General features: G+C 59.6%; 95 protein-coding genes and 1 riboswitch (2 of these 96 only partly in view). Of the genes, 35 read left to right on the top strand and 60 right to left on the bottom strand.

What is annotated here, in order from left to right:
- The 5 genes from IEY47_RS05060 to IEY47_RS05040 form a co-directional block, all read right to left on the bottom strand.
- A protein-coding gene (locus tag IEY47_RS05060) for an MdtB/MuxB family multidrug efflux RND transporter permease subunit (RefSeq protein ID WP_188982067.1) crosses the window boundary here: on the bottom strand, positions 1 to 2,368 show its 5' portion. Its footprint begins 725 nt before the window's first position; the window shows 2,368 of its 3,093 coding nt (coding positions 1-2,368); its start codon is at positions 2,366 to 2,368; its stop codon lies beyond the left edge, outside the window.
- Positions 2,365 to 3,567, bottom strand: coding sequence for an MdtA/MuxA family multidrug efflux RND transporter periplasmic adaptor subunit (locus tag IEY47_RS05055; protein ID WP_188982066.1), 1,203 nt, complete (start codon positions 3,565 to 3,567; stop codon positions 2,365 to 2,367). The genes IEY47_RS05060 and IEY47_RS05055 overlap by 4 nt, the downstream gene beginning before the upstream one ends.
- Before the next feature lie 147 nt (positions 3,568 to 3,714).
- Positions 3,715 to 4,215, bottom strand: coding sequence for a thiol peroxidase (tpx, locus tag IEY47_RS05050; RefSeq protein WP_188982065.1), 501 nt, complete (start codon positions 4,213 to 4,215; stop codon positions 3,715 to 3,717).
- A gap of 252 nt (positions 4,216 to 4,467) precedes the next feature.
- A complete protein-coding gene (locus tag IEY47_RS05045) occupies positions 4,468 to 8,142 on the bottom strand; it encodes a translocation/assembly module TamB domain-containing protein (protein WP_188982064.1) in 3,675 nt (1,224 codons plus the stop codon).
- Positions 8,142 to 9,869, bottom strand: coding sequence for an autotransporter assembly complex protein TamA (locus tag IEY47_RS05040; protein ID WP_188982063.1), 1,728 nt, complete (start codon positions 9,867 to 9,869; stop codon positions 8,142 to 8,144). Before IEY47_RS05040 ends, IEY47_RS05045 begins: the two co-directional genes overlap by 1 nt.
- 276 nt (positions 9,870 to 10,145) lie before the next feature.
- Here IEY47_RS05040 and xthA point away from each other — a divergent pair, with 276 nt between their 5' ends.
- The 11 genes from xthA (at position 10,146) to xylB (ending at position 24,021) form a co-directional block, all read left to right on the top strand.
- Positions 10,146 to 10,955 carry an exodeoxyribonuclease III gene (gene xthA / locus IEY47_RS05035; protein WP_188982062.1) on the top strand — a complete coding sequence of 270 codons (810 nt, stop codon included), beginning with the start codon at positions 10,146 to 10,148 and terminating at the stop codon, positions 10,953 to 10,955.
- A 112-nt stretch (positions 10,956 to 11,067) separates the two neighbouring features.
- A complete protein-coding gene (locus IEY47_RS05030) occupies positions 11,068 to 12,447 on the top strand; it encodes a substrate-binding domain-containing protein (RefSeq protein ID WP_188982061.1) in 1,380 nt (459 codons plus the stop codon).
- 208 nt (positions 12,448 to 12,655) lie between these two features.
- Positions 12,656 to 13,612: a carbohydrate kinase family protein gene (locus IEY47_RS05025; RefSeq protein ID WP_188982060.1), complete on the top strand. Its 957-nt coding sequence runs from the start codon at positions 12,656 to 12,658 to the stop codon at positions 13,610 to 13,612.
- The gene (locus IEY47_RS05020; RefSeq protein WP_188982059.1) at positions 13,609 to 14,505 is read left to right on the top strand and encodes an AraC family transcriptional regulator; all 897 of its coding nucleotides are present in this window, start codon (positions 13,609 to 13,611) and stop codon (positions 14,503 to 14,505) included. The genes IEY47_RS05025 and IEY47_RS05020 overlap by 4 nt, the downstream gene beginning before the upstream one ends.
- Positions 14,506 to 14,928: 423 nt before the next feature.
- Positions 14,929 to 16,236, top strand: coding sequence for an ABC transporter substrate-binding protein (locus IEY47_RS05015; protein ID WP_188982058.1), 1,308 nt, complete (start codon positions 14,929 to 14,931; stop codon positions 16,234 to 16,236).
- A gap of 347 nt (positions 16,237 to 16,583) precedes the next feature.
- Positions 16,584 to 17,513: a carbohydrate ABC transporter permease gene (locus tag IEY47_RS05010; protein WP_188982057.1), complete on the top strand. Its 930-nt coding sequence runs from the start codon at positions 16,584 to 16,586 to the stop codon at positions 17,511 to 17,513.
- Between the two features lie 13 nt (positions 17,514 to 17,526).
- The gene (locus tag IEY47_RS05005) at positions 17,527 to 18,360 is read left to right on the top strand and encodes a carbohydrate ABC transporter permease (protein ID WP_188982056.1); all 834 of its coding nucleotides are present in this window, start codon (positions 17,527 to 17,529) and stop codon (positions 18,358 to 18,360) included.
- Between the two features lie 27 nt (positions 18,361 to 18,387).
- Positions 18,388 to 19,491: an ABC transporter ATP-binding protein gene (locus IEY47_RS05000; RefSeq protein WP_188982055.1), complete on the top strand. Its 1,104-nt coding sequence runs from the start codon at positions 18,388 to 18,390 to the stop codon at positions 19,489 to 19,491.
- A gap of 153 nt (positions 19,492 to 19,644) precedes the next feature.
- Complete coding sequence (locus tag IEY47_RS04995) at positions 19,645 to 21,120, top strand: mannitol dehydrogenase family protein (RefSeq protein ID WP_188982054.1); 1,476 nt, start codon at positions 19,645 to 19,647, stop codon at positions 21,118 to 21,120.
- Between the two features lie 88 nt (positions 21,121 to 21,208).
- Positions 21,209 to 22,168, top strand: coding sequence for a transaldolase (gene tal / locus IEY47_RS04990; RefSeq protein WP_188982053.1), 960 nt, complete (start codon positions 21,209 to 21,211; stop codon positions 22,166 to 22,168).
- A 347-nt stretch (positions 22,169 to 22,515) separates the two neighbouring features.
- Positions 22,516 to 24,021 (top strand): xylulokinase, encoded by a 1,506-nt coding sequence (gene xylB / locus IEY47_RS04985; protein WP_188982052.1) that lies wholly within the window; start codon positions 22,516 to 22,518, stop codon positions 24,019 to 24,021.
- A gap of 250 nt (positions 24,022 to 24,271) precedes the next feature.
- Here the strand turns inward: xylB and IEY47_RS04980 are convergent, their stop codons facing one another.
- Positions 24,272 to 24,691 carry a DUF192 domain-containing protein gene (locus IEY47_RS04980; RefSeq protein WP_229779219.1) on the bottom strand — a complete coding sequence of 140 codons (420 nt, stop codon included), beginning with the start codon at positions 24,689 to 24,691 and terminating at the stop codon, positions 24,272 to 24,274.
- Positions 24,692 to 24,802: 111 nt separating this feature from the next.
- Between IEY47_RS04980 and IEY47_RS04975 the strand changes: the two genes are divergently transcribed.
- Together IEY47_RS04975 and IEY47_RS04970 are read left to right on the top strand one after the other, a co-directional pair.
- Positions 24,803 to 25,573 carry a 3-hydroxybutyrate dehydrogenase gene (locus IEY47_RS04975; protein WP_188982051.1) on the top strand — a complete coding sequence of 257 codons (771 nt, stop codon included), beginning with the start codon at positions 24,803 to 24,805 and terminating at the stop codon, positions 25,571 to 25,573.
- Positions 25,574 to 25,594: 21 nt separating this feature from the next.
- Positions 25,595 to 25,987: a lysozyme inhibitor LprI family protein gene (locus IEY47_RS04970; protein ID WP_188982050.1), complete on the top strand. Its 393-nt coding sequence runs from the start codon at positions 25,595 to 25,597 to the stop codon at positions 25,985 to 25,987.
- A gap of 126 nt (positions 25,988 to 26,113) precedes the next feature.
- Here the strand turns inward: IEY47_RS04970 and ligD are convergent, their stop codons facing one another.
- From ligD to IEY47_RS04935, 7 genes are all read right to left on the bottom strand, one after another.
- Positions 26,114 to 28,717 (bottom strand): DNA ligase D, encoded by a 2,604-nt coding sequence (ligD, locus tag IEY47_RS04965; protein ID WP_188982049.1) that lies wholly within the window; start codon positions 28,715 to 28,717, stop codon positions 26,114 to 26,116.
- A gap of 78 nt (positions 28,718 to 28,795) precedes the next feature.
- Entirely contained in the window at positions 28,796 to 31,642 is a 2,847-nt protein-coding gene (locus IEY47_RS04960) for a LysM peptidoglycan-binding domain-containing protein (protein ID WP_188982048.1), read from the bottom strand.
- A gap of 173 nt (positions 31,643 to 31,815) precedes the next feature.
- Positions 31,816 to 32,862, bottom strand: coding sequence for an EscU/YscU/HrcU family type III secretion system export apparatus switch protein (locus IEY47_RS04955; RefSeq protein WP_188982047.1), 1,047 nt, complete (start codon positions 32,860 to 32,862; stop codon positions 31,816 to 31,818).
- Positions 32,863 to 33,109: 247 nt separating this feature from the next.
- The gene (locus tag IEY47_RS04950; protein WP_188982046.1) at positions 33,110 to 36,388 is read right to left on the bottom strand and encodes a type III effector HrpK domain-containing protein; all 3,279 of its coding nucleotides are present in this window, start codon (positions 36,386 to 36,388) and stop codon (positions 33,110 to 33,112) included.
- Between the two features lie 175 nt (positions 36,389 to 36,563).
- Positions 36,564 to 39,752 (bottom strand): MFS transporter, encoded by a 3,189-nt coding sequence (locus IEY47_RS04945; protein ID WP_188982045.1) that lies wholly within the window; start codon positions 39,750 to 39,752, stop codon positions 36,564 to 36,566.
- Positions 39,753 to 39,861: 109 nt separating this feature from the next.
- The gene (locus IEY47_RS04940; RefSeq protein ID WP_188982044.1) at positions 39,862 to 43,176 is read right to left on the bottom strand and encodes a type III effector HrpK domain-containing protein; all 3,315 of its coding nucleotides are present in this window, start codon (positions 43,174 to 43,176) and stop codon (positions 39,862 to 39,864) included.
- A gap of 434 nt (positions 43,177 to 43,610) precedes the next feature.
- Complete coding sequence (locus IEY47_RS04935) at positions 43,611 to 45,713, bottom strand: EAL domain-containing protein (protein ID WP_188982043.1); 2,103 nt, start codon at positions 45,711 to 45,713, stop codon at positions 43,611 to 43,613.
- A 395-nt stretch (positions 45,714 to 46,108) separates the two neighbouring features.
- Here IEY47_RS04935 and IEY47_RS20860 point away from each other — a divergent pair, with 395 nt between their 5' ends.
- Entirely contained in the window at positions 46,109 to 48,166 is a 2,058-nt protein-coding gene (locus IEY47_RS20860) for a methyl-accepting chemotaxis protein (protein ID WP_188982042.1), read from the top strand.
- Between the two features lie 20 nt (positions 48,167 to 48,186).
- Here the strand turns inward: IEY47_RS20860 and IEY47_RS04925 are convergent, their stop codons facing one another.
- The 13 genes from IEY47_RS04925 to IEY47_RS04865 form a co-directional block, all read right to left on the bottom strand.
- Positions 48,187 to 48,969: a transglycosylase SLT domain-containing protein gene (locus IEY47_RS04925; protein ID WP_188982041.1), complete on the bottom strand. Its 783-nt coding sequence runs from the start codon at positions 48,967 to 48,969 to the stop codon at positions 48,187 to 48,189.
- A 158-nt stretch (positions 48,970 to 49,127) separates the two neighbouring features.
- Positions 49,128 to 49,943 (bottom strand): type III secretion system export apparatus subunit SctT, encoded by an 816-nt coding sequence (gene sctT / locus IEY47_RS04920; protein WP_188982040.1) that lies wholly within the window; start codon positions 49,941 to 49,943, stop codon positions 49,128 to 49,130.
- Between the two features lie 6 nt (positions 49,944 to 49,949).
- Positions 49,950 to 50,219 (bottom strand): type III secretion system export apparatus subunit SctS, encoded by a 270-nt coding sequence (gene sctS, locus IEY47_RS04915; RefSeq protein WP_188982039.1) that lies wholly within the window; start codon positions 50,217 to 50,219, stop codon positions 49,950 to 49,952.
- A gap of 1 nt (position 50,220) precedes the next feature.
- Entirely contained in the window at positions 50,221 to 50,877 is a 657-nt protein-coding gene (gene sctR, locus IEY47_RS04910; protein ID WP_188982038.1) for a type III secretion system export apparatus subunit SctR, read from the bottom strand.
- Entirely contained in the window at positions 50,870 to 51,913 is a 1,044-nt protein-coding gene (gene sctQ, locus IEY47_RS04905; protein WP_188982037.1) for a type III secretion system cytoplasmic ring protein SctQ, read from the bottom strand. Before sctQ ends, sctR begins: the two co-directional genes overlap by 8 nt.
- Positions 51,914 to 51,915: 2 nt before the next feature.
- Complete coding sequence (locus IEY47_RS04900) at positions 51,916 to 52,395, bottom strand: hypothetical protein (protein ID WP_188982036.1); 480 nt, start codon at positions 52,393 to 52,395, stop codon at positions 51,916 to 51,918.
- Positions 52,392 to 53,741 carry a FliI/YscN family ATPase gene (locus tag IEY47_RS04895; protein WP_308426277.1) on the bottom strand — a complete coding sequence of 450 codons (1,350 nt, stop codon included), beginning with the start codon at positions 53,739 to 53,741 and terminating at the stop codon, positions 52,392 to 52,394. The genes IEY47_RS04900 and IEY47_RS04895 overlap by 4 nt, the downstream gene beginning before the upstream one ends.
- A complete protein-coding gene (locus tag IEY47_RS04890) occupies positions 53,738 to 54,334 on the bottom strand; it encodes a FliH/SctL family protein (RefSeq protein ID WP_188982035.1) in 597 nt (198 codons plus the stop codon). The genes IEY47_RS04895 and IEY47_RS04890 overlap by 4 nt, the downstream gene beginning before the upstream one ends.
- Positions 54,331 to 54,969: a hypothetical protein gene (locus tag IEY47_RS04885; RefSeq protein WP_188982034.1), complete on the bottom strand. Its 639-nt coding sequence runs from the start codon at positions 54,967 to 54,969 to the stop codon at positions 54,331 to 54,333. The genes IEY47_RS04890 and IEY47_RS04885 overlap by 4 nt, the downstream gene beginning before the upstream one ends.
- The gene (sctJ, locus tag IEY47_RS04880) at positions 54,969 to 55,757 is read right to left on the bottom strand and encodes a type III secretion system inner membrane ring lipoprotein SctJ (protein WP_188982033.1); all 789 of its coding nucleotides are present in this window, start codon (positions 55,755 to 55,757) and stop codon (positions 54,969 to 54,971) included. Before sctJ ends, IEY47_RS04885 begins: the two co-directional genes overlap by 1 nt.
- Before the next feature lie 3 nt (positions 55,758 to 55,760).
- A complete protein-coding gene (locus IEY47_RS04875; RefSeq protein ID WP_229779217.1) occupies positions 55,761 to 56,162 on the bottom strand; it encodes a hypothetical protein in 402 nt (133 codons plus the stop codon).
- Between the two features lie 29 nt (positions 56,163 to 56,191).
- Positions 56,192 to 56,410: a hypothetical protein gene (locus tag IEY47_RS04870; RefSeq protein ID WP_188982032.1), complete on the bottom strand. Its 219-nt coding sequence runs from the start codon at positions 56,408 to 56,410 to the stop codon at positions 56,192 to 56,194.
- 51 nt (positions 56,411 to 56,461) lie between these two features.
- Complete coding sequence (locus tag IEY47_RS04865) at positions 56,462 to 57,067, bottom strand: type III secretion protein (RefSeq protein ID WP_188982031.1); 606 nt, start codon at positions 57,065 to 57,067, stop codon at positions 56,462 to 56,464.
- A gap of 254 nt (positions 57,068 to 57,321) precedes the next feature.
- Here IEY47_RS04865 and IEY47_RS04860 point away from each other — a divergent pair, with 254 nt between their 5' ends.
- Positions 57,322 to 58,119, top strand: coding sequence for a tetratricopeptide repeat protein (locus IEY47_RS04860; RefSeq protein WP_188982030.1), 798 nt, complete (start codon positions 57,322 to 57,324; stop codon positions 58,117 to 58,119).
- Positions 58,120 to 58,436: 317 nt separating this feature from the next.
- On the opposite strand, the gene IEY47_RS04855 is transcribed toward IEY47_RS04860, so the two are convergent.
- The 9 genes from IEY47_RS04855 to IEY47_RS04815 form a co-directional block, all read right to left on the bottom strand.
- On the bottom strand, positions 58,437 to 58,820 hold the full coding sequence (locus tag IEY47_RS04855; protein WP_188982029.1) for a hypothetical protein: 384 nt from the start codon (positions 58,818 to 58,820) through the stop codon (positions 58,437 to 58,439).
- Positions 58,810 to 60,081, bottom strand: coding sequence for a type II and III secretion system protein family protein (locus IEY47_RS04850; protein ID WP_188982316.1), 1,272 nt, complete (start codon positions 60,079 to 60,081; stop codon positions 58,810 to 58,812). The genes IEY47_RS04855 and IEY47_RS04850 overlap by 11 nt, the downstream gene beginning before the upstream one ends.
- A gap of 65 nt (positions 60,082 to 60,146) precedes the next feature.
- On the bottom strand, positions 60,147 to 62,279 hold the full coding sequence (gene sctV, locus IEY47_RS04845; RefSeq protein ID WP_229779214.1) for a type III secretion system export apparatus subunit SctV: 2,133 nt from the start codon (positions 62,277 to 62,279) through the stop codon (positions 60,147 to 60,149).
- Positions 62,276 to 62,608: a type III secretion protein gene (locus IEY47_RS04840; protein ID WP_188982028.1), complete on the bottom strand. Its 333-nt coding sequence runs from the start codon at positions 62,606 to 62,608 to the stop codon at positions 62,276 to 62,278. The genes sctV and IEY47_RS04840 overlap by 4 nt, the downstream gene beginning before the upstream one ends.
- On the bottom strand, positions 62,605 to 62,988 hold the full coding sequence (locus IEY47_RS04835) for a hypothetical protein (protein WP_188982027.1): 384 nt from the start codon (positions 62,986 to 62,988) through the stop codon (positions 62,605 to 62,607). Before IEY47_RS04835 ends, IEY47_RS04840 begins: the two co-directional genes overlap by 4 nt.
- A gap of 28 nt (positions 62,989 to 63,016) precedes the next feature.
- Positions 63,017 to 63,934: a SctD/MshK family protein gene (locus tag IEY47_RS04830; protein ID WP_188982026.1), complete on the bottom strand. Its 918-nt coding sequence runs from the start codon at positions 63,932 to 63,934 to the stop codon at positions 63,017 to 63,019.
- Positions 63,935 to 64,061: 127 nt separating this feature from the next.
- Positions 64,062 to 64,220, bottom strand: coding sequence for a hypothetical protein (locus tag IEY47_RS04825; RefSeq protein ID WP_188982025.1), 159 nt, complete (start codon positions 64,218 to 64,220; stop codon positions 64,062 to 64,064).
- Between the two features lie 192 nt (positions 64,221 to 64,412).
- Positions 64,413 to 65,327 (bottom strand): bestrophin family protein, encoded by a 915-nt coding sequence (locus IEY47_RS04820; protein WP_188982024.1) that lies wholly within the window; start codon positions 65,325 to 65,327, stop codon positions 64,413 to 64,415.
- 329 nt (positions 65,328 to 65,656) lie between these two features.
- Positions 65,657 to 66,814: a PilT/PilU family type 4a pilus ATPase gene (locus IEY47_RS04815; protein ID WP_188982023.1), complete on the bottom strand. Its 1,158-nt coding sequence runs from the start codon at positions 66,812 to 66,814 to the stop codon at positions 65,657 to 65,659.
- Between the two features lie 343 nt (positions 66,815 to 67,157).
- On the opposite strand from IEY47_RS04815, the gene IEY47_RS04810 reads away from it, so the two are divergent.
- Positions 67,158 to 68,015 carry a LysR family transcriptional regulator gene (locus tag IEY47_RS04810; protein ID WP_188982022.1) on the top strand — a complete coding sequence of 286 codons (858 nt, stop codon included), beginning with the start codon at positions 67,158 to 67,160 and terminating at the stop codon, positions 68,013 to 68,015.
- 4 nt (positions 68,016 to 68,019) lie between these two features.
- Here IEY47_RS04810 and IEY47_RS04805 read toward each other — a convergent pair whose 3' ends face one another.
- The 5 genes from IEY47_RS04805 to IEY47_RS04785 all read right to left on the bottom strand — a co-directional run bounded on the left by IEY47_RS04805 (position 68,020) and on the right by IEY47_RS04785 (position 73,558).
- Positions 68,020 to 68,967: an AbrB family transcriptional regulator gene (locus IEY47_RS04805; protein WP_229779265.1), complete on the bottom strand. Its 948-nt coding sequence runs from the start codon at positions 68,965 to 68,967 to the stop codon at positions 68,020 to 68,022.
- Between the two features lie 237 nt (positions 68,968 to 69,204).
- Positions 69,205 to 70,290 (bottom strand): TauD/TfdA family dioxygenase, encoded by a 1,086-nt coding sequence (locus IEY47_RS04800; RefSeq protein ID WP_188982020.1) that lies wholly within the window; start codon positions 70,288 to 70,290, stop codon positions 69,205 to 69,207.
- Positions 70,291 to 70,474: 184 nt separating this feature from the next.
- Positions 70,475 to 71,995 carry a tripartite tricarboxylate transporter permease gene (locus IEY47_RS04795; RefSeq protein ID WP_188982019.1) on the bottom strand — a complete coding sequence of 507 codons (1,521 nt, stop codon included), beginning with the start codon at positions 71,993 to 71,995 and terminating at the stop codon, positions 70,475 to 70,477.
- Positions 71,996 to 72,027: 32 nt separating this feature from the next.
- Positions 72,028 to 72,501: a tripartite tricarboxylate transporter TctB family protein gene (locus IEY47_RS04790; protein WP_188982018.1), complete on the bottom strand. Its 474-nt coding sequence runs from the start codon at positions 72,499 to 72,501 to the stop codon at positions 72,028 to 72,030.
- Positions 72,502 to 72,586: 85 nt separating this feature from the next.
- Complete coding sequence (locus IEY47_RS04785) at positions 72,587 to 73,558, bottom strand: Bug family tripartite tricarboxylate transporter substrate binding protein (RefSeq protein ID WP_188982017.1); 972 nt, start codon at positions 73,556 to 73,558, stop codon at positions 72,587 to 72,589.
- 522 nt (positions 73,559 to 74,080) lie between these two features.
- Between IEY47_RS04785 and IEY47_RS04780 the strand changes: the two genes are divergently transcribed.
- The 4 genes from IEY47_RS04780 (at position 74,081) to IEY47_RS04765 (ending at position 78,486) form a co-directional block, all read left to right on the top strand.
- Positions 74,081 to 74,941, top strand: coding sequence for an isocitrate lyase/PEP mutase family protein (locus tag IEY47_RS04780; protein ID WP_188982016.1), 861 nt, complete (start codon positions 74,081 to 74,083; stop codon positions 74,939 to 74,941).
- A 119-nt stretch (positions 74,942 to 75,060) separates the two neighbouring features.
- The gene (locus IEY47_RS04775) at positions 75,061 to 75,339 is read left to right on the top strand and encodes a peptidylprolyl isomerase (RefSeq protein WP_188982314.1); all 279 of its coding nucleotides are present in this window, start codon (positions 75,061 to 75,063) and stop codon (positions 75,337 to 75,339) included.
- A gap of 69 nt (positions 75,340 to 75,408) precedes the next feature.
- Entirely contained in the window at positions 75,409 to 76,626 is a 1,218-nt protein-coding gene (locus tag IEY47_RS04770) for a sugar MFS transporter (RefSeq protein ID WP_188982015.1), read from the top strand.
- A 264-nt stretch (positions 76,627 to 76,890) separates the two neighbouring features.
- Positions 76,891 to 78,486, top strand: a complete 1,596-nt coding sequence (locus IEY47_RS04765; RefSeq protein WP_188982014.1) for a methyl-accepting chemotaxis protein — start codon at positions 76,891 to 76,893, stop codon at positions 78,484 to 78,486.
- A gap of 131 nt (positions 78,487 to 78,617) precedes the next feature.
- On the opposite strand, the gene IEY47_RS04760 is transcribed toward IEY47_RS04765, so the two are convergent.
- Positions 78,618 to 80,315 (bottom strand): AMP-binding protein, encoded by a 1,698-nt coding sequence (locus IEY47_RS04760; protein ID WP_188982013.1) that lies wholly within the window; start codon positions 80,313 to 80,315, stop codon positions 78,618 to 78,620.
- Positions 80,316 to 80,429: 114 nt separating this feature from the next.
- Between IEY47_RS04760 and IEY47_RS04755 the strand changes: the two genes are divergently transcribed.
- From IEY47_RS04755 to IEY47_RS04700, 12 genes are all read left to right on the top strand, one after another.
- Positions 80,430 to 80,807 (top strand): MerR family transcriptional regulator, encoded by a 378-nt coding sequence (locus tag IEY47_RS04755; protein WP_188982012.1) that lies wholly within the window; start codon positions 80,430 to 80,432, stop codon positions 80,805 to 80,807.
- A 65-nt stretch (positions 80,808 to 80,872) separates the two neighbouring features.
- Positions 80,873 to 82,060: an isovaleryl-CoA dehydrogenase gene (locus IEY47_RS04750; protein ID WP_188982011.1), complete on the top strand. Its 1,188-nt coding sequence runs from the start codon at positions 80,873 to 80,875 to the stop codon at positions 82,058 to 82,060.
- Positions 82,061 to 82,165: 105 nt separating this feature from the next.
- On the top strand, positions 82,166 to 83,557 hold the full coding sequence (locus tag IEY47_RS04745; protein ID WP_188982010.1) for a GntP family permease: 1,392 nt from the start codon (positions 82,166 to 82,168) through the stop codon (positions 83,555 to 83,557).
- 28 nt (positions 83,558 to 83,585) lie between these two features.
- A complete protein-coding gene (locus tag IEY47_RS04740) occupies positions 83,586 to 85,208 on the top strand; it encodes an AMP-binding protein (RefSeq protein ID WP_188982009.1) in 1,623 nt (540 codons plus the stop codon).
- Positions 85,205 to 85,660 (top strand): MaoC family dehydratase, encoded by a 456-nt coding sequence (locus IEY47_RS04735; RefSeq protein WP_188982008.1) that lies wholly within the window; start codon positions 85,205 to 85,207, stop codon positions 85,658 to 85,660. The genes IEY47_RS04740 and IEY47_RS04735 overlap by 4 nt, the downstream gene beginning before the upstream one ends.
- Entirely contained in the window at positions 85,657 to 87,264 is a 1,608-nt protein-coding gene (locus IEY47_RS04730) for a carboxyl transferase domain-containing protein (protein ID WP_188982007.1), read from the top strand. The genes IEY47_RS04735 and IEY47_RS04730 overlap by 4 nt, the downstream gene beginning before the upstream one ends.
- Positions 87,265 to 87,405: 141 nt before the next feature.
- Positions 87,406 to 88,200, top strand: a complete 795-nt coding sequence (locus IEY47_RS04725; RefSeq protein WP_188982006.1) for a gamma-carboxygeranoyl-CoA hydratase — start codon at positions 87,406 to 87,408, stop codon at positions 88,198 to 88,200.
- A gap of 2 nt (positions 88,201 to 88,202) precedes the next feature.
- On the top strand, positions 88,203 to 90,125 hold the full coding sequence (locus IEY47_RS04720) for an acetyl/propionyl/methylcrotonyl-CoA carboxylase subunit alpha (protein WP_188982005.1): 1,923 nt from the start codon (positions 88,203 to 88,205) through the stop codon (positions 90,123 to 90,125).
- 243 nt (positions 90,126 to 90,368) lie between these two features.
- Positions 90,369 to 91,274 carry a hydroxymethylglutaryl-CoA lyase gene (locus tag IEY47_RS04715; RefSeq protein ID WP_188982004.1) on the top strand — a complete coding sequence of 302 codons (906 nt, stop codon included), beginning with the start codon at positions 90,369 to 90,371 and terminating at the stop codon, positions 91,272 to 91,274.
- 436 nt (positions 91,275 to 91,710) lie between these two features.
- On the top strand, positions 91,711 to 93,045 hold the full coding sequence (locus tag IEY47_RS04710) for a Gfo/Idh/MocA family protein (RefSeq protein ID WP_188982003.1): 1,335 nt from the start codon (positions 91,711 to 91,713) through the stop codon (positions 93,043 to 93,045).
- Positions 93,046 to 93,210: 165 nt separating this feature from the next.
- The gene (locus tag IEY47_RS04705; protein ID WP_188982002.1) at positions 93,211 to 93,984 is read left to right on the top strand and encodes a substrate-binding domain-containing protein; all 774 of its coding nucleotides are present in this window, start codon (positions 93,211 to 93,213) and stop codon (positions 93,982 to 93,984) included.
- A gap of 159 nt (positions 93,985 to 94,143) precedes the next feature.
- Positions 94,144 to 94,695, top strand: coding sequence for a thioredoxin family protein (locus tag IEY47_RS04700; RefSeq protein WP_188982001.1), 552 nt, complete (start codon positions 94,144 to 94,146; stop codon positions 94,693 to 94,695).
- 121 nt (positions 94,696 to 94,816) lie between these two features.
- On the opposite strand, the gene IEY47_RS04695 is transcribed toward IEY47_RS04700, so the two are convergent.
- The 16 genes from IEY47_RS04695 to zapE all read right to left on the bottom strand — a co-directional run bounded on the left by IEY47_RS04695 (position 94,817) and on the right by zapE (position 109,840).
- Positions 94,817 to 95,701, bottom strand: coding sequence for an arginase family protein (locus tag IEY47_RS04695; RefSeq protein WP_188982000.1), 885 nt, complete (start codon positions 95,699 to 95,701; stop codon positions 94,817 to 94,819).
- A gap of 76 nt (positions 95,702 to 95,777) precedes the next feature.
- Positions 95,778 to 96,470, bottom strand: a complete 693-nt coding sequence (locus IEY47_RS04690; protein WP_188981999.1) for an ABC transporter permease — start codon at positions 96,468 to 96,470, stop codon at positions 95,778 to 95,780.
- Entirely contained in the window at positions 96,467 to 97,156 is a 690-nt protein-coding gene (locus IEY47_RS04685) for an ABC transporter permease (RefSeq protein ID WP_188981998.1), read from the bottom strand. The genes IEY47_RS04690 and IEY47_RS04685 overlap by 4 nt, the downstream gene beginning before the upstream one ends.
- Before the next feature lie 6 nt (positions 97,157 to 97,162).
- On the bottom strand, positions 97,163 to 97,924 hold the full coding sequence (locus IEY47_RS04680; protein ID WP_188981997.1) for a transporter substrate-binding domain-containing protein: 762 nt from the start codon (positions 97,922 to 97,924) through the stop codon (positions 97,163 to 97,165).
- An 88-nt stretch (positions 97,925 to 98,012) separates the two neighbouring features.
- Positions 98,013 to 98,492 carry an Lrp/AsnC family transcriptional regulator gene (locus tag IEY47_RS04675; RefSeq protein WP_188982313.1) on the bottom strand — a complete coding sequence of 160 codons (480 nt, stop codon included), beginning with the start codon at positions 98,490 to 98,492 and terminating at the stop codon, positions 98,013 to 98,015.
- Positions 98,493 to 98,508: 16 nt separating this feature from the next.
- Positions 98,509 to 99,273, bottom strand: a complete 765-nt coding sequence (locus IEY47_RS04670) for an ABC transporter ATP-binding protein (RefSeq protein ID WP_188981996.1) — start codon at positions 99,271 to 99,273, stop codon at positions 98,509 to 98,511.
- Between the two features lie 51 nt (positions 99,274 to 99,324).
- Positions 99,325 to 99,927, bottom strand: a complete 603-nt coding sequence (locus IEY47_RS04665) for a helix-turn-helix domain-containing protein (RefSeq protein ID WP_229779211.1) — start codon at positions 99,925 to 99,927, stop codon at positions 99,325 to 99,327.
- A 214-nt stretch (positions 99,928 to 100,141) separates the two neighbouring features.
- Complete coding sequence (astE, locus tag IEY47_RS04660) at positions 100,142 to 101,098, bottom strand: succinylglutamate desuccinylase (RefSeq protein ID WP_188981995.1); 957 nt, start codon at positions 101,096 to 101,098, stop codon at positions 100,142 to 100,144.
- Positions 101,095 to 102,558: a succinylglutamate-semialdehyde dehydrogenase gene (gene astD, locus IEY47_RS04655; RefSeq protein ID WP_188981994.1), complete on the bottom strand. Its 1,464-nt coding sequence runs from the start codon at positions 102,556 to 102,558 to the stop codon at positions 101,095 to 101,097. Before astD ends, astE begins: the two co-directional genes overlap by 4 nt.
- Entirely contained in the window at positions 102,555 to 103,583 is a 1,029-nt protein-coding gene (gene astA, locus IEY47_RS04650; protein ID WP_188981993.1) for an arginine N-succinyltransferase, read from the bottom strand. Before astA (IEY47_RS04650) ends, astD begins: the two co-directional genes overlap by 4 nt.
- On the bottom strand, positions 103,580 to 104,617 hold the full coding sequence (astA, locus tag IEY47_RS04645) for an arginine N-succinyltransferase (protein WP_188981992.1): 1,038 nt from the start codon (positions 104,615 to 104,617) through the stop codon (positions 103,580 to 103,582). Before astA (IEY47_RS04645) ends, astA (IEY47_RS04650) begins: the two co-directional genes overlap by 4 nt.
- On the bottom strand, positions 104,614 to 105,834 hold the full coding sequence (gene astC / locus IEY47_RS04640) for an acetylornithine/succinylornithine family transaminase (RefSeq protein WP_188981991.1): 1,221 nt from the start codon (positions 105,832 to 105,834) through the stop codon (positions 104,614 to 104,616). The genes astA (IEY47_RS04645) and astC overlap by 4 nt, the downstream gene beginning before the upstream one ends.
- Positions 105,831 to 106,757, bottom strand: a complete 927-nt coding sequence (ctlX, locus tag IEY47_RS04635) for a citrulline utilization hydrolase CtlX (protein WP_188981990.1) — start codon at positions 106,755 to 106,757, stop codon at positions 105,831 to 105,833. Before ctlX ends, astC begins: the two co-directional genes overlap by 4 nt.
- Before the next feature lie 236 nt (positions 106,758 to 106,993).
- Entirely contained in the window at positions 106,994 to 107,524 is a 531-nt protein-coding gene (locus IEY47_RS04630; protein WP_188982311.1) for a nucleotidyltransferase family protein, read from the bottom strand.
- A 55-nt stretch (positions 107,525 to 107,579) separates the two neighbouring features.
- Positions 107,580 to 108,629: a serine hydrolase domain-containing protein gene (locus IEY47_RS04625; protein ID WP_188981989.1), complete on the bottom strand. Its 1,050-nt coding sequence runs from the start codon at positions 108,627 to 108,629 to the stop codon at positions 107,580 to 107,582.
- An 86-nt stretch (positions 108,630 to 108,715) separates the two neighbouring features.
- Positions 108,716 to 109,840, bottom strand: coding sequence for a cell division protein ZapE (gene zapE, locus IEY47_RS04620; RefSeq protein WP_188981988.1), 1,125 nt, complete (start codon positions 109,838 to 109,840; stop codon positions 108,716 to 108,718).
- Positions 109,841 to 110,005: 165 nt separating this feature from the next.
- Here zapE and IEY47_RS04615 point away from each other — a divergent pair, with 165 nt between their 5' ends.
- From IEY47_RS04615 to IEY47_RS04605, 3 genes are all read left to right on the top strand, one after another.
- Positions 110,006 to 110,608, top strand: coding sequence for an outer membrane beta-barrel protein (locus IEY47_RS04615; protein ID WP_188981987.1), 603 nt, complete (start codon positions 110,006 to 110,008; stop codon positions 110,606 to 110,608).
- A gap of 156 nt (positions 110,609 to 110,764) precedes the next feature.
- On the top strand, positions 110,765 to 111,442 hold the full coding sequence (locus IEY47_RS04610; RefSeq protein ID WP_188981986.1) for a response regulator: 678 nt from the start codon (positions 110,765 to 110,767) through the stop codon (positions 111,440 to 111,442).
- On the top strand, positions 111,442 to 112,806 hold the full coding sequence (locus tag IEY47_RS04605) for an ATP-binding protein (RefSeq protein WP_229779209.1): 1,365 nt from the start codon (positions 111,442 to 111,444) through the stop codon (positions 112,804 to 112,806). Before IEY47_RS04610 ends, IEY47_RS04605 begins: the two co-directional genes overlap by 1 nt.
- A 106-nt stretch (positions 112,807 to 112,912) precedes the next feature.
- Here IEY47_RS04605 and mntP read toward each other — a convergent pair whose 3' ends face one another.
- The 3 genes from mntP to curA all read right to left on the bottom strand — a co-directional run.
- Positions 112,913 to 113,488, bottom strand: coding sequence for a manganese efflux pump MntP (gene mntP / locus IEY47_RS04600; RefSeq protein WP_188981984.1), 576 nt, complete (start codon positions 113,486 to 113,488; stop codon positions 112,913 to 112,915).
- A 4-nt stretch (positions 113,489 to 113,492) separates the two neighbouring features.
- A riboswitch (yybP-ykoY riboswitch) is annotated at positions 113,493 to 113,664 on the bottom strand.
- A gap of 85 nt (positions 113,665 to 113,749) precedes the next feature.
- Positions 113,750 to 114,541: an exodeoxyribonuclease III gene (xth, locus tag IEY47_RS04595; protein ID WP_188981983.1), complete on the bottom strand. Its 792-nt coding sequence runs from the start codon at positions 114,539 to 114,541 to the stop codon at positions 113,750 to 113,752.
- A 4-nt stretch (positions 114,542 to 114,545) separates the two neighbouring features.
- Positions 114,546 to 115,343 carry the 3' portion of an NADPH-dependent curcumin/dihydrocurcumin reductase gene (gene curA / locus IEY47_RS04590; RefSeq protein ID WP_188981982.1) on the bottom strand. 222 nt of this gene lie beyond the right edge of the window, so only the last 798 of its 1,020 coding nucleotides appear in the window; its start codon lies off the right edge, out of view — the gene reads right to left on this strand; its stop codon occupies positions 114,546 to 114,548.

Below are 115,343 nucleotides of genomic sequence, written 5' to 3'. Positions count from 1 at the left end.
TGACTCGCGCAAGGGACGCCAATGGCACTTGCTTGTCATCGGTGGCCGCGACATGGATTCGACGCAACGATTCCGGGCCGACGCTGCCGGCCGTCTGGGCTTCCAGCACGACCCGATACTGGCTCGCCTGCGTGAAGATCGTGGAGATTTGCCGCTGACCAAAGGCATCGTAGAGCGCATCGTCGATCGCCGAAATGCTCACCCCCAGGCGCGAGGCAAGATCGCGATCGATATCCAGATAGACCTGCAACCCCTCGGTTTGCAGGTCGCTGTTCACGTCCGTGAGCTCAGGGCGCGAACGCAAGGCATCCACCAGCTTCGGTGTCCACTCCTCCAGCAGCGCGGAGTCAGGTGAACCCAGAGTGAACTGGAATTGGGTTCGGCTTACCCGGTCTTCGATCGTCAGGTCCTGAACCGGCTGCATGTAGAGCCGTATGCCAGGAATACGATCGAGCTGAGGACGCAGACGCTCGATCACGTCACTGGCAGTGACGTCACGGTCGCCATGGGCTTTTAGATTGATGAGTACCCGACCGCTGTTCAGCGTTAGGTTGTCGCCGTCGACGCCAATGTAGGACGACACGCTGGCTACCGCGGGGTCCTTGCGAATGACGTCGGTCAACTGCTGCTGCCGTTCGCTCATCGCGGTGAAGGAAATGGTTTGTGGCCCTTCAGAAACGCCTTGGATGACGCCAGTATCCTGCACCGGGAAAAAGCCCTTGGGTACCGCGAGATAAAGCAGCACCGTCACCGCCATGGTCGCGATCGCAACGAGCAGCGTCAGGGGCTGGTGGCGTAGCACCCAGCGCAGTCCCACCGCATAACGGTCGATCATCCAGTCGATGACGCGGCCCGCGCCGCGATAGAAACGGCCCTGGTCCTCTTCCCGCTCGTGCTTGAGCAAACGCGCGCACATCATTGGCGTCAACGTCAGGGAGATCACCAACGAGATAAGGATCGCGACGGCAAGCGTGATGGCGAATTCGCGGAACAGGCGCCCGACCACGTCTGCCATGAACAGCAGCGGAATCAATACCGCAATCAGTGAGAACGTCAGGGACACCAAGGTAAAGCCGATCTGCCGCGCGCCTTTGAGCGCAGCGTTCATCGGCGTTTCCCCTTCTTCGATATGCCGCGCGATGTTTTCCAGCATCACGATGGCATCGTCGATCACGAAACCGGTCGCGATCGTGAGCGCCATCAGCGTCAGGTTGTTGATCGAAAAACCCGCAAGATGCATCACGCCAAATGTGCCGATCAACGACAACGGCACCGCAACCGAAGGGATGATCGTCGCTGAAAACTTACGCAGGAACAGAAACGTCACCAGCACGACGAGCCCAATCGCCAATACCAGCTCGTGCTCGGTATCGGTCACTGCCGCCCGTATCGTTTGCGTACGATCGGTCAGCGGGATGACCTCCACGTTGTTCGGCAGCGTCGAGGTAATGTGCGGCAGCAGGGCCTGGACCCGATCCGCGACATCGATGACATTTGCGCCCGGTTGCCGCTGGATATTCAGCAGCACCGCTTCGTTCTCGTTGGCCCACGCCGCCAGTCGCTCGTTCTCCGCGCCATCGACGATGGTCGCCACATCCTTGAGGCGCAACGTCGCGCCGTTTTCATAGTTGAGGATCAGGTTGCGGTATTCGTCCGGCGATTTGAGCTGGTCGTTCGCATCCAGCTGCGTCACGCGTGTGGGACCGTCGAAGCTGCCCTTGGGCTGGTTTACGTTCGATGCGTTGATCAACGAACGCACGTCCGAGAGGTTCAGCCCGTAGGAAGCAAGCACTTCTGGATTGACGCGGATTCTGACGGCGGGCCGTTGCCCGCCGGCGAGCGTGACTAAGCCCACACCGCTAATCTGCGATATCCGCTGCGCCATGCGGGTGTCCACAAGGTCGTTGACCTCGTGCATCGCCATGGTCTTGGACGTAATCGCCAGGGTGAGTACCGGTGTATCCGCCGGGTTGACCTTGTTGTACACCGGCGGCGACGGCAGATCATCCGGCAGCAGGTTGCTGGCGGCGTTGATGGCAGCCTGCACTTCCTGCTCGGCCACGTCCATGTTCACGTCGAGACCAAAACGTAGCGTAACGACAGACGCACCACCGGAGCTGCTAGACGCCATTTGCTCAAGTCCCGGCATCTGCCCGAACTGTCGCTCCAATGGCGCGGTGACGGCACTGGTCATGACCTCAGGGCTGGCGCCCGGATAAAGCGTCATGACCCGAATCGTCGGGTAATCCACCTGCGGCAATGCCGAAACGGGAAGCATCCGGTAGGCGATCAAGCCACTGAGAAAGATCGCCACCATCAGCAAGGTGGTGGCGACAGGCCTCAGGATGAACGGGCGGGAGATACTCATGCTTGACGGTTTTGCAACGGTGCCGGCACAGTCTTACCGGGTTCTGCGTCCTCGATGACCTCTACCTGGCTGCCTTCGCGCAGTTGCTCGGTACCCTGTACGGCGACGCGCTCTCCGGTCTTCACGCCGCTTTCGACAACGATGTTCGGGCCGTCGGTTGGCCCCACGTCCACTTTCCGGACTTCCACCTTGTCACCCTCGCCGATGACATAGACGAAGGTACCGATGGAGCCGTACTGGATGGCATCAGAGGGCAGTAGCGTAGCATTGGCGATCGTTTGCACCTGGAGGCGGACGTTCACGAACTGGTTGGGAAAGAGCGACTCATCTTCGTTATCGAAGCGCGCTTTCAGGCGAACGGTACCCGTTGTAAGGTCGATCTGGTTGTCGATGCTCTGCAAGACGCCCTGTGCCAGGCGATTGCGTTCACCCCGGTCCCACGCTTCGACAACAAGAGCCGACTGCTCTCGACGCGCTTTGAGTACTTTGGGCAGGTCGCTTTCTGGCAGCGTGAATGCGATCGAGATGGGTTGGGTTTCAGTGATGACTGCCAGCGGCGTGGTATCGCCGGCGGCGACGAGGTTGCCAACGTCCACCTGACGCAAGCCAACACGTCCTGCTATCGGTGCGCTAACACGCGTGAATTGCAAATCAAGCTTCGCCTGCGCGACCGCCGCCTGGTTGGCGCGAATCGTCCCCTGGTATTGCGCAACCAGCGCCTCTTGAGTATCCAGCGTCTGCCGCGCGATCGAATCCTGCGCGAACAACCCTTTGTAGCGGTCGTAATCGATCTGCGCGTTCTTCAGTTGCGCTCGATTCTCCTGCAGCGTGCCTTCGGCTTGCTGCAAGGCGACTTCATAGGGGCGCGGATCGATCACCGCTAACACATCTCCCGCCTTGACCCGCTGGCCTTCTTCGAATCGGATTTCGGTCAAAAGCCCATCGACCCGTGCGCGTACATTCGCGGTATTGAACGCGGTCACGGTACCCAGGGCCGTAAGGTTCACTGGGAAGTTCGCCTCGCGGGCCACAGCCGCCCGGACAGGAACCGGTTCCTGTCCGCCAGGCGCCGGCTGCTCTGGATTGTTTGCTGCAGGCCATAACCACCAGGCAATCAATGCTGCGACAGCCACTAAAACAATAAAAAGAATACGGAATCGCGAAGAGCGAGAAGAACTCGGGGGGGTTGCAGCAGACATGAAAGGCATTCGCATTTGATGGACGGTGCACGATAAGCACAGCAAGGCGGCAAGCAAAGCCCCTTTACTGCCTTTTTACGTTCCAAATGTTCCCACAGCGTAAACAGCGGCCGGAATGGCTCCAGCCGCTTCAAGCACTTCGCAGCCTTACGTCAGAGCGGCGATCACAGCTTGATAGTTCGGCTCGTTGGCGATCTCTTCCACTAATTCGCTATGGATCACTTTATCCTGCTCGTCCAGCACCACCACCGCGCGGGCGGCCAGCCCCGCCATGCCGCCACTGGCGATTGCCACGCCGTAATTCTTCAGAAATTCGGGATGGCGGAAGGTGGACAGGTTCTGCACGTTTTCCAGGCCTTCTGCGCCGCAGAAACGCGCCTGCGCAAAGGGCAGATCAGCAGACACGCACAGCACCACCGTATTCGTCAGCTTGCTCGCTTGAGCATTGAACGTCCGTACGGATGTCGCACAGGTTGGCGTGTCTACACTCGGGAAAATATTGAGCACCTTGCGCTTGCCGGAAAACGCAGACAGGCCTACGTCGTTCAAACCGCTATCCACCAGTGTGAAGGCCGGAGCTTGCTGCCCGACGCCTGGCAGCTCGCCAGCGACTTCCATTGGGGTACCGCGACGCGTTACCTGGACCATTCGTTTACTCCTTGTGTGGGGATGGTTGGATGCAAACCGGTAGGGCTTGTCAGCGTAGACAGCGCACTCGGGCTGCGAGGGGGCGTAGCGTATGCCAAGGAATGACCGTTGGCGAATGAAGTCGTTCATGTCCGTTCGACGCAGGTGCGGTGCGCTGGACGTCAGCCGAGAATTCTCGGCTAACGAGCACGTCAATTACCAGTGAATCGCCCATCTCCGCGCTGGTAACACAATGTTCTCGATCCGCTGCCCTCAGAAGTCCCGCTTGTAGAAGATATCCAGCGAACTTGCTAAGCCGCTGGCCGCCTCTACGTACACGCGCTTGGTCAGTGCGTAGCGTAACGCGATGGTGTTCGCGGGCTCGAAGACACCGACCCCATAACGCAAGGTCAGACGCTCAGTCAGCTCACCGCTGGCAACCACGCTGGTGGTATTGCCGGTGCCCTCGGTGTCGAGCTGGAAGTTCTCGATGCCGAGACTTTGCGCGACGCCTCCGGTGAACGACGAACTCCCCGCAAGCCCCAACCCTAGGGCTGCCTGGGCCAAGAGATTGTTGTCCTCCTGGCCCGTGCTAAGTGGCCGGCCAAGGATCAAATAGGACAAGGCTTGCTCCTGGCCCATGGCCGGTTCCGAGAACACTTCGGTTTGCGGGGCCGCGGCAAAGCCCGTGAGACGAATGCCAGCGGTAACGTCATCGACGACGCGGATCGCTTCCACGTCCAGGAAAGGTTGATCGATAGGACCGGTAAACAACAGGCGTGCGCGCCGTACGGTCAAACGCTGACCGTACGAACGGAAACGGCCGTTATTGAGATTGAGTTCACCGCGGGCGTCGAGGTTATCGCCGACATGCATCTGCCCGGCGATGTCCGCATTGAGGCCAAAGGCACTAAAGGTCAGACGGTCCTGACCGACGTTGACGTCGATATCCATGGCCATCTGTAATGCAGTTTTAGCGTCTTCTCGCTCCTGCCCAACGATCACCGTGTCGGACGATACCTGGACGGTCGAGGGCGGCAACTCGCGAATCTGGATGGCGCCACGCGGCACATTCACTGTGCCGCTCAAAGCGAGGCGATCGCCTGCGAGTCCGATCTGCAAGTCTGGCTCGACTTCGAGTTCAGCGTACGGCTGGACATTGACCGGCAGCTTGGTTCCACGAACACGCACGTCCACGTTGGTACCATCGTTCCAATCCAGCGTGCCAGCGATTTGCCCACGTCCCGCTTCGCCACTGCGCCAATTGCCATCAAGCTTCAGGCTTTGCCCCGCAACATCCACGGTCATTTCGAGCGCTTCCACCTGCGTTGGTAGCTCGCTACCGGCCACCCGCCCATTGCTCAAACACAACTGCCCATTCACCAGTGGCGATTGCAGTGTGCCCGCGAGCGTTCCGCTCCCGTTCAGCTGGCCTTCCAGTTGCTCGACCATGGGCGCAAAGGGCCGGCCGACCGATAAATCCAACCCGCGCAGGGCGAATTGGCCCTCGATCGGTTTATCGGCAGGTCGCGGATCAATTTGCGCGGTGACGTCCAATTGGCCCAGCGGGCCGCCGTCGAAGTTCAGGTCGGTATCGACGCGTTGCGGCGAAAGCTGGCTGGTAATCGCCAAGCGGCTGTAGGGGAAGTCGTGCCACGTATCGCCATCGCGCACCCGTAATTTTCCGCTGCCCGCATCCACGCTGAGCGTCCCTTTTGGACCGGCCTCGGGCAGGTCGAGATTGACGTCGGCATTGAGCTGGCCCTCCCAGGCGAAATCGTCTGGCAACCACTTCGCCAGGATTTCCAGCGGGAATTGCCGCAAGCGCATGCGCAGTGAAGTGTCGGGTGTCAGGCGTTGATCGTCCGCGCACAGCGTTGCATCCGCGTATGCCCAGCAATGCTTGCCGAGCGTGAACTGGCCGGACGCCAAGCGTTCCAGCGAAGCGGGCTGCTGCAGGCGCCAGTCCATGTCGTTGCTGCTGATGTCGCCGCGACTGAGCTGGCCGCGCCAGTTGCCCTCTTTCAACGTACCGTTCAACGCGAGCCCGGTCTGAAGCAGTGGCCCGTCCAGCGACAACTCTGCACGCTGACTTTGTGCATTGCCCTGCCCTGTCACGCTTAGATTACCGAGATCGGTTTCCCCCAGGGCGATGCGATTGGCATCGAGGGAGATGGTTGCCTGCTGATTGCCGTCGAGCCTGGCGGTGAGGGCGATGCCGCTGACGCGGTTGTCGCCCAATCCCACGCGGGTGCCGTCCAGAGAAAGGGTGCCCTGCGGTTTTTCCAGCGTGCCCGAAGCAGTCACGTTGCCTTTAACTTGCCCCGTCAGACCTGGCCACAACTGACCGAGATTGTTCAGGGCCAGCTGCAGCTGCCCCTTGAGTTGCCCTTCGAGGGAACCTTGCCCCTCTACCCGGTTGTCTCCCACGAGCAACGCAAGGTTCGCGATCGACCAGCGCTCCCCCTGGCCGGTTGCAGCCAGCGAGAGTCGCGCCTGTTGCGTCCGTAACTGGCCGCGAATATCGATGTCCGCGTCCGCCGCAATCACACCGTTATTTATTGACCCTTTGCTGCGGATCGGGCCGGCCAATTGACCGGGCAGCTCAGCAAGCCAATAGGACGGGTCGAATTTGCTCAGGGCAAGGTCGGTGTCCCAAGAAATACCCTCGGCGAAACCGACGGCAAGCCTGCCGTCCAGCGTTCCCTGTCCAGCTTTCAGGTTTAACGCGGGTAAACTCACCTGTTGCAGATCACCCTGGATCGGGCTCGCCAGGGAGAACGCGCCTGCAGGTCCATCCAAGTCCGAGCTGAATTGCCCCTGATAGGCGCCGTCGCGATAGGCAATCTCGCCCTGGAAGCGTCGCAGGCTGACAGGAGGCTCTTCAATTTCCGGGTAGAGGCTGCGCCAGGGAAAGTCCTGCCAGTCGATACGGGCGTCGGCGGCGATCGCGTTTTGCCAATCCGCCGTACCGTTCAGGCGCAGATAACGCTGACCGTCTGCCAGCAATTCCAAAGCCTCGACCCGAGCGCCCTTCGCGTCCACTCGGCCATCCAGCGCAAGCTTTACGGGGCCACCTTGGCCCGGAAGCAGCGAAGTGCCCAGGATCCGATAACCCTCGGCAAGTGTGCCGTCTGCCGTCAATTCCAGATCGTTCAGCGTTAACGTGTCTGGGAGCGACGGCGCAGCTTTGAATCCGGAAGCGGTCAAACGTAGCCGCGCGGGTAGCCGCTCATCCAGTGCGTTTACCCACGCCTTCAAGTTGCCGTCCAGGTAGCCCTGGCTCTTGGCATCCAGACGCAGCTCGTCTTTCACGTTGCCCGTCAGGTCGAGATCGATCGACCACGGCTGATCGTCAACGCCGGCAAGGTCGACCTTGCCGATGAGTGCAAGTGGCCACTGCCCAGCAGGCGTGAGCGTGGCCTGAAGCGTTGCGTCGAGATCTTCACGCTTGGCCGTCAGTTGCTCGATACGCAGCCCCTGCTCGTTCCAATGGGCACGAAGCGTTGCACTTACCAGCTGCTCACCGCCATTGAAGAACACCTGGCCGATGTCCAGTTCTCCGATCTCCAGACCTATCGGCAGCCCGATGTCCGGCAGCTCCAGTGGACCACTCGGCTCGGCAGGCTCATCGGTGGGCGGAAAGTCGAGGTGAATCGTCGTCGCGGCGATACGCTCGATGCAAAGGGTCAAGCGGAACAGGCACGTGGGGGACCAACTAAAGGCGGGTTGCTCGAGCTCTACCTTCTGCACCCCTTGCTGCCATATCAGTCGATCGGCGTGCCAGCTTCCGCCGAGTCGCCCCTGAAATCCATCGAGGCTCAGGCCTGGCACCTGCCCCAACGCCCAGCGACTGCCGGACTGTGTACCCAATAGCACCGCCAGCATCAGAACCAGCAGCGTGACAAGTGCCAGGAGCGCTACTCCGCTCCACTTCAATACCCGCATCACAGCTCCGGTCCCATGGAAAAGTGCAGCCGTACGCCACCGTCGTCATCCAGCGCATGCGCAAGATCAAGGCGAATCGGGCCGACCGGCGATACCCAACGGACGCCCAACCCAACGCCGGTCTTCAAGCTGGGCAGGTCGAGGGAGTTGAAGCTGTTGCCTTGGTCTACGAACGTTGCGATCCGCCACTTCTCGGCGATGGAATATTGGTACTCCAGGCTCCCCGCCACCATGTAGCGTCCACCAATCCGGTCACCGTCAGAATTTTCCGGAGAGAGCGTCTGGTAGTCGTAGCCCCTCACGCTTTGGTCGCCGCCCGCGAAGAACCGCAGCGACGGCGGAACCGAACGATACTCGCCGCTGAAGTTGCCACCGAATTGCCCTCGCGCAAGAAAGCGGTGCCGCCCCCACAACGTCGTCAGGCCTTTGATAGTGGCCTCGCCGTGAATCAAATCAGTGTCCGAAAGCAGCCCTTCTTTTGCAGCCGAGACCGCAAATTGCAGCCGATACCCATTGCGCGGGTCGAGCTTGTTGTCGCTTTTCAGATAGCTATAGGACGCGCCCGGCATGAGCAAGGTGCTCAAGCCCGAGTCATCGCCTAGCCGATACTCTTCACGCTGCCATTTCAGCGACAGCACGCGCGTCCAGCCACTCGGCAACTCGCTGTGCCACTCAGGGCCAAACGTGAGGAGTTTGCTCAGGCTGTCCGTATTGGCGAGCTCTTCATATTGATAGCCGCCGGCCCAGCGCAGTTTGTCCGTGATCGGTGGGTCCAGAGGAATGTCGTACCAGAGCCCAACGTTTTGCCGGGGCGCGGACAATTCCATCTCGGCACCATAACTGTGCCCTTTGGAATTGGCCCAGTGCCGTGTCCAGCCGGCACGGCCTCGCGGCCCTACGTCCGTGGAGTAGCCCAGGCCCAGATCAAAGCTGCGAGGTTTGCGCATGGCCAAACGGATATCGACGGGCAAGCGCTGGTTTTGCGCGCTCGTCGGTGTCACATCGACACGGATGGATTCGAAGTAACCGCTGGATTGAAGGTCACGGTACAGCTCGGCAATGATTTCGGAGTCGTACGGCGTACCGGGTTCGAAGGGCACCATTCGGTGCAGCAGCTCGTCGTCGAAGATCGAGTCACCGCTGAAGCTGACGTCGCCCAACAGGTAGCGTGGGCCGCTGTCATAGACGATCTCGATATCCGCGACCCCACCGGCCGGATCCACGACCAAACGCTGCTGAGTGAAGCGCCCACTGAAGTAACCGTAGCGCGAAGCCTGCGCCTCGATGGCGCGCTTGGCCCCTTCGTATTCGCCGTGGTTCAACGGTTGTCCGGGGCGCAACGTGCGGCTACGTGGCGTTTGAAACGATTTGAACGAAGCTGCCGGGCCTTCGACGCGGATGGTTACGTTGCGAAGTTTCACCGGCTCGCCCGGTTCGACATTCAACACCAGCCGCGCATTGTCACCGCCCGTGACCCGGCTGCTGATACGGGCATGGTAGAAACCGAGTGCTTGCGACGCCTGCTCCGCCTGACGCTCGACCGTCGAGGTATAGCGCTCCAACGCAGCCAGATTGCGGTCGCCGAGGCTCCCGATATAGCCCTCGATATTGCTACGTAAGGCATTATTGGCGGGACTCACGCGGACCTCGAGCACGGCATCGGCCATGGCTGTCGAGCAACACACGATCAGGCAGAAAGGTACGAGACGGCAATTCACGAGCTTCATGCGGCCGGATGCTACCACGAGGTTGTTGATCTAGAGACTATCGCGCCAGGTAAAGCGGCGCCCGATTAGCCGACTGCTATTCACGAATAGAGCCACAACTGAATGGAACACGATGGGCGTCCTGCGCTTTAGCGTAGCGTCGTTTCTCCGTTGGGTCACTGGACGATACCTCGGACTCGGCTACCGGGTTCGTGGTGCCAGGGCGTGAACCCAACACCTGGCCGCGAGCGCGATCGATGCGCTAGCATCCCCTGCTTTTACCGGGTGGAACTCCTCATGAAGATCGTCTCCTTCAACATCAACGGACTGCGCGCCCGCCCCCACCAACTGAAGGCGCTGATCGACAAGCATGCACCTGACGTTATCGGCCTACAGGAAACCAAGGTCTCCGACGACCAGTTTCCTCAGGCTGAGATCGAAGCGCTTGGCTATCACGTGCATTACCACGGACAGAAAGGCCATTACGGCGTCGCCCTGCTCTCGCGGGCGCAACCGCTCGAGGTGTTCAAGGGTTTTCCGGCCGATGGCGAGGAGTCACAGAAACGCTGGATCGGCGGCACGTTCGAAACCGCACAAGGTCCGCTGCACATCTTCAATGGCTATTTTCCTCAGGGCGAGAGCCGCGATCACCCTATCAAGTTTCCTGCCAAGACACGCTTCTATGCTGACCTGCAGGACATGCTGGAATCACGTTTTTCACCCGAGCAAGGCGTCGTCGTTATGGGCGACTTCAACATCTCGCCGCAGGATTGCGACATCGGCATTGGTGAGGAAAACCGCAAGCGCTGGCTGCGCACGGGCAAGTGCAGCTTTCTCCCCGAAGAGCGTGAATGGCTCGAAAAGGTCAAGGCCTGGGGCCTGACGGACAGTTTCCGGCACTTGCATCCGGAGGTGAACGACCGCTTCAGCTGGTTCGACTACCGTAGCCGAGGGTTCGAGGACGAGCCAAAGCGGGGTCTGCGAATCGACCTGATCATGGGTTCCCGCGGGCTATGCGAGCACTTTGCCGATGCAGGGATCGACTACGAACTACGCGGCATGGAAAAGCCTTCCGATCACGCGCCGATCTGGCTCACGTTAGGCTGATAGTGACCGCTCAGGCCCGGGTTTTAACGCCTGGGCCGGCTGTCATCTTTCCTTCACGTACCCGTCATACCCTTCGGGCCATTGTCCGCTTCGCCCGAAGGATTTGTGCGTCATGTCTCAGCCCACGGCTACTTATGCATCTGAAATCTGGTGCAAAACCCTGTGTTACGTCCTAGTCGGTTTCTTTTTCTACGCCATACCCTGGTCTGTCTTCGCGGCGCTGCCGGTACCCGCAGACGGCCAGGCTGCATTGCGTATTCAAGGCTCCAACACAATCGGCGCTGAGCTCGCTCCTGCCTTGGTAAAGGGCCTGTTGGAACAAGAAGGCTATCGTGCCGTCAAGGTCAGCCCCGGCGACCAGGCGAACGAGCAGGTCATCACGGCCCAGGCTCCGACCGGTAAGCCGGTGACCGTTACACTGGCGGCCCACGGCTCCAGCACAGGCTTCAAAGCGCTCGCCGTTGGGCAAGCAGATGTTGCGGCGTCATCTCGGCCCATTAAAGGCGAAGAGGCACAGACGCTCAGTGCGCTGGGCGACCTTCGCTCGAAACAGGGTGAACAGATCATCGCGCTCGACGGCTTGGCGATCGTGGTTAATCCGAAAAACCCCATCAAGGCACTCAACGTTGCGCAACTTGCCGGAATTTTTTCCGGCGAGATCAGTGATTGGAGTCAAGTGGGCGGTGACCCCGGCGCGATCACGCTGTATGCACGCGATGACAACTCGGGCACCTACGACACCTTCAAGGAACTGGTGCTGAGTAGCAACAACAAGCGTCTCGGCGCCGCAGCCAAGCGTTACGAGTCCAGCGAAGAACTGTCTGATTCGGTCGCCGCCGACCGCAACGGAATCGGCTTCATTGGTTTGCCCTACGTTCGTCAGGCGCGCGCGCTTGGAATTTCAGACGGTGCCGCAGCGATCATGCCGCCGACGATCGATACAATCGCAACGGAAGACTATCCGCTGTCGCGACGGCTTTTCCTGTACGCCTCGCCAACGACACCGAATATGTGGACCCATGCACTGGCTGAGTTCGCACAAAGTCCTGCCGGCCAGGCAATTGTTGCAAAAAACGGTTTTGTCGGCCAACAGCCGAAGGCTCTTAAAGTGTCCGGCACTTCGGGGATGCCTGCCGAATACCGCGAGTTGGCCAGTCGCGGCGAGCGTCTCAGTGTCAATTTCCGCTTCGCCGAGGGTAGCGCAACGCTGGACAACAAGGCGCAACGTGACATCGAGCGCGTCGTGCGCTACATGGAAAGCGAAGGCACCGGCAAAGAGGTCGCGTTGATCGGTTTCAGCGACGACAAAGCCGACGACTCCCGTGCCCGGTTACTGTCGCGCTTGCGAGCGATGGCGGTACGTCGTGAGCTGTTCAAAGCAGGCGTTTTGCCACAGGAAATCAACGGGTTGGGTAACGCCCTGCCGGTCGCAGCGAATGACGACGATGCCGGTCGCATTCGAAATCGCCGCGTCGAGGTCTGGGTGTATTGAACTCAGTGGGCGCCGGTTCGAAACCCGGCGCCTATATTCCTTCGCCTCAATTTAACTGTTCCCATGTGCGCTATCCGCTGCGTACATGCTTTTCGCTCATAAAAGTATCAACCGAATAACGTTGCGGTACTGTCCCACGGTGACATCCTCGACGTATTCTTGCGCCAACCGAGGTCCTGAATAATAAGATCGCCTCTGGAGCGCACTTATGTACCTTGTTTGCGGAGAAGCTCTTTTCGACGTCTTTGACGTCTCGTCCGCCGATAGCCCGGCCAATACCTTGCGGCTCGACGCCATTGCTGGCGGCTCCCCCTTTAACGTCGCCATCGGCTTGCGTCGGCTTGGTGTCGCATCCTGCCTTCTAGGGGGTATCTCCCGAGACTCGCTCGGTAAACGGTTGCGACATTTGCTGGAAAGCGAAGGCGTCGGCACGCCGTTTCTTCGCGACTACGATGCGCCCACCACCCTGGCGATGGTCACCCTGGACGAAACGGGCCAGCCACAATACGACTTTCGCGGCGAAGGCTGCGCCGATCGACTGTTGGACGCCGCCGAGCTTCCCCTACTGGGCGACGATGTCGCCGGCATTCATTTCGGCTCGTACTCGTTGGTGGTGGAACCGATCGGTAGCGCCCTGCTCGAACTCGCGACGCGCGAACAGGGCCGGCGCCTCATCACGCTCGACCCTAATATCCGCCTGAACGTCGAACCTGATCTGCAGCGATGGCGCGACCGAATTGAGGCGTTCGCGGCGCTGGCCAACGTCATCAAGGTGAGCGACGAAGATCTCGAGCGCCTGTATCCCGAAACGCCATTGGCCGACACCGCGCAACGTTGGCTGCAAGGCGGCTGCGTCCTGGCGATCGTGACCCGGGGCGCGCAAGGCTCCCTGGTATTCACGAACGACGCGCAATGGACGGTGGATGCGCACCCGGTAACGGTGCAGGACACCGTAGGCGCAGGCGATACGTTCCAGGCCGCGCTGATTGCCTATCTGACGGAAATCGGCAAAGCATCGCCTGCCGCATTGGCATCGCTTTCCCGCCCCGACATCGATCGGATGCTGATGTTCGCCAGTGCAGCATCGGCCATTACCTGCTCGCGCAAAGGCCCTGATTTGCCTCATCGGAGCGATGTGGACGCGTTGCTGGCGGGCAGGCCATGAAGGTGGCTGCAGACCCTTCATATGAACTGATGGACGACCACGGTGGCCGTTCGTTGATCTATCGCGAACACGGTTTCCCCTCACCCCTCGTACGCTGGCACAACCATAAGGAATACGAGCTGCATTTGATCGTGGCGAGCGCTGGGAAAGTCTTCATCGGCGACTACATCGGTAATTTTCGGCCTGAAACGCTATTCCTCACGGGACCGCACCTTCCTCACAATTGGATCAGCCAGATTGCGCCAGGAGAGGTCATCGAAAAGCGCGACATGCTGGTCAACTTCACCGAAGAGACGTTCGAAGAAGCCGGCCATAGCTTCACCGAACTCAAGAACCTGCAGCCCATGTTCCAACGCGCGGCTTACGGCATCGAATACCGCTGCCGTAGAACGGTACGGGAAGCGGCGCAACTCATGCAGCGCATTTCGGAAACCCGTGATCTTTCGCGTCTCGGATATTTATTGATCCTGCTGGAAATGCTCGCGAACAGCGACGACCAGCACCAGCTCTCTGGCAGCACGGCAGCCCAGCTGATGGGCGACGAAGGCCATGCGGACCGCACCAACCAGGCCGTGAACTACATTTTCAGTCATTACATGCGGGAGCTTTCGCTGGAGGAAGTGGCCTCACACATGAATATGAAGCCCACCTACTTCTCGCGGTTTTTCAAACAGGCGACCGGGCGCTGTTTCGTGGAGTTCGTCAACAGCCTGCGGATCAGCAAGTCGTGCGAACTGCTCGTTGGCAGCCATTTACCGGTGACGGAGGTCTGCTTCGAGTCGGGGTTCAATAATCTTTCGAACTTCAATCGGCGCTTTCAGCAATTGAAAGGTATGACACCCAGCCGCTATCGCCGCCTCGCCGGGCAGCGGTTGATCGAAAATGGGGCGTAAAAGCCAAGACTGTCTTCGCGATAACGAATGTAGGTAAGGGTTCACGTATGCGCCGCGCTTGATTGCGTGGCTCGCTCCTACAGGGGATAGCTGCCTTTCTGTAGGAGCGAGCTTGCTCGCGAACGCGATGGCAGATTCAAAACAGGTCCCAACGCAAACCGCCTTTTCTAGAACCAATCAACTTCGCGCTCTATCGACCAATCTACCAATACCGCTCAGTGGCGCGCTGACTGTCGGCTGCTATCGTCAACACGAGATCACTGCAAAAAAGTATCGCTTTCTGTGCGCCGCAGGCTTTGTGAGTAAACGCGCTCGGCGCTGTAATGATCGGGACACATCATCCGGCCAAGCCGTACCCAGGCTGGATGAACAACAACAATAAACGCTGCTGTCGCCGTCCTGGCCCAGGAGCGGGGGTATGACATGAAACCTACGAAGCTGCTTTTCGCATCGGCGCTACTTGCACTGTCCACGTCCGCCCTCGCCGCGGAAACCGTCACCATCGCCACCGTCAATAACGCAGACATGATCCGCATGCAGCGGTTGTCGGCGGAATTCCAGAAAACCCATCCGGATATCAAGCTGAACTGGGTCGTGCTCGAGGAGAACGTACTGCGTCAGCGGTTGACCACCGACATCGCCACCGGTAGCGGTCAGTTCGACGTCCTGACCATCGGCATGTACGAAGCCTCGCTCTGGGGCGATCGTGGTTGGCTGGAGCCGATGAAAGACCTGCCCGCCGATTACGATCTGGATGATGTATTCCCCTCTGTGCGCGAAGGCCTCTCCGCGAAAGGCCAGCTTTACGCCCTGCCTTTCTATGCCGAGAGCTCGATCACCTACTACCGCACCGACCTCTTCAAGCAAGCCGGGTTGACCATGCCCGAGCACCCCACCTGGGACCAGATTGGCGAATTCGCGGCCAAGCTGACGGACAAGAGCAAAGAGCAGTACGGCATTTGCCTGCGCGGCAAGGCCGGCTGGGGCGAGAACATGGCGCTGGTCACGACCCTCGCCAACGGCTACGGGGCGCGCTGGTTCGACGAGCAATGGCAGCCCGAGTTCGACGGTCCGGAATGGAAGCAAGCCCTGAGTTTTTATGTCGACACGATGACGAAATACGGCCCTCCAGGTGCGTCGAGCAATGGTTTCAACGAAAACCTGGCCCTGTTCAACAGCGGCAAATGCGCAATCTGGGTCGACGCTAGCGTTGCAGGCTCCTTCGTGACCGACGAGTCACAGAGCAAAGTTGCGGACGACGTCGGTTTCACCTTCGCACCGAAGCAAGCCACCGACAAAGGAACGGCGTGGCTGTACTCATGGGCGTTGGCGATTCCTACCAGCGCGAAATCGAAGGAAGCGGCAAAAACCTTCAGCGCCTGGGCGACATCAAAGGAGTACGCCGCGCTCGTCGCTGAGAAAGAAGGCGTGTCCAACGTACCCCCGGGCACTCGTCAATCCACCTATACCGATGCGTACTTGAAGGCTGCACCATTCGCGAAGGTCACGTTGGAATCGCTGAAAGTGGCCGACCCGGCAAATCCGACCGAGAAGCCGGTGCCTTACGTCGGTATCCAGCTGGTGACCATTCCCGAGTTCCAGGCCATCGGCACCCAGGTCGGCAAGTTGTTTTCGGCGGCGGTCACCGGGCAGATGCCAGTCGATCAGGCCCTGACGTCCGCGCAAGCCATCACTACGCGTGAAATGAAGCGCGCGGGTTATCCGAAGTAAGTCTCCTTAGAGACTGTTCAAGGTCTTGTGAACTAGAGCATTCCGATAACGAGCGCCTACTGTGAGAGCGGGCCATGCCCGCGAGGCGGTGTAGGGTCCGCTGTGACTTTGCCCGATTAAATCCCATCGCGAGCATGGCTCGCTCCCACGATGCGTTTGGTTGAGAGAAAGACCATGAACAGCCTTTAGAGGCTAGACAAGCGGACAACGTGCAAGCCACGTCCGCTTCTGGAGCGGGGCAAGCGACATTTTCTTGGTCGTGAATGCTGAAATATGAGCCGAACCGACTCCCGCATTCGCGAGCAAGCTCGCTCCTACACGAATGAAAGATTTCAGAAGGAGTCACCATGACTACCTCGACGATCAAGACCGCGACCACGCCGGCGCCGGCTCAGCCGCGCCAGCGCAAACGCCGCATCGGGCCGGGCTGGTTCCTGGTGAGCCCATCGGTCGCCCTGCTCCTGATCTGGATGATCGTGCCGCTGGGCATGACCCTCTACTTCTCGACCATTCGCTACAACCTCCTGTATCCGGGCGAAAACGAGTTCGTTGGTCTGGAGAACTTCACGTTCTTCCTGACCGACCCCGGATTCTTCCCAGGAGCGATCAATACGCTGTTACTGGTGGGCAGCGTGCTTTTCATCAGCGTCGTGCTCGGCGTGTTGATCTCCGCCCTGCTCGAAGCGGCGGATTTCGGTGGGCGCGGCGTCGTCCGCGTGCTGCTGATTTCGCCGTTCTTCATCATGCCTACGGTCAGCGCGCTGGTCTGGAAGAACCTCATCTTCCACCCTGTCTCCGGCATTCTCGCGGCGGTGTGGCGCTTCTTCGGCGCGCAGCCAGTGGACTGGCTGGCCCAGCATCCGTTGCTCTCGATCATCATCATCGTGTCCTGGCAATGGCTGCCGTTCGCGATCCTGATCCTGATGACCGCCATGCAATCGCTGGATCAAGAGCAAAAGGAAGCGGCGCGACTCGATGGCGCCGGCCCGATCGCCATCTTTTGGCACCTGACCCTGCCGCACCTTGCCCGGCCCATCGCCGTGGTAATCATGATCGAAACGATCTTCCTGCTTTCGCTGTTCGCGGAAATTTTCACGACGACCAGCGGCGGCCCGGGGTATGCGTCCACCAACCTTGCCTACCTCATCTACAACCAGGCCTTGCTCCAGTTCGATGTCGGCATGGCATCGGCGGGCGGTCTGATCGCCGTCGTCATCGCCAACATCGCCGCGATCTTCCTCATCAGGATGATCGGCAAAAATCTTACCGATCAGTGACGAGGGTGACGCCATGCTGACCTTGAAACAAACCCGACGCGTCCATTCCGCGCTCATTGGATTGATCGCCTGGGCCATCGCCTTGCTGCTGTTCTTCCCGATCTTCTGGATGGTGCTGACCAGCTTCAAAACCGAGATCGATGCGTTTGCCTCACCGCCGCAGTTCATCTTCCATCCGACGCTGGACAACTACCTGCACATCCAAGAGCGCAGCGGTTACCTGCGGTTCGCCTGGAACTCCATCACCATCGCCCTCGGGTCGACCGTGCTTGGCCTGCTGTTCGCCATCCCCGCGGCGTACTCGATGGCCTTCCATCCCACGCACCGGACCAAGGGCACTTTGTTGTGGATGCTCTCCACCAAGATGCTGCCGCCGGTGGGCGTGCTGGTACCCATCTACCTGCTCGCCAAGCAATTTGGCCTGCTGGACAGCCGCATCGCGCTGATCGTGATCTACACGCTGATCAACCTGCCAATCATGGTCTGGATGATCTACACCTACTTCAAGGACATCCCCCGTGACATCCTCGAAGCGGCGCGCATGGATGGTGCCTCGACATTGCAGGAAATCGTTCGCGTGCTGCTACCCATCAGCAAAGGCGGCATCGCCTCAACCGTGCTGCTGTCGCTGATCCTGTGCTGGAACGAGGCCTTCTGGTCGCTGAACCTCACCTCTTCGCAAGCCGCACCGCTGACGGCTTTGATCGCGTCGTACTCGAGCCCGGAAGGTTTGTTCTGGGCCAAGCTTTCCGCCGTATCCACCCTCGCCTGTGCCCCCATCGTGATCTTTGGCTGGATCAGCCAGAAACAGCTGGTCCGCGGCCTGTCGTTCGGCGCGGTGAAATGATGATTTCCGACCTCGGAGGAGCCGCTAATGGCTGACCTGAAAATACGCGATCTGAAAAAAGGCTTCGAAGGCCACGCCGTGATCAAGGGCATCGACCTGGACGTCAACGACCGCGAGTTCGTGGTGTTCGTCGGCCCCTCGGGCTGCGGCAAATCCACATTGCTGCGTCTGATCGCCGGGCTGGAGGAAGTGACCTCCGGGACGATCAGCCTCGACGAGCGCGACATCACGGACGAATCGCCTGCCCGGCGTGATCTGGCAATGGTGTTCCAGACCTACGCCCTCTACCCCCACATGACCGTGCGCAAGAACATGTCCTTTGCGCTCGATCTGGCGAAGGTGGGCAAACAGGAGGTGGAGTCGAAGGTGAACGAAGCTGCGCGCATTCTCGAGCTGGGCCCGTTGCTGGAGCGCAAACCCAAGCAGCTGTCCGGCGGACAGCGCCAGCGGGTCGCGATCGGACGCGCCATCGTGCGCAATCCCAAGATCTTCCTGTTCGACGAACCGCTTTCGAACCTGGATGCCGCATTGCGTGTGCAAATGCGCCTGGAGCTTGCGCGCCTGCACAAGGAGCTCAAGGCCACGATGATCTACGTGACCCACGATCAGGTCGAAGCGATGACGCTTGCCGACAAAGTGGTCGTGCTCAGCGCCGGGCGTATCGAACAAGTGGGCTCGCCGTTGGAGCTGTATCACCACCCTGCGAACCTGTTCGTCGCAGGTTTCATCGGCACGCCCAAGATGGGTTTCCTCAAAGGCACCATTTCGCGCGCAGATGCCAGCGGCTGTGAGGTCGAGCTCGAGGCCGGCTGCCGCATCATCCTGCCACGTGCGGCGGAAGCCTCTGCGGTGGGTACGCCCGTGACACTGGGCATCCGCCCCGAGCATATCGGCGTTACCGACGCAGGTGCCGGGTCGTTCGATGTCACCGCGGATGTTAGCGAGCGGTTGGGCAGCGACACGTTCTGCCACGTACGCACCACATCCGGCGAGCCGTTGACCATCCGTATCCCTGGAGATTTCAGAGACGTCTACGGCGAGTGCCTGGGCCTGACGCTGGATGCCGACCGTTGCCATCTGTTCGATGCCGAAGGACAGGCGATCAGACCGTTGATGCGGCAAGCGGCGTAGGAACGACCCGCTCCTACGAAAGAGCGATCGCCAGCAAGCTGGCTCCTACAGGTCATCGATGGCTGCCGACGAACGTTGTAGGAGCCAGCCGGGCTGCGATCAGCTTGCTGGCGATACGCTCTAACAACCGACACCTATTCTGCCGAGGCACCCATGAAACTGAATCAGCAAAACCTGCCAACGCTCGCTACACATATTGCGAAACCGGCCTACGACCTGAACGCGCGCAAACAAGGCATCGCGCACATCGGCGTGGGCGGCTTCCACCGCGCTCACGAAGCGATCTACACCGAGACGCTGATGAACGCCGGCGAAGACCTCGACTGGGGCATCTGTGGCGTGGGTTTACGTCCGGAAGACGCAGGCATGCGCGATGCGCTTGCGGGTCAGGACTACCTCTACACCATGATGGAACTGAGTGACGATCCGGACACCGAGGTGCGCGTGATCGGGGTTATCGGCGACATGCTGCTGTCGCAGGATTCTCCCGCAGAGCTCATCGACAAACTCGCCGACCCCACCATCCGCATCGTCTCGCTTACCATCACCGAAGGTGGCTACTGCATGGACGACAGCACCGGCGAGTTCAACGCCGCGTTGCCCGGCATCCAGCACGACCTGTCCCAACCCGACACGCCGCAGACCGTCTTCGGCTTTCTGCTTGCAGCACTGACCCGGCGGCGGGCGAATGACATCGCGCCGTTTACCGTCATGTCCTGCGACAACCTTCCCCACAATGGCGCTGTCGCCCGCAAGGCCTTGCTCGCGTTCGCCGACCTCGCCGATCCGTCCATGAGCACATGGATCGCCGAAAACGTCGCATTCCCCAATGCGATGGTGGACCGCATCACACCAATGACGAGCGCCGAACATAAAGCGCAGCTCGCCCGCGACCACGGCGTCGACGATGCGTGGCCGGTGGTCTGCGAGCCTTTCCTGCAATGGGTACTGGAGGACAAGTTCGTGAATGGGCGGCCTGCCTGGGAAAAGGTCGGCGTCCAATTCACTGACGACGTGACGCCGTATGAGGAGATGAAGATCAAACTGCTCAATGGCAGCCATCTCGCGCTCACCTATATCGGCACGCTCAAGGGCTACCGCTTCGTTCATGAGGCCATGAACGACCCGCTGATCGCGCGCTATATCCGTCGCTACATGGACATCGATGTGACACCGCAACTGGCGTCCGTACCGGGCATCGACCTCGAAGCTTACAAGGACACGCTCATCGAGCGCTTTTCCAACCAGGCCATCGCGGACCAGCTCGAGCGTGTCTGCTCGGATGGGTCGTCGAAGTTTCCAAAGTTCACGGTACCGACGATCAACCGGTTGATCCAGGACGGCAAAACGCTGGACCGCGCATCATTGGTGGTCGCGGCATGGGCGCATTACCTCAAGGGCAAGGACGAACACGGCAGCGCGTATCGCATGCTCGATCCGCGCCTCGCGTTTTGCCAATCCTTGGTGGCTGATGATGCAGGGGTAACGGCCCGGCTGTTGGGGGCGGACGATATTTTTGGGCGCAGAATTCCCTCGAGCGACGCATTTGTCGCATCGTTCGAACGCAACCTGAACAGCCTGCGTACTCACGGTGTCTCAGCAACGCTCGAACGCCTGCTGGCTGAGTGACAGACACGCCGGGCGTGGCACAATCGCATACCGCTACGCATATCCGGCGGGTCCAATTCTGGTTCGCCCTACACGAAGGAGATTTCACATGCCCACGCTGCTCGAACAGCTCAAGCGTCATACCCTGGTCGTTGCCGATACCGGGGAGCTGGAGGCGATCGAGCGCTTCCATCCGGAAGACGCCACCACCAACCCATCCCTCGTGCTCAAGGCTATCCAAGCCGGACATTATCCCGCGCAGGTCGAGCAGGTCCTCGATTGGGCCAAGCAGAACAGTGCCTCGTCGGAAGAGGCCGTGAGCAAAGCCTGCGATCGCCTTGCAGTACTGATGGGGGCGGAAATCCTGAAATCCGTACCGGGCAAGGTCTCGACTGAAGTGCCTGCTGCGCTTTCCTTCGACCGCGATGCGACGCTAGCCAAGGCAGAAGAGCTGATCGAGCACTACAAGGCGCTGGGCGTCGATACGGGCCGCGTGTTGATCAAGATCGCGGCGACCTGGGAAGGCATCCAGGCCGCGCGCGTACTGGAAAGCCGCGGAATCAACTGTAACCTGACCCTGATCTTCAACATGGCCCAGGCGCGTGCTTGCGCCGAAGCGGGCGCGTTCCTCATCTCACCGTTCGTAGGCCGCATCCTCGATTGGTACGTGAAGCAGGACAGCTCGCGTAAATACACCGGTGAAGAAGAACCCGGCGTGCAGTCGGTCAGTGCGATCCATGCGTTCTTCAAGCGCCATGAATACCCGACCGTCGTCATGGGTGCGAGCTTCCGCAACATCGACGAGATCATCGCCCTGGCAGGTTGTGATCGTCTGACCATCAGCCCCGCACTCCTGCAGGAGTTGCAGGGCCGCGAAGGCGAGCTGACCGTACGCCTTAAGGATAACGGCGAACGCGCGCCGCGCCCGGCCGCGTTGACCGAAGCCGAGTTCCGTTGGCAGATGAACGAAGACCCCATGGCGACCGAAAAGCTTGCCGAGGGCATTCGCACGTTCAATGCCGATCAGATGAAATTGGAAAAGCTGATCGCCGAGCGGCTGGGCGTTTAAGTTCATATGGGCATGGGAGTACGCCAATGTCGAACGCATGGCGCGCTCCCACAGCGAATCGCTTTTTCATCCGTGGGAGCGGGCCATGCCCGCGATAGTGCACGGAGCACGCGACTAGAACCGTAGGGTGGAAAACGGCGAAGCCTTTTCCACCAGAGCAATCCGCCGATACCGCCACCTCTACGGACGACCGGAAGGCGATCCGCGGGGCGGCCATCCGCTTTACCCGCCAAGGCGACTGAAGGTCGCCCCTACAATGCCTGCCGAAACACCGCATTTACGACAATTCCCGAATTGGCTTCCACCGTAACTGCTCTCATCCGCGATCGACCAGATAGGTGAACGATATGAACAACAGCCTCTACCTCGGCATCGACTGCGGCACTCAAGGCACCAAGGCCGTCATTCTCGATATCGCATCCGGCGAGGTGTTGGGCATTGGTTCGGCGTCACACGTGCTGCTCAGCGAGGCCAATGGTCGGCGCGAGCAAGACCCCGCGCAATGGACTGCCGCCTTCGAGCAAGCCACTCGGGAAGCGCTGGCTGCATCCGGGGTCGATGGGCAACGGATTCTCGGTATCGGCGTTTCTGGTCAACAGCACGGCCTCGTCGCACTGGACGAAGGCGGCCACCCGCTGCGCCCGGCCAAACTTTGGTGCGATACGGAATCGTCCGCCGAGAACGACGCTTTGCTCGAATATCTGGGCGGTCCGGCCGGCTCGCTAGCGCGTTTGGGGATCGTGATCGCTCCGGGTTACACCGTGTCCAAATTGCTGTGGACGAAAACGTATTTTCCCGAGCTGTTCGAACGCATCGCACACATCCTGCTCCCTCACGATTACCTCAACTTCTGGCTCACCGGCCAATGCCGTACCGAATACGGCGATGCGTCGGGGACCGGATACTTCAATGTGCGCGAGCGACGGTGGGACGCCGCCATCCTGCGCCACATCGACCCATCAGGAAGACTCGAAGCGGCGCTGCCGGAACTCATCGAGGCCCATCAATCCGTGGGCAGGGTTCTTCCCGCGATCGCCGCGCGCCTGGGCGTCAATCCCGCAGCCATCGTGTCGAGTGGCGGCGGCGACAACATGATGGGCGCGATCGGTACTGGCAACATTCAACCGGGCGTAATCACCATGAGTCTCGGCACGTCCGGAACGCTTTACGCCTATTCGGAACGCTCCGTCATCAGTGATCACACGTCAGTCGCGGCGTTTTGCTCGTCCAGCGGCGGCTGGCTGCCGCTGATCTGCACGATGAACCTGACCAACGCGAACGCAGCGATGCGCGACCTGCTGGAAGTCGATCTGCCGTCCTTCAACCATTTGTTGTCGGAAGCGCCCATCGGCGCGGAAGGCGTCGTCATGCTGCCGTTCCTAAATGGCGAGCGTGTGCCCGCACTGCCGCATTCCACCGCCAGCCTGCATGGCCTTACCGCCGAAAACATGACCCGTGCGAACCTCTGCCGCGCGGTGGTCGAAGGTGGCACCTTCGGTTTGCGCCATGGGCTGGATCTGCTGCGAGACAGCGGACTGCAAAGCCAGGCGATTCGGGTGATCGGTGGTGGCTCGAACAACGCTCAATGGCGACAGATCGTAGCGGACATCATGGATACGCCCGTCATCAGGACGACGCACAGCGAGGCGGCGGCACTGGGCGCTGCAATTCAGGCCGCATGGTGCGACGCCTACGCGCGCGGCGAGCCAATCGAGTTGGTGGCGCTTTGCGAACGTTGCGTTCAGCTCGACCCCCAAAGTCAGGTGGACCCAATCCCCCACAACGTCGCCCAGTACAACACTGTGTACGACCAGTACCGGCAGTACGTGGAAGTCTTGTACGGCGAGGTATGACAGGTGCAGGAGCCAACCGTGGGTCCTGCCCGGACGGCTGCGACACCTGTTTTTTGTAGGAGCCAGCTTGCTGGCGATCGCTTTTGTGTAATGGTTTCAACGCAGTGGTGCAGGCTGAACTTGGGGCGAGCGGTGCTCGCCTTCGCGACTAAAGCGGATGGCCGCCCCACGGATCGCCGCCCGGCCGCCCCTACAGGGATGTGTGGCTGAGCCGGGCTGCAATCGGCTCGTTGCACGAATATCCAAAGCGTCAACGCAGCCCCTCCACCCGCGCGCCCTTCTCGATTCCGTGTTTCTCGAACCATCCCTGATTCACCTCGATCGCATAGCGCGCGGGTGCGCTACTGCAACGGGTCTCCGTGCTTTCCGGCTCGAGATCGATGAGGTCGACGATGCGCCCTTCCTCGTCCAGGAACGCGGCGGTCAGTGGAATGTAAGTGTTCTTCATCCACATGCAGTGCACGCCTGCGTCAGCAAAGCGAAACAACATCCCCCGGTCCTCGGGCAGTTCCTTCCGATACATCAGCCCAAGTTGACGGGCCGCAGCATCGACGGCGACTTCGACATTCAGTCGCTCATTGCCTATCGTCATTTCCGTAAGCGGTGGCTCTGCATGAGCCATCGCGGCAAACGCACAGCCAGCAAGCACCAGGCACAGGCAATTTCGCATCGTTTCAACACTCGGCGGATTTGCACCGAGCCTATCACTGAAGTGGAACGCCCGGCGCGGTACCTACTCATAAGGCGGTAGCCGGTTCCATAACAAAAAAGGACAACCACGATGACACTTCACGGAAAAACAGCGCTCGTTACGGGTTCGACCAGCGGTATCGGGTTGGGCATTGCAGAGCGGTTGGCCGCCTCGGGCGCACAGGTGCTACTCAACGGTTTTGGCGACATCGAGGCCGCGCGTGAGCGCGTGTCCAAACACGGTGTGAAGGTGCTGCACCACGGCGCCGACCTTTCCAAGCCGGATGAAATTGCTGACATGCAGTCCTACGCCGAGCGTGAGCTGGGCGGCGTCGACATTCTCGTGAACAACGCGGGCATCCAGCACGTGGCGCCCGTGATCGAATTTCCCGTGGAGCGCTGGGACGCCGTCATCGCCCTCAACCTCACCGCGGTTTTTCATACCTCGCGGCTCGCTTTGCCTGGCATGCTAGAGCGCAATTGGGGGCGCATCATCAATATTGCCTCCGCGCATGGCCTCGTCGCTTCTGCAGGAAAGTCCGCGTATGTGGCTGCCAAACATGGCGTCGTCGGTCTCACCAAAGCGACTGCGCTCGAAACCGCCACAACGGGCGTGACGTGCAACGCCATTTGCCCGGGCTGGGTGTTGACCCCTCTCGTGCAAAAGCAAATCGACAAATTGGCCGAACCACACGGCGACCTGGAACGCGCCAAGCGTGAGTTGCTCGCTGAAAAGCATCCCTCGGTGGAATTCGTCACCCCGGAACAGCTAGGTGAGCTTGCCCTCTTTCTCTGCAGCGACGCCGCCGTACAAGTGCGCGGCGCTGCCTGGAGCATCGATGGTGGCTGGACCGCGCGTTAGTTTCCCTTTTACGGAGTACCCATGATCAAACCCACTTTCATCGCTGTCTTGGTCTTTGGCTTGAGTGGCGCCGCCTTGGCGAACGAGGATCCATGCCCAAATGCTCGCACCCAGAGTGAACTCAACGCTTGCACCGCGCAGGCGTACCAGACCGCGGACAAGGCATTGAACGATGTCTATCGCAGTTACCGGGCCAATCTTGGCAAGGAAAGCCAAGCCGGATTGCGTAAAGCACAACGGGCCTGGATCGCGTTTCGTGATGCAGAGTGCGAATTCCAGGCGTCCGCCGTTGAAGGCGGTTCCGCACAACCGATGGTTCGAAACGGCTGCCTGGCCGCGCTGACGCGCGAACGTACCGAAGTCTTGAAAGCAAAAACAGAATGCCCCGAAGGCGATCTGGCCTGCCCACGTTGACGCTCTGTACCCCGGGGCGACCCTGGGGTCGCCTTCGCGACTAAAGTCGCGAAGGCGGCGAAAGCCGCCCCAGGTTCTCCCATAACAAACGAATACCCTGCCACTCGCACGGCAAACCACAACCACTTACCTCATACCCAACTGCTTACGCATCTTCACCGTGATGGTCTGCTTGACCGACCCCATTTCTGCCCAGGGATCGTCATCGCCTAACGCAGCCAGGCGCTCGGCGACATTTCGGACCGTCCACTGATTGGCGCCTTTAAGGTCCTCTAGCTCGTCACGATAGATCGGTACCGACACCGGCAGCCCTTCACGCGCGCGCACCGAATACGCCGCCACCGACGTGGCGCCGCGCCCGTTGCGCAGGTAATCGATGAAAATCTTGCCCACCCGGTTCTTCGGACCACTCACAGCCGAAAAACGCGCAGGCATCACATCCGCCATGTGCTGAGCAATTGCCTTGGTGAAATCCTTGACCGCATCCCATTCCTGCCGCCGCGAAAGAGGCACGACGATGTGCATGCCCTTCCCGCCACTGGTTTTTATGTACGCCCGTAGCCCAAGCTCATCCAGCAGCGTCAGTGTCAGCTGCGTGGCTTCAATCATGTGCTTCCAAGGCAGTGCAGGATCCGGGTCGAGATCCAGGACGAAGCGATCAGGTTTATCGAGTTTCGGCACCGTCGCGTTCCAACCATGGACCTCCACCACGCCCATTTGCGCGGCGCCGACCAAGGCTTTGGCGTTATCAACGAGAAACAACGGCTTCGGCTCGCTTACGTCCTTGACCTGCCCAACGTGCGGCATGGCACGTCGGTCTGCGTGTTTTTGGAAGAACAACTCACCTTCGATCCCATCGGGCGCCCGCACCAACGCAACCGGCCGTTTGCTCATCTCGGGAGACATCCACGGCGCCATCTCTGCGTAATAGCGAGCAATGTCCAGCTTCGTGCCGCCGGAAGTCTTGTCGATGACACGATCGGGATGGCTGATCCGAATGCCTTCGACGTCGGTTGCCCGCGGCCCTTTTTGGGCGTTACTTTTCGATGCCGCCGATTTACCCCGTGCATCCTCAGCCGCAACTGAATCCGCACGCTTGGGCGCCTCCTTCCCAATGCGCTTCGCCGGCTTATCGTCGCGAAGTCCGTGAAAAACCGAATGCCGCACGATGCCTTCGCGCGTCATCTGGGCGAACGCAACTTCACAGAGCAGTTCAGGCTTGAGCCAATGAACGCCGCGCGCCTCGGCGCCCTTGGGCGGGTTCGATAATGGTGCGCGAGCGGTTTCCAATGGTTTGAGTTGCTGCAGGAGTGTCTTCAGTGTGTCCTCATTGAACCCCGTGCCGACCTTGCCCGCATAGAGTAATTCGCCGCTGTCGTCGTCATGCAACGCCAGCAGTAACGCGCCAAATCCGCTGCGTGCCCCCTTCGGTTCGGTATAGCCGACCACCACGAATTCCTGCCGGTTTTGGCACTTGATCTTGATCCAACTGCTGCTGCGCCGAGAGGTGTAGGCGCTTCCCGCTCGCTTGCCGATCAAACCCTCAAGCTTCATCTGGCACGCGCTCGTCAGCATGCTCTGGGCGTCTTCTGCAAAGTCATCCGAATACCGGAGCAGCGCGCTATCGTTAGCATTCAAGACTTCCGCAAGCGCAGTGCGCCGCTGCTCGAGCGATACCCGGCGCAGATCCATGCCATTCAGGTAAGGGGCGTCGAAGAGGTAGTAAAGAATGCGCTCGCTTCGGTTCGCCTCGAAGGCGTTCTGCAACGCCTGAAAATCAGGCAGCCCCTCCTCATCGGCAACCACCACTTCGCCGTCCAGCCATCCTTCCGTCAGTCCCAATGCGGCGATCGCTTCGGCCTGGCGCGGCATCTTGTCCGTCCAGTCATGACCGTTGCGGGTGAACAACCGGACCTCACCATTTCGAATCCTGGCCAAAATCCGGTAGCCATCGAATTTGATCTCATAGCGCCAATCACCCTCAGGCGCTGATTCCACCAGCGTCGCCAATTGCGGGGCGAAGGTCTCGGGTAACTTGGCTTTTTTTGCGCCCTCCAATGCCGTGGGCTCGCCCCGTTTACTGCGGCGGCGAGCCGGCGCCTTCACCGGCGTTGACGTATCGACGTCCGCTTTACGCGATTTACCCCGCGCGCGCGGCGTCAAGGTACGTTCGCTCAAGACACTGTCGGGCTTGTCTTCGAGGACGTCGTAGTCTGCTTCGGGTCGGGCTGCGGCATCCTTGGATTTGATCAGGAACCACTGTTCCTTCTTGCCCGCCATCTTCGTGCGCACAAGATTCCAGGCGCCGCTCAGCTTCTCACCATCAAGGGCAAATTTGAGCTTGCCCTTCTCATAGCCTTCGTTCGGATCGCCCTGGGGCGTCCAGATGCCGCGGTCCCATACGATGACATCACCGGCGCCGTAATGCCCCTCAGGGATATGCCCTTCGAAGGTTGCGTAGTCGATCGGATGATCTTCCACATGCACGGCAAGCCGGCGGACCTTGGGGTCCAGGCACGGCCCCTTGGGAATGGCCCAGCTTTTCAGCGCGCCGTTGAGTTCGAGCCGAAAGTCGTAATGCAGGTGCGACGCGTCGTGCTTCTGGATGCAGAACTGCAGGGTTTCACCCACATCGGCCGCGTTGCGCCGGCGACTCTTACGGGCGCCTGATGGCTCCGGCGTGGCCGTAAAATTGCGTTTGCGGGTGTACTCGTCCAGTGCCTTGGCCATGAAAAACGCCTCGATTCGATCGTCTCTCGTTAGAAACGGCTCGCCTCGAGGCGTTCGCCTACGTCCGTCGGTACGGCATCACGCCAACGGCTGGATACCAAGCACCTCGAGCGTCATGTCGAGCTGGGCGAAGGAGCGTGGGTGGCCCTTTCCATCCTCGATGACCGGCTTGGTGCTGTAGAGCAGATCGTCCAGGTTTTCCCGGAAGATCCGGTCGCTCTCTTCATCCTCCGCCGGAAAGCTTTCTACATCGTTGTTTTTTTCGTCGAGGACGTGGTGAAGGTTGTCGCGCAGTGCGGCAAGACTTTCAGGCGCCATCGTATTCAGCCAATTGGCGAATTGCGCCTGATCGGTGGGGTCAGCCAGATTGAGGTCTTGCGCCTCGGCATAGCGCGCCAGTAACGGCAGGACGTTGTAACCGTCACCACTCTGGTCCGACAGCGCCTTGGCGACGTCCGTATCGAAACCGGCATTCTCGAAGAATTTCGCCGTGGCATCGTTATCGAAATGATTCGATTTTTTTACCCGGTCGTATTGAATGATGCCTGCTGTCGCGATCAGTGAAATACCCAGGCCTACCGGTCCTGCCCAGGTTCCGGTCCCTACCGCGGCCATGAACCCGCCGCCGGCCGAAGCGGTATAGAGCGCGGCCGCGCCGTAATCCTTGTTCTCCGGGGTGAGATAGGTAGAAGCGGTATACAGGTCGAACAGCGACGTGACCGCTCCAAGCGCTTTGACGGCGGGTTTACGGCTGCTGCCGATCTTGTCGTAGAGCTCTGAGTTCTTGATGGCATCGGTGTATACACCACCGATTTCCACGCCTTTCTGAACGAGGCCCGCCGTCTCCAGAAAAGCCTTGCCATAGTAGACCGGGTCGCCCTGCGCCACGGTAAGCGAATTGACCAGGCCCGCAGTTGCACTGAGTGCACCGATGTAACGCAGTGCATGGCCTCCCGCTGAACCCGCTTCAAAACCGCGGATGCCGGACAATTTCTTGTCCATCTCGGCCAGTTTGCCCTTCAAATCCTTCGGCGAGATCGTGCCAGACTCCGGTATCGTTGCCTTGACCGCTTTCAACGCCTCGTCCAGCGTCCCTTCCTTGACCCCAATCAAGCTTCGGAATGGCGAATTCTTGAGTTTGTCGAGCTTATCGAACAGGGCCTGCCGACTCGCAGGGTCGTTGACATCGAGACCTGTCATCGTGGGCGCAATTTCATGCTGAATGAACAGCGTGGTTAGCTCTTCCGCGAGCTTCCGGCCACGGTCGGTTATTTTCCCGTACTGACCGATCAGCCTCATGGATACTGGGTCGTTCAGCAGCTCTGGCTTCTCTTCGATCGCCATGCGCATCGCGGTCGTCGCGTTCGGGTTGTCGAGATGTTCGATAAAGCGCGCCGCGATCTCTTCGTCGGCGGTATTGTCCAGCTGCTTTACCCGATCCGACAGTGAACCGCCGTCCTCTTCGAACAGTTTCGGATAGTAGCTTTCAAGGAGCGCCAACTCTTCCAGATAACGTTCACCATCTTGGGCGATTGCCTGACGCTGTTCTTCTAGGTCATTCGCCCAGGCAGAATTGTCGGCTGTGTACTCGTCGATCGCTTTGTCGAGTTGGTCCTCGGTCATGACACTACCGCCATTCTGCGCGCGCCAGGAGAGCTCAAGCAGGGTTGTCTCATAGGTCTCGATTCGGTTACCGACCTCCTGGTCGTATTGCTCGAGGCGCGGCATGAGATCCTGCTTGAGAACGATGTTGTCACCGCTGCTGGAGCCACTGTTGGAAGCCAGCGACATGAAGTACGCCAGTAACCCGCCGTGACCCAGTTCGGGTGGAATGACGTTCATGTGGTAGATGCCTACCTCCGCCAGCCCTTCTATCGACGACTTGTCACGCTCGGGGTCCAGACGCTCGATGGCATCGAACATCAGGCGGGTGCCTTCGGTCCCGATCATCATCGGCTCGTCGGTTTGTGACGCATGGTATTGCGCTTGCTGCAATGCCGGCACGAATGATTCGAACAGTGCCGTACGGATCTCCGGCGCAAGCGTCATCGACATGTCGTTGATGCGCTGAGCCATCTGCAGCTCTTCGGCGCTTTGCCCGACGGCACCATCCAGCGGCTCGGACAACGCCGATATCGCATGCGCCGCTGCAGCGTCGATCACCTCTTGCGTCCCAGGCGCCTGCAAGAGCGCCCTTTTCACCTCAGGCGTCGCAGTGCCATATGCCTCATCCAGCGCCGCCAGCGCTTCATCGGGCTCGGCATGGTTACCGACATCCACCAGAATTTGCCGTGCTGCTTGCTCGACCTCTGGGCCTGCGTGCGAGGACTCTTCCAGCGTGATACCGCACCGCTCTGCTGCGGCCTCGACCGCCATCTGCGCCGGCCCCGCATCCGTCCAGTCTTCATCGAAAAGCTGCTGGGCGGCCGTGTCACGCTGCTCCGGCGGTAACGCGTCGAGGAATTCGCCCACGTCTGCGGTCAAACCTTCTATCTCGACGTCGTGGTCGATCTCGCCGGCATCGGAATATTCGACGGCGTTCCCACGTTGGTACAGATCATCGCGAAACAATGCGACGCCATCTGGGTGCGTCGCCAGTTCGCCTGGCGACGGCGGCGGCAGGAAGAGCACCTCCCCTACTTCGATATGGTCAGGATCTTCCAGCTGCGGATTGAAGTACTCGACGTCCTCGACATCGACGTCGTGCGCCTCAGCGATTCCCTCGAGATGATCCCCCTTCTCCACGACGACCATGCGCTCCTGCGGCTGGGACGTCTTCAAGCGCTCGTCATCGGTTGCGGTCGCCCGCTCCAAAAGTGCTTGCCGAACGGCGACGCGAAAGCGGTCGCGCTCCTGTTGTGGTTGCGGCGGAACGACGCCGCCCGCGACACGACGCGCACCTGAATCATCGATAAGCATAGCCATGGGAACACTCCTTCTAGCAAAGAGGCCTCGAGGCTTTCGCCGCCTAGCGTCTGCCGACCTAGGACAACGGGCCGCCTGTACCGCGGGCCGATGGGTTGTAGTGCCTGTTCAAGTCCGGCTGTGCGTTGCGCTCACTCAATGCTCCAGCGCTGAGACCTGAGCGGACGCGTGAATCAAATCAGTCGTGCGGCCACCAGAATGTCGGCGACACGCTGAAAATAACGGTCTGGCAGCGGGCTTCCGGCGACCGCGCGCTGGGCGATCCCCTCGGCCAATTCGGCGTCCTGCGCTTGCGGCAAACCCAGCGCATGGGCCCGCTCGAGCAGGCCAGCCGACTGATCGGGCGCGGCCCGGCAAACCACGACGGGTACTGGTGTCTTGCCGCGCTCGTAACGCAAGCCGACGGCCCAGCCCCCTGGGCGGCCGATAACCAACGATGCCTGTTCGATGCCCACCTTGGACGTGGAATGCTGCATTTCCTGACGAAGTTTGCGGCGTTCTCGTTTGATCTGCGGATCGCCGTCCGAGTCCTTGTGCTCGCGCTTCTGCTCGCTTTTCGTCATGCGCATTTCGCGTTCGAAAAGCCAGCGCTGCATGAGCACGTCAATGGCGCCAACGATCAGAAACGCCAACACGGCGGTGACGATCAGCGGTGTCAGCAAGCCGGTGAAGGAGGAATAAATGCAGGTTGGGCCGCAGCGCGACGACTCCATCAAGGTTTGCAAACCGCTGCGATAGACGATGACGAACGCCACGGCGAGGGCCATGACCTTGAACAGCGTCTTGAGGAATTCGATAAAGCTGCGCATCGAAAACATGCGCTTGAAACCCGAAACCGGATCGATGCGTTTTGGATCAGGCTTGATCGGTTCTACGGTAAAGACCATTCCGCGCATGGTGGCGATATTGGTCAAAAGGACCGTTATGACCGTCGCGGCCAGGATAGGCACCGATGACGCCAACAGGATGCCAATGGCCTCGCCTTGCAGGCGTGGCCATACGCTGTCGAAGGGTTCGATGTAGATCTGGCCAACGAGGAGCACGAAGCTGCGTACACGTGCCTCGATATCCGATAGCAGCCACGTGACGCATAGCGTACAGATCAGAATGACCATCCCAGTGACCATGTCCTGGCTTTTGGCAAGCTGACCTTTTTGCCGTGCCTCGCGCAGCTTCTTCTCGGAAGCCGGCTGGGATTTCTCTTCGCTCTTGTCGCTCATGGATGACGATGGTTGCTGGATGGAAAAAGCATTCGGTCAATGCCGGCCTTAGCTTCTGTAGGAGCCAGCCGGGCTGCGATCAGCTTGCTGGCAATTCGCGTTGTAAAAGCATCGCCAGCAAGCTGGCTCCTACAGAAGCGCTTTCGCTCGGTGTGTTGGCGTTGAAGGTATCGCCCACATCTCCGAACGTAGGGTGGAATCCCGAGGGGCTTCCACCGCTGACACCCCCAAAACTGTCACGCCAGCACTACGCCATTTGCGTTTCAAGGTTATTGCCGTCGCCTTTGTAGTCCTCGTGCTTGACGTCATCCCACCCGGCTTCAGGCAGATGCCCCTCGTCGCTATAGAACGCATATTCCTCCTCGCGATACTCGAAGATGCTCTTGTCGTCCGGAGCGTCGCGCTGGGCGTAGTTGTACATATAGCTGTCGAGAAATTCGTAGCGTTCCAGACCGTCCTCTTTCAGCAGCCCCTGGGCATCCAGGTCCGTGAACAGTTGATTGAGGTCGTCGCGGTGCGCGTCCATGCGGTTGTTGTGCTTGATGTCCTCAACGATGAGGAACGGCGTCAAAGCCACAGTGAGCGCTGCGCCCGCCCATAGCAGCGGTCCGGCAAGGGCACGGGCGGCATTGACGCCCATCAGCGCCGCCATTTGCGCGCCGCCCCCGGCAAGGTTAAAGGCGCCCGCGGCTACTGTAATCGCGCCCTGGGCAATACCGACTTTGTCGCCCGTATCGGATGCCGATTTGATCTTCAACCCGCCAAGGACCACGTCTGCTGCACCCGTGAAGGTGTTCGCGCCAGCATCCATCACTCGTAGGAACGCTGAGATACCGCGCGTTGTAGGTGTACTGCCGTTGAGGCCCGGGTTCTTGGCGAACCCGTCGCGGAAACCTTCGTTGATCTTGTTCAGTTGGTCGTCGGACATGTTGAGCTTTTCAGTCAGCTTTTCCTTGCTGTCGATAGGCGCAGCATCTACAGCCGCGTTGAAGTCCTCGAACAGCTTCTTGACCTCTCCGTCGACGAGACTGATGTTTCGACCCTTTCCTTCAGGTGCGTCTTTGCCAAAAATCTGCGGTAGCGATTTGTCCAAGCCCAGCATCTGATTGACTTGGGTGCCCTTCAGGCTGTCGTAAATGTTGCTGCCAAGATTGACGAAGTGCTGCCCCGCACCCAATACGCTGACGAAGTCCTTGGCGATCGCCAGGCGCTCTTCTGGCGTATCCGCCAGCGTGCCGCCCTTGCCTGCAAGCTGATAGATACCCGAGGCCAGCGAGATCATTCCGCCGGCCGAGCCCAGCGCACCGTTAGCGTTCAACTCGGTGATGGTCTTGAGCATACTGCCCTGGGCGCCCTCACCCAGCGTCTTGTAGACGTCCTTGCTCATGACCTTGTTGATGTCATCCGACGTCACCGTGCCGTTCTTCGCGAAGGTCGCGCCCAGCTCCTTCAACGCATCGCCGAAGGCCTTGGCCGTTTGCTTATTGCCCAGAAACTCCTGCACGAAGCGTTCTGTCTCGACGGTGCGACGGGGCAGATCGACGCCGCCTTTCTTCAGCGCGGTCAGCAGCGTCTTGATCGTGTCCTGAGTCGCCAGCGCCGTGTTGTCATCACTGATAAGCGACGGATCAGACATCAACTTGTCCAGGTCCATGGTGGTCGCGTCGATCATCATGTGCTGCGAGAACTGAGCCGCCTTGTCGGGATCGAAAGCGGCCAGCGACGCATAGGTCTTGTTGATGTCGGCTTCGGCCAGTTCACCCTTGCCGTTTTCCTTTAGATCGGCGATGTAGCGCGAGTACTCCTCGGAGAAGGCGGTGTCCTCGAGTTTCTGCCGTACACCGTCCTTGTCCGGGAGCGCATCGGTGGCTTTTTTCTGAGACGCGAGGAAATCCTTCTGCACGCTTTCTGAGCCGAACAGTTCAGCGACCTGCTCGTTGACCTTTTCCCGATCGATGATGGAGTCGAAGTCGCTGCCATTGGTCTTGCCGGTGCTCTGCCCCATGGACATGTCCAGCGTGACCATGTCGAGCCCGTTCTCGCTGGCCGCCTGCGCGCGCAGGGCGTTGTACATCTTGGCGCGGTCGTCGTCCTTGGCGATGGTGCCGTTGTCGATGCCGGTCTTCCAGTCCTTCATCAAGGTCTGCCACGTCATCTCGCTGACGGTGAGTTTCTTGTTCTTGTCATTGGCGTCCGTGGTGGTCGTTTCGAGGTTGCCGATGTCCAGCTCACTCGCGGGTGGCAGGCCAGCCGTCTCCCGCTCGAAGTCGATCCGGCTGTCATCGGTAGGTTCCGGCGCCTTGAGGCTAGAGAAGCCGTACTTGCCGAAATCCTGCAAGCGGCCCGCTTCGGTGCCGTTCTTCGCCTCGCCGCCCTTCGTGAAGCCATTGATGCTGCCATTGCCGACGTCGCCGCCCGAGAGCACCTTGCCGTCTGCATCATGTGTTTCGATATGTTCAAGCACCTGCGAGGCGCGGAACGCCGCGTCGGCATCATTCTCGAAGTCGCCGACACGCTCTTTGAGCATGTCCTTGATACCGCTTTGGTTGCCGAGGTTCTTCAACAGCGGATCGCCATCGATGATTTCTTGTGCGGTACGTTTATCGTTCTCCGGGCGCTCCCAGACGATACCCAATGCTGCGGCCTGCTCGCGGGCTTCCTTGTCGTCTGGTGCTTTCGACGTGTGCTGCAATTCGCCTTCGAGGTGGGAAAATCCGTACTTGCCAAAATCCTGCAGGCGGCCTGCTTCCGTACCATTCTTGGCGTCACCGCCCTTGGTGAAGCCGTCGATGCTGTCGTTGCGTACGTCGTCGCCGACCAGACGGTTACCTTCACCGTCGAAGCTCACCACATGCTCCAGCACCTGCTCCGCCCGGAACGCTGCATCGGCATCGTTCTCGAAGTCACCGACGCGCTCCTTGAGCATGTCCTTCACGCCGCTCTGATTGCCGAGATTTTTCAGCAGCGGGCTGTCTTCGATGATGTCCTTGGCCGAACGCTTGTCGTCTTCCGGGCGCTCCCACTGGATGCCGAGTTTTTCGGCATCTTCGCGAGCGGCTTTGTCATCGCCGGCGGTATCGATGTGGTTGAGCTCGCCCTTGAGGCTCGTGAACCCGTTCTCGCTGAACTCCACCAAGCGCTCGGCTTCGCTGCCGCCCTTCGCGTTGCCCTTTTTGTTGAACCCGTCCACCTTGCCGTTTTCAGTATCGCCGCCCACCAGGCGATCACCGTTGCCGTCGAACTTCTCGATGTGCTCCAGCACCTGTGTCGCGCGATACGCCGCATCGGGGTCATTCTCGAAATCCCCTACTCGCTCCTTCAACTTGTCCTTCACGCCCTGCTGATTGCCCAGGTTCTTCAGCAACTCGCTGTCGTCGATGATTTCCTTGGCGGTACGCGTGTCGTCTTCGGGCTTTTCCCAGCGGATGCCTGCTTCCTTTGCCCCTGCGGCGGCCTCGTCCCAAGCTTTGGCGGAGTCTGATTCCTTGGTATCCACAGGCGAGTTGGTTGCAGCTTTGACAGACATGTTTCTTCCTCTTTTTCTAGGGGATGCCGCACCGCGCAGTGACTGCCTACACCGCCGGCTTGGATCGCTCGGCGGGTGCTACTGGCAAAAAGGGCAAATGAGATTCGAGATTTTCAGGCTTGGCCCCTATCGACGAACGAGGGGCCAACGGCTTGACCGTTTACGCGTCTGGCGGCTACGCCATCTGGGTATCGAGGTTGTTCCCGTCACCGTCGTAGTCTTCGTGTTTCACGTCGTCCCACCCCGCTTCCGGTAGATGACCCTCGTCGCTGTAGAACGCGTATTCCTCCTCGCGATATTCGAAGATGCTCTGGTCGTCCGGTGCGTCGCGTTGGGCGTAGTTGTACATGTAGTCATCGAGGAACTCGTACCGGGTCAAGCCATCCTCGGAGAGCAGCCCATCCGACTCGAATTGCTTGATGAGGTCCGCCTGCGAGCTGCGGTGATCGTCGAGCTGGTTGTTGTATTTGATGTCCTGAATGATCGCGAACGGCAATGTCGCAAGGGTCAGCGCTGCCGAAGCCCAGAACATTGGGCCGACCGCGGCGCGGGCGAAGGCCAGGCCCTTGAGTGCACCGAGTGAGGCTGCGCCGCCGCCAATACCGAATGAGCCTGCGGCAACGGTGACCGCGCCCTGGGCAATCGTGGCGCCGTCGTTGCTTTGCATGCCGCCTTTGATCATTAGTGCGCCGAGTGCGACGTCGGCGGCGCCAACGAAGGTATTCGCGCCTGCGTCCAGGACGCGCAGGAATGCGGAGATGCCGCGGGTACCCATGTTGGCACCCTTGATCAGCGGGTTTTTCGCGTATTCACCGTGCATGCCCTTGAGCACGTCTTCCTTGCCGGCGTCATCGAGGTCGAGCAGCGTATTGAGCTTTTTCTGGCTATCGACCGAGGCGTCGTTCATCAAGCTGGAGACATTCTCGGAAAACTTCTCGAAGCTCGGCTCGGCCAGGGCTGGCGACTTGCCCTTGCCTTTGTCCTTGCCAAAGATTTCCGGCAGTGACTTGTCCAACGCCATGACACGATTGAGGTCGGTGCCGTTGATGGCATCGATGACGTTCGTGCCCAAATTGACAAAGTGCTGGCTAGCACCGAAGAACCCGACCATTTCCTTAGCAATGGCGAGACGTTCCTCTGGCGTGCCGCCGAGCTTGCCGCCGGCCATTTGGTAGATACCCGACGCTAACGAGATCATGCCGCCAGCCGAACCCAGCGTACCGTTCTTGTTCAGTTCGGCGATGGTGGTGAGCATCCCACCATTGGTTTTTTCATTGAGCGCTTGGTAGACATCGCTCTTCATCAGGCCGTCGATGTCGGCCTGGGTGATCTCGCCATTTTTCGTATAGCGATCGCCCAGTTGCTGCAGTGCCTTGCCGAAATCCTTGGCAGTCTGTTTATCGTTGAGAATCTCCTCAACGAACTTGTCCATGCTTTCAGCCGTACGCCGAGGCAGGTCGACACCCGCCTTTTTCAACGCAGTGAGCCAGGTCTTCACGGTGTCCTGAGTGGCCAGCGTGAGGTTTTCGTCAGTGATCTTGCTTGGGTCCTGCAGCAGACGATCCAGATCGATCATCATGGTATCCATCTGCATCTGCTGGGCGAACTGCGCGGCTTTTTCGGGATCGACCGTAGCCAGCGCGGCATAGGTCTCACGCATATCGGCTTCGGCCAGGTCGCCCTTCTTGTCAAACTGAAGATCGGCGATGTACTTCACGTACTCTTCGCTGAACGCCATGTCTTCGAGTTTCTTGACGACCTCGTCCTTGTTCGGCAACGCGTCGACCGCGCTTTTCTGTGCGTCGACGAAATCCTTCTGGACCGCCTCACTGGAGAACAATTCGTTCAGCTTTTGATCGACGGCCCGGCCATCGATAACGGTCGCAAAGTCGTCACCTGTCGCCTGCGCGGTACTTTGGCCAAGGCTGATATCGAGCGTAACCATCGTCGCGCCGTTTTCCAGCATGCCTTGCGCCTGCAATGCGCGAAATAGCTTGGCGCGAACGTCATCGTCCTTGATCGAGCCGTCTTCCATGCCCTTTTTCCAACCATCGACGGTCTTCTGCCAGGTCAGCTCGGTGACGGTCAGGTTACGTTTGTCATCGTTGGGGTCTTTCTCGCTCGTCTCCATAGAGCCGATGTCGACATCGCCCGTTTTAGGCAAGTCGTGCTCGCCACGCGCTTCGTCGATCTTGTCCGTGGAGTTGCGCCGACCACTGTCTTCGGCGACCAAGCGATCGTAAAGCTCTGGGCTGAGTTCTTCCGATACCACGACCTTGCGGCTGCCGCCTTCGCCGTCGAAGATCTCTGCGCGGACGAAGCCTTCGCCAATCTCACCTTCGGGGCCAATGGTGGCACCAGAGATCTCGTCGGACGTCAGGTAGTCGTCAGGATGTAGCGTGGCGTAGCCTTCTTTCTCCTGCTCGTTGGCCTTGGCCATGACATCGGTGTGCGTCGAAAGCTGCTCGTACATCTTCGGCGACAACTGCTCGGATACGGCGGTCTTCTTACCGTCGAACGTTTCCACGGTGATGATGCCGTCGGCCCGTTTGATGTTCTTGATGTCTTGATACTTCGGCGCATCGCCGTCTTTCTGAGCAAGCTCGAAGCCATCGCCTTGCGCCTTATCCATGCGCTCGCGAGAGGCGGGATCGGTGACGATCTTCTGCATTCCGCTCAGGTAATCGAACAGGCCAGGATTATCATCCTTGTGCACGACGACTTTCTCATCGCCGTTGTCGTAACGAATGGTGCCCGGCCCGACCTCATCGACCGGTCCAACCTGAATCCCGCTGTAGGGTGGCCACTCTTCGTTATCGGTAGCCCGCCGGTAACCATCGTCTTCACTGGCCTTGATACCGTCGAGGGATTCCTTGTAGCCCGACACTTTCTCGAAGAACTCAGGGTTGGTGCCTTTGGCCACGACGCTCCAGTCACCGTCCTTGTTCCGGTAACGAACCACGTCCTGAGTCACTTCCTCGACCTTCTGGACATCCCGCAGGCTTTCCGGAGCCTTGTCGTCCTTACCGACGGCGTTGTCCCCATTGTCGGTCGCCCCATTGACCGCCTTGAGCGATTCGAAGTCACGCTTGACCTGTTCGAACAACGCCGGCGACGTGGACTGAAGGACGATGACCTTCTTACCGTCCACCGTTTCGAAGCGAATGGTGCCCGCGGCTACTTCGTCGGGGCGGCCTATCGCCTTGTACTCGCTGAAGGCGGGCGCTTTGTCATCGGCGTTGGCGTACGCGTATTCCTGATCAGGATTTTCCTTGGCCGACTTACGGCTAACCGGCAGAAACTGCTCAAAGCTTTCGGTTGGTAAGGTACTTTCCGCGCGGGATGGGCTTTGGACTGTGCTCATGAGGTGCTCCGATATTTAGCCAATGCGAAGCCAGACAGCAGTGGCGACGTAGGCGCACTTAGGGCTCGAGGGGTTGAGTCATGCGAAAGAACGCCTGTAGCTGTGAACGTCATGCGGTGAACTCGCGGTGCAGTTCGTCATTCAGGCGATTGCTGGAGGAACCGTTCTTCGCGGGCGTGTCATCGAAGTACGTCCACTCTTCGGCTTGATAGTCGAATACGCTCTGGTCGTCCGGCGCATCTCGGCCGCCGTACTCATTGAAGGAGTAACGCGCGTATTCCACCTTGTCGCCCCAGTCCTCTTTCAGCAGGCCTACGTCGGCAAGGTCGTGGTACCACTGCCCCTCCTTGTCGGTGGCCTTCTGTTTTTTCTCGTGATCGATGAAGTAGCCGATAATCCCGACCACACCGAGGATCGCGACGCCTGCGAGGAACAAGGGGCCGGTGAACGCCGCCGCAGCGCCGACACTGCCGAACAGGCTGGCGAAACCGATACCACCCGCGATACCGGACAAGGTGCCGCCCACGACCTGAAGGCTGCCGGCGGCCTTTTCGAGGTCGCTGTCGTTGGCGATACCGGACTTGATGGTGAAGGCGCCGAGGACGATGTCGGCAACACCGCTGAACACGTCGGCCGAAGCGCCCAGGGTCTTGACCACGGTGCCGGCGATACGGGAGACGGTCGACGCCGGGACCTTTGGCGCGTCCGCCGTAAGACCCGCTGCTGCTTCGCGCTCGAACATGTCAGCGATGCCGTCGTACATGCTGTTGTCGACGCCCGACGGAAGGTCCACAGGCGGCTGACGGCCGAAGGCATCGTCGATAGCCGTGCTCATGGAGTTACTGAACTCATCGATCTTGAGATCGTCGAGTTCGATCTGCGGCGCCACCGATGGCGGGCGTTTCTCTTCGATTGCTTTGCCCCAGAGGCCTTCCTTGCCCCAGATCGCGGGCACGGACTTGCTGAGCCCCATCCAGTCCGCAACGCCACTTCCCAGAATTTTGTCGCCGGTCTTGATGAAATGCTGCGAGGCACCTAGGAAGCTCAGGAAGTCCCGCGCCACGGACAGCCGCCCAAGATCATCCTTGGCCAATTGCCCGTTCTTGGCGAACAGCTGATAGAACGCGCTGACCACCGATACGGTGCCCCCCAGGGACCCGAGAATCCCGTTCTGATTGAGCGTATCCAGCGCATTGGCCATCTTGCCGGCCTCTTCATGCCCGAGCTCGGTGTACGTACGCACCATCACTTTTTCGATATCGGCTTTGGTGATGGTGTCGCCATTCTGTATGCGCGTGTTCAGTTCACCGATCACCCGGGTCACTTCACCCAGTTTCTTCTTGTCACCCATGAATTCATTGATGAACTTTTCGATCGTCTCTTGCGCGCGCCTCGGAACGTCGAAGGTCTCGTTCTTGATGATGGCCTTGAGCAGGCCAAACAGATCCTTGGTCGCCAGCTCCGTCATTTCAGGGTCGACTTTCGCAGGGTCGGCCACCAGCTCATTGAGCTCCATCGCGATGCCGTCCTGCATCAATCGTTGCGAGGCCTGCTTGCCCTTTTCTTCGTTCAGAAGGCTCAGGCTCTGCAACATCGCGCCCACGTCTTTTTGCGCAAGGTCGGACTTGCCCTGATTACTGAGGTCCTGCAGGTAATCCAGGTATTCCGTACTGTTGAGGGTTTCCTCGACGGTCTTTTCGAGCGCGTCCCGGTTCGGCAGGCTCTCGATGTTTTCTTTGAGCTTGGCCGAATAGTCGTTGGCGATCTTCTCCGTCTGGAATAGCTCAGCCAGCATCTTGTCGACCGCTTCGCCGTCGATGATGTCCTCGTGGTCCTTGCCGGTGAGCATCGTCTGCTTGTCGTCCGATTCTCGCCACGTACCACCAAATGCGCCCTGGCCCTCCTGATAACCCGTGATACCGCGACCGCTGCCTAGGGCAATCTTGGCCTCCAAAGCCATCACAAGCTTGGCTTCGTCACTGTCCTTGGCCAATTCGCCGCTTTCGACACGCGCCTTGTAGTCATCGATAAGGTTGCGGGTGGTCGCTTCGGAAACCGTCAGATGCTGGGAATTGGAATCCTTCGGATCGGCAAGTTGGTCGGTCTCGATGCTGAGGACGTCGAGCTCGTCCAAACGGGTCATGCCGCGGGACTCGCGCTCGAAATTGAGTTTGCTCTCGTCGGTCTGCTCCGGGCCTTTCAGGCTGGAGAAGCCGTATTTGCCGAAGTCCTGCAGGCGGCCTGCTTCGGTTCCGTGCTTGGCTTCGCCTCCCTTGGTCATACCGTCGATGCTGCCATTGCCGACATCGCCGCTGGAAACCGTCTTGCCATCGGCGTCATGCGTTTCGATGTGTTCGAGCACCTGGGTCGCACGAAAGGCGGCGTCGGCATCATTCTCGAAGTCACCGACCCGATCCTTGAGCATGTCCTTGATACCGCTTTGATTGCCAAGGTTCTTCAGCAGCGGATCACCGTCGATGATTTCCTGCGCGGTACGTTTGTCGTTCTCCGGACGCTCCCAAACGATGCCCAGCGCTTCGGCTTGCGCACGGGCCTCCTTGTCATCAGCTGCGTTCGCGCTGTGCTCGAGCTCGCCTTTGAGATGGGTGAAGCCGTACTTGCCGAAGTCCTGTAGCCGACCCGCTTCGGTGCCATTCTTGGCGTCACCACCCTTGGTAAAGCCGTCGATACTGTCGTTACGTACATCGTCACCGAGCAGGCGGTTACCGTCGCCGTCGAACTTCACCACATGCTCGAGTACTTGCTCGGCGCGATACGCCGCATCCGCATCGTTCTCGAAGTCACCGACACGCTCTTTGAGCATGTCCTTCACACCACTTTGATTGCCAAGGTTCTTCAGCAGCGGGCTGTCGTTGATAATGTCTTCCGCCGAACGAGCGTCGCCTTCCGGTCGTACCCACTCGATCCCAAGCGCTTCAGCCTGCGCCTGCGCTTCCTTGTTATCCGGTGCTTCGTTGATGTGGTTGAGCTCACCCTGGAGATTGGTAAAACCGTATTTGCCGAAATCCTGCAAGCGTCCAGCCTCGCTACCGTTCTTCGCATGGCCCTTGCTGGTGAAGCCGTCTACCTTGCCGTTCTCAGTGTCGCCCCCGACCAGGCGATCGCCTTTTTCGTCAAACTTCTCTATGTGCTCCAATACCTGGGCTGCGCGGTAGGCGGCATCGGCATCGTTTTCGAAATTACCGACGCGCTCTTTCAGCTTGTCCTTCACGCCACTCTGGTTGCCCAAGTTCTTCAGCAGCTCGCTGTCGTCGATGATCTCCTGCGCCGAGCGCTTGTCATCTTCCGGCTTTTCCCAGCGGATGCCCGCTTCCCTGGCGCCAGCGGCAGCCTCGTCCCAGGCTTTGGTGGAATCCGACTCTTTCGAATCGACGGGCGTGTTGGCTGCTGCTTTGACTGCCATTTCTTTTTCCTTATGTAGAGCGCGTGGCCCTGCGACTTAGCGCGCGGGCATCGAAAACACGGATGTTCGCGAGAGATGAACCGAAGCGGTTCGGCGTGGCGTAACGGCGCACGGGCCACCTACCGGCAGGATGTGCCAGAGGCCGGGCATGCGGTCGAGACGGCTATGCGGGGAATGAAAGGACGACGGTGATAGCCGGCCAACAGCGAAAAGCATCGGCGTGGGCAGATGCTGGGAGGAAGCGGCACGCGCGCGGTTGGAAAAACAGCAGGCGTCGAGAGATCGTGTCGTGGACAACGAGGGTACGTTGCGCATGACGGCTCCTTGGTATCGGGTCCGTAATAGCTAGACGACAGCGACCTCCGAGGAGACCGAAACAAGCTTCATGGGCTGAAACTATGAACGCAGCGGATGACGTGGATATTGCAGGGTTGTTAAAACGCGCACATCTGCAGGCCAGGACCGTGGTCCCCCGTCTGTGCCCAATTCAGGAATCTGTCGAGCCCAAGGGGCTTGCTGATCAGATACCCCTGCAAATGATCGCATCCACGCTCGCTGAGAAAACGCCGTTGCACCACGCTTTCTACCCCTTCAGCCGTGACGGTGATGCCGAGCGAATGGGCCAGGGTAATGACGGCCGATGCAATGGCGTCGTCGTCGGCATCCAGCGTCAGGTCACGTACGAAGGTGCGATCGATCTTGAGCGTATCCACCGCAAAACGCTTGAGATACGCCAACGAGGAATATCCGGTGCCGAAGTCATCGATGGCCACCCGAATGCCCATCGCGGCGAGCTCCAGTAATGCATTCGCGCTACCGCGGTCGTCGAGCAGCACGCTTTCGGTTATTTCGACTTCCAGCAGATCGGGCTCAAGACCGCTTCGCGCGAGAATCTCTTTAACGGTCGCGACAAACTCGGGGTGGCGCAATTGGCACACCGACAGGTTCACCGCTACCCGTACCCCGGCCAAACCGGTTTGCTGCCACGCCGAGGCGGCAGCGCACGCTTGTTCCATGACCCAGCGACCCACGGCAATGATCAGCTGAGAATCTTCCAGTAGCGGTATGAACTCCGCCGGTGAGACGGACCCCAACTCGGAATTCCACCGCAGCAGTGCTTCGGCGCTCATCAACTGGCCGGACGCGGTATGCAGCTGAGGCTGGAAAACGACTTCGAACTCGTCCCTTTCCAGGGCACTACGCAGACCGTGTTCGAGCTGGAAACGGCGATGAGCCTCTTTATTGAGCTCAGCGGTGTAGAAGAAGTAACCATTACGCCCCTGCTCTTTAGCGCGGTACATCGCGGCATCCGCACATTTGAGTAGTGTCTCGACGTCCTTGGCATCGTTGGGATACAGGGTAATGCCCACACTGGTGGAGACGGTTACCGCGCGCCCGGTTAGCTGGAAAGGCACAGCGAAACCTTCGGCGATTTTCTCGGCCACCACGGCGGCCTTCTGCGGGTCGTCCAACCCTTCCAGGATAACGGTGAATTCGTCGCCCCCGAGTCGAGCAACGGTGTCCGCCCGCCGTACGAGCGTCGAAAGGCGCCCCGCGACTTGTTTGAGCAGCTCATCGCCCGCGGCATGCCCAAGGGCATCGTTGATCCACTTGAAGCGATCCAGGTCGAGAAAGAACAATCCAACCGAGGTGCCATTGCGGTCGGCTTGGTGAATCGCATGCTCTAGCCGATCCTGAAACAGGTAACGGTTAGGCAGTTGAGTGAGGTGGTCGTAGCTGGCGAGGTGGGCCAACCGAGCTTCGGTCAGGCTCCGCTGCGTGATGTCCTGCATGGTCCCAACAGCCTGGGCTTGGCCGTTGTCCGGATCGCGGTAGTGCTCGCCCTGGAGCTCGATGATGCGCGGCTCGCCATCTGCACTTTGCAGATGCAATTCAATCGTCGTCGGTTCCTGGCTTTGGCCGACTTGGAAAAATTCGTGGAGTTGCGCGGCGGACTTGGCATCGAGCGTCGATAGCACAGTGGCCAGTGGCGCTTCCCGGAGGTCCGCTCGGAGCCCAAGCATCTGGTTGAGGTGCGGTGACCACGACAGCACGTCATCGCTTGCTTGCCACTCCCAACTACCAAGCCCGACGATCTGTTGTGCACGGATCATCACCCGTCGATTTCGGCCAAGGTCGCGCGCCATTGCCTTGAGCAGATCCAGCACCATGCCCAGCCCAAGATAGCGCCCCTGCGCATCCACCAGGATGAAGTCTTCGGTCGTAGGGTGCTGAAGTTGCGTCGTCACCGCCTCGGCAGCGTCCTCAAGACGCGTATCCACGCGAATCAAGAGCGGTGTTGGATTCATGATGTCGGTCACCGGACGACGCTCCCAGAGGTCGCGTCCGTACCGCTTCATGAAGATGTCCTGCAGTCGATAGCGGCTTACGATGCCGATGGGCTTACCGGCATCGTCCACCACCGGCATGCACAAAAGGCGTTTGCTCTGGTCCGTCATGAGCTTATCGGCAACCGCGCTGATGCTCAGCGATGGGTGCAATGGATCGACAGGTTTGAGCAACGGCGCTAAGTCCATCTTGGGCAACCACTAAGGCGTTTATTACAGTTCCATTAAAGCGACTTCATATTGCCACCATATGACAGCTCGCACTCTCATTGCCCGGACCGGCGATGTCCCGACGAATGGGGACATTCGGTGTTATCTCGCCTTACTTAAATCAAGCCGAAATCGACGCGTACGCTCTGTTCCGGGGCGCTCATCGAACCAAAACGGTGCATTCCCCGTCGGCAGCAATCACAACCGTTGCACGTCGATAACATGCTTACGCTAGATAGTGGCGTATTACTGGCATCCGGTCCCTACAGTTCTTCGGAAATGCGCCGATAGCCCATTAATACGGCGCCCCACAAGAAAACGGCGCGGCATTTGCTCTATCACTTCTGCTTGCCAATTTGAGAGGCCGATGTCCGATGAACCTATTGCTTAAACCGGGCGCGCGCCTGCTGGAGCGTTTTCGTTTTTCTCGCAAATTTCTATTGATCGCACTGATTTTCATCCTCCCGCTCGGCTATGCGATCTGGACGATCAGCGCAGGCCATGCGCGGACGCTGGAGAACATTGCGCAGAAACAATCAGGGGTACGCCAGCTTCGTACGCTCGATCACGTCGACGTTGCCATCATGACGTCACGAAATCTGGCCGCTCGTTGGAAAGCTCTGGATACCACCACGCGTGTGAACGAGGATGCGCGCGGGGCACTGGCACGATTGGTCGAGCAAGAGCAGGCCCTGAATGAAGCGCTGAGCGACGCCACACACGTATTGACCGCCGAAAACGCCAGCGCAGAGACACTCGCGGCGCTGGAAGACCTCAAGCGCATCGCGGAAAAGCTTCAAAGCAATGCGCTGAAGGAACTCAACTGGTGGCCTGACGGCTATCAGCGCTTCACGGACGCCCTGCAACAGGCCTCGACGCTGCGAGACCGTATTGCCAGCGATACCGGGCTTATCCTCGACCCACGACTCGATACCTACCTGCTGGTCCAATTCGGTACCCAGAGCTCCCCTCAACTTGGCCGTCAATTGGGCGTTCTGGCCAGTGTCGGCCAGGGCGTCGTCGCGTCCGGTAGTTTCAGCCTGCAAACACGCCTTCAGTTGCGGGAAATTCGGGCTGGTATCGATAACTCGCGCGCACTCTTCGTCAAAGGTGCGGAAACGTTGTCGGACATTCCGGAAGCGTCCCTTGAGCCCTGGAAAGGGACCTATCGCGACACGCTAGCAGCCCTCGACGCATGGACGTCGCAACTTGATTCGAAACTGTTCGGCGAAGGCGGCATTGCCTTGGACCTGCCGACGTTCGAACAGGGTATGGACGGCGCGCTCGGCAAGGTATTCACACTGGAAAGCGCGACGCTGGACGCCTTGGAAAACCGCTTGGGCGAGTATTACGGGCAATCGCTGCGAACGCTGATACTGACGCTGATCGCCTTTTCCGCACTCGCAGGGTTGGCGATGTATGCACTGCTCTGCCTGCAAGCCTCGATACGGGCAGGTGCGGGACAGATCACGGCGATGGCCCAAGCGCTGCGTGAGGGGGATCTACGTGGGCGTATACGGGTCGATGGGCAGGACGAGCTCGCAGCAATCGGCACGGCGCTGAATGAGGCTGTCATCCAGTTGAGAGGGTCTCTTAGCACAGTGAACAACGAAGCCGCCGCGTTGGACGATACCGTTGCTTCGCTTTCGCAACAGGCCCAGTCCAGTCTCACTTCCGTAGAGCAGCAACAGCAGCAAGTCAGCCAGATCGCGACTGCCGCGACGCAGATGGCCGCGACCGCGCAAAGCGTCGCCGAGAACTGCGAACTGGCGGCGCAGGATGTGGGCCAGACCCGCCGTATCGCCGAGTCCAGCAACCAACGTAGCCGCGAAACGACTGAGAGCATGCGCGGTTTGATCGAGCGTTTGGCCGCAACGGCAGATGCCATGGAGCAGCTCAACGTGCAGGCCCAGCAAATCGGTCGTGTCGTGGATGTCATCGGTGGCATCGCGGAACAAACCAACCTGCTGGCATTGAACGCAGCGATCGAAGCGGCCCGTGCGGGTGAACATGGACGCGGGTTCGCCGTGGTGGCGGATGAGGTCCGCAACCTTTCCAAGCGCACCCAGGAATCGACGCGCGAGATTGGTACGACCGTGGCCTCCTTGCGCGCCGTCGTGGACGATGCCGTGAGGCTGATGCAAGCCGCCTATGCGCAAGCAGAAACCGATGCCGGCGCAGTCGGTGAAATGGGCCACGAACTCGACGAGATTTCCCGTTCGGTGCAACGCGTCAACGACATGATTGCGCAGATCGCCACCGCGGTCGAAGAGCAGGCTGCGACTGCTGACGATGTCAGCGGCAACATCCAGCATGTGGATCAGGCCGCTGCGCGTCTATTGGATGGCGCGCAGGCTGTGCACGGGGCTGCCGATCGATTAAGCGATGGCAGCCGCAGCCTGACCCGCAGTACCGCGACGTTCAAAGTCTGAACAGCGCCGCAGGTCTCAACTTAGTAATACTGGTTGCCACCAGGGAAGCCGTCCGGCAACGCCTGCCCCTGGTCCAGCAGGCCTTGGTAGAAGTTGACCTTCTCCACATAGTTCTGCGTGCCAAAGCCGGTCGTGGAGATGGTGTGGTCCGATGGGTCCACCGATAGCGGGCCAGAGTTATACGCACGCAATGCGAGATCCCAGTCGCCAAATTGCGTGTGTTGCTCTTGCAGGTAGAGCGCACCTGCCATGATGTTGTTTTGCGGATCAGTAGCATCGCTACCGAGCAGCTCGGGATTGCGGCTCCGCAGATCCGCGTAGGTCTGTGGGTTGAGCTGCATCAATCCGGCGTCGGTCAGGCCATTTTCGCCATTGATCGTCCCGGCGGATGCGATCCCTTTCGACTCGTCCCAAATGACCGCAGCAAGCAAGTTTGCCGGTACACCTGTCGCTTCAGCGGCGGCGAGTATTTCTTCGCGATAGGGTTCGAGATTGCCAAGGTTCTCGCTTAACTCACCGGAACCCGAGGTTGGCTGCGGCGACTTGGCGTCATAGTCGATGAACTGCGCGTCGTTGAACGGCTGTTCGGTCGGCTCGTTGGCCTCCGTCGCCGAGGGTTGCGGGGTCTCCGCCGGCGTGGTGCCTTGAGGAGCTTCCAGCCCCATGGCCTGCAGAGTAATACGCGCCTGTTCGAGCTCTGCTTCGAAGTGTTGCCGCGTCGCGTCGTCAGTCGCGGCGTCGCGGCGCTCGGTACGGTCCGCAACGAAGGATTCCCAACCCGATACCTGTGAATCGACTTTCATCTCGTGCTCCTGGGAGTGACTGCCGCCGGCCCGTTTGGAATCGGTTTCCGACCTCAGCGTTAATGGCCTACGAATACTCTGGGAGACACGACACCCCGACTGCAGCTCGCGTCGATACTTTCATGCCTGCGTGAAAAACCAATGACAACGCTGGACAGCTATGACGCCTGCCAGAGATCTGCGAGCTGTTTGAACGCAACGTTCAGATCGCCGAGCTGGCCCAGCATGAATGGCAACAGGAAGGCCGCGTACAGCGTCAGCAGCACGGCGAACAACAGGTTCTTGATCGGCAACGACAGATCGAACACATGCAACTGGGGTGACATACGCGACAGGTAGGCAAGCAGGACATCGGCTACCAACAGTGCAATCACCAGGGGCGTGACCATCATCACGCCGATGTACATGACCCGATCCAATATATGCAGCACCTGCAATGCCGACGGTTGCGTGATCACCGGAAGGAAGGCCTCGGCCGGCCAAAGCCGGTAGCTCTGGTAAAAACCATCGAGCATTGCGAGAAAGCCGCCGCTGACGAAGAACAGCGCGATCAATATCACGCTGAGAAACGTCGACATCACACTCGACTCCCCCACGCTCAACGGATCGACTAGCTGCGCCATGGTGGAACCGCGCTGCAGGTCGATCAACTCACCAGCGACTTCGGCGGCCCAGAACGGAATGCCGAACAGCAGGCCGATGACCAGCCCGATTACCAACTCCTTCATCAACAGACCCGCGTAGGTCAGCGCGCCCGGCGGCGTTTCCATCTGGCCCAGCGCATCGAAGATTTCCGGCGCGATGGGGATGGTGATGACCGCCGCAACCGCCGAGCGCATCATCCCAGAGAGGCCGAGCCTGTTGAATGCTGGCGTGATGATGACCATTCCGAGCGCCCGCGATACCGCGAGCCCGAATGCACTGAGCAATGGGTAGGCAAGCTCGAAAAAGGCATTGGCGAGTTCGGCGTTCACAGCGGCCTAACGCGTCCAGGCGGGAAAGTTGTCCAGCATTTCGCCCGTCAGGTCGACCACCTGGCCGCCCAGCAGCGGGCCAACGACGATCAGCACCAACAGGACGGCGACGAGTTTCACCGCCTGCGGCAGCGTCTGGTCCTGAATCTGCGTGAGTGCCTGTAACAAGCCAACCCCAAGCCCCACGACGATCGCAACACCCAGCGCAGGTGCCGAAAGCAGCAGCACGGTCATCAACGCGTCCTGCATGAGCGATAGAAAGTGCCCCTCTCCCATATCAGCCTCCGTAACTCAGGATGAGGCCGTGCATCAGGCGGGACCAACCATCGACCGCAACGAACAGGAAAATCTTCAGCGGAATGGAGATCAACGTCGGCGACACCATCATCATGCCCATCGCCATCAACACATTGGAAACGATCAAATCGATCACCAGAAACGGAATGTAGAGCAAGAAGCCGATCTCGAATGCCCGGGTCAGTTCGGAGCTGACGAACGCTGGAATCAGCACCACCAGATCATCATCACGCAAATCGGCACGGGCCTCTTCGGACCAGATGCTTTCTGTCGCCTGCATGAAGAAGGCGCGCTCGGTGTCCTCGGCGTAACGTGACAGATGCGCCTGCAACGGGCCCCGCAACGTACTGGCCGTGTCCCGCACATCGTCCACGCTTTGTAGCGACAGCGGTCGGTCTTCGAACTGCTTCATCATCTCGCCCGCCACAGGCGTGGTCACGTACACCGCCAGGATGAGCGCGATGCCGTATAGCACCAGGTTCGGCGGCGTCTGTTGAATGCCCAACGCGTTACGAATGAGGAACAGCACGACGGCAATCTTGAGAAATCCCGTGAGCGTCACCACCGCCAGTGGCAACAAGCCAATCGTGGAAACGACAAGGATGATTTCGATCAGGTTGGGCGAAAACTCATTCATCGGCAGCGAAGCTCGTCACTCGCACGCCAAGCCCGTCGCCAAGCTTCACCAGCTCACCGCGGCCGACGCATCGACCATTGGCCATCAGCCGAACGGGCTCGGTCAGATCACCGCCGATCGACAATACGCTGCCCTCGCCCAGACCTCGAAGTTCGCCCAGCGTCATTTCCACCTGCCCCACCTCGCATACCAGGTGCACCGGCACGTCATCGAAGGGACTGCTCGACGTCTTGGACGAGTCGTTGAACGCGGACATGGAAGACTCCTTACTGCTGCGGTTACGAACGGGGGTACCGGCAAGCCGTAGCTTGCCGGCGCCGGATGATGTGCAAGGCACGCTGTAACGATCGGCCAATCGCAGCTGGTAACCCGCCTCGAAACGCTCCAGCATGACCGCGTCTCCGGGACGCAGACTACGTAGATCAGAGACGGTCAAGCGCTGCCATCCCGCTTCCAGACGCGCGTCGACGGGCAATGCATCGAGCATGCGAGGCGACACCGGATGGGCATCGAGTACGCTCGCGAGGCGTCCAAGCACAACAGCGTCGCACTCGATCCAGCCCAGCGCGGGCAGTGATTGCCCCTCCGCGCCCAGCGCGAATGCCAGGCGCGACAAGGACGACGTCCGGACGCTCTGGGGGTCGGCCTCAAAGCGTATGGCGACGTCCAGCTGCGCTTCCAACGCCTGGATCGCCGGCAATAGGTTGGCTTCGAACAGCATCCCCTTCAGCTGCGATGGCGCCTCGATCCAAGCCGGAACCGGCCCTTGGCGGAGGCGCTCACAGGCGACCATCGACAAACACAGCACGGCATCGGACTCGTCGAGTCGCAGGGGCAGCGCCACCACCGGTTCCGGCATCGATTCGGGCGTCGGCACGAAACGTAGCGATAGCGCGCGGTCACCTACCGTTAGCGAGATCGGCTCGCGCCGGAGCAACACACGGTTCAACAGTGACAGGGGGGCGGTTGAGAGATCCGGTAAGTCAGCGAGGTACGAAGGTGCAGCAATGGAATCGTTCGTAAGGGTATGACGCATCGTTAATGGCGGTCCTTCCACAACACGACAGGAAGCGGCTGATCCTCTTCCGCTAGAAATTGCGCGCGCTGCTCGGCTTGACGACCTTCGTGGTCGGCAAGCGTCTGTAAGGCGCTAAGCCGACGTAAGACTTTGGCGTGGGCGCGCAGGGATGTCTGGCGATGGGTATCGGCATCTTTCAACGCCTCGGCGGCCAGACGCTGTTGCTCGTCGATCCCTTCGAGTTCGAGGGTTTGGGTCGCTTCACGTGTCTGTTGGGCAACGACGCCGGCGAAGTCGATGGGTTTGCCCACGAACTGCTGCCACGCCTGGTCACGCTCTCCTTCCAGTTCGAGGCGACGCGCGCTGGCCCAGGTTTGCAACGTCTGATCGGCCTGCCGAGCCTTCTCGAATGCCCGAAGGTGGCGCGCCAGCGAGGCTTCCGCGATGCGTTCGCGCTGCCGCGTCAGGGTATGCAGTCTATCGAGCCAGTTCGCATTCATTTCATGATCTCCACCATGGCTTGCAGCGTTTCGCTCATGCTCGAACGCTCGCCGGCCGGTTGTCGAAGAAAACGTTGGAGCGCGGCGTGTCGAGCGATTGCCGTATCCGTTTCCGCATCGGTGCCCTTGCTGTACTCACCGACCTGCAATAGCAGCTCGATCTCTTCGTAACGAGCGAGCGAATCGCGCAGTTGCCCGGCTGTCTGCCGCTGGAGGGGCCGAGTGACCGCATCCATCAGGCGACTGCGGCTGCGCAACACGTCGATAGCCGGGAAATGGTTACGTTGAGCTAGCTTGCCGCTGAGCAGGATGTGGCCATCAAGGATGGACATGACCTCTTCGGCCACGGGATCGAAGGAGCCATCTCCTTCGGTCAGTACGGTGTAAAGCCCGGTAATGCTGCCGTGCTCGGCGGGGCCCGCACGTTCCAGCAGTTTCGGCAACGCTGCGAACAACGACGGTGGGAAGCCGCGCCGTGTCGGTGGCTCGCCTGCGGCCAGGCCAATTTCTCGCTGAGCCCGGGCAAAGCGGGTGACGCTGTCCATCAGTAGCAATACGTGCCGCCCTTGATCGCGAAAATACTCAGCGATACTGGTCGCGGCGTAAGCGGCCTTCACCCGTTCCATGGCGGGTCGATCGGAGGTCGCGACGACGGTAACGGTGCGTTTACGGGCGCTCTCATCCATCTGGCGCTCGAGTAATTCGCGCACTTCCCGACCGCGCTCGCCAATGAGCGCGAGCACGATGACGTCGGCATTCGTCCCTTTGATCATGCTCGTCAGCAGGGATGACTTACCGGCACCGGGTTCACCGAACATGCCCACTCGCTGGCCTTGCGCGATAGTCAGCAACCCATCGATGGCGCGTATACCCAATTGCAGCGGATGTTCGATCAGTTGACGGCTGAACGCGCTCGGTGGCTCGCGGTGCACGGGGTAACGCGGGAGCATAGGCACCTGCACGCGTTGCTCGGGGGTGCCATCGAGCAAATTGCCCATGGGATCGATGGTCGTCCCCAGCAACGCTTCGCCCATGGGAATGGTCAGCACGGAACCCGTGGTCATCACTTCGCAACGCGTCGAGATGCCTTCAAGGTCGCCGATGGGCGTCAAGATCGCCTCGTCATCGACGAAACCGATCACTTCGGCCGGGACACTGCGCCCAGTCAGTGGGTCGCGCAGGTGACAAAGCTCGCCGATACGGGCCATGGGCAGGCTGGCATGCACCATGACGCCGCTGACCCGGCGCACACGCCCGCGCTCCTGACGCGGTTGTGCGATTTCCGCCCGCTCACGCAGGCGTGGCATCAAATCATCGAGCTGATTCAGGAACGGCATACGGTTCATGCGGCGCGACTCTCGGACGCGGTCCGCAGGGTACCGAGCAGCTGCTCCAGCTGGCTTTCCAGGTCTAGATCCACCACCGCGAAGGGACCGACCAGGGTTGCCTGTATGCCATCCAACTGTGGGTCGGAAACGACCCGTGGCATGTCAGCAGCAGGTAGCGAGGCTTCGAGCCGTGCCTGTACCGGCTGCGCCCATTCCGGCGACACGTGCAGGCTGAGCCCCTGCCTATCGCGATATTCCGCCAACGCACGGGACGCAAGACCGGCGATCACGTCTGGCTGTGGCTGATCGAGCACCAGTTGGCGCACGAGCGAAACAGCCAGTTCGGCCATCTGCCCTTCCAATCCGCATACATACGCATCGAGTCGCGCACGTGCACGGGCCAGCAGTTCGGCGGCGGCGTAGCGCCCCATTTGCAGTCCTTCGGCGTGGGCCTTGGCGAAACGAGCTTCGGCCTCCTCTTCTGCTTCTTCGCGAATGCGCAAGGCTTCCAGATGAGCCGCTTCGAGAAACGCATATCCGTCGGTCCAGCATTCGACCTTTTCGGAACGAACGATCGGCCCCGCAGGACGCTTTGGAAGCTCGGCATTCATGGGTGCACCTCGGTGGTCAGCATTTCGGATGCGAGGGCATGCACGATCTGGGTGCCCTTCGCTCGCGCCTCGTCGGTCAGATGGACGTACTCTCGTGCGCGGGTTCGCAAGCGCATCCACCCTGTTAGCGCGGGGGAAAGCCCCTGGCGCCAAGCGTCCAGGCAGGCGGTCCCGTCTTGTATTACGGCGGCATCCAGTGCATCGATGTCCGTGAACGCGGGCTTGTCGAACGCAAGGGTGCGATGGCGCAACGCACAGTCGGCTACCGCTGCGCCAAAACGTTCGCGCAACGTTTTCACCTGTGACGCCTGCACCGCTTGGGTGAAGGCAGGGGCATTGGCGACCGCACCACAAGCACGAACGAATTGTTCCAGGCGCTGCGGCGAGGCAATGAATATCTGCGCAGCAACCGGTTCGGCGTGGAGCACCTCGCCGGGGCTAGCCAGCGCGTAATGCCGCTCCAGTACGCGCATCAGCCGCGGATGGAAACGCGGTTCCTGAAGCATCAGCTGGACGCTTTCTTCAGAAAGAATTGCTGGCACGAAGCAGGCGGCAATACGCTGCGGATCGAGGCTGCTGAGTATGACGTCCGGGCCAGCTGCACGGCTGGCGGCGAGATCAGAGTGAGAACTCATCACTGCACCGTCAGCGGATAGGTGCGCGCGGTGGCCGGCCGACGGTACAGCACATAGCTCAGCGCGACACCCAGGCCTAGGACGAGTAACAGCAGGCCGCCAAAAACCATCCGCGCCTGACCGATGCTGTTTTCCTGTAGCGTCATGCCCATGAACGTCGTCAGCGGTGCGTCGGGTGTCGACGGTCGCGCCGCCGCTTCCACCGGAATGACGGAAACCCCGTCGTAGCCCAGGCCAGAGATGCCGTTAGCAACCAGGGTTTTTACTTGCGGGATCAAACGATTGATGTCGAGATTAGGTTCATAGCGGATGAACACGGATGCCGACGACGGGACCGCGTCTCGGCGCAACAAGTCGTTGTCGGGCAGAACCACGTGGACTCGAGCGGACAATACGCCGTCTACCTGCGAAACGGTGTGCGACAGCTCTTCACTGAGCGCATAGATCATCTGCGCTTTTTCCTGCACCGGGGATGACACCAGGCCATTGCTCTGGAACACGTCGCCCAGGTTCGCGAACTTCTGTTCGGGCAAACCCGCCGCTTCCAGCAGCGTCATCGCTTCGGCGAACCGCGCCTTATCGACGGTGACCGTCAAAGTGCCGTCCTTCTGCACGACGCGATCGGCAGATATGCCCTGCCCTAGAAGGGTCGACACGATGCGGTTGGCTTCGCGCTGTTGCAGGCCGCTGTAGAGCTCGGTATCGCAGCCTTGCAGCACTAAGGCGAGCATGACGACGAGCACGGAGCGCATGATGTGGGGGCGGGTGAAAAAGGAGGCGTTAGGCATCGGTCATTGACCACGCAACAGGGTGTTGGCTGCGCCGGATACCTGGGTGGCACCCCGGACGACCATTTGCGTTTCGATGGCGTGGTCGAACATACGGCTCAGGGAGCCCACGACCTGCTCCAACTGGTTGTCCTGCAGACGTTGCGCGCCTTCTTTAGGTACCGCCGTTGCGCATGTTTCACTGGCTTGCAGCGGTGCAGGCCCAAGGTTCTCGGCACGCTCGGAAAATTGACGTGCACGCTCGAGATAGCCGCCGATGTTGTTCAGCACCCCTTCGCTCAGCTGCATGGGGCTCGCGCCCTGGCTCATGCCCTGCGCCTGCTGTGCGATGTGCTCGAACAGATTTTGCGACGCCAACTCCTGCCCTTGTACTGCAGTAGTGGCGACTCCTGTGGTTGGCGTCATGGTGACTCCTCGTCAGTTGCGGAACGAAATCACTCGTCGGACATGGCTTCGTTCAGGATGTCGTTGGCGCGCGGCATGATGATCATTTGGCCGCCGATGGTGATGGCGCCGGTAATCAGCTGCTGCTCGAACTCGGCATCGGACATTTCGCCCTCTGCATTCTCGATAGCGTCGTTGAAGCTTTGCTCGTTGCTGGCGGCGCCGGAGCCATCGGTGATGACGCTGGTATCGACGGGATTTACGGACATATCGGTCTCCTTGAGTCAGGGTGCGCAATGGCACCGTTTCGGGCGGTCAGCTCAGTTGCTGACCACTTCCGTCTGAGCACCGCCACGGAACACGCGGACACCCGATTCCGTCGGTCTCGTCGCGGTACGTTGAATGGGACGCAGAGAACCTACGCGCTGGCCGACACGGTCCAGATAGCTTGGCGGGCCCGACACGCTTAACGACCCGTCGCTTCTGATCTCGCTCGAAATGAGTGGGCTGGCGCCGTCGGAAAGGCCTGCGAGCGATTGCCGTAGCGCGTCTGTGTCGACGCCGCGCACGTCGAAGTTGCGGTGAGTGAGGTCGGATTCGCGGTCCACGATCAACGCGGTACCGTCCTGGTACCAGAGCAGGCCGTTGGTGCTGCCGATCCGCGAAAGGAATTCCCCGGCAGTCGCCGCAAAGATGTCGCCACGAACCTTGCCGTCGACGCCCTTGGATACGATTACAGGCATTCCAAGGTTGCGGCCGAACTCGCTCAGCACGCCACGAACGTCTTGATCGATAACCCGGTAGGCATAGGGCTGATCGCGCCAGCTGCCTGTCTCTTCGGCAACCGCGCTGACGCATGCGAAGGTGGCGAATAAAGCCAATATCCACTGGCGGTGAAACGGTATGTCGTGGCGGTACGAATGCATGTGCCCTACCCGTCAGGCAGCGAAAAGCGCAGCCCCTTTGGAAATAAGGTCCATCCTGGTACGAGCGACAACATCGGCTGCTTCCTGCTGCCGAAACGCAAGAGCCCGATCCCGAACGATAGCGGGACAGCTCTGGAATGCCCGCAGTATCCCCATCGGACATGACAGGTTCGTTGCAGTGAACGAGCGGGCGCGTTGTAACAGAACCGTCATCACGCTCTGGCCCAATCGGGCGCACTTGAGCAAAAGGGGATATGACGTTGTCACGCCTGAATCGCACGTGCCCGGCTGTAGGATTACTGTGTGTCGCCCTGATGGGTTGTGCTGCGAAGACACCACTCGATGATGACCAGCGCCGTTTGATGAGCCTCGCTGCTCAGGTGCAGCAGAATGGCGATCCCGCGTCTGCTGCCGCGTTGTACGAGCGCGCCGCCAACGCCTCCGACCAGGCGCCGGACGTCATGCTCGCGCTCGGCAACGCCCGGCTCAGTGCTGGTGATGCAGCAGGTGCCGCTAAAGCGTTTCGCAGCGTGCTCATGCAGCGTGAGAACGAGCCCCATGCCCTGCTCGGGCTCGGTTCGGCGGAGCTCAAACTTGGCCAGCTCCAACGTGCCGAACGTACGCTCACGCTCGCCGCACCAACATTGGGAAGCGCGACGATGTACAGCCGCCTCGGTACCGCTCAGGTTCTCAACGGCCACTTTGCGCCCGCACTGGAATCCTTTCAGCAGGCGCTAAAGCAGGAACCGAACAATCTGGATATTCGGAGCAACCGCGCACTGGCACTCGCGCTCTCGGGCCAAGGCCGTGAGGCTGAGCTTGAGATGACGGCAGTGACTGCCTCGCCGTTGGCCGAGCCTCACCACACGCGGCAACAGATGCTGGTTTCGATGTTGGCTGGAAACGAACGCCGCGCACGCTTGGCGCTGTCCGACCTCAGCAATACCCAACGTGAAACGCTCATCCGCAAGGCCCAAGCCATTCGCAACATCAGCGATCCCGCGCGCAAAGCCCAAGCCATTGGTGTGCTCGCGGCGCAAAGCGAGCGTTGATCGAATAGGTGTAGGACCGGTTTAGCGTTATTAACAAAGCAGCGTCGATCGACAAACGCGCTCTTTGTAGGAGCCCAGCTTGCTGGCGATCAGGGGCTAACGAACAACACAGCAGCGACTGGACTAACGTGATCGCCAGCAAGCTGGCTCCTACAAAGGGCCGAGCGGCTTTGATTCAAAGGCGAGTGTTGATTGCCTACCCGCTGTTGTAGGAGCCCACTCATGGGCGATCAGGGGTTAACGCATACCACAGCACTGCCAGGACTAGCGCGATCGCCAGCAAGCTGGCTCCCACGGAGAACTTAGCGGCTGCGGTTTCATGGCGCAGAGATTGCGGTCGACGCTTCGCGTTCGAGCTGCTGGCGGCGCTCTTCGTCTTTCGCCTCGTCCGGCGTCAGATATCGGCGTACCGCCTGCCCTACGGGCGCGGCCAGCGCGGGGCCAGGGTCGGTCCCCTTTTGCAGTTCGGCGGGGCGCTCCACCATCCGCATCAGGTTCAACGCATTCGCGCATCCGGGCGGTAGACGTGAGGATATGCCCTCCCCTGCAGCTTCGAGGCATGCGTCGGGAAACGGTGTATGCCGCTGGGGCACGTTCACGCCATAGTCCTGCGGGTACTCAGATTGCTTGAGATCGGTCTCGCAGCCTGCGATGGACAAAGCGCACAGCAGTGCCGTCCCTAACTTCCAGTCAATCGACATTGAATCCGAACTCCGATTGGTTGAGTCGGCGGCCGTTCTGCGCCATGTGCCATGCAGGATTGTCCTCGGCGTCATCCAGCGGCGTTGCCAGGTTGCGCTCCGACGTGGGTTGCACGAGGTACGGCGTAATGAGGATGACCAGTTCGGTCTCGTTCTGCTGAAACCGCTTCGATCGGAACAAGTTGCCGAGCACGGGCATGTCGCCCAAAAGCGGCAGTTTGTCCATGTCTTGACTGTTGTTGCGTTGGAAAAGACCGGCAATGGCAAAGGTCTGTCCGCTGCCGACCTCGACGCTGGTATCGGCTCGGCGCACCTGGAAGGTCGGCACGGTGACGCCGACGATCTCCACCGTACTATTGGACGAGAGCGTGCTCACCTCGGGACGAACCTGCAACGCGATGCGCCGACCCGGCAGCAACGTCGGCGTGAACATCAGGGACACGCCATAGGGCTTGTACTCAATGCCCACCAGATCCCGATTCACCGGTACTGGCACCGGTATTTCACCGCCGGCCAGGAAACTCGCGGTCTGCCCGGTCATCGCCGTAATGTTCGGCTCGGCAAGAATCTCCAAGATCCCATTGCTTTGCAGGGCATCGAGCAGCACGTCGACATTCGCGCTGCCGGATGAAAACCCGCCGGAAATGAGATTGGTCGCACCCGCCTGCGCCGCCTGCGAAAGCGGGCCGCCAGTCAGGAAGCCGAACGAAAAATTCCCGGAGTTCACCAGGGCGCTCCAGTTGACGCCATAGCTCAACAGCTTCTGCCGCGAGACCTCAGCGAACCGCACGCGAATGTTCACCTGCGGTGTCCCTTCATAGGTCGCCAGGTTCGTCGCCGGGATCTCCGGCGTTGCCTGGCTGGAAAGGCTGGCGTCAAGGCGCGTCGCTTGCTCTACATTCTCGACGTTACCAAGCACCAATGGGCTGCGTCCGGCAATGGATGACGACACCCCCGCTGCATTCACCCCTTGCAGGGAAGGCCCAACCTCTAACCGCATCGTTCCGCGCCGCTGTTGCCCGTCGCCCAACGCAATCAGGTTCGTTGAGCCACTGGCCTTACCGTACACATAGGCGACGCCCTGGGAGACGACGCGGACGTCTGCAATAGCGGGGTCCGCAACCAGCAGTGATTCCACGGGCGCCGCGAACCGCAATACCTTGCCCTCGCCTTGGGCGATCTGGATATTGCCTCCGTCAGCGGCATCCACCTGTATTTCCTGAGCGGCGCATACCCCGGAAAGGAGCGCCAGCGAAGACATCCATAACAGCGCCCGCACACGGGCATACAGGTTGTTAATACTCACATCGACTCCTGGGACAACGATCAAGACGCGGCGGCGATTGCGGCGGTGGTTCGTTCGGAAACGGGGCGATAACCCGCGGGTAACTCGATAACGGCCAATGGCTGCACGGCGTATTCCCGGGACAAATCCTGGTAGCACATGACAGGTACATCGAGGTCGTTCCTCACCAGTAACTGGCGGACATAACGGCGGATGTCCGGCGAGGTCATCACTACCGGAGCAAGGCCGGAACGCAATTCGCCATACAGCGCCTGCAACTGACTGACCAGACTACGCGTCAGGCCCTCGGGCAAGGACTGATTGCGGTCGTTGCGCCGCAGGGCCTGGCGAATGGCATCTTCCAGAGGGCGCGCGAGCGTATAGGCGGCAATGAGTCGGTTGGTATCCGCATGCCCATGACAGATGTGTCGGCTCAGCGCGGCGCGAGCGTACTCGCTGAGCACATGCACTTCGAGATCACGTGGGCCCTGCTCCACGAACGTCTCGAGCAGCACGCGCATGTTACGCAGCGAAATGCCTTCATCCAGCAAGCGCCGGAAGACCTCCGAAATTTTCTGTAGGGAGGTGACCCGCTGCGCCTCTTTGAGCAGCTCCGAATAGTCGCCTTCCATGCGTGACAACAGCTGCCGCGTTTCCTGGATGCCAATGAATTCCGCGGCATAGCGCGTCAGTGCGCGCGCCAGGTAATCACCTAATACCGTTGCTGGCTCCTGGAACGATACGCCCGCTTCGTCGAGTTTCGTCCGCTGACTTTCCGGGACCCACAACGAGGGTTGCTTGCCTTCGAGCACCGCGCCTTCATCACTGTCGATCGACAAAATCTGCAACGTCGCGGCGTCATCCAAAACACGCACGCGGTGAGCGGGAACATTCGCCTCGCAGACCGGAACCCCTTCGATATCCACGCCGAACCGGCCTTCGCCCGCGGCGGGATCGATGCGTACGCCAACCCGAGGCAGCTCGATGCCCAAGGTGTCCATCACCCGGCCGCGCGCCTGCTCGGCCTCTTGGCGCAGGATGCTCAAAGGTGTCGTTTCGCGCATGCTCTCGCTTATCCAAAGCGTGACGCGGCAGTCGACGTCCCCGACATCTTCGGTGGGTTCTGCAACCGTTTGCAACACCGTCGCCTCGGCAGGAACGCTCTCTGGAAGCGTTTCCGCAGACGGGTTCGACGCCTGATGCTTACGACTCAAGCTGTACGCCACACCGGCTAATACCACGCCGAGTACGAGGAATACGGCCGTTGGAAAACCAGGAATGAATGCGACGATGCATAAAACGGCCGCCGTTAGCGCCAGCGCCTGATGGTTGGCACCCAGTTGCGAAACGATTTCGCTGCCCAGATCGCGATGATCGTCGGAGGCCACCCGCGTCACCACGGTACCGGCAGCAACTGCAATCAACAGCGCAGGAATTTGTGCGATCAAGCCGTCGCCAACGGTCAACAACGAGTAGGTTTGAATGGCTTCCGAAAAAGGCATTCCGAGCTTGAGCATCCCGATCAGCAAGCCACCGAGCAGGTTGACGAAGAGAATGACCAGCCCCGCGATGGCATCGCCCTTGACGAATTTCATGGCGCCGTCCATCGCGCCATACAGCTGGCTCTCCCGTTCCAATAAAGAGCGGCGCCGGCGCGCCTCGGGTTGATCGATATCGCCATTGCGCAGGTCGTTATCGATGCTCATCTGTTTGCCGGGCATTGCATCCAAGGTGAAACGCGCCGCGACTTCTGCCACGCGTTCGGCGCCCTTGGTGATGACCAGGAACTGCGCGACGGTGATGATCAAGAACACGACGAGACCGATCACGACTTCGCCCGCGATGACAAACTCGCCAAAGGCCGCGACGATTTCGCCCGCGTCGCCCTCGAGCAGGATGAGCCGCGTCGTCGCGATGGATAACGCCAGACGAAACAAAGTACTCAACAAGATGACTGGTGGCAGCGCAGAGAAATCGACCGCGCGCGACAAATAGAACGCGACGAACAGCACCAGGATGCTGAACGAGATATTCAGCCCGATGAGCAAGTCGACCATCACGGTCGGCAACGGGATGATCATCATGATGATCGCCATCATCATGAACGCCGCGATGACGACGCCGCTGCTGCGTGAGGCCGCAGCCGCCACGCGGTTCAACGAGGTAAGCTTCACGTTTCGGCTCTCCTCTTCAAGTAGTGTCGAAAGCAGTCCCGTGCATGTTCGCGTTCCCCGAGCAGCCAAAGCGCGCGGCTGCGCAGTAAGAGATGGTCACGCTGTTCAGCTTCCAGTTGCGCAAGTCGGTCCAGCCCGAGCAAGGCGCGGCGGCCGTCGCCCGTGGCGAGAAAGCCGCCTATGAGCGTGCGCAGAATGCCGGCATCCGTAGGGGCCAGCTGCATGGCGAGCAGCAGTAGCGCCAGCCCTCGCCGCGGTTGGCCGCCACGGGAATACAGATCGCCTTTTACCTGCAGCCAACGCGCGGCATCGAGATCGCTTGGGGTCAAGGGACAGCTTCCATTTCAGGTTCGAGCAACGCCATCAGTTCGCATTGCTGGTCGAGCTCTTCGCTCAGGAGCTTTTCGATGACGCGCGAGGTTTCAACGTCATGCCCAAGTGACGGCAAGACCTCCTGGATCAGGTAGTCGAGTACTTCGATCGACCGTGCACCGCCGAGAATGGAGGTGTCCTCCAGGCGCGGCAGGGTCGCATCCTGAATCTCGCGCAACAGCGAACGCACATCGACGGAGCGTCGCGCGCGAATCGCACGTTCGAATGACTCGCGTGCCGCCCCCTGGGTCGGTGGAACCAAGCGGTGAACGGCATCGGTATGGGGTGTCGCTTCGGGCGAAAGGCGTCGAGCGCCGTTGTGCGATTCGACCCTCACGAAATGTGCTCCAGGATGACTACGTACTTCATAAGGTCAGACTGAACTCCTGGCCATCGCGCGCCAGAATCACGCGGTCAGCTTCGATGCGCTGCAGCATCCAGCCATCACTCACGGCGGCGCCGGGGTACAAGCGCTGTCCGCGCTCGCCGATCACATAAGGATTCTTGCCGCTCCAGATGGCCTGGAAACGAACACGAGGGTTGGCCGCGACTTCTCTTAGTCGAACCGTCCCGTGCAACAGGTGCGTCCGCCCATAGGTTTCGTCGAACCAGCGCTGGACGCCGCGCCATTGCTCCATTTCGCGGACGTTGACCTCGCCACCAACTTGGAGATAGGAGCCCTGTGCATCGACGCGAAGGTGATCCAAGCCAGCTTCGCCAAGTCGGGTTTTCAACGCGGATACAGGCGCTTCGGTCTGCGGCAAGGCAGCTGACGCTGCTACTGGCGTCACCACGGCAGGCGGCGCTTTTGGCGCAGACGCATCGGCGTCGCTCATGGCGATGAAGGGATACAGCAGCAAGCAGATACCCGCGACCCCTCCTCCCGCGACGGCCGCATTGCGGTTGAACCAGGAAGCCAGCGCCGGAAAGCGCAACGAGCGGCGTACGCCGTCGGGTGCGGCCAATGCGATGACGACCGCACCCGCCTGGATGCGCATCGGCAGTCGGCCTTTGTAGCCACTGCCCTTAACGACATCCACTTCGTCGACGCGCACATCGGCGCCAGTCGCTTCAACGGTGACCGATTGGGCTTTGCCAAAGCGAAGTGTGAAGTGTTGGCTCGCGATGTCGGAGTCGGACAGGATCACGTCGCAATCGGCGCTCGACCCCACCTTCCATTCGGCTTGGTCTAACGACAGCGAGGCGCCGGCATGGGCACCGGCAAGCACGACAAAACGCGGCAACGACAACGGTGCCACGGCGGTTTGGGGAGAGACGGCCATTGATTCGGAATCCTGAAAAAAGCGTCACGAAGCGAACGGCCATGGGTTGGCTGTTGCAGAAAAGGCTTCGTGAAAAGAATTCGGGATGGAACGAAGGGGCGGCGCCGAAGCACCGCCCCATCGCGAATCAGTTCTGAGGACGCTGCTTGGTGGCGTCGAGCTCAGTCTTCTTCTCAGTCGTGATCTCAGTGATCTTGGCCGACTTCTCGATAGCCGCGTCGAAAGCAGCTTCCATTTTGGCGATAGCGGCGTCTGAACTGCTGGCAGAAGGATTTACAGTACTCATATCGATGTCTCCTTTGGGGATAGATAGACATGCGCAAACTGCTACTACATTGATGCAGACACTGCACATCGCCGAACCCCGTGCATGGCATGCTTCGTGTTCGGCAGGGTCAGAATGCAGATGTAACGTGACGGTTTAATGGCTAAATAGAGCGTCGCGACATTTTTCCGCCTATCCCCGTTTTCTTTCTTCCTAGCCGCGAGGCAACTCGCCGGCGACATCAGCGTGCGCGTCTCGCAGCATCGAATCGAGGTTCTTCTCGATCGTATCGCACAGCTTATCCATGGTGATCTGGTGCTCGCTCTTCTGGAACGGGCTCTGGAGGTCAGTGCCGATTCGTTCGATCGCCAACAGCATGAATCCCACGACAGTCGAGGCCAGCGGGGTAAACCAGCCGAGGGTTTCGACCAATCCAATGGGTACCAGCACGCAAAACAGCGTGACGAATAGGCGTGGGAAGTAAACGTAAGGATATGGAAGCGGCGTATTGGCGATGCGCTCCATGCCGCCTTGGCAATTGGAGATGTCCACCAGGGTCGCCTCGAGACGCTCTAGGCGGATGCTATCGAGCCGGCCAGCCTTGTATTCCTGCGCAAGAATCGCGGCAGAGCCAGTCAGGATGTCGTTGGGGAAATTGTTGGTCTTGTCGCGCTGCTCAAACTCGCGAGCGGGCAGGAACGCTCGAATCTCATCCCCGTACGCTTCGCCCTTGAGATTGGATGCCAAGCAATTGATGTACGCGACATGACGCCGCAACAGCTTAGCCTTTATGGGGTTGAGGCCATCATCATCGTCGATCAGGGTCAGCACTTGGCGGGCGAAGCTGCGTGAGCTGTTGACCAGCAACCCCCAAAGCGTTCTGGCTTCCCACCAGCGGGCATAGGCACTGCTGTTGCGAAAGCTGGTCAGCACCACGAGCGCTGAACCAAGCAATGTGAGCGGAATGGCAGGCATGCTGAAGCTTGGGTCGACGAAAAGCATGAAGTCGACCGTCACAATGATGTCCCAGATCAGCAACCAGACGAGCGACCAGCCCGTATAGCGGACGGTCGCGAAAAGAAAACGGATGTTTTTCAGAGTGAACCTCTCTCGCTGGTGATACAGCATCGTCAATTCGAAGAGGGCGGCCAGGCGCGCCGCCGCAACCTTCGCACAGGAGCTGTGACGTGTATTTGAACGGCAAGGTTCGGAGGGATAACCGATCAATAAGTGACGACAGATGTACGCGAGGAAACGTGGCGAGTGATGGATCGCCTCCTGTGCGAGAGGCGGGGCTCGGCACAGGTAGGGTCTGTTGGAGAAGGCGACTGAAGTCGCCCCTACAGTGACGGCGTTGGTCCGACGGTTTTTTGTAAGGGCGACGGGGCGGCCGTCCGTTTCAGTCGCCCGCGATCGATCAGAAAATACTGACTGTTATTACACCAACTCAGTGAGGCCTATCGCTCGTCGTCCAAATCTTCCAACCGCAAACCGCTGCCCCAATTCGCGGCGCCGCTGCCCTTGGCTTCCACAGGATCGGCGGCCAGCTCTCCCCCCTCGCGATGCAGCTTCAAACGCAGCCTGACATTGTTGGCGGAGTCCGCATTCTTGACCGCTTCGTCTTCACTTATCGCGCCCTCGTGCACGAGGTCGATCAATGCCTGATCGAAGGTTTGCATGCCAAGGTTGCGTGAGCGCTCCATGATTTCCTTTAATTCGGAAAACTCGTTGCGGTGGATCAGATCGCGGATGGTCGGCGTCCCGAGCATGATTTCCACCGCAGCGCGGCGCTTGCCGTCGACGGTCTTCACCAACCGCTGCGAGACGAACGCCCGCAAGTTGTTGCCCAGGTCGTTGAGCAACTGCGGCCGGCGGTCCTCCGGGAAAAAGTTGATGATTCGGTCCAGCGCCTGGTTGGCGTTGTTGGCGTGCAACGTCGAAATGGCCAAGTGACCCGTATCCGCGAAGGCCAGCGCATGCTCCATGGTTTCACGGTCGCGAATCTCGCCGATGAGGATGACGTCTGGTGCCTGACGGAGCGTATTCTTCAACGCGGCATGGAAGCTTCGCGTATCGACGCCTACTTCCCGCTGGTTGATGATGGACTTCTTGTGCCGGTGAACGTACTCGACCGGGTCTTCGATCGTGATGATGTGTCCACTGCTGTTGCGGTTGCGGTAGTCGATCAACGCGGCGAGCGATGTGGATTTGCCCGAACCGGTAGCCCCCACGAACAACACCAGCCCACGCTTTTCCATGATCGTTTCGAGCAATACCGGCGGTAACTTCAGATCTTCGAAGCGTGGAATGTCCAGTTTGATGTTCCGCGCCACGATGGACACTTCGTTGCGCTGTTTAAAGATGTTCACCCGGAAACGCCCGATACCGTGGAGCGACAACGCTAGGTTCATCTCCAGGTCACGCTCGAAGGCGATCTTCTGCTCCGTATCCATGATGCTGTCCGCAATCTCCGCGATCGCGCCCGCCTTCAACGCCTCGCTTCCGACTGGACGCAACACCCCATTGAATTTCGCACAGGGCGGCGCGCCCGTGGACAAGTAAAGGTCGGAGCCATCCTGGCTGGCGAGGATTTTCAGAAGTGATTGCAGATCCATGGCGTGTCCGTCGAATGCGTTGCAACAGAGGGTATGGGCAGGCTCCATCGGAGCGACTTTTCAAAACATAGGCCGCTACGGCCTAATGCGCGAATCTATGTAAATGGCGGGCAGCTGACAATTGCCTTCCTTACCACTGGAAATATGCCCCGATCTTCGGTATGGCATGGATCGTATCCAGTGGGGAAGGCACTGACGTCCCCATGTCAAAGAAAGGGTATATATCGCTATCCGTAAGCCTGGCCATACGGTGATCCCGAGAGATTCGCCCGGCGTGTGAAACATTAGAAAAAGTGGCTGAAGCCAAAAACCCAACAAATACAATAAGAGTTGCCATTCGACTATGCGCATTGATTATTTCGTGACCCTCCAGAAGGTGATTGCCAGCGGGAGTTTTGCGCTCGCTGCAAAAGAGGTCCATGTGACGCCAAGCGCGGTCAGTATGCAGATCAAGACATTGGAGCGTTACTTTGGCCAAAGCCTGTTCAATCGAACAGGCCAGAATGTCCAAGCTACCCCCTTCGCCATTGAGCTCAATCGCGAGATGACGTCCGTGGTTAGCTATCTACAGAGGCTTCGTGGCTCTTCGGCAGGTCGGTTGGAAGGAACGCTCAAATTAGGCACTGTCGGGCTGATGCAGCCCGTGGTGCTTCCACACCTATTCGGTAACCTGAAAAAGAATGGTCACAACATTCGTATCGTCTGTAGCCCAGGCCGGTCGCAGGATTTAATCGAAGCGGTAAAGGTCGGCCAACTCGATGCGGCGATCGTGGCAGAGCCGGAACAAGCACGCCGCAAGCAGTTGGAATGGCAAGTTATCCGGGAAGAACAGTTCTATTTGATAACGCCACCGAACATCGATTACGTAATCGGGCAAACGGATCCGTCTGATTGGGGATGGGTAGGCTACGACCGGGCGAGTGAATTGGGCCGGCTGTCCAAGCGCATTGCGGAGAGCACCTTCAATGCCTCGCCTCCTTTGATCGAATTGCAATCACTGCCAGCGGTGATATCGATGGTCGCATCGGGCTTCGGTATGGCAGTTGTCGTGCTACCAGAGGCAACGATGGCCAATCACTACGGCGTCAATGTCTATCCATTATCAGACGAAAAACCGCGCCTGCGTTTTTCGCTCGTGACGCGGAAGCTCGAAAAAGACAGTGCACTCATCGACGAGATCAAGCGATGCATTGCTCGCTGAACGCTCAAGGAGCGCCGCCACGACTGCCGCGCGCTGACAACCAACGCGCCCAGATCGGGGCAAAAAACATGAGAACCACCAGCCGAAGCAGGTGATGAAACGCTACGAACGTGGGGTCCAGATCCAAGGCGACGGCAAGTATCGCGAGTTCGCCGATGCCTCCGGGCGCCACGGCAAGAATTGCAACAGCGCGTGATACGCCAACAACTTGATGGATCGCTTCGGCAAATACCGCAAGCACTAGCAAGGAAATAAGCGTAGCAATGGACGCGCCGTATAAGTGGTGCGCCAGGAGCGTTCGCGACATACCTTGAAAACGCGAGCCAATAGCGCATCCAAGTACAAGTAGCATTCCGTTCTGTGTCCAGTTGGGCAGCACGAAATGTGCAGTGTCGGTTGCCGAGAGCGATGCGGAGAGAAGCAACGGAGCCAACAGTGCAGGAGTTGGTAAACGACATCGCCGACCAATCCCGATGAGGAGTGGCAAAAGCAGCAACAGGTACAGCGCGGACGCATCCTTCTGCGAAGCATCGTTTGCGCCGACCGAACCGGCCCCCTGCTGAAACCAAAACAACGGCGGCAGTATCAGTAATACCAGCACCACCCGTAACGATTGTGAGATCGCGATTTTTCGAGGGTCGCCGCCACAGGCTTCGCCCATCGTAATCATGGCGGTCATGGCCCCAGGGGCGGACGCGAACCAGGCGGAAACTGGATCGAATCCCGTACGGCGATACCAGCTTGCACACGCCGCAGTCGAACACCCTACTCCGATCAAAAGCAGCACGGCCGAGACCGGCCAATCGAGTAGGCGCGCGGCCAAATCAGGCGAGACCTGGGCTCCTAGTATCAGACCCAGGACACCTAGAAACGCCAGTCGTAACGACTCGGGAACACCAACCGCGAAGCCTCTGATAGAGGCAATAAGATTCCCTACCAAGGGCCCCAGCATCCATGGGAGCGGCAACGAGCATAGATCGAACAGTGCACCGGAAAACAGGCCGATCGAAAGGGCGTGAAACAACGGACGTAAGGAGGAAGACGTCACAAAGGTCATAGCACCCGCAAAACCATCTCATGAATATCGGCGGCCAGATCGTCCCGGTTGACGAGCGTAGCAACGGTATACCGCCACGCTCGTCAGGGAGGCTAACGATGTAGACACTGCCGGACCGTGCCGATCATGCTCTCAGCTAAAGACATTGAACATGCCGTGATGGGAAGCTTGCCGGCGCTCGTAGCTCAGGAACTCCGGTCCAATATTTTTACCCCGGTTCCCTCCCCGCACCGAGCCGGGGCGCACATCTTTAAATGCTGAGACCCAGTTACCTGGCAGCGGCTGTGAGTTGGGTACGTTCAACCAGAGTCGTAACAAATGCCGTTTAAGGGACTCGTCCTCGTAGTCCTCGAAATCCGTTCTCGAGTGCACTACTGTGAAGTTGTTCAACAGCTGCATATCGCCCTTCTGGATGTCCATTGAGTAGCAGAAGCGAGGATCGGATAGCAGCTCGTCAAGGTAATCCAGCACTTCGATTTGCTGGCTTGTCAGACGGGGAACATCTTCGAAGTAGTTTTGAGCCGCGGTGATGTTCTTTCGATTGGTCCGAAAAGCCCGGTAGCCATCGACCTCACCGTATATAGGACATGGATAAACGCCGGGCTCATCATCCGAGCCCGCGCCTTGTAGGCTGAAATAAAAGGAGCTGCGAATGGCTTCGTCCAGGTCTGGCCGGGTGCGCATGATTTCATCGTGTATAGCGAGGGAGCTGGTGATCAGACTTGTGCCGCCGCTTTTAGCCGGATGCAGGCACAGCAATGACACGACATCGCAGAAATCCACGTGGAAGTCCAAACCTGCGTTTGTGTTGTAGCCGCGCCCACCGTCGACCTTGTAGCTACCGCCCGCATCCTTGACCGACGTCATGATGTCACTGGTCTTGTTCTGGGTTCGAGCCACGCCCATGTGCAGACCGATACCCCAGTACAGGCGTTGCAACTCGTCGACTGACCAACGTTCAACGGGTATTCCCTTGATAAGACAAAATCCCCAGTCGCGCTGGGTGGCGTCAAATGCGGAACGGAACGCATCGTAAGCTCGTGTACCTATCGGGAAGTCGCTCGTGGTCATTTCAAGCAGCGGTTTGCCGCTCTCGATCGCGTGTCGAAGCGCAGCATCGAGATCGTCGGCGATAGCTGGATCCAACGGACGAATCCAGCTGCTATCGTTGGCCACCTCTTCGGCAACCCACGGGCGGCATTTTTGTTGTTGTGACATAAAGCCCTCATAGCAGCAGTGTGTAGAGTCTTCACTTTATTCACAGCCACTCCGACAACATAACTAATTATGTTTGATCTTGACCTAAGGAAAACTTGTGTGCGGTTTAAACGCATAAAAAAGCCCAATATGACTTGGGCTTTTTTATGCGTTTAACGAGCGCCATGCTCAGCATGTTGCCGAATCATGAATAACTCGATTTGAGGGCTCTTCGTTTGCGCAGGTTATTTTTAACCAGCGGTTTAATCATGGAAAACAAAACGACGGCAAGCGTCACCGCGGCCAGCGAGATAGAGAGCGCACTGGGAAATAGCGAAGACCACTCGTTGTTTCCAAGCAGCATTGCCAGGCGGAGGTTTTCTTCAGCCATTGGCCCCAGCATCACACCCAGCACGATAGGTGCAAGGGGTATCTCGAAATGGGCCAAAATCATCCCGATCAAACCAAACACAAGCAATAGGTAGACGTCGAACATACTGTTATTCACGGAATACACACCAACGATACTCAATGAGAGCACCATAGGAATGAGCATGGCTGACGGGATATCGAGCACGCGGACGAAATAACGGGCGCCCCATACACCGATGGGCAACAACAGCATCGCGGTAATCAGCATCTGCAACATGAACCCATACACAATGATGGGCGAGTCTTGGAACAAAGCCGGACCGGGTTGTAAGCCATGGACCAATAGGCCACCCAGAATTACCGCGGAAACAGAGCTGCCAGGAATACCCAACGTCAATGCCGGTACCAACGCCGCGCTGTTGTCGGCATTGTTGCCACATTCGGCCGCCGCGACGCCTTCTTCGGCGCCATGGCCAAATCGCTCGGGAGATTTGGACGAGCGCTTTGCCTCGTTGTAGCTCAAGAAAGAGGCCATGTTGCCTCCCACGCCAGGCAGCAGCCCAACGAACACTCCTATTACCGACGATTTACATAACGTCGGAAGTAACCGACGGAGCACTCCGGAACCCGATCCGACCTCAGTGGCCGCAGCGGTACGGGGAGCCTTGGCATCGCCTTGTAGTGCTCTGATGGCGAGTTTGATCGTAGGCGGAATACCGAACAAACCGATCAAGACAACGACGATGTTCACGCCATTGGTCAGCTCTACGAAGCCAAAGGTAAACCGCTCCTGCCCTGTGATGGTGTCGATTCCAACCAAGCCGATGATCAAACCGAACGCTGCGGCAAATACCCCTTTGGCGACATTGGTTCCCATCAGCAGCGCCAAGCTCAGCAAGCCAAACAGCGCCACCCAGAAGTAGTCGGATGGACCAAAAGCCAAGGTCACTTTTGCCAGGGGCGGTGCCAGCGATAACAACGCAAGCGCACTAGCGATACCGCCGAACGTCGATGCCACCACTGCGATTCGCAACGCGAGCCCACCCTTGCCCTGCTCCGACATGGGATGCCCATCCAGCACCGTCGCCACGGACGCAGGGGTGCCAGGCACGCCGAGAAGGATCGAAGGAATGGCCCCGCCGTACATTGCGCCGTTATAGATGCCTGCCATTAGGCCTAGCCCAACCAATGGATCGAGCCCAAAACTAAGCGGGATAAGGATGGCAATTCCCATGGTGGCGCTGAGTCCCGGCAATGCACCAATGCAAACGCCGAGCAACGTCCCGCCAAGCATGGCTAACGCGTTCGCGGGTTGCAGGACTGTAAGGAGCGCGTCGAAAAGGTGCTCGAACATGGCACGTATCCCCTGTATTTATTTTAATTAGGTCAGTACAACCAACCACTGGGAAGCCGTTTGCCGAACCCTTCGACAAAGACGAGGAATACGCCGATTTCAAAAAAAAGCGTGATTAGCAATACCTTCTTCCACTCCCGGTATTTCAACAATACCGGTATGAGAATAAGCATGACGGTCGCCCCGCTGAAATATCCCAGATACGGCGTAACGAGAACGGCCGCGGCTAAGATCAGAAATACCAGCGCAATGGGCTTCAAGGTGGCCGAGTCGATACCCAACGAGGGCGCTCTTGTCGAGGACTTGACCGCTCGGACGAGCGCTTTTAGAAGCAGTCCAATGCCGGCCACCAGCATCACGCCACAGATCGCTACGGGCAGTAATTGCCCCTCGCCGGTAATGCCCATGGTTTGAAAAAGAAAAAAGGTGCCCGATGCGATCATGGCTAACGCCAACAGAAAATCGTTGTTCCGATCACCGAGGTTCAACCGCTGACTGATATTCATGTCATCCCACCTTACGTTCGGCCCGATACCTCACACAGGGGCGCGCGGATTTCCAACACGCACGGCCCTGGCGTTCCCCCGACAGCTACTTTTTCACCCACGGATGAGACGACCACAACTCAGTCATCTCAGTCTGTAGCAGCTTCGCTTGTCGAGCCATCTGCTCCGGCGATTGATAGGTAAGTAGGTACATGCGTTTACGTGCGTCAGCGGCAAACGTTTCATCTTCTGCAACGGCCTTCACCGCGGCCTGCAACTTGTCTACGACATCGCTCTCCAGCCCGGCTGGCGCCACCAGACCTCTGTACGACCCACCGATTATGTCGTAACCCTGTTCTTGAAAGGTCGGTGCATCTGCCGAACCTTCGATACGCTTATCGGACATAATGCCCAGTACACGAACATCTCCCGAAGCGACGAGGTCGGCGGCCTCGCTGAAGCCCATCACACTCGCCGATACATGGCCACCAAGCAACGCTGCACGGCTCCGAGCGCCACCATTGAACGGTATGTTGTTGAGTTTGATATCGGCCTTCATGAGGAAACGCTCGAAAGAGGTGTGCTGCGCGCCGCCCAGTCCAGGATTACTCACTGTCAATTTGCCAGGATTTGCCTTCGCATATTCGACCCAGTCCTTGAGGGTTTTGAATTCGCTGCTCGATTTGACGAACACTGCAGTCGGGTCGAAGACGAGGTTGCCAAGGTAGGTGAAGTTATCGAGTGAATAGGCAGGGGTACGTTCGATGATCGGATTGATGACGCCGGGCATGTTCACCATGCCGATGGTGTACCCATCAGGCCTTGCCCGAGCAATCTCCGTATAACTGACTTCGCCAGCACCGCCAGGACGGTTGAGGACTGCAATCGAGGCATCACCAAGCTGTTGCTGTAGATAAGGTGCGACCATCCGCGCCAACACATCGGTGCTGCCTCCGGCCGAATAGCCCACTACGAAATCGATATCGCGTGCGGGGTAATCAGAGGCCGAGGCCGAAATCGCGAAAAGGCTGGAAGCCAACAGCCCTGCCATCAGGTTGATCCGTATTTTTGTTTTCATCGTTCGCCTTATTTGTAATTGTCGATATAAGCGGCACGCAACTTTAGCCTAGGAGCTGACGCCGCCGTCCACAAACGAAAAAAAATTGAACTGGACGCAATAAAATTTGGGGATGGGGTCGATCACCACCAGTAATGATCTACACAGCGAATAGCTATAAAAGCCCCGCCATAGAAACATCCCGCTGGCATTTAGCATTATTTGAATCCGCTAACGTCGATGACCTCAAAACAAGAAAACTATATGCGCGCCTCCTCGTTGGAGCCCGCTAACGCTTTGCATTAGGTAACTCATTCGCCTCTAATCAAAGCATCTGCTCTTACGAACAGATACAGCATATCGGCCCACGTCAACGATAAACGGACCCCGGTTCAATACCTTTTTTCACGCAACGGCAACCTGCTATGGCGCCGTAGCCTGTCCGCTATGCGAATGCCCGGCAGACAGAACGGTCGCTTTCAACTGCCCATTACACGCGAACCTAGCTAGCCCTCTAACAATTCGAAAATCCAGGAGCTATAGATGTCGATTTTGTCCCAACTCGAGCAAACCACAGAGGCCTTGGTCGTACCTGGCATCTACGACGCGTTCACCGCCAGGCTCGCAGAGGAAGCGGGCTTCGCTTGCTTGTATCTCTCGGGAGCCAGCCTCGCTTACACCCGGCTGGGATCTCCAGATTTGGGGCTAGTCACGATGACCGAAGTCGCCGATACCATCGCGGCCATCACTGACCGAGTCGATGCGGCCCTGATCGTCGATGGGGATACCGGGTACGGCAATGCACTGAATGTGAAACGAACAATGCGCGTGTTCGAGCGCGCAGGCGCCGCAGCCATTCAACTTGAAGACCAGACGTTCCCAAAGCGATGCGGCCATCTCAAAGGCAAGTCGCTGATCGCCGCAACGGAAATGGTCGGCAAGATCCGCGCAGCGGCTGACGCTCGACGGCACTCTGATACGTTGATCATTGCAAGAACGGACGCGATTGCCGTCGAAGGATTCGCTAGCGCGCTCGACCGTGCTGAACAGTACCTGGAGGCAGGAGCGGATATTTTATTCATCGAAGCCCCCGAGAGTCGCGAGCAGCAAGAACTCATTGGTGAGCGTTTCGCCAGTCGCGTTCCGCTTTTAGCCAACATGGTAGAAGGTGGCCGTACGCCCTTAGCAGACTCAGCCTCCCTAGGCCGACTCGGCTTCAAGCTGGCGCTGTATCCGGGCGGTATGGCTCGCGCTCTATTGCGTCAGGCGAACGCCTATCTGTCCAGTCTCAAGCGGCATGGCACCACCGAGCCATTCCGTGAGCAAATGGCCAATTTCGACGAATTGAATGATGCGATCGGCCTTCCTCAAATGCTCGCGGATGCCAAACGTTACGAAGCCTAATCAATGATCTTTACCCCGGCGGAAACCGAATGCGGTTCAGCCGGGATGGATTCATTCGCACGCCACGTGCCACTGGAACGTACAATGTTGGCCTACGCATCAACGTTAAGGGGTTGAGCATGCCCAAAGCCATGGCCCGCCACATCTTGGTCAAGACGCAGGACGAAGCCGAGCAACTAAAGAAGCGTCTGGCGGCAGGCGAAGCGTTCGACGTACTGGCCCGCAAACATTCCACTTGCGCCTCGGCCAAGCGGGGTGGTGATCTCGGAGAGGTTCGTCCTGGACAGTTGGTACGTAGCGTCGAGCAGGTCGTGTTCAAGAAGCCGTTGCGTGTGGTTCACGGGCCGGTCAAGAGCGCGTTCGGTTATCACCTTATCCAGGTCTTCTACCGCGAATGACCTGAACACCCGCCCTGCTCCAGGGTCTGTTCCCTCATGCGCGTTACGCGCAACAGACACGGAGCGCTCATGCCAAGCAGTCAACAGTCCTATCGCGGCCCTTTGATGGTCCTCACCCTGCTGTTTTTCATGTGGGGGCTCATTACCTCACTGAACGACATCCTCATCCCTCATTTGAAGGGCGTCTTCACCCTCTCTTATTTTCAAGCATCGCTGATTCAGTTCTGCTTTTTCACGGCGTATTTCGTGGTGTCTTTTCCCGCGGGGCGCTTAGTCGAACGGGTGGGCTACAAGACGGGGATCATCGTCGGCCTAGGTACCGCTGCCGTAGGCTGCCTGCTCTTCTATCCCGCGGCGGGTGCTCATTCGTACGGCTTTTTCCTGACGGCGCTGTTCGTATTGGCGGCTGGCATTACCGTGTTGCAAGTATCGGCCAACCCTTACGTGAACATACTGGGTAAGCCTGAAACCGCGGCTAGCCGCTTGAATCTGACCCAGGCATTCAACGCTCTAGGTACCACCGTTGGCCCCCTGGTCGGGGCGGTCACAATTCTTGCGCTGGTGGAAAGTGATCCCACCGCGCACTCGGTACAGATGCCGTACCTGATTCTCGCGGGAATGCTAATTGCGCTCGCGGTCGTGATTGGTCTGTTTCGATTGCCTATCATCAAGGACGCCGACGGCGACTCCGACACGGCGTCGACCCGCGTCCAGCACGACTCCATCTGGAAGTACCGGCATCTGGTGCTGGGGGTCGTCGCCCTTTTCATGTACGTCGGCGCGGAAGTCTCCATCGGCAGCTACCTGGTGAGCCTGATGGAAATGCCCGAGATTGGTGGCCTCGATAGCCAGACCGCCGGCAAATACCTTGCGTTCTATTGGGGCGGCGCCATGATCGGTCGCTTCCTGGGTGGGTTTGTGATGCGCTGGATCAAACCCAACCTTGCCCTGACGTTCAACGCCGTAATGAACATCGTGCTGATCAGCAGCGCGCTTGTTCTGGGCGGCAAAATGGCGATGTGGTTGCTGATCGCCGTTGGCTTCTTCAACTCGATCATGTTTCCCACCATCTTCTCGCTGGGCTTGAAAGACTTGGGGCATTTCACGGCTAAGGGCTCGGGGCTTCTGTGCATGGGCATCGTGGGCGGTGCACTGATTCCGCCAATCCAGGGACTCTTCGCGGACGGGCTCGGACTGCTCACGTCGTTCTTCGTACCCATAGCCTGTTACGTGTACATCTGCTTTTATGGCCTCAAGGGACACGCCATGGGCCTCCCGAAAAATTGATATCGAATATCCAATAACTTCATACGCTTATTAGCGCTTCTTAATAATGTATCGAGCACATTGAGCACGCTTTGGATGCTCGATACAGCGCATCACGGCAGCGCCTCGCACCCGGCAATCGGGAGTGCTACTAAAGTGCCATATCCTGCACAACGGCAACGGTGTTAACTCGGATCGATCTGAGCTAGAGAACGAGTGCGAACAGCCGATTAAATCGAGATACCCCCTACTCGTGTCCTCATAAGAACAACAAAGAGGTCTGCCATGGATACCGTTTTCAGTCGCCGCAGCCTATTAATCGGGCTTCACGCCATTGGCGTCGTCGCGCTATTGCTGTTGCAGCAACACCTCCAGCTCCCCATCGCGTTTGCAGCGATTTTGCTTTTGCCGCTCACGCTTTGGCCGTGGTTATTACGACTTCGTACGCCAGCCACCGCGGCCCAGGCCGAAGTCACGAGCATCGACACGCTAAGCCAGAGTCTGTCGCAGCATACGACCCACAATGCGCTGTCGGCGGCTGAAGTCGCCTATACCGTCCAGCAGCTGGGTAACAAGCTGAAGTCTCAGCTCGCGGCCGTTGAACAGATTGGCGAAGGCGCGCATGCGGTCACCCATACCGAACAACGCAACGCTGAACGCGCCAGCCAGACGCAACACGCTGCACAAACAGTGCGGACCAGCAGTGCCAGCGGACAGGCCGAATTGCAGCAGGCCATTGCGCGCATGCAAGCGTTGAATTCGCAGACGGCGGCAAGTCGTGAGCTGATCCATGGGCTAAGTAAGCGGACCGAGCAGATCGAGCAGGTGACGCAGGTCATTCAGTCCATCGCCAGCCAGACCAATTTGCTCGCCCTAAATGCGGCGATCGAAGCGGCGCGTGCAGGTGAACAAGGGCGTGGGTTCGCAGTGGTTGCAGAAGAAGTGCGAAATCTCGCCGGGCGTACTGCGAGCGCGACGGGCGAAGTCGGACAGATGATCAGTGACATTCGCGAGCAAAGCCTTGCGGTGGTCAATCACATCCAAGAACAGGCGGATGAGTTGGAAGCCGCAGCAAAACAAGTGGAATACACGGGGGCGCAGCTGCGCAGCATTGCTGAGCTCGCGGTAGACGTCGATGGGCAGGTCGCGGAGATCAGCGCAGGCACCGCCAGCAATCACGAGCATCTTGCCGAGCTGTTGGTGGCCGTCGAACAGCTGCGCACAGACGTACGTACGAGCGAGAACCAAACGCGCCAGTTGGGCAAGGCCGCAGAACACCTCGTCGGTCAGGCCGAAGCCGTCAGTGAGCAGCTCGCAGGCGTTGGGCTGGACGATTACCACCAGCGTGTATATGACTTGGCCCGAGAAGGCGCCGAAGCGATTGCACGACGCTTCGAAGCCGACGTACACGCTGGGCAGATCAGTCTTACAGACCTTTTTGACCGCCACTACCAGCCGATCCCCAACACGTTACCTACGAAATATCGCACTGCATTCGATCGGTACGCGGACAGCGTGCTTCCTGGCATTCAGGAACCATTGCTCGCCCGCCACGAAGGGCTCGTTTTCGCCATCGCTACGACGCCCGAAGGTTACGTACCCACGCATAACCAGGCATTCAACCACCCGCCGACAGGCGACCACGCGGTCGATCTAACGCGAAGCCGCGGCAAGCGTCTGTTCAACGATCGGACCGGTATACGTTGTGGTAGCCATCAACAACGCCTGCTATTGCAGACCTATATGCGGGACACCGGGGAGCTCATGCACGACCTTTCGGTGCCTATCCAGATCCAAGGACGCCACTGGGGTGGACTGAGGCTAGGGTATAAACCCCAGGCTTTGCCGCTCAAAAGAAGACCTCTTACAAAGCTTTATTAAAGTAAATTATCAACAAAATATGTTGTATTAAATGCATATATATCAATGACGTACGATATATAAATAATCTTATTTATAGCTAACAGCGGAGTAAATTTTTTCCTCGAGGATAACGCGAGCGAGCTGGAACGCTACCGGTGCTGCTCGTGATTAAGTCTCTCTACGTTGAACAGCTCGACGCTCAACTCGCGGATACGGAATTTCTGGATCTTTCCGGTCACCGTCATGGGAAAGGCATCGACGAAATGGAAATAGCGCGGCACCTTGTAGTGCGCGATGTGTGCTTTGCAGAATTCACGCAAGGTTTCAGCATCTACTTCTTGGCCAGCCGTGCGCCTCACCCACGCCACGACGACTTCGCCGTGTCGTTCACAGGGAATACCGACCACCTGCGCATCGGCGACCGCGGGATGCTGGTACAGAAATTCTTCGATTTCACGCGGGTAGATGTTCTCCCCGCCGCGAATGATCATGTCCTTACTGCGCCCGACGATGCGGACGTATCCTTCATCGTCCATTTCCGCCAGATCACCCGTGTGCATCCAGCGCGCACCATCGAGGTCCCGCGCGGTCGCCTGTAAATCATTCCAATAGCCCAGCATCACGCTGTAGCCGCGGGTACACAGCTCCCCCACTTCGCCGCGCGGCACGATGCGTCCTTCGGTATCGATGATTTTGTGTTCGAGGTGCGGCTGCGTGCGGCCTACGGTGGATACTCGCAGCGCCAGAGGATCATCCGGCCCAGTTTGTAGGGAGACCGGACTCGTCTCCGTCATACCATAGGCAATCTGCACCTCGCGCATGTGCATTTGGTCGATGACCTTGCGCATGACTTCAATAGGGCAAATGCTGCCTGCCATGATCCCGCTGCGCAGGCTGCTGAGATCGAACGATGTGCGTTCCGGCAGGCCGAGCATCTCAATGAACATCGTCGGCACGCCGTACAGAATGCTTGCTCGCTCTTCGGCGACCGCCCGTAACGTTGCCAGCGGTTCGAACGAGGCCGCCTGGTAGATCATCGCAGCGCCATGAGTGATACAGCCGAGATTACCCATCACCATGCCGAAGCAGTGATAAAGCGGGACCGGAATGACCATGCGATCGCGTTCGCTCAACCCCAGACTTTCGCCAACCATGTAACCGTTATTGAGGATGTTGTAGTGGCTGAGGGTCGCGCCCTTTGGAAAACCGGTGGTGCCCGAGGTGTACTGGATATTGATCGGATCATCGAACTGCAAAGATGCGCTGCGCGCCTGCAACAGGTCCCCGCTGACTTGCTCGCCGCGTGATGCCAGGTCTCGCCAGCGCACATAGCCCGCAGGGGCGTCGTCTGCCAAGGTGATGACGCTCTTCAACGATTGGAGCGCATCGCTGCTCCATTGGCCCTGGTGGCACGTCTCCAACTCCGGTATCAGCTCCGCCAGCATCGCGTGATAGTCGGACGTCTTGAAACGATCGGCGCAGATCAGCCAACTGCACCCTGAGCGTTCCAGCACATAGGCCAGCTCAGTGGCGCGGTAAGCCGGGTTGATGTTCACCAGGATTGCGCCAATCTTGGCGCTGGCTAGCTGTGCGATGCACCATTCAGCGCAGTTGGGTGCCCAGATACCGATGCGCTCGCCGCGTTCGATCCCCAAGGCCATAAACGCGCGGGCGATCACCGCCACTTCTTCAGCCAGGGTTCGCCACGTGTAGCGTCGCGCTTGGTGCAGCACGATCAGCGCGTCGCGTTCCGCGTGGCGAGCGCAGGTTTCATCGAACGCTTCGCCAATGGTCATGGCGAGAAGCGGTTTGTCTTTTTGGCCTACGGTGTAGCTTTTCAACGCCATCGCATATACCTCTGTCTTGTGTTTGTTTTGAGGTGATGACACGTACCTGCGAGTGGATTGACACGCTCGATAGCCAGATTTACGTTAACGTAAAGGTAAGGATACGGAATAGCAATGTCTCAAACGTATAGCATCTCGGAACTCGCGAAGGCGCTCGACGTGACCCCGCGGGCCATTCGCTTTTACGAAGAGCAAGGAATGCTCTCTCCTGAGCGCCGCGGTCAGGAACGGGTCTATTCTTCACGCGACCTGGTGGCGCTCAAGCTGATCCTTCGCGGCAAGCGCATCGGATTTTCTCTCGCCGAGTGCAAAGAGCTGATCGATATGTACGACCCGACCGGAGGAAATGCCAAACAGCTGAATCGCTTCCTCGAAAAGATCACCGAGCGGCGCGGACAGCTCGAACAGCAAATGCTCGATATCCAACAAATGCAGCTCGAGTTGGACACCGCTGAAGAACGCTGCCGCGCCGCCATGGAGCGCATACCCTAAACACTTCGCGTTACCGACAAGCCCTTTAATGCCGTCCGATAAATACAACAATGGAGCGCCGTTAAATGAGTATTGCTGCCCTACCCGGCCTTGATTTCCAGCTAGGTGAAGAAATCGAAATGCTGCGCGACGCCGTAGCCGGCTTCGCTGCCAAGGAGATTGCACCGCGCGCCGCGGAAGCGGACCGTACCGATCAGTTCCCGATGGATCTGTGGCGTAAATTCGGTGACATGGGGCTGCTGGGGCTGACCGTCGACGAGCGTTATGGCGGTTCGGGAATGGGCTACCTCGCGCACATGATCGCCATGGAGGAGATCTCCCGCGCATCGGGCGGCATTGCCCTCTCCTACGGTGCGCACTCCAACCTGTGCGTCAACCAAATCCATCGCAACGGTACCGACACCCAAAAAGATCGCTTCCTGCCGAAACTCGTCTTTGGCGAGCACATCGGCGCGCTGGCGATGAGCGAGCCCAACGCCGGTTCCGACGTGGTGAGCATGAAGCTGCGCGCGGATAAGAAAGGCGACCGCTACGTGCTCAACGGGACCAAGATGTGGATCACCAATGGTCCGGACTGCGACGTGCTCGTCGTTTACGCCAAAACCGACCCGAGCGCCGGAGCCAGGGGCATGACGGCGTTCATCATGGAAAAAAGCACGCCCGGATTCTCCGTTGCGCAAAAGCTCGACAAGCTTGGCATGCGCGGCTCGCACACCGGCGAGCTGGTGTTCCAAGATGTCGAGATTCCAGCAGAGAACGTGCTCGGTACGGTGGGCGAAGGCGCCCGGGTGCTCATGAGTGGTCTGGATTACGAACGCGCCGTGCTCAGCGGTGGTCCGCTGGGATTGATGCAAGCGGCAATGGACGTCGTAGTGCCTTACATCCACGACCGCAAACAGTTCGGCCAAAGCATCGGCGAATTCCAGCTCATCCAGGGCAAGGTCGCTGACATGTACACCACCCTGCAAGCCTGCCGCGCGTATCTCTATGCCGTCGGCAAGCACCTGGATGCGCTCGGCCATGGCCATAGCCGAGCCGTGCGCAAGGACTGTGCGGGTGTGATCCTCTACACCGCCGAAAAGGCGACGTGGCTCGCCGGCGAGGCTATTCAGATCCTTGGTGGCAATGGCTACATCAATGAATTCCCGACCGGGCGCTTCTGGCGTGATGCCAAGCTGTACGAAATCGGTGCCGGTACCAGCGAGATCCGCCGAATGCTGATCGGGCGGGAACTGTTCAACGAAACCGCCTAAGGGGCGACCCTAAAGACGTAGGCGTTCGTTGACAGATGCATGAGGTGCGGCGCGCCGTCAGGCCGGCCTCCAACGCGATATCCATACATAACAAGAGCAAAACTCATGGACTCACTGGCGATCCTGATCTCACTCGGGCTGTTGATGTATCTGGCCTACCGCGGCATTACCGTACTCGTACTCGCGCCGCTCATGGCGAGCCTCGCCCTGCTGCTCAGCGGCGAGGCGCTGTACATGTTGCCGACCTACACGCAGATCTTCATGAAGGAGCTGGGCGGCTATCTGATCAAGTTCTTCCCGCTGTTCATCCTTGGCTCGTTGTTCGGCCAGTTGATTTCTGACTCGGGCGCTGCCCGCACCATCGCGCAGAAGCTCATGCGCGCCCTGGGCCCACGGCATGCCATCCTGACCGTCGTGCTGGCATGCGGGATTCTCACCTACGGCGGAGTGTCGCTGTTCGTCGTGGCGTTTGCGGTCTATCCCATTGGCGCCGTCCTGTTCCGCGAAAGCAATACGCCCAAACGCTACATGCCGGGTGCCATCGCATTGGGCTCGTTCACGTTCACCATGACGGCTTTGCCTGGCGCGCCATCGATCCAGAACGCCATTCCAACGCCTTACCTTGGAACGACAACATTTGCAGCGCCGGGCCTGGGCATCGTCTGCGGATTGGTCATGCTCGCTTTCGGTACCTATCTACTGCAGCGTTGGGCATCGAAGGCAATGGCGGCCGGTGAAGGCTACGGCGAGCATGATGAGCGCAATCTCGTGGCTGGTACGCCTGACGAGCAGAACCCCGCGTTCCTGCCTTCGATCCTGCCCGTGGTGCTGGTCATCGGCCTGAATGCGTTGTTCAGCTATGTGGTACTGCCTGGCATGGACTTGAGCTATCTCGGCGAGGAGCGTTTCGGCAAGACCACGCCGACGGCTGTCATTGGCTTGTGGTCTGTGATCCTGGCGCTACTCATCGCCATCGTCGCGACCATCCTGCTGCACTGGAAACGTTGGACGAGCCTCAAGGACAGCGTGAACAAAGGCGTGTTCGGCAGCTTCCTGCCAGTCCTCAACACGGCCTCGGAGGTCGCGTACGGCGCGATCATCGCAAGCCTCGCCGGCTTCGCCGCGATCCGCCATGCGCTCATGAACCTGTCACCGGACAACCCATTGATATCGGTGGTGCTGACGATGAACGTCTTGTCCGGCATCACCGGGTCATCGTCTGGCGGCCTGAGCATCGCGTTCCGTACCTTGGGTGAAGACTACTTGCGCATGACTGAAGCCGCAGGCATCGCTCCCGAGCTCCTACACCGCGTCGCCGTCATCGCCGCTGGCGGTTTGGACACGCTGCCGCATTCGGGCGCGGTTGTCACGCTCCTGGCCATTTGCGGACTGACCCATCGGCAATCCTATCCACCGATCCTGGCGATGACTGTTGGCGTTCCGCTCCTGGTCACGGTGCTTGCCGTAGTGCTGGGAACGCTGTTCGGTGCCTTCTAACGCCGCTCGACAGGCAGGAATAACGACAATGAACCTGACGTTCTCTCTCGAATCGCCGGCACCCGAAGCCTTCTTCAATATCGCCGACGCCTGCTGTGACCGCTGGGCAGAGCGCGAGCCGGACCGGGTCGCGCTGCTCCAGAAGAACAGCGATGGCAGCGTGACACAGTGCACCTATCGCCAGCTGCAAGCGAGCGCGAACCGCCTTGCCAACGCACTCGCCGCCAGTGGAATACGGCCAGGGGATCGAGTCGGCATCATGCTGCCGCAACGCTTGGAAGCTGCATTCGCACACATCGCCCTCTACAAACTCGGCGCGATCGCAGTGCCCTTGTTCGTGCTGTTTGGCCTCGATGCGATCCGCCATCGCGCCCGCGATTGCGCCATGAGCGCGTTGATCACCGATGGCACAGGCCGTGACAAACTGGCGGCCATCTGGGGTGAACTTCCCGACATGAAGGTTTGCTTCTGCACAGCGGGTAGGAGCGACGATAGCCGGGTGCTGGACTATCACGCCGAGACCGCGGTCGCTTCTGACAGGTTCGAGACTCGCCACAGCGTCGCTGAAGACCCTGCGGTGATCATCTATACCTCCGGGACGACCGGCCATCCCAAGGGCGCATTGCACGCCCATCGCGTTCTGCTGGGTCACGTCCCTGGCGTCAGCGTATCTCACGAGGGGCTGCCGCAAGCCGGAGACCTGATCTGGACGCCTGCCGATTGGGCCTGGATTGGAGGGCTGCTGGACGTTCTTTTGCCCAGCCTATATCTGGGCGTGCCTGTCGTTGCCCATCGCGCCGAGAAGTTCGAACCGGAGGCGGCGTTCGCCTTGATCGAGGAACTGGGCATCCGCAACCTCTTCCTCCCGCCGACCGCGCTAAAACTGCTGCGCCAGGTGCCTTCTCCCGAAACCCGCTGGCTGTTAAGCGTGCGCACGATTGCCAGTGGGGGTGAATCGTTGGGAAGTGAGCTGTTGAACTGGGGCCGACAGACCTTCGGGGTAACCATCAACGAGTTCTACGGCCAAACCGAATGCAACATCGTGCTGTCTTCCTGTAGCCGTCAGGGCGTACACAAGGTCGGCGCCATCGGGCAATCCGTGCCCGGCTACAACGTGCGCATCATCGACGATCAGGGCAACGAGATGCCGGCTGGTGATGCGGGTGACATCGCAGTCGAGACCCCAAATCTCAATCAGATGCTCTGCTACTGGAACCGGCCGGACGCCACCGCAGAAAAATACGTCGGCCGCTGGCTCGTCACCGGGGACCGCGGTTATCGCGATGCCGACGGCTACATCCATTTTCTCGGACGCAACGACGACGTCATCACCAGTGCCGGCTACCGCATCGGGCCGACGCCCATCGAGGACTGCCTGCTGCGCCATCCCGCGGTGAAGCTTGCAGCCGCCATTGGCAAGAAAGATGCGACCCGTACGGAAATCGTCAAAGCCTGCATCGTACTGGCCGACGGTCATTCACCGAGTCCGGGCTTGATAAGTGAATTGCAAAACCACGTCCGCACACACCTCGCGGCCCATGAATATCCGCGCGAGATCGAGTTTCTCGAAGCACTGCCCATGACCGCCACCGGCAAGATCATTCGGGGCGAACTGCGCCAGCGCGAACACGACAAGGAAACTGCTGCATGAATTTCGTAGGAAAGGCTTTCGACGAAATCGCCGTCGGCGAGACCTTCGGCCAGACGCTCACCATCGACGAATCGCATATCAGCCGTGCCTGCGGCATGTTCGGCGATTTCAACCCGCTGCATTCCGACGCCACGTTCGCCGCCAGTTCACGCTTCGGCCAGCGCATCCTCCACGGCCCGATGACCAGCGCCGCCATTTCCGCCTCGGTGGGTATGTTTTTCTACGGTACTGCGGTGGCCTACCTGGAACACAACTGCCGGTTTCTCTCTCCAGTGCTTGCGGGCGACACGCTGACCGTCGCCTGGACCATCACCGAACGAATCGACAAGCCGCAGCACAACGGCGGTATTGCTGTGATGACCGCACGGTGTACGAACCAGCGCGGGCAAGTGGTCGCCGAGGCGGACGGGAAGATCCTGCTGCAAAACCGTACACAAGGAGTTCCGGTATGAGCATCCTCACGTCAACGCTTGCACCTGGCGCCGACGATGCCCGCAAGAATCACGACGCGTTGTTTGCTCAGGTCGAACACCTGCGTGCGCTGCTTGCGCAGACTGAACAAGGCGGCGGTGCAAAGGCCCAGGAACGCCATACCTCGCGGGGCAAACTTCTTCCGCGTAGACGCATAGACGGGCTGTTGGATCCCGGTTCGCCCTTTCTCGAGATCAGCCCCCTCGCCGCCTACGAGGTGTATGGCGAAGATGTTCCTGCCGCCGGCGTCATCGCCGGCATCGGGCGCGTCGAAGGCGTGGAATGCATGATCGTCGCCAACGACGCGACGGTAAAAGGCGGTAGCTATTACCCGCTGACAGTGAAGAAGCACCTGCGCGCGCAAGCCATCGCGCGCGAAAACCGATTGCCCTGCATCTACCTCGTGGATTCCGGAGGCGCCAACCTGCCACGCCAGGACGATGTCTTTCCGGATCGGGAACATTTCGGGCGCATCTTTTTCAACCAGGCCACCATGAGTGCACTGGGCATTCCGCAGATTGCCGTCGTCATGGGCTCGTGCACGGCTGGTGGTGCCTACGTACCGGCGATGAGCGACGAAACCATCATGGTGCGCGACCAGGCCACGATCTTTCTCGCCGGGCCGCCGCTGGTAAAGGCCGCAACGGGCGAAGTGGTCACTGCCGAAGAATTGGGCGGCGCGGACGTTCATTGCCGGACGTCAGGTGTAGCCGACCACTATGCCGATAACGACGCGCATGCGCTGGCGATCGCCCGGCGCTGTATTGCCAATCTCAACTGGCGCAAGCTGGGAACTATCGAATCCCGCGAGCCCCATCTCCCCCGTTATTCCGCGGAGGAGCTCTACAGCATCATCCCGGTCGATCCCAAGCAGCCGTTCGATGTGCGCGAAGTAATCGCCCGCCTGGTGGACGATTCGGCGTTCGACGAATTCAAGGCGTTATTCGGCACCACCCTGGTGTGTGGCTTCGCCCATTTGCATGGCTATCCGATCGCCATCCTTGCGAACAACGGCATTCTGTTCGCCGAGGCCGCGCAGAAAGGCGCTCACTTCATCGAGTTGGCCTGTCAGCGCGGCATTCCGTTGGTGTTCCTGCAGAACATCACCGGCTTCATGGTGGGCAAGAAATACGAAGAAGGCGGCATCGCCAAACATGGCGCCAAGCTGGTCACGGCAGTCGCCTGCGCGCGCGTGCCGAAGTTCACCGTGATCATTGGCGGCAGCTTCGGCGCCGGTAACTACGGGATGTGCGGCCGTGCTTACGATCCGCGGTTCCTGTGGATGTGGCCCAACGCCAAGATCGGCGTGATGGGTGCGCAACAGGCGGCAGGTGTGCTGGTGCAGGTCAAGCGCGAGCAGGCGGAACGTTCCGGTCGATCCTTCTCCGCTGATGATGAGGATGCGCTGAAACGACCCATCGTCGAGCAATACGAGCGCCAGGCACACGCCTATTACTCCAGCGCTCGATTGTGGGATGACGGTGTGATCGATCCCGCGCAGACGCGGGATACCTTGGGCTTAGCCATTTCGGCAGCGCTCAACGCCCCCATTGAGCCGACGCGCTTTGGCGTGTTTCGGATGTAAGGGTGACGATGTCGCGTATTACGGCAAGACCCGTAGGGCGGGTGCCAACCCGCGGTAACGCAACTGTGACTGATACACCGTATGCGGGTTTCACCCGCCCTAATGGGGCTAAGGCGGTCGAAGCCACCATGGAGAACAACAATGACAACCTATACAACGCTCGAACTGGCCGTTACACCCGCCGGTATCGCCACGCTCTGGCTGAACAGGCCCGACAAGAACAACGCCTTCAATGGCGAAATGATCAATGAACTGATCGAAGCGCTCACCGTGGTTGCAGCCAACGAAAAAGTCCGCCTCCTCCTCCTACGCGGTCACGGCAAGCACTTCTCCGCCGGCGCAGACCTGGCCTGGATGCAGGTCTCCGCAAACCTGGACTACGCCGCCAACCTCAAGGATGCCCACGCATTGGGCGAGCTGATGGAATGCCTCTATCACCTGCCCTGCCCGACCCTGGCCGTCGTCCAGGGCGCAGCATTTGGCGGCGCCGTTGGACTGGTTGCGTGCTGTGACATGGCAATTGGCACCCCTGATGCGGTGTTCAGCTTGTCCGAAGTACGCATAGGCCTCGTCCCCGCTGTCATCAGCCCTTACGTCGTGCAGGCGGTAGGCGAACGTGCGGCGCGACGCTACGCGTTGAGCGGCGAGCGCTTCAATGGAGAGCGTGCCCGTGAGCTGGGGCTGCTTTGCGAAGCCTACCCCACCGACGCGCTTGACGCGGCCGTCGATGAATGGGCTGCCATGTTTCTGCTCAATAGCCCGCACGCAATGCGCGCCACCAAGGCACTGCTCCATGGCGTCGGCAGTGGTGTGTTGAGCGAAGCGCTCCGGCAGCGAACGGAAAGCGTCATCGCCGGTATTCGCGTAAGCGAGGAAGGTCAGGAAGGCCTGAAGGCGTTTCTGGAAAAACGCACACCGTGCTGGCAGGAGCAATAACGATGAAGTCGATCGAAACCCTACTGATCGCCAACCGCGGCGAAATCGCCTGCCGCGTGATCCGCACCGCAAAAGCCTTGGGTATCCGTACGGTAGCCGTCCATAGCGCGATCGATGCCAACGCCCGCCATGTTCGCGAAGCGGATATCGCCTACGACCTTGGCGGCGCCAAGCCGAGCGAGAGCTACCTGCGGATCAATGCCGTGACCGAAGCAGCCAAGGCGACCGGTGCCGATGCCGTCCACCCTGGTTATGGCTTTCTTTCGGAAAATGCCGCGTTCGCCGAAGCACTGGAACACGCCGGCCTGATATTCCTCGGCGCGCCCGCAAGCGCTATCCGGGCAATGGGCAGCAAGTCCGCCGCCAAAGCACTGATGGAGGATGCCGGCGTGCCGCTAGTACCGGGTTACCACGGCGAAGCGCAGGATCTGGACACGTTCCGCGACGCGGCCGATCGCATTGGTTATCCAGTACTGCTCAAAGCCGCCGCCGGCGGAGGCGGCAAAGGCATGAAAGTGGTCGAACACGAGCGCGACCTGGGTGATGCCTTGGCGTCGGCGCAGCGAGAAGCGGAGGCGGCGTTCGGCGATACGCAAATGCTCGTCGAGAAGTATGTCCTCAAGCCACGCCACATCGAGATCCAAATCTTCGCCGACACTCACGGCAATTGCCTCTATTTGAACGAGCGCGACTGCTCGATTCAGCGTCGCCATCAGAAAGTCGTCGAAGAGGCCCCTGCGCCAGGTCTGTCCGTTGAGCTCAGGCGCGCCATGGGGGAAGCGGCGGTCCGCGCGGCGCAAGCCATCGGCTATGTCGGCGCCGGTACCGTGGAGTTTCTGTTGGATGCACGCGGCCAATTTTTCTTCATGGAAATGAATACCCGCCTACAGGTCGAGCATCCGGTGACCGAAGCCATTACCGGACTGGACCTGGTGGCCTGGCAAATTCTCGTCGCGCGCGGTGAGGCCTTGCCGATCACCCAAGCCCAAGTGCCGCTGACTGGCCACGCCATTGAGGTTCGCCTCTACGCGGAAGACCCGGAAGGTGAATTCTTGCCTGCCAGCGGTCATCTCGACCTTTACCGCGAACCGGTCGATGGGCCGGGACGCCGTGTGGACAGCGGTGTGCAAGAAGGAGACGACGTCTCGCCGTTCTATGACCCCATGGTGGCGAAGTTGATTGCGTGGGGAGAAAGCCGCGAGGAAGCACGGCTGCGTTTGCTGGCCATGCTGCGGGAAACCCGCGTGGGTGGATTTCGCACCAACCTTGCCTTCCTAAAGCGCATCCTCGCCCACTCTGCGTTCGCTGAAGCCCTGCTGGATACCGGCTTCATCGAGCGTCACAAGGACGTTTTGCTACCGTCACGCGGGGAGCTGTCCGAAGACTTCTGGCAAGCCGCAGCCATGGCTTACATCAAGAACGAGCCGCCCCACGTTCGGCACGATGATCCGCACTCGCCTTGGTCGATGACCTCGGGCTGGCGCGCGGGCGGCCCGGCGGTATTTGACCTGAACCTGAGCGTCGGCGGCGTAACCCACAACGTCCGCGTCGTTCCGCTGTCCTGTGGAGGCCGGCCTAACAAAACCGTCCCCGCCATTCGCCAAGGCAATACCCTCTACCTCGAATGGAATGGCGAATGGCTTGCCGTGACACGCGCAGACCCGATCGCCGCTGCTGAGTCCGCCCATGCACATCAAGGCGGTCTCACCGCTCCCATGAACGGCAGTATCGTCCGCCTACTCGTCGAAGCTGGCGCAACCGTCGAAGCCGGAACACCGCTTCTGGTGCTCGAAGCCATGAAGATGGAGCACAGCATCCGCGCGCCCTCGACGGGTACCGTGAAATCGTTCTTCTGCCGCGAGGGTGATTTGGTGAACGAAGGCACGGTACTGGTCGAGATCGAGGATGCCGCTGTTGACCCATGACCCCCTTTCCCTTGTATCCCCGTTCCACGTATGGGCGACTTCAGCTCCCCTGTAGGGGCGACTTTAGTCGCGATTGCATAGGAGCGTATGGGGCCCTTTCTACCGGCCCTGCTGACACCAAGGCGACTAAAGTCGCCCCTACAGGAGACTGCAATATCTTTGTAGGAGCGGGTTCACCCGCGACGCAATCGAACGCACGACACAAAGCCTCAATCCAGCCACACCCCATCAGGAGCCGCCCTTATGCCCCTTCCTCCCAAAGTCCGCCTTGTCGAAGTCGGCCCCCGTGACGGCTTGCAGAACGAAAAACAACCGATCGATGTCGCCCACAAGGTCGCGCTCGTGGACGAGCTCACGAACAGCGGTCTGGAATACATCGAAGTCGGCAGTTTCGTGTCACCGAAATGGGTGCCACAAATGGCTGGCAGCAGCGAAGTGTTCGCGGGTATCACACGTAAGCCCGGGGTCACCTACGCTGCATTGACGCCCAACATGAAGGGCCTCGACGCCGCGATCGCCGCTGGCGTCAAAGAAGTTGCGGTCTTCGCCGCCGCGTCCGAGAGCTTCTCGCAACGCAATATCAACTGCTCCATCGCCGAGAGCCTGGAGCGCTTTGTGCCCATGTTCGAAACCGCTCAGAAACATGACATCCGTGTCCGGGGTTATGTGTCCTGCGTGCTGGGCTGCCCCTATGAGGGGGACATCGCCGCCGAGCAAGTGGCCTACGTGTCCCGCGAGCTCTACGCCATGGGCTGCTACGAAATTTCCCTGGGCGACACGATCGGTGTCGGAACCGCAGGCAAGACACGACGCCTGCTGGATATCGTTGGACGCGATGTCCCACGCGACCGGCTCGCCGGCCATTTCCACGACACCTACGGGCAGGCGCTTGCCAACGTCTACGCCAGCTTGTTGGAAGGCATTACCGTATTCGACGCATCCGTTGCCGGCTTGGGCGGCTGCCCGTATGCCAAGGGGGCAACAGGCAATGTCTCGACAGAAGACGTGCTGTACCTGATGCAAGGGCTCGGTATCGAAACCGGCGTGAATCTCGAGCGACTCGTTTCTGCAGGTCAGCGCATCAGCGACGTGCTGGGCCGACAAAACGGATCGAACGTCGCACGCGCAATCCTGGCGGCAAGTAAATAGCACGCCTGTTCCTTTGCCTGTAGGAGCAAGCCATGCTCGCGATACTGGACAGGTTCAACTACATCGCACGTGAAGCCATCATCGCGGGCGTGGCCCGCTCCCACAGGGTAGACATCGACCCGCCCTGCTAGCATCGTTTCAGCACGAATCGCAGGGTAAAAATCTCCCATAGCCCCCAACCCACCCCATTCAACCTGTGGGAGCGAGCCATGCTCGCGATGCTGGACGACAGGTCAAACTACGTTGCGTGTGAAGCCATCATCGTGCGCATGGCCCGCGCCCACAGAAAGCTAATCTTCTGCCCCTGGCATCCTCGGCGTTTAAATGGTGTCGATCTACGCCAGCCTGGTGCTGCCCAAGCACAACGCCTGTCCTCTAACCTGAACTTGGTCACCACCCTCCGCTTCTCAAAACAAGACACTCACGAGAGGCCTACATGAGCAAGATCAACACGTTTTTTCCCGGGCGCCGACGCTTCATGGCGCAAGCCGGAACCACCGCAGTGGCCGCGGGAATGCTCGGAGCAGCACGATCAGCGACTGCGCAAGCCGCTCCCACCAAAGCCAGCAGCTCGCAACCCGCCGCAGACTTACCTCAGCCAGTCACCCTGCCCCATATGCAGGAAGGCAAGACGGATAAAACCAAAATGCCCGTGCAGCTCGGGCCGGACCAACGCGTCGGAATTGCCGTCGTGGGTATTGGCCGACTGACGCTGGAAGAAATCCTCCCGGCCATGGCACAGAGCCAACGCTGCAAGGTGACGGCGCTGGTCAGTGGCGACGGCGACAAGGCTCGCCGTGTGGCCGCCATGTACGGCGTCCCGGAGGATTCGCTGTACAGCTACGAAACCTTCGATTCAATCCGCGACAACCCAAACGTCCACGCGGTGTACATCGTGCTGCCAAACAGCATGCACCATGAGTTCACGCTCAGGGCCGCAAGCGCCGGCAAGCACGTGTTGTGTGAAAAGCCGATGGCCAATTCCGTCAAGGAATGCCAGGAGATGATCACGGCGTGTGCCGATGCCCAACGCCTGCTGATGATTGCGTATCGCATCCAGTACGAACCCATGAACCGGCAAGTCATGCAATGGGTTCGCGGTGGTAAGGAAGTGGGACAAATTAAGCTGTTGGAAATGGCCAACTGTCAGAACCAATCGACGCAAAACACCGACCAATGGCGACACAAGAAGGCCCTCGCGGGTGGCGGCGCATTGCCCGACATCGGCCTCTATTGCCTGAACACTGCACGCTATCTCTTGGGCGAAGAGCCGGTCGAAGTATTCGGTACGATCCACACGAACGATAGTGACCCTCGCTTCACCGAAGTCGAGGAAACCATCCTCTGGCATATGCGCTTCCCCAGCGGCGTGCTCGCGCAATGCATGTCGTCCTACAGCACGTTCAATTCCAAGCGCTATCGCATTCTCGGTGACAAGGGTTACCTCGAGATGGATCCCGCCTTTGCCTATAAGGGGCTGAAGCTCAAACGTAGCAAGCTGGCGGAAGGCACCGATGCGGTGTTGGCGCCGGGTATCGAGCAGATAGCCGCCACCGAGAAAAACCAATTCGCGCTCGAGATGGACCACTTCGCCGAGTGTGTCGTGAAAAACCAGCGACCGTTCACGCCTGGAGAGGAAGGCCTGCAGGATCAGCGAATCATGGAAGCGATCTACGAATCCGCCCGCATAAGCAGGCCGGTCAAACTTTCCAGCATTGAGGAAAAGGACGCTTTTCGCGGCACGCCACCCAGCAATGCGGAGTCAACGTGATCTGGCACGGTCTGTCCCTGGCGCGGCCAGTCCATTGAGCCACGGCAGGAACAATCTGTTTAGGCGCAGATCGCGTCTTACTCGCTTCCCAGGTTTACCCGTCTATGCTTTTTTCTAGCGCGTATACGACGCTATCGATCATCCATAAGAACAAGGAAAAACCGCATGCTCACCCGCATCACACGCTCGTTCGCCGCCGCGCTGGTCGCCCTCTCCTTCGCTACGTTGGCGCAAGCGGAGGAGTTAAAGGTCATGATCTCCGGTGGATTCCACACCGCGTACGAAGAACTTGCCCCCGAGTTCGTCAGCAAGAATGGCGACACGGTAAAGACCATCCGCGGACCATCGATGGGTAAATCGCCGGATGCGATTCCCAACCGACTGGAACGTGGGGAACATGCAGACATCGTGATCATGGTCGGCTATGCGCTCGACAAGCTCATCGAGCAAGGTGAGATCACACCCGGCAGCCGTGTAGAACTCGCGGATTCTCGTATCGGCGCGGTCGTTCGCAAAGGGCAGCCGCAGCCGAAGATCGACACCGAAGACAACCTGCGCGAAACACTCCTACAGGCGAAATCGGTGGCCTACTCCGACAGTGCGAGCGGTGTGTACGTCGAAAACGAACTGTTCAAACGGCTCGGTATTCAGGACCAGCTTAGTCCTAAGGCCCACAAGATTGAGAAGACGCCTGTCGCATCGGTCGTGGCAAACGGCAAATACGCGCTCGGCTTCCAGCAGGTAAGCGAGCTGATGCCGGAGAAAGGCGCGACCTTCATTGGCAAGCTTCCCGACTCGGTGCAATCCGTCACCCGTTTTGCCGGTGCGGTGCCCAAAACTGCCGATCATCCCGAGAAGGCGAAGGCCCTACTGAAATACCTGGGTTCTGCAGACGTACAAGAAGTCGTTCGTTCGACGGGTCTGGACAGCGTCGAGTAATTTTCAAATCGCGGGGCCACTCGTGCCCCGCCATTCGCTCACGAAATCGGAAAAAACGCTCGCCGGCCGCGAACGGCAAGTCGATCCTGCGGTCTTTAGGCCCAGCGGGCTAAAAATGTAGTGCTCGCACCTAAACCACTACCTGCGAGCGAAATCACCATGGCGTCTTACGAAACACTGTTCCAGATTGGCGATACGTTCGAGGCGTTCGTCTGCCGTGGTTTGGATACGGAAAAAGAGGCCGTCGAGCGCTTCTCACGCCGGCTTTCCATGAACCTCACCTGCCCCACCGTCGAGCGATTGGAGCAGGTAAACGCCCGTTACCACCTGTTGATCGCGGGCGAGCTGTGGTGCCCGGATTGCCAGCTCAACATCACGGCGCTCAAGACCTTGAATCGCCTGCAGCCCAGGATCGACATGGCGATCATTTCCAAGGCCCGCGCGGAACACGACCTGAAGGACCGTCTGCAGCTGGAGCGTATCGCCATCCCATTGGTGCTTGTGCTGGATGAAAACTATGAATTGCTAGGGACGTTCGTCGAGCAACCGACGTCAGTCATCGACCGCGGAGAAAGCGCGCGAGACGACTACCGCAATGGCCGATACCTGGAAGAAACGATCACCGAGGTACTCGCGATCATCGAGAAAAAAGAAGCCCTTTGCCGAAAAGTAGGGGCAACACCGCCAGCACTACAGGAACTTGCGAGTTAAGTAGCGGCGACTGAAGCGGATCGCCGCCCGGCCAGCCCTACAGCGGGCTAACGTAGGGCGGGTGCAACCCGCGTAATTTCAGGATTTCCCCAAGATATCGCAGGCTACATACGCCCTACTGTCAGCGCTTGGCCTTAGCGCCGTACGCCGCGAAGGTAAACGCCAGATAGGCTGCCAGCGTGGATGTCATGTTCCCTACGTCCGTGGTCGGGTTCACTTCGGTAATCGCCATCGCGGCGCAATGCGGGGCGAGCATCTCGACCATCTGCAGCGCTTCGTCCGAGCTGATTCCGCCCGGCTCATGTGCACCTGCGCCAGGCGCATAGCATGGGTCGATGGCGTCGATATCGAACGATAGGTACAGGTGATCCGCACCTTTCACACGCTCAAGGATGCGCTCCACGGTCGCCTGAGGCCCGAGACGTAGCGCTTCGCGTGCCGAGATATGTATCAAACCGGTGTCGTGCTTGAACTGCCCGGACGCTGGGAAGTTGAAATGTCGCTCGCACACCTGGATGCAATCATCGGCACCAATACGATCCAGCTCTAACGCACGGCGCATGCCACTTGATTGGCTGTAACGCCCCTGCTTCACGCTTTCATCCATCAGGTCGAGGTGAGCGTCGAAGTGGATGATACCAATGCGTCCCGGCAGCGCGTCATGAACCCCACGGGCGACCGGAAACAACAGGCTGTCGTCACCGCCGATAACGATCGGCACGCGCCCGGCTTCGATGGACTCACGCACGGCGGCGGTGGTCGCAGCGAACGTCTTCTGTGTGTCATGCGGAACGACGGCCACGTCGCCGCGATCGGTCAGCAGGTTGTCGCCGACTTCCATGAAGCTGTCGGTTTCCAGGCAATAAACGCGACCATCCTGGATACGCATGTTGATCCACTTGGCGCTTTCCCGTACGCGGGCGGGGGCGAACCGCGAGCCGGGCCAGCCGAGGGTGGATTCGCCATCGAATGGCACGCCCAACAGGTCGAAATTGCGTGTAGTCATGTTCGGATGCTCTCTTGCAGGCAGTAAATACAGGGCCGTCGACAGGAGGCCGAAAGCCTTCGAAAGGAAAGAAGGTTCAACTCCGACGTGGCTGCAAATAGGCTCCCCAGCGCTTTTCAGCGAGCTGGAAGCCGCACACCAGTACGGAGGTGAGGACGAGATAGATCAGCGCGGCCGTGACATACGGCTCGAACTGGATGTAGTAGTTGAGCGTGATGTTGCGCGCGACGCCGGTGATTTCCATCAGCGTTACCGTGCTGGCGAGTGACGTTGCGTGCAGCATCATGATCGCCTCGTTGCCATACAGCGAAAGCGAGCGGGTCAGCATCGCCGGCAGCAGGATGCGTCTGACCTGCGTCCACCACGACATGCCGTACGCCCGCGCCGCCTCGATTTCACCCGGCGGTAGATGGCGCAAGCCACCCGCGAAGATCTCCGTCGTATATGCGGTGGTGTTGAGGACAAATGCAATCAGCACGCAAATGAGCGGACTTGAAAGCCAAGGCCAGAGAAAGCTCTGGCGTAGCAGGTCGAACTGCGCCAGCCCGTAGTAGATGAGGAACAACTGGATCAACAAGGGCGTACCACGAAACACCAGCGTGTAGATGAACACCGCGCCCCGTGCGAGTGGCTGCGTAGCGTTGCGCGCCAGGGCAAGCCCAATCGAAAGGAAGAACGAGATGCCCAACGCGAGTGCGGTCAGCATGAGCGTTAGCCCTGCGCCGTCCGCATAGCGGCCAAGGTTTTCGTAGATAACGTCCCAGCTCATCGTGTCAGCTCCCTATGGCCGGCCGCGTAACGCCGACCGACCCACATCAGCACCAGCAACGAAATCAGGGTAATGGCGAGATAAAAACCGCCTGCGATCAGGTAGAAGGTGAACGGTTTTCCTGTCGCCTCCGCTGCACCCCGTGCACGAAACATAATGTCCTGCAGCCCGAGCAACGAGACGAGCGCGGTCGCCTTGACCAGCACCAGCCAGTTGTTAGTGAAGCCGGGCAGCGCCAGTCGGATCATCTGCGGCAGCACGATCCGTCGAAACGTGTGTACGCGCCCCAGCCCATAGGCATGAGCGGCTTCGACCTGACCGTGCGGCACGCCGATCAGCGCGCCTCGGAACGTCTCGGTCATATAGGCACCGAAAATGATCCCCAACGTGGCGCAACCTGCTGCAAAGGGGCTGAACTCGATAAACAGGTCCGACCCCATCGCCTCTAGCCCCTGGTTCAGCAGTGCCGGAAGGCTATAGAAGACCAGCAGCATCAGCACGAGGTCAGGTACACCTCGCACCAGCGTCGTGTACATCCCCACGACGATGCGCAACGCACGGCTGCCGGACAGCTTGCACAGCGCACCGAGCAGACCCAGCACTACCGCTAGCACGAGGGCCACGAAGGCCAATTGCAGACTGACCCAACCCGCAGCCAGGACGGTCGTGATGTAGTCGCTCAGCATGCGGGTTTACTCTGCGCCGAAGTATTTGGCGTCGAGCGCAGCCTGACGGCCATTGGCGCGTACGGCGGCGAGGCCTTCATTGATCTTGCCGACCAGTTCGGTATTCGCCTTGCGCACCGCGATCGCGACGCCCTCGCCAAACTCGGGCGCGTCCTTACCGGTCAACGTCGGGCCAACCAGTTCGAAGTCCTTGCCTTCGTCGCGGCTGGTGAAGCTGTGGATGATCTGTGCTTCGTAGCTCAGGTGTACGTCCGCACGGCCTGCGCGCAATTCGAGGTAGGGCTCGCTGCCGCTGGAGTAACGCTTGATGGTCGACCCGGTGTAGTTCTTGGTGATGTACGCGTCCATCGGGGTGCCCGTCTGGACCGCGATCACCTTTCCTTTCAGCCCTTCAGGGGTAAGGGTAAGCCCCGCATCCTTGCGCGCAACGAAGCGGAAAGATGGAATTTGATAGACGTCGCTGAACGCCACGGTCTTCTTGCGCGCTTCGGTGACGGTGAGCTGGGAAATCAACGCGTCGTACTTGCGGGCGATCAGGCCGGGAATCATGCCTTCCCAGGCCGCGGCGATAATGTTGCAGTCGAGCTTGGCCTCTTCACAAATGGCCTGCATCAGCTCGACGTCATACCCAACGAGTTTGCCGTTGGCATCGATCGACTCGAACGGGGGAAACGTGGCGTCGGTTGCGATTGTGATAGGCGCGGCAAACGCGGCTCCAGACAGCGTGAAAGCGAGCGCTGCGACAACATTTCTGTAGCGAGTTTTCATGGTAACTCCTGTAATGACTGTGTTTGTTGTAGGCAGAAAAGAAGCGTTTTTTGATAGGAAGCGTGTAACGGCGCGCGTAATCCGTCGTTCAACCGTACGCCGGCTTCACCCGTGTGAGCTCGGGATGGCTGACGAGTTTGTCGATGTGCAACTCGGCATCGTTGAGCCACTCTTCCGTCACCAGTAGGTAGTGATTCATGTCGCGACAATGCATGCGCAGGCTGTACTCGAACGCCCCGCTCACCAGATGGCACTCGATGACCTCAGGGCAGACCTGCACGCGCGCTTCGAACGCGCGCTGCGCCGCACGACCGCTTTGATTCGAAAGTGCGACCAACACCAATAGCGACAGGCCTGGAGCAATCCGTTGCTGATCGACAATAGCGCTGTAACCACGAATCACACCGCGCTGCTCTAGTTTCTTCACGCGCTCCAGGCACGGGCGTGGGCTCAAATGAACGCGTTCGGACAGCTTCTGGTAGGTAATCCGCCCTTCACGCCGGAGCACATCCAGAATGGCGACATCGATGCGATCCAGATTGCCCGCTGTTGGGCTCTTCGCGTTCATGCTCATTGTGGTTTCGTCACTTCAAACGGCCGGAAAGAAACTTCTGCAGACGCTCGCTACGCGGGCGATCGAACAGGTCTGCCGGGGAGCCCTGCTCCTCGATCAGGCCCTGATGGAGAAACAGCGTCTGGGTAGACAGGTTGCGCGCGAAGCCCATTTCATGAGTCACGACAATCATGGTCCGGCCTTCTTCCGCCAGGGTCTGCATCACCTTGAGTACTTCGCCGACGAGCTCCGGGTCCAGCGCCGAGGTGGGTTCATCGAACAGCATCACGTCCGGCTCCATGCACAACGCGCGAGCGATGGCGACACGCTGCTGCTGGCCTCCAGATAGGTGCGCGGGGTATTTGCCGAAGGCGTCCTTACCGAGACCGACTTTCGCCAGATTGGCCTCACCCCGCTCACGCGCCTCGCTCCGGCTCAGGCCATGCACATGCATCGGCGCTTCCATCACGTTGTCCAGCACACTCATGTGCGACCACAGGCAGAAGTTTTGGAACACCATGGACAGCCTGCCGCGCATGCGTTGCAGCTGGCCGCGATCCTTCGGCATCAGTTCACCGGTGCGCCGGTCTCTCGTCGTCAGAAGCCGTTCGCCGTCCAGCACGATCTCGCCCTGGTGGGGCCGTTCGAGGAAGTTGATGCAGCGCAGAAAGGTGCTTTTGCCCGACCCACTTGAGCCGATGATGCTGATCACGTCACCGGCCTTGGCGTCCAGGCTCACGCCCTTGATCACTTCGTGGTCGCCGTAGCGTTTGTGCAAATCGTTGACGGTCAGCATGGATGGGTACTCGAACTCTCTGGAAAATTGAAGCGATACGTCGATCAGGTATCAGGCGGGCGGTGGCACGATCACCCACAGCGCCGTGCAGGTTTCGCCCTCGGAGGGATTCCGCCAGGTGTGCGGAATGCTCGGTGGGAAGGTCAAGGTATCGCCCGCTTGGAGCAGGTAGGTCTCTTCGCCCACGCAGATCTCCAACCGGCCGGTCTGGACATGCACCATGTCGCTCGCAGCCTTCAGCGTGTACGCCTCCGGTCCCGACCCACCGCCCGGCTCGATCACCGACAACAGGGCCATCATGTGTTCGTTGCCAGGCCCGCCGATGAGGTATTCGCGCATACGCTCACCGCCAAGGCTGATTGGCGTCCCCTCGCCCGCACGGACGAAATTGGTGCTCGGCGGTGCGAACAGCTCGGCGGGCTTGATGCCAATGGCGTCACATACACGCAGCAGCGTTGCCACGGAGGCCTGAACCACATCCCGCTCAAAACGGCTGATAAAGGATTTGCTCACGCCCACGCGTTGCGCGACATCGTCGATCAGTAGCCCCTTCGCCAACCGTGCTGCACGGAGGCGGCTACCTACATTCAGTCCATCTGCGCTGATGCTGGGCATCTCGATCGTGCGTTCTGCTGCCTTTGGTGCTCGGGCCATGCGATTCAATTTTTGTTGCCTATTTGGAAACCCAATGTAACTAGGCAATAAACAGGCCATCCCCAAGAGCCCAGCAAAAACGTTCTTTAAATCCACCAAAGTTGCGTATTTGGCAACTTTTAACGGATGAAAGTTAACCTGTACGAAACTGGCAGCGGCTTGCCAGATCGCACGATTACTGTGCATGAGGAAGAGATGGCGAACCATTTAGGTGCTATTCCGGCACGACCAACAGGCCTGCGCGCAGCCCTATGGCGACGTTTGGGTTCGGGAAAAGCACATGGGTACCCTGGGTACGTACGACCCACTGGGTGTCACCGTCCTCGGCGACGAGGTAACCCACAGGCAACTCGGTGAAGTTTTCGGCGTCGCTTGCGAGAGACAGGCGAAACGCCGCGCTTTTTCGAATGATGGACCTCTCGACCCGATACCGATCGGGACGTGCACGCGCAGTAGGCTCCTGCCCCTGAAGCAACGCCTCGAAACTGTTTTCCAGCGCGGTCAGATCAAGGGCCGCGTTACACCCGAAGGGGCGAGCCTTACCCAGCTCGAGGGTGAAGCTGTCCGCGCCCAACGCGCCGAATGTATAAGCCGCGTAGGTGTTGCCGGCCTCGCTATGCAGTAACAGCGCCTCAATACCCGCTTCCGCCAAGCGTCGCATTTCCACGTCCGACGGCACTCGCCCTTCCGCCCAGGGATACAAGGCGAAGCGCTCGATGCGTGAACCGCGTATGGCGGTATGCAAGTCATAGTGCAAGCGTACGTCGCTTTGGAAGAATGCCTGCGCGAACCCCTCGAGCTGTTCGGCGCGCAGTGCTTCCAGGCTGGAATGATCGGCATGGCGACCATTGAACAATCGGTTCATGTCGTAATCGATGTACCGGGTGCCCTGCTCCATCGCAGGTGGATTGCCGAGTACGAACAAAAGCCGCTGCCGTACCACCACCCGACCTGCCATCACCCGCTCGAAGAGGCGGTCGAGTAGTTCTATCGGCGCCGTCTCGTTGCCGTGGATACCCGCGGACAGCAGCACGTCCTTGCGCAATGGCGCTTGGGGCTCGACCAGCACGGCACCCACACCGAGCCACCTGACCTTAGCGCCACAGGCGAGTTGAAATGGCTTGCCTTGCGTTCCGGCCAAGGTCGCGGCGAGTAAACCGGTCGCGTTCATAGCGTCATTCCTGCGGGCAAACGCTCTGGCAACGCGACCTGCTCACCCCACAGCGAAGCCATGGGATAAGCGCAGTAATCCGCCGCATACCACGCGCTCGGACGATGATTACCGGAGGCGCCCACACCCCCGAATGGCGCATCGCTGGACGCGCCGGTCAGCGGCTTGTTCCAATTCACGACACCGGCTCGGCTGAGCGCCGCAAAGCGCTCGAATGCCTCGCGGCGATCCGAGATCAACCCTGCCGCCAGCCCGTATCGCGTAGCGTTGGCCAGGCTTAACGCATTGTCCAACCCTTCATAGCGCATGACCTGTAGCAGTGGGCCGAAGATTTCCTGATCCGGTACCTCGGCAATACCTGTCATGTCGATGATGCCTGGACGCACCAGCGCAGGATGTTCGCTGTCGCGACTCATCGTCAGCAACGCCCTTCCTCCTCGATGGAGCAAGTCAGCCCAGGCCTCGACGACCTGACGTGCAGCGTCATGGCTGATCAAGGTTCCAAAGAACGGCGCTGGCTCTACCCCATACGCACCGCCCAATAACCCAGCGGTAACCGTCACCAGCCGTTCGAGGAGCCTATCGCCCCACTCGCCCGTCGGCACCAATAACCGCCGCGCACACGTGCAACGCTGACCGGCAGAAACGAAGGCGGACTGGATGATGGTGTAGACAGCGGCATCCAAGTGCTCGACCTCTTCCACCACCAAGGGGTTATTGCCACCCATCTCCAACGCCAGCATGAAATCGGGACGCCCAGCGAACTGCCGATGCAACACCTCGCCAGTCGCGCTCGATCCCGTGAAAAAGAGACCATTCAGACTTGAAGACGATGCCAACGCTATGCCGGTTGCGCGACCACCCTGAACGAGATTGAGCACGCCCTCAGGCAATCCCGCCGCCTGCCAGCACTCGACCGTCAAGTGCGCCGTATGCGGCACCTGCTCACTGGGTTTGAACACCACGGCATTGCCGGCGAGCAATGCTGGCACGATGTGCCCGTTCGGCAAATGACCGGGGAAATTGTAGGGCCCGAACACAGCGACGACACCGTGCGGTTTGTGGCGCAGCATCGCCGTGCCGCCTGCGACGTCACGCGTTTGCTCGCCCGCACGCTCCGCCTGCGCCCCTATGGAGATGCCGACCTTATTGATCATGGCGGCGACTTCCGTTCGGGCTTCCCACAATGGCTTGCCGGTCTCCGCACCGATGGCCTGAGCGAGTGCTTCATGGCGCTCACGTAGGCAGTCTTCGAATCGGTGCAACACCCGAATGCGTTCGGTAAGGGGCATCAACGCCCACGCCGACTGTGCTTGTGCTGCGCTGGCTACGGCGCGCTCCACTTCCGCAACGGTGGCGTGGCGCCCCTGCCAGACGGGCGTACCCAGGAATGGATCGAGGGATAGCAGTTCGTCGCCCTCGCCTTCGATCCAGTTTCCTGCGATGAAATGACAGCTCATGGTTTGGCATCCCCGGTAGAGATCAATGACACCGCGCGGACCTGATCGCCAGCGCGCAGGGCGAGACGGCTTGCCGTCGTCTGTGAAACGACCAACGCGCCGGAGGCAACATGTGCAGGCGCACACGTCATGCGGCAATTTGCAAAGCCCCTGTTGTAAATGAGGAACGGCTGCGCCCGTGTGGGTGGTGTTCCGATGGCGAGTACATACACACCGCTTTCACGCACCGAACGAATAGCCCGCGTCTCGCACTCGACCACCGCGCCCCCATCGAAGATGTCCACGTAGCCACGGTGGGAGAAGCCTTCCGCCATCAGCAGCCGTAATGCCGGTTCAGTATTGGGGTGCACGCGTCCTATCGCGGCCTGCGCGGCCTCCGGCAGGAAGCAGGTGTACACCGGGAATTTCGGCATAAGTTCAGCAATGAAGGACTTGTTGCCGATTCCGGTCAGGTAGTCGGCGCGGGCGAACGGCATGGTGAAGAAATGGCGACCTAGGCCATCCCAGAACGGCGATTGCCCATCGGCATCCGAAACACCGCGCATCTCGGCAATGATCCGCTCGCTGAACAGCGACGCGAACTCCGCCAGGAAGAGAAACCGCGATTTCGACAGCAACTTACCGTTCAGACCGATGCGGTGATCCGCATGTAGGAACAGCGAGCAGACTTCGGACAGGCCGCAAAGATCATTCGCAAGCGACAGGGTCTTAATCGGCCGATGGATGCCCAGCCGTGGCGACGCGCTCAGCGTCATGCCCAGGCGATAGTTGTACCAAGGCTCACGCAAGCCAACCGCGCCGGCCAGGCCGGTGATTCCCACCACCTGACCGGCATCGTCTTCCATCACAAACAGATAGTCGGCATCGGCACGCTCGACGTCGCGCGCAAAGGTCTTCTCGGCCCAGCGCACGCGGTGTGCCAGGCGCTCGGCATCCGCCGGGAGTGTGGTGAGGCCGGAGCCAGCGCTGCGTGCCAAGGCCAGCAGGTCATCCAGATCCGCCGCTTGAACGGGACGTACGATCATGCCTGCGCCCCTTTGCTTGGGACTGCGCGAACGGAGTCGCCGGTTTTTATGCCCAGTGCGTCGGCGTCAGCTGCGCCAATCCGCAGCGCGCCGTTATCAACAATGTCCGAGCGCACCAGGCCTGCACGAAACGCTTCCAGCCCCTCGTTCACGACCAGCCATTCCGGCCCGTCTTGCCGCACGTCACTCACTTCAATCTGAAGCCTGCGGCTCCCTGTCACCGAACCGATGCGATCCAGAGCGGCCTCCAGCGTCGGGCCAGCGTCGTAGACATCGACATACCGCTCGGTCTCAAAACCTTCATCGATCAGGATGTCGTAAGGGCGTCGCGCTTTCGGGTGTACCGCCCCGATTGCGTCTTGGGCCGGGTCCGGAAGCAGCGACACATAAATCGGGTAATGCGGTAGCAGTTCGGCCATGAACGCGCGATTCTGGGTCGCGTCGAGCCGTTCGGCTTCGGCATATTCCAGACCGAAGAAATGCCGTCCCAGCCCATCCCAGAACGGTGAGCGCCCCGCCTCATCGCTGTAACCAACGATCTCGGCGATTACACGCCGGGAAAACCGGGACGCATGACTGGCGATGAAGAGCAGTCGCGCGCGGGATATCAACTCGGCGGCGGAGCCGTCGCGCCAGGCGTCGGAAACATGAAAGGCATTCAGCGCGCTGCAATCGGCAAGGTCGTGGCACAGCGAAAGCGCGTGGATCTTGTTGTTGATGCCAAGCTCCGGCGAGGCATGCACCAGGGTTTCGTGGCGAAAACTGTAGAACGGCTGACGGTAGCCGCAGGTTGCCTGAATGCCCGCGCAACCGATCAGTTCACCGTCCTGACAACGCTCGAGGACGAAGAAGTACTCCTCCTCCCCCGGATAGGCCACGTCACTGGCAAACGAAGTTTCCGATAACCTCAACCGCTGCGCCAGGCGTTCCCTGTCGTCCGGCAAGGAAGTCACACCGATAGGGCTTTCGCCTGCAAGGCGGTGAACCTGTTCCAGGTCGGAAAGGCGCGCGGGGCGTACGATCCATTCGCTCATTGCCGATCCCCGAGGAAACGTGTGAGTGCGCGCTCGAGTCTCGATAGGCCCTTTTCGATATCGCTCGCGTCGATGACCAGGCTGGGGGCAAAACGCAGTACGCCCGGACCTGCCTGTAGGATCATCACCCCCTCATCGGCGGCAATGTTGCAGATCGCTTTCGCCTGCCCGGCATAGCGCTCCGTAAGTGGGCAACCAAGCAACAAGCCCAGCCCCCGTGGCGAACCAAATACGCCGTAGCGACGGGCTAGGACATCGAGTGATTCGACGAAACACGTATGCCGCTCATGCACACCTGAGCGCATGGCTGGCGTGTCGACCTGTTGCAAGACGGCCTCGGCCACCGCGCACGCCAATGGATTGCCGCCGTAAGTGGTGCCATGCGTACCGGGCGTCAGGTGAGCAGCAAAGCGCGCAAGGGTCAGCATGGCGCCGATCGGAAAGCCGCCACCGAGGCCCTTCGCGCTGGTCATGACATCCGGCGTGACGCCGTAATGCTGGTAGGCGTAGAGCTCGCCGCACCGTCCTACGCCGGTTTGCACTTCATCGAAAATCAGCAACGCGTTGTGCGTATCGCACAGTTCGCGCGCCGCGCGCAGGTAATCCGCGTCGGCGGGAATGACGCCACCCTCGCCTTGCACGGGCTCGAGCATTACAGCGCACGTCCTCTCACTGACGGCGTCGCGCAGCGCGGTGATGTCGTCGAACGGCACATGCCGGATGCCTTCAATATTCGGCCCAAAGCCCTCGGCGTACTTGGGCTGCCCGCCGACGTTCACCGTGAACAGGCTACGGCCGTGAAAGCTGTTGCCCGCCGCCACGATCTCGTATTTCTGTTGGCCGAACCGATCGCTGGCGACGCGGCGCGCCAGCTTTAGGGCCGCCTCATTGGCCTCGGCCCCGGAGTTGCAGAAGAACACTCGCTCAGCAAAGGTGGCTTCGACCAGACGCTTCGCCAGGCGCAACGCGGGCTCGTTGGTAAAACCATTGGAGACGTGCCAGAGATGATCCGCCTGCTCGCGCAAGGCCTTGAGCAATGCGGGATGGCCGTGACCCAACACATTCACCGCGATGCCGCTGGTGAAATCGACACGCTCGCGACCGTCCTGATCCCACAACCGCGCGCCACGGCCATGCACGGGAATGAACGGTGCAGGTGCGTAGGTCGGCACGAGGTAACGGTCGAAGTCCTGACGTTTCACAGTGATGTCCTTCATGCGCGCACCGCCTTACGCGGCAAGCGGATCTCGGCGAGCATGCAGCGGGCGCTGCCGCCACCTACGCGCTCGATGGTGTCGAGCGTGACCACCAGCGGTTCGGCGTGCCGTTCGATGAGCGTGCGCTGCCAGGTATCCAGGCAATGCCAGGCACTGCGTGACATGACCAGCAACGGCTGTCCGCGCCCCCCTTGTATTTCAAGCATGTTGCCGGCAAACCCATCCAGCTGTGCCAACGTCAACGGCAGGACTTGCTTGTCGGCGTTCTCCAGCCCTTCCCGCACCACGCTCCGTTGCCAAAGATCACCAATGGCATCCAGGCAAACCGGCGCCAAGGTGCGGCCAACGCTCATCATCACGTTGGTGTGGTAAACCGGCACGCCGCGCGCGTCATGCGCATCGAACGCCACCACGCGAAAGTCCATCTGCGCCGCGAACGTATCCAACAGCGCGTCGTGGGTGCGCACCGACCGGCATGCGTAGGCGACGCGGGCTTCGTGGTCCAGAACCAGACTACCGGTGCCTTCTAGGTAGCGACCGTCGGCTTCCTCAGGTGTGAAATCCCACGTTCGGCTGACTTCGTAATCTCGGGCCAGACGCTCGATAGCCCCTTTACCCCGCTCGAGACGGCGGTTTTCACCCTGCATCGGGTAAAGCACCAGCAAGCCATCCGGGTGCGTGCTGAATCCGTTGTTCGGAAAGATCGAATCAGGCGTATGCGGCTGCGCGCGGTCCTGCACGACCTCGACCGTTACGCCATGTGCCCGCAGCGCGTCGAAGTAAGCGTCGAACTCGCGCACAGCCTGCTCACTGACGTGGTCTGCCGGAAGGTCGTCGTGCTGAAAAGCGTTGTTGCCTGCGGTATCCGGATTGAACGAGAACCGCGCGGGGCGGACCATGAGTACAGTCGATGTGGTTTGCATGTGTCACCCGTGGTGCATTGGACGGGGACATTTTGCGCAGTGGCAGGCCTAGCCGAGCGTCGAAACGAGGCGTGCAAAGGGCCGTTCTCGGTCAAAGAAGGTCGATTTCACAGCCGATTCGGCTGCACGATCGCATTAGCGAAGGTTTAGCCGTTGGACTCGTTCAACGCCTAGGTGAGAGGCAATCTGAACGCTGCACATCTGAAGTGACGATGAGAACAAACACACGGATGCAGTCAGACATCCCGCAAACACACCTTAGGCCACCGCTCGTGCCACTTCTTACGACGGATTCGGTCGCGATAAACGGCGCGCTTTTCATTCTCGAATCTCGGCGTTGGCCTGACGATCAGCGCGAACAAATCGTCGAGTCCGAATGGCGCGGTTATGTCCAAGTGTCCATCGGCCGACAACCGAACGGCGATGGCTGTGGCCGTTTCCGGCCAGTAGCGCATGGCATCCGTCGTGGAGAGGTACGGTGCGTCGCCGTTCCCTGCATGCATTCGAGCCTGATTCTTCACTGACCATTTAACGGTGGGGGCGCTGGCAGCAAGCCGCTGTTCGTGGTGCCGGTCGGCCTCAACACCTTGCTTTGGATCAAACCAGACAACGTCCACATCATTCGCAAGCGACGAGCTTTCATAACCGTGCGAGTGGTCCCAGACGAGGCTGCGTATAAAGCCTGCACCTATCCAGCAATCTGGGAGCCCTAGCGCGGCGACCTCGCGAAGTAGTTGGAGGCGGACAGGATCGCCGCGCAATAGCATTTCAATCCGTTTGAACCGCCAATCTCCAGCGCTTCTGTTCACTGACGCGTCCTATTCATGTACCGCTTTCAGATCCGCCTTGTGCGGAATCATCTTTCACCGCCACGATGATGCGCTCGAGCAACCGATGCAGGTCCTCGCGATGCCCGAGTTGGCCGCCAGATGGCTGGGCGCTGGAGGTCATCGCCACGGTCAGGCCGATATCCGGCGCGACGTAGATCATCTGCCCGCCGTACCCCCAGCCATAGCGGACGTTCTCGTCAGCCTTGCGGGTGATGAACCAGCCGTAGCCATATCCGTCGCCGGTGTAGCGCGATCGCGTGCGTGGTGTCCAGGCGGCGTCGATCCATGACTGCGAAAGCAGGCGGGTGCCGTCCGATGCGCGGCCACCGTTTCGGTAGAGCTCGCCAAAGGCCAGCAGTGATCGGGTGCTCATCGCCATTTCGTTGCCGCCCAAGTAAACACCCTGTGGGTCACGGGACCAGGCCGTAATGGCGAAGCCGTCGAGGGGACCGAGCCATTCGCGGGCCAATTGCCAAGTCGAGCGGCCGGTGCGTCGGGTCAGAATGGCTGAAAGCAGATGTGTCGAGCCCGTGGAATAGATCATTGCGCCGCCCGGCGCGTCCAAGAAAGGTCGCGCCAGTGCCGCGCGCACCCAGTTTCGACTGGCGACCCAGGCACCGTAATTCTGCCCGGACGTCGAACCAAGGCCCGCTTGCATGGACAATAGGTTGCCGAGCGTAACGTCCTGAAGCCGCGGGTCGGCGTTGGCGGGCAGGTCCGCCTTCAAAAGATCTACAACATGCTGGTCCGGACCTTCAAGGACGCCTTTGTCGATCGCGATTCCGACGAGCGTCGCGATGACGGATTTAGAGGCAGATTTGATGTTGGTGGCGTCGGTCGTTCGATGACCGCGATAACCCCGCTCGGCCACGATCTGCCCGTCCTGAGCCAACGCAACGGTTTGCAGAGGCGCCAACGCAGCGGCGTCCGCGAGCACTCGATCGAGCGCGTCACGGGCGGCGAACGCGTGGAAGGGTATCAAGGTGCACGCCAGCACCAGCCAGCGCGCGCGTGAAGACCGGCGCAAGAAACACAACGTCATGAGCGTTCTCAAGGATGAAACCGCTTCTTGGACCGGCGTTTGCTCGCTGGCGTGCGGAAAACGAAAAAGCCAGTAAAGCTTTAACATCACCCGGAACGTACTTCGCCGGGCCAGCGCTGCAGCTGCATTTCCTTCAAGCGGCTACGTGTTCGACGAAACGCGAATTCGAGAAACCCTTCCAGGTAGAGCTCATCGATCGATACGTACGCCTCTATATAGAGAGGCACGCGTTGGTCGTAACACTCGTCGACCAGCGCGATGAAGCGCCGTACGCTGTCGTCGTTACGGGCCAAGGCCGGTAGTTCTCGGTCGCCCGCTTCGACTCGCACGGCGCCGTCTTCCGTTCCACGCGCGATCTTCGCAGGCCGTGGGGCGCCGCCCAATACCGGCACATCGCTCAGGAAAACGGCTTCGAAACGCTGGCACAGTTCGATGAAGTCGGTGGCGGTACGCGGTGCATGGCAGAGCTCATCGAAACTGCACCAAAGCGCCCGCGCGCTCGTGCCGATTGCACTCAATGGGCGACGGCCTACCGCTAACGTCGATTTCAGCGTTGCGGGGCCATAAGCGGCAAAGGCGTCAGCCAGCCCACTTTCCTGCGCGCTCAATCGTACCCAATAGCGTTGGGTCGATACGCCACTCCGCAAGCGGTGATCGGTTTCGCCCGCCACCTCGACGGTCCTCATGTTCGTTTCGATGGCCCTGATTGCGGGCGCAAAACGGTCGCGGTTATAGCCGCCCTCGTATAAACGCTCCGGCGGCTGGTTCGACGTTGCCACGATCACGATGCCCTGCGTGAACATCGCTTCGAACAAATGGCCAAGAAGCATTGCGTCGCCGATGTCGCTGACATGGAGTTCATCGAAACACAACACCCGCGTCTCAGCGGAGAGATTTTTAGCCAGTTGCCCCAGGGGATCAGCCGTTCCATTCAAGGCGAACAGCTGTCGATGGACCCACTGCATGAAGTGATGAAAGTGCTGTCGTCGGGCCGGGACGTCCAAACCTTGATGAAACAGGTCCATCAGCCAGGTTTTTCCACGGCCGACCGGGCCCCAGAGGTAGACGCCCCGGATAGTCTTCTTCGCATGCAGTGCGATATGGCATTCGTCCAGTAGCCGCAGTGCGCCCAGTTGGGCAGGGTCTGGCTGAAAATCCCCGGTTGCCAAGGATTGGTGATAACGCTCCGAAGGTAAAACGGTGTGGTGCATGGACGATTCTTGGCCGACCGAGGTGGTGCCAACGGTAGCGTAAGTCAGACGTCCAGGCACTCGCTTCGCATTGATTCAGCGAAGGTTCAGCGCAGATTCAGGAGCCGTTCAGAGCCCTATAGGCAGACTGGAACGCGTTAATTGACATGCCTCTAGGAGACTTCGATGAAAAAAATCAGCCTGATTGCGATGACCGCAGCGTTGACCTTCACAGCCGTTGGCGCCCAGGCGGCGGACAACTTCGCAGGCGTTACGCTGGGCAAGGCGAATGACAACATCCGCAGCTCCAGTGCGCTTTCGCAAAACCTCGGTAGCCCGAATCTGGATGGCGTGATCTACCACGACACCAGCTATGGCATCCGCGCGGGCCAATCCGTCGAGAACGGTCGCTACTATGGTACCTACGAGTATCTGTCCGGTAGCAATAGCGGCTATAAGCTGCGCCAGCAGAATCTGTACGGCAGCTACGACTACGTCTACCCGGTAAACAACTTCGGCACCAAACTGTTCGGCGGTGGGTCCCTGGGCTTGACCAAGCTCGAGCAGAACTCGTCTGGCTACAGCCGCGACAGCGACATTGGCTACCTAATCGGCGCTCAGGCTGGCGTGATTCAGCAAGTGGCTGACAATGCCGAAGTGGAAGCTGGCTATCGCTATACTCGCAGCAATGCCAGCACGGAAATCAGCGAACACGGCGGTGCGAAACTGGGTTCGCTCGACCTGCACAGCACCGAGCAACTCTATCTTGGCGTTAACTACAAGTTTTAATGGGCTGCGGTCCGTTCTCGGGCCCGATCAGTCTTCGCGGTTGGACGCCTTCGCGAATACGTTTCACGCAGCCCGGCCCACAAAAATAGCGGACCGGGCTTGCCGTGTGTCTAATCAGTTGGCAAGCCAATCTGGCCGTTCACAAGAGGAAAAACGATGAAGATGCTGGTGGTCGAAGACGAAGCGCTATTACGTCACCACTTGCAGACACGCCTGGGGGAAAGCGGCCACATGGTAGACGCTGCTCCTAATGCTGAGGAGGCGCTCTACAAGGCCAGCGAGTTTCACTACGATCTCGCGGTCATTGATCTAGGTTTACCAGGCATTAGCGGGCTCGATCTTATCCGTCAGCTGCGCTCCCAGGGCAAGTCGTTCCCGATCCTGATACTCACTGCGCGCGGTAACTGGCAGGACAAAGTGGAGGGATTATCTTCCGGAGCGGACGACTACGTGGTCAAGCCGTTTCAGTTCGAAGAGTTGGAAGCGCGTATGAACGCGCTGCTTCGTCGCTCCACGGGGTTTACCCAGCAAACCATTGCCGCGCAATCGTTGACCCTGGATTTGAATCGCAAGCAAGCCCTTTGCGGCGAGGCGACCTTGGCGCTGACTGCCTATGAGTACCGGATACTTGAATACCTCATGCGTCACCATCAGCAGGTGGTCCCCAAGGAGCGTCTGATGGAGCAGTTGTATCCGCACGATGAAGAGCGCGACCCGAATGTGATCGAGGTATTGGTGGGGCGGCTACGCCGTAAACTGGAAAGCCAATGCAGCATGAAGCCTATCGAGACTGTCCGCGGACTTGGCTACATGTTCAACGAGCGCTGCCGTTGATGCCGATTCGGCTAGCCGGCGTATCGCTGCGCGCGCGCCTGATGATCGGCGCCGCGATCCTCGCCGTCGTGTTCATGTTGGCGCTGCTAACGGCCCTGCAGCGATCCTTCGATAACACAATGCAAGGCGTTATCGAACAGCGTCTTGCCGCCGATGCCAGCACCTTGATCGGGGCGGCGCACATGGTGGACGGACAGTTGCAAATGCCGGATAGGATGCCGGACGAAGAATTCAATCTTCCTGACGCCAAACTGCTCGGCTACATCTTTGATAGAGAGGGCAAGCGCATCTGGCAGTCTCGCTCTGCCGAAGACGAGCCCATCTACTATCTGCCGCGCTATCAGGGCGGCACGACGGAGTTCGTACGCACGCGCGATGGAAATGGCCAGGAGTACTTCGTTTTCGACGTGGAGATCATGCTGTCGGACGACACGAATGCCGCATACAGCTTCATCACGATGCAGCCGGCCAGTGAATATCAAGGCATGCTCGACCAGTTCCGCCGGCAGCTCTATCTATGGCTCGGCGGCGGCTTGTTGGTCCTACTCGTATTGCTTTGGCTCGGTCTAACGTGGGGATTCCGGTCCCTGCGGCGTTTGAGTGTGGAGCTCGATAACATCGAGTCCGGTAATGAAACGACGCTCAGTGAACATCACCCCCACGAGATGTTGCGTCTGACCCGCTCGTTGAACCGTTTGCTCGAAAGCGAGCGTCGGCAACGCGGACGCTACCGGCATGCGCTCGCAGACCTCGCGCACAGCCTAAAAACACCTTTGAGCGTGCTGCAAAGCATCAGTGAAACATTGGCCCCGGGTGCACAAAATCGCGAGCAGGCCCGCGTGCTGCAAACTCAGATCGAGCGCATGAGCCAGCAAATCGACTATCAGCTGCAGCGCGCGACCCTGGGAAAGAGTGGCCTGGTCAAATATCGCGTCGAGCTCGAGCCGATGGTGGTCAGCCTGTGCGGGACGCTAGATAAGGTCTATCTCGAAAAATCGGTGCGTACGGTCATCCAGATTCCTGAAAAATGCATGGCGCCAATGGAACGCGGCGCACTCATGGAGCTTCTGGGAAATCTGCTGGAAAACGCTTATCGCCTATGCCTGGAGGAGGTTCGCGTGAGCGCACGCTGGATGACGGGCGGCGCGCTGGAGCTTTCCGTAGAAGATGACGGTCCTGGCATCCCGACCGAACAACGGGAACGTATTCTTCGGCGCGGCGAGCGGCTGGATGCCCAACATCCCGGCCAGGGCATTGGGCTTGCGGTGGTGAAGGACATCATCGACAGCTACGACGCGGAACTGACCCTTGAAGAGTCTGCGCTGGGCGGCGCGTTGTTTCGTATACGAATAGAAAGGGATTGAATTCCTGCCTTCCGCTTTGGATTACTGCCCGGTCGGGCGGTAAGCATTGTCCAGTACCTGGATAGGAGGCGAACGCGGCGCCGCTATGACCGCGTTCAGGGATGAATCACTGGCCGGTGGCTGCAGAGAGGTGGTCGAACAACACTGCAACGCCAACCACGATCAACACAAGACCACCCACAATCTCCGCGCGCTTACCGATAATGGTTCCGATGGTCCGCCCTAGCATGACGCCGATCGTCACCATGACCGTGGTAGCCAGCCCAATGGCAATGGCGGCCCAGAAGATGCTGACGTCGACGAACGCCAGCGTGACACCCACCGCAAGGGCATCAAGGCTCGTCGCGACCGCAGTCACCGCCAGCAGCCAGAATGAATGCGTTTGCTTGAGCTCATCGGCCTGTTCGGGCTCGCCCATCCCTGCCCAGATCATATGAACCCCAAGGCAAGACAGCAGCGTGAACGCGATCCAGTGGTCCCACTGCGAAACATATTGCGAGGCAGCCAGGCCAATAACCCATCCAATCAAAGGCGTAATCGTTTCGATCACACCAAAAATCAGCCCAGTACGCAGCGCCTCTCTCAACGGGGGCTTATGCAACGCAGCGCCTTTGCCGACGGCAGCCGCGAACGCGTCCGTCGACATAGCGAGAGCAAGTAAGGTAATGGAGGCTAAATTCATGGTTGTTATCCGGCCGGGCCCGAGTCCACGACAAACCTGCGCGCCCGACCCTGGCACAGGTAAGTCGATGGTCTCGCCAACCGAATGGTGCACGTGCCATGGCAATTTTTGCCAAGAATGTTGACACGCGCGCTACGGAACAAGCGGGGTCCGCAGCAGGCTACTCCCCAAAGAGGCGGCTACTTTATGCTATCGAACCTGCGATTACCACCTGCGAATTGCAGGGTTTTACAGGTATTAGAGAGACTTACGTATTGACGTCTATTGCGTTGGGCGACGAATACTCACCCATGCGGGGGCGTGATCGCTGGCCTTCTCTTCTCCCCTCACCCATCGGTCCACGCCCGCGTCCACGAGCTCACCTGCAACGGCCTGGCTGAGCAGGAGGTGATCAATGCGCAACCCGGCATCGCGCTGCCAATGCTGGCGGAAATAATCCCAGAAGGTGTAGATCCGTTCATTGCCGAAATGAGCCCTTAATGCGTCCGTCCAGCCCTGCGCCAACAGCCGCTTGAAACAGGCGCGGCTCTCGGGCTGAAGCAGCGCGTCTTTTTGCCAGGAGCGGGTACTGTAGATATCCGCATCCGTCGGCACGACGTTGTAATCGCCCGCCAATACAACCGGATGGCCGCTACGCCACAACGCCTGCGCATGTGCGATGAAGCGCTCGAACCAGGCGAGCTTGTAGTCGAACTTGGGCCCTGGTTGCGGGTTGCCATTCGGGAGATAAAGGCTCGCGACGATGACCCCGTGCACTGCAGCTTCCAAATAGCGACTCTGCTTGTCGCCCGGATCACCGGGTAGTCCTCGGCGAATTTCCAAGGGCTCCATGTCCCGAGCCAGTATTGCCACGCCGTTCCAGGAAGATTGCCCGTGCCAGAGTGCTCCGTAACCCGCCTGAGCTATTTCCGTTATGGGGAACGCGGCATCAGGCGCCTTCAATTCCTGCAGGCAAACGACGTCGGGCCGCTCTCTTCCGAGCCACGTCAACAGCAACGGAAGCCGTGAACGGATGCCATTGATGTTGAAGGTGGCAATCTTCAACGTGTCCATGGGCTTATAGCTTCACAATGAGCTTACCAACGTTTTTGCCTTCGAGGAGCCCCGCGAACGCGGCCGGGGCGTTCTCCAAACCGTCGATGATGTCCTCGCGGTATTTCACCTGCCCGTTAGCGACCCACTCGGACATTTCCTCACTGAAGGCACACATCTGGGTTTCCACGAATTCGGTCTGGATGAATCCGCGGATGGTTAGACTCTTATGCAGTATCTCGCGCATCATGCCCGGCAAGCGGTCCGAGCCTTCGGCCGCCCCGGTTTGATTGTAGTGCGCGACTAGTCCGCAAACCGGCACCCGCGCGTAGGTGTTGAGAAGCGGGAAAACCGCGTCCCACACGGGACCACCGACATTTTCGAAGTAGACATCGATGCCTTGTGGGCAAGCGGCCTTCAGTCGCTCTGGAAAGTCTTCGCCACGATGATCGATTGCCTCATCGAAGTCGAACTCGTTCTTTAGCAACGCACACTTCTTCGCGCCGCCTGCGATGCCCACCACTCGGGCACCTTTGAGACGCGCGATCTGGCCCACTGCCGATCCCACGGGGCCGCTCGCGGCCGCGACGACGACGGTCTCGCCAGGCTTTGGTTGCCCAATCGTCAAGAGACCGCTATAGGCCGTGAACCCAGGCATACCCAGCACGCCCAACGCGGTCGTGACGGGTGTTTTGGATGGGTCGAGCTTTCGCAAGCTTTCGCCGTCTTCCACCGCATGCGTTTTCCATCCTGAGTAAGAAAGCACCGTATCCCCTGGACTGAACTCGCCATGCCGACTCTCAACCACCTCTCCAACCGTACC

The organism is Pseudomonas matsuisoli, from assembly GCF_014647635.1.
Classification (GTDB): Bacteria; Pseudomonadota; Gammaproteobacteria; order Pseudomonadales; family Pseudomonadaceae; genus Pseudomonas_P; species Pseudomonas_P matsuisoli.
Note: the sequence above shows the minus strand (reverse complement) of the source record. Positions and strands in the feature narration are given on the sequence as shown.

Bases quoted from the DNA above. Each gene is read 5' to 3' on its own strand.
- IEY47_RS05055 (WP_188982066.1), bottom strand. From the start codon at position 3,567: ATGTCTGCTGCAACCCCCCCGAGTTCTTCTCGCTCTTCGCGATTCCGT.
- tpx (WP_188982065.1), bottom strand. From the start codon at position 4,215: ATGGTCCAGGTAACGCGTCGCGGTACCCCAATGGAAGTCGCTGGCGAG.
- IEY47_RS05045 (WP_188982064.1), bottom strand. From the start codon at position 8,142: ATGCGGGTATTGAAGTGGAGCGGAGTAGCGCTCCTGGCACTTGTCACG.
- IEY47_RS05040 (WP_188982063.1), bottom strand. From the start codon at position 9,869: ATGAAGCTCGTGAATTGCCGTCTCGTACCTTTCTGCCTGATCGTGTGT.
- xthA (WP_188982062.1), top strand. From the start codon at position 10,146: ATGAAGATCGTCTCCTTCAACATCAACGGACTGCGCGCCCGCCCCCAC.
- IEY47_RS05030 (WP_188982061.1), top strand. From the start codon at position 11,068: ATGTCTCAGCCCACGGCTACTTATGCATCTGAAATCTGGTGCAAAACC.
- IEY47_RS05025 (WP_188982060.1), top strand. From the start codon at position 12,656: ATGTACCTTGTTTGCGGAGAAGCTCTTTTCGACGTCTTTGACGTCTCG.
- IEY47_RS05020 (WP_188982059.1), top strand. From the start codon at position 13,609: ATGAAGGTGGCTGCAGACCCTTCATATGAACTGATGGACGACCACGGT.
- IEY47_RS05015 (WP_188982058.1), top strand. From the start codon at position 14,929: ATGAAACCTACGAAGCTGCTTTTCGCATCGGCGCTACTTGCACTGTCC.
- IEY47_RS05010 (WP_188982057.1), top strand. From the start codon at position 16,584: ATGACTACCTCGACGATCAAGACCGCGACCACGCCGGCGCCGGCTCAG.
- IEY47_RS05005 (WP_188982056.1), top strand. From the start codon at position 17,527: ATGCTGACCTTGAAACAAACCCGACGCGTCCATTCCGCGCTCATTGGA.
- IEY47_RS05000 (WP_188982055.1), top strand. From the start codon at position 18,388: ATGGCTGACCTGAAAATACGCGATCTGAAAAAAGGCTTCGAAGGCCAC.
- IEY47_RS04995 (WP_188982054.1), top strand. From the start codon at position 19,645: ATGAAACTGAATCAGCAAAACCTGCCAACGCTCGCTACACATATTGCG.
- tal (WP_188982053.1), top strand. From the start codon at position 21,209: ATGCCCACGCTGCTCGAACAGCTCAAGCGTCATACCCTGGTCGTTGCC.
- xylB (WP_188982052.1), top strand. From the start codon at position 22,516: ATGAACAACAGCCTCTACCTCGGCATCGACTGCGGCACTCAAGGCACC.
- IEY47_RS04980 (WP_229779219.1), bottom strand. From the start codon at position 24,691: ATGCGAAATTGCCTGTGCCTGGTGCTTGCTGGCTGTGCGTTTGCCGCG.
- IEY47_RS04975 (WP_188982051.1), top strand. From the start codon at position 24,803: ATGACACTTCACGGAAAAACAGCGCTCGTTACGGGTTCGACCAGCGGT.
- IEY47_RS04970 (WP_188982050.1), top strand. From the start codon at position 25,595: ATGATCAAACCCACTTTCATCGCTGTCTTGGTCTTTGGCTTGAGTGGC.
- ligD (WP_188982049.1), bottom strand. From the start codon at position 28,717: ATGGCCAAGGCACTGGACGAGTACACCCGCAAACGCAATTTTACGGCC.
- IEY47_RS04960 (WP_188982048.1), bottom strand. From the start codon at position 31,642: ATGGCTATGCTTATCGATGATTCAGGTGCGCGTCGTGTCGCGGGCGGC.
- IEY47_RS04955 (WP_188982047.1), bottom strand. From the start codon at position 32,862: ATGAGCGACAAGAGCGAAGAGAAATCCCAGCCGGCTTCCGAGAAGAAG.
- IEY47_RS04950 (WP_188982046.1), bottom strand. From the start codon at position 36,388: ATGTCTGTCAAAGCTGCAACCAACTCGCCTGTGGATACCAAGGAATCA.
- IEY47_RS04945 (WP_188982045.1), bottom strand. From the start codon at position 39,752: ATGAGCACAGTCCAAAGCCCATCCCGCGCGGAAAGTACCTTACCAACC.
- IEY47_RS04940 (WP_188982044.1), bottom strand. From the start codon at position 43,176: ATGGCAGTCAAAGCAGCAGCCAACACGCCCGTCGATTCGAAAGAGTCG.
- IEY47_RS04935 (WP_188982043.1), bottom strand. From the start codon at position 45,713: ATGGACTTAGCGCCGTTGCTCAAACCTGTCGATCCATTGCACCCATCG.
- IEY47_RS20860 (WP_188982042.1), top strand. From the start codon at position 46,109: ATGAACCTATTGCTTAAACCGGGCGCGCGCCTGCTGGAGCGTTTTCGT.
- IEY47_RS04925 (WP_188982041.1), bottom strand. From the start codon at position 48,969: ATGAAAGTCGATTCACAGGTATCGGGTTGGGAATCCTTCGTTGCGGAC.
- sctS (WP_188982039.1), bottom strand. From the start codon at position 50,219: ATGGGAGAGGGGCACTTTCTATCGCTCATGCAGGACGCGTTGATGACC.
- sctR (WP_188982038.1), bottom strand. From the start codon at position 50,877: ATGAATGAGTTTTCGCCCAACCTGATCGAAATCATCCTTGTCGTTTCC.
- sctQ (WP_188982037.1), bottom strand. From the start codon at position 51,913: ATGCGTCATACCCTTACGAACGATTCCATTGCTGCACCTTCGTACCTC.
- IEY47_RS04900 (WP_188982036.1), bottom strand. From the start codon at position 52,395: ATGAATGCGAACTGGCTCGATAGACTGCATACCCTGACGCGGCAGCGC.
- IEY47_RS04895 (WP_308426277.1), bottom strand. From the start codon at position 53,741: ATGAACCGTATGCCGTTCCTGAATCAGCTCGATGATTTGATGCCACGC.
- IEY47_RS04890 (WP_188982035.1), bottom strand. From the start codon at position 54,334: ATGAATGCCGAGCTTCCAAAGCGTCCTGCGGGGCCGATCGTTCGTTCC.
- IEY47_RS04885 (WP_188982034.1), bottom strand. From the start codon at position 54,969: ATGAGTTCTCACTCTGATCTCGCCGCCAGCCGTGCAGCTGGCCCGGAC.
- sctJ (WP_188982033.1), bottom strand. From the start codon at position 55,757: ATGCCTAACGCCTCCTTTTTCACCCGCCCCCACATCATGCGCTCCGTG.
- IEY47_RS04875 (WP_229779217.1), bottom strand. From the start codon at position 56,162: ATGACGCCAACCACAGGAGTCGCCACTACTGCAGTACAAGGGCAGGAG.
- IEY47_RS04870 (WP_188982032.1), bottom strand. From the start codon at position 56,410: ATGTCCGTAAATCCCGTCGATACCAGCGTCATCACCGATGGCTCCGGC.
- IEY47_RS04865 (WP_188982031.1), bottom strand. From the start codon at position 57,067: ATGCATTCGTACCGCCACGACATACCGTTTCACCGCCAGTGGATATTG.
- IEY47_RS04860 (WP_188982030.1), top strand. From the start codon at position 57,322: ATGACGTTGTCACGCCTGAATCGCACGTGCCCGGCTGTAGGATTACTG.
- IEY47_RS04855 (WP_188982029.1), bottom strand. From the start codon at position 58,820: ATGTCGATTGACTGGAAGTTAGGGACGGCACTGCTGTGCGCTTTGTCC.
- IEY47_RS04850 (WP_188982316.1), bottom strand. From the start codon at position 60,081: ATGTCTTCGCTGGCGCTCCTTTCCGGGGTATGCGCCGCTCAGGAAATA.
- IEY47_RS04830 (WP_188982026.1), bottom strand. From the start codon at position 63,934: ATGGCCGTCTCTCCCCAAACCGCCGTGGCACCGTTGTCGTTGCCGCGT.
- IEY47_RS04825 (WP_188982025.1), bottom strand. From the start codon at position 64,220: ATGAGTACTGTAAATCCTTCTGCCAGCAGTTCAGACGCCGCTATCGCC.
- IEY47_RS04820 (WP_188982024.1), bottom strand. From the start codon at position 65,327: ATGCTGTATCACCAGCGAGAGAGGTTCACTCTGAAAAACATCCGTTTT.
- IEY47_RS04815 (WP_188982023.1), bottom strand. From the start codon at position 66,814: ATGGATCTGCAATCACTTCTGAAAATCCTCGCCAGCCAGGATGGCTCC.
- IEY47_RS04810 (WP_188982022.1), top strand. From the start codon at position 67,158: ATGCGCATTGATTATTTCGTGACCCTCCAGAAGGTGATTGCCAGCGGG.
- IEY47_RS04805 (WP_229779265.1), bottom strand. From the start codon at position 68,967: ATGCTGGGGCCCTTGGTAGGGAATCTTATTGCCTCTATCAGAGGCTTC.
- IEY47_RS04800 (WP_188982020.1), bottom strand. From the start codon at position 70,290: ATGTCACAACAACAAAAATGCCGCCCGTGGGTTGCCGAAGAGGTGGCC.
- IEY47_RS04795 (WP_188982019.1), bottom strand. From the start codon at position 71,995: ATGTTCGAGCACCTTTTCGACGCGCTCCTTACAGTCCTGCAACCCGCG.
- IEY47_RS04790 (WP_188982018.1), bottom strand. From the start codon at position 72,501: ATGAATATCAGTCAGCGGTTGAACCTCGGTGATCGGAACAACGATTTT.
- IEY47_RS04785 (WP_188982017.1), bottom strand. From the start codon at position 73,558: ATGAAAACAAAAATACGGATCAACCTGATGGCAGGGCTGTTGGCTTCC.
- IEY47_RS04780 (WP_188982016.1), top strand. From the start codon at position 74,081: ATGTCGATTTTGTCCCAACTCGAGCAAACCACAGAGGCCTTGGTCGTA.
- IEY47_RS04775 (WP_188982314.1), top strand. From the start codon at position 75,061: ATGCCCAAAGCCATGGCCCGCCACATCTTGGTCAAGACGCAGGACGAA.
- IEY47_RS04770 (WP_188982015.1), top strand. From the start codon at position 75,409: ATGCCAAGCAGTCAACAGTCCTATCGCGGCCCTTTGATGGTCCTCACC.
- IEY47_RS04765 (WP_188982014.1), top strand. From the start codon at position 76,891: ATGGATACCGTTTTCAGTCGCCGCAGCCTATTAATCGGGCTTCACGCC.
- IEY47_RS04760 (WP_188982013.1), bottom strand. From the start codon at position 80,315: ATGGCGTTGAAAAGCTACACCGTAGGCCAAAAAGACAAACCGCTTCTC.
- IEY47_RS04755 (WP_188982012.1), top strand. From the start codon at position 80,430: ATGTCTCAAACGTATAGCATCTCGGAACTCGCGAAGGCGCTCGACGTG.
- IEY47_RS04750 (WP_188982011.1), top strand. From the start codon at position 80,873: ATGAGTATTGCTGCCCTACCCGGCCTTGATTTCCAGCTAGGTGAAGAA.
- IEY47_RS04745 (WP_188982010.1), top strand. From the start codon at position 82,166: ATGGACTCACTGGCGATCCTGATCTCACTCGGGCTGTTGATGTATCTG.
- IEY47_RS04740 (WP_188982009.1), top strand. From the start codon at position 83,586: ATGAACCTGACGTTCTCTCTCGAATCGCCGGCACCCGAAGCCTTCTTC.
- IEY47_RS04735 (WP_188982008.1), top strand. From the start codon at position 85,205: ATGAATTTCGTAGGAAAGGCTTTCGACGAAATCGCCGTCGGCGAGACC.
- IEY47_RS04730 (WP_188982007.1), top strand. From the start codon at position 85,657: ATGAGCATCCTCACGTCAACGCTTGCACCTGGCGCCGACGATGCCCGC.
- IEY47_RS04725 (WP_188982006.1), top strand. From the start codon at position 87,406: ATGACAACCTATACAACGCTCGAACTGGCCGTTACACCCGCCGGTATC.
- IEY47_RS04720 (WP_188982005.1), top strand. From the start codon at position 88,203: ATGAAGTCGATCGAAACCCTACTGATCGCCAACCGCGGCGAAATCGCC.
- IEY47_RS04715 (WP_188982004.1), top strand. From the start codon at position 90,369: ATGCCCCTTCCTCCCAAAGTCCGCCTTGTCGAAGTCGGCCCCCGTGAC.
- IEY47_RS04710 (WP_188982003.1), top strand. From the start codon at position 91,711: ATGAGCAAGATCAACACGTTTTTTCCCGGGCGCCGACGCTTCATGGCG.
- IEY47_RS04705 (WP_188982002.1), top strand. From the start codon at position 93,211: ATGCTCACCCGCATCACACGCTCGTTCGCCGCCGCGCTGGTCGCCCTC.
- IEY47_RS04700 (WP_188982001.1), top strand. From the start codon at position 94,144: ATGGCGTCTTACGAAACACTGTTCCAGATTGGCGATACGTTCGAGGCG.
- IEY47_RS04695 (WP_188982000.1), bottom strand. From the start codon at position 95,701: ATGACTACACGCAATTTCGACCTGTTGGGCGTGCCATTCGATGGCGAA.
- IEY47_RS04690 (WP_188981999.1), bottom strand. From the start codon at position 96,470: ATGAGCTGGGACGTTATCTACGAAAACCTTGGCCGCTATGCGGACGGC.
- IEY47_RS04685 (WP_188981998.1), bottom strand. From the start codon at position 97,156: ATGCTGAGCGACTACATCACGACCGTCCTGGCTGCGGGTTGGGTCAGT.
- IEY47_RS04680 (WP_188981997.1), bottom strand. From the start codon at position 97,924: ATGAAAACTCGCTACAGAAATGTTGTCGCAGCGCTCGCTTTCACGCTG.
- IEY47_RS04675 (WP_188982313.1), bottom strand. From the start codon at position 98,492: ATGAACGCGAAGAGCCCAACAGCGGGCAATCTGGATCGCATCGATGTC.
- IEY47_RS04670 (WP_188981996.1), bottom strand. From the start codon at position 99,273: ATGCTGACCGTCAACGATTTGCACAAACGCTACGGCGACCACGAAGTG.
- IEY47_RS04665 (WP_229779211.1), bottom strand. From the start codon at position 99,927: ATGGCCCGAGCACCAAAGGCAGCAGAACGCACGATCGAGATGCCCAGC.
- astE (WP_188981995.1), bottom strand. From the start codon at position 101,098: ATGAACGCGACCGGTTTACTCGCCGCGACCTTGGCCGGAACGCAAGGC.
- astD (WP_188981994.1), bottom strand. From the start codon at position 102,558: ATGAGCTGTCATTTCATCGCAGGAAACTGGATCGAAGGCGAGGGCGAC.
- astA (WP_188981993.1), bottom strand. From the start codon at position 103,583: ATGATCGTACGTCCCGTTCAAGCGGCGGATCTGGATGACCTGCTGGCC.
- astA (WP_188981992.1), bottom strand. From the start codon at position 104,617: ATGAGCGAATGGATCGTACGCCCCGCGCGCCTTTCCGACCTGGAACAG.
- astC (WP_188981991.1), bottom strand. From the start codon at position 105,834: ATGAAGGACATCACTGTGAAACGTCAGGACTTCGACCGTTACCTCGTG.
- ctlX (WP_188981990.1), bottom strand. From the start codon at position 106,757: ATGCAAACCACATCGACTGTACTCATGGTCCGCCCCGCGCGGTTCTCG.
- IEY47_RS04630 (WP_188982311.1), bottom strand. From the start codon at position 107,524: ATGCTATTGCGCGGCGATCCTGTCCGCCTCCAACTACTTCGCGAGGTC.
- IEY47_RS04625 (WP_188981989.1), bottom strand. From the start codon at position 108,629: ATGACGTTGTGTTTCTTGCGCCGGTCTTCACGCGCGCGCTGGCTGGTG.
- zapE (WP_188981988.1), bottom strand. From the start codon at position 109,840: ATGCACCACACCGTTTTACCTTCGGAGCGTTATCACCAATCCTTGGCA.
- IEY47_RS04615 (WP_188981987.1), top strand. From the start codon at position 110,006: ATGAAAAAAATCAGCCTGATTGCGATGACCGCAGCGTTGACCTTCACA.
- IEY47_RS04610 (WP_188981986.1), top strand. From the start codon at position 110,765: ATGAAGATGCTGGTGGTCGAAGACGAAGCGCTATTACGTCACCACTTG.
- IEY47_RS04605 (WP_229779209.1), top strand. From the start codon at position 111,442: ATGCCGATTCGGCTAGCCGGCGTATCGCTGCGCGCGCGCCTGATGATC.
- mntP (WP_188981984.1), bottom strand. From the start codon at position 113,488: ATGAATTTAGCCTCCATTACCTTACTTGCTCTCGCTATGTCGACGGAC.
- xth (WP_188981983.1), bottom strand. From the start codon at position 114,541: ATGGACACGTTGAAGATTGCCACCTTCAACATCAATGGCATCCGTTCA.